107 protein-coding genes, 1 tRNA gene, 2 rRNA genes, 7 pseudogenes and 1 riboswitch (1 of these 118 only partly in view) are annotated in these 113,868 nt (G+C 67.7%); of the genes and pseudogenes, 38 read left to right on the top strand and 79 right to left on the bottom strand.

What is annotated here, in order from left to right; genetic code table 11:
* Positions 1-41: 41 nt before the first annotated feature.
* From QM721_RS08840 to tyrS, 3 genes are all read right to left on the bottom strand, one after another.
* A 23S ribosomal RNA gene (locus QM721_RS08840) occupies positions 42-3,163 on the bottom strand.
* A gap of 326 nt (positions 3,164-3,489) precedes the next feature.
* Positions 3,490-5,002 (bottom strand): 16S ribosomal RNA (locus QM721_RS08845).
* Together the 16S and 23S rRNA genes form the textbook arrangement of a ribosomal RNA operon.
* A gap of 556 nt (positions 5,003-5,558) precedes the next feature.
* The gene (gene tyrS / locus QM721_RS08850) at positions 5,559-6,821 is read right to left on the bottom strand and encodes a tyrosine--tRNA ligase (protein ID WP_415121077.1); all 1,263 of its coding nucleotides are present in this window, start codon (positions 6,819-6,821) and stop codon (positions 5,559-5,561) included.
* Between the two features lie 139 nt (positions 6,822-6,960).
* On the opposite strand from tyrS, the gene QM721_RS08855 reads away from it, so the two are divergent.
* Together QM721_RS08855 and QM721_RS08860 are read left to right on the top strand one after the other, a co-directional pair.
* Entirely contained in the window at positions 6,961-7,422 is a 462-nt protein-coding gene (locus QM721_RS08855; protein WP_415121079.1) for a hypothetical protein, read from the top strand.
* Positions 7,382-8,170, top strand: coding sequence for an MFS transporter (locus QM721_RS08860; RefSeq protein WP_415121081.1), 789 nt, complete (start codon positions 7,382-7,384; stop codon positions 8,168-8,170). The genes QM721_RS08855 and QM721_RS08860 overlap by 41 nt, the downstream gene beginning before the upstream one ends.
* Positions 8,171-8,272: 102 nt before the next feature.
* Here QM721_RS08860 and argH read toward each other — a convergent pair whose 3' ends face one another.
* The 8 genes and pseudogenes from argH to QM721_RS08900 all read right to left on the bottom strand — a co-directional run bounded on the left by argH (position 8,273) and on the right by QM721_RS08900 (position 15,782).
* Positions 8,273-9,697 carry an argininosuccinate lyase gene (argH, locus tag QM721_RS08865; RefSeq protein WP_415122044.1) on the bottom strand — a complete coding sequence of 475 codons (1,425 nt, stop codon included), beginning with the start codon at positions 9,695-9,697 and terminating at the stop codon, positions 8,273-8,275.
* A 109-nt stretch (positions 9,698-9,806) separates the two neighbouring features.
* Positions 9,807-9,938 carry a hypothetical protein gene (locus QM721_RS08870; protein ID WP_415122046.1) on the bottom strand — a complete coding sequence of 44 codons (132 nt, stop codon included), beginning with the start codon at positions 9,936-9,938 and terminating at the stop codon, positions 9,807-9,809.
* 211 nt (positions 9,939-10,149) lie between these two features.
* Positions 10,150-10,308, bottom strand: a pseudogene (locus QM721_RS08875) (arginine repressor); the annotation flags it as partial.
* Positions 10,305-11,510 carry an acetylornithine transaminase gene (locus QM721_RS08880; RefSeq protein ID WP_415121083.1) on the bottom strand — a complete coding sequence of 402 codons (1,206 nt, stop codon included), beginning with the start codon at positions 11,508-11,510 and terminating at the stop codon, positions 10,305-10,307. The gene QM721_RS08880 and the pseudogene QM721_RS08875, both read right to left, overlap by 4 nt.
* On the bottom strand, positions 11,507-12,424 hold the full coding sequence (gene argB, locus QM721_RS08885; RefSeq protein ID WP_415121085.1) for an acetylglutamate kinase: 918 nt from the start codon (positions 12,422-12,424) through the stop codon (positions 11,507-11,509). The genes QM721_RS08880 and argB overlap by 4 nt, the downstream gene beginning before the upstream one ends.
* The gene (argJ, locus tag QM721_RS08890; RefSeq protein ID WP_415121087.1) at positions 12,421-13,575 is read right to left on the bottom strand and encodes a bifunctional glutamate N-acetyltransferase/amino-acid acetyltransferase ArgJ; all 1,155 of its coding nucleotides are present in this window, start codon (positions 13,573-13,575) and stop codon (positions 12,421-12,423) included. The genes argB and argJ overlap by 4 nt, the downstream gene beginning before the upstream one ends.
* The gene (gene argC, locus QM721_RS08895) at positions 13,572-14,627 is read right to left on the bottom strand and encodes an N-acetyl-gamma-glutamyl-phosphate reductase (protein ID WP_415121089.1); all 1,056 of its coding nucleotides are present in this window, start codon (positions 14,625-14,627) and stop codon (positions 13,572-13,574) included. The genes argJ and argC overlap by 4 nt, the downstream gene beginning before the upstream one ends.
* Positions 14,628-15,002: 375 nt before the next feature.
* A complete protein-coding gene (locus QM721_RS08900; protein ID WP_415121091.1) occupies positions 15,003-15,782 on the bottom strand; it encodes an HAD-IIA family hydrolase in 780 nt (259 codons plus the stop codon).
* A 99-nt stretch (positions 15,783-15,881) separates the two neighbouring features.
* Between QM721_RS08900 and hemC the strand changes: the two are divergent.
* The 6 genes and pseudogenes from hemC to QM721_RS08930 all read left to right on the top strand — a co-directional run.
* A pseudogene (hemC, locus tag QM721_RS08905) lies at positions 15,882-16,949 on the top strand (hydroxymethylbilane synthase); the annotation flags it as partial.
* 72 nt (positions 16,950-17,021) lie between these two features.
* Positions 17,022-17,666 (top strand): annotated as a pseudogene (locus tag QM721_RS08910) (uroporphyrinogen-III synthase); the annotation flags it as partial.
* Positions 17,663-18,643 carry a porphobilinogen synthase gene (gene hemB / locus QM721_RS08915; RefSeq protein ID WP_415121093.1) on the top strand — a complete coding sequence of 327 codons (981 nt, stop codon included), beginning with the start codon at positions 17,663-17,665 and terminating at the stop codon, positions 18,641-18,643. The pseudogene QM721_RS08910 and the gene hemB, both read left to right, overlap by 4 nt.
* Positions 18,643-19,956, top strand: a complete 1,314-nt coding sequence (hemL, locus tag QM721_RS08920) for a glutamate-1-semialdehyde 2,1-aminomutase (RefSeq protein WP_415121095.1) — start codon at positions 18,643-18,645, stop codon at positions 19,954-19,956. The genes hemB and hemL overlap by 1 nt, the downstream gene beginning before the upstream one ends.
* Before the next feature lie 151 nt (positions 19,957-20,107).
* Positions 20,108-20,839 (top strand): annotated as a pseudogene (gene cobA, locus QM721_RS08925) (uroporphyrinogen-III C-methyltransferase); the annotation flags it as partial.
* 111 nt (positions 20,840-20,950) lie between these two features.
* Positions 20,951-21,397 (top strand): GNAT family N-acetyltransferase, encoded by a 447-nt coding sequence (locus QM721_RS08930; protein ID WP_415122048.1) that lies wholly within the window; start codon positions 20,951-20,953, stop codon positions 21,395-21,397.
* 165 nt (positions 21,398-21,562) lie between these two features.
* Here the strand turns inward: QM721_RS08930 and QM721_RS08935 are convergent, their stop codons facing one another.
* Both QM721_RS08935 and QM721_RS08940 read right to left on the bottom strand, forming a co-directional pair.
* Positions 21,563-21,892 (bottom strand): helix-turn-helix domain-containing protein, encoded by a 330-nt coding sequence (locus tag QM721_RS08935; RefSeq protein ID WP_415121097.1) that lies wholly within the window; start codon positions 21,890-21,892, stop codon positions 21,563-21,565.
* Positions 21,892-22,257 (bottom strand): type II toxin-antitoxin system RelE/ParE family toxin, encoded by a 366-nt coding sequence (locus QM721_RS08940; RefSeq protein ID WP_415122050.1) that lies wholly within the window; start codon positions 22,255-22,257, stop codon positions 21,892-21,894. Before QM721_RS08940 ends, QM721_RS08935 begins: the two co-directional genes overlap by 1 nt.
* A 16-nt stretch (positions 22,258-22,273) precedes the next feature.
* Here QM721_RS08940 and QM721_RS08945 point away from each other — a divergent pair, with 16 nt between their 5' ends.
* Positions 22,274-22,579 (top strand): GNAT family N-acetyltransferase, encoded by a 306-nt coding sequence (locus QM721_RS08945; protein ID WP_415122052.1) that lies wholly within the window; start codon positions 22,274-22,276, stop codon positions 22,577-22,579.
* Here the strand turns inward: QM721_RS08945 and QM721_RS08950 are convergent.
* The 6 genes from QM721_RS08950 to QM721_RS08975 form a co-directional block, all read right to left on the bottom strand.
* Positions 22,527-22,916: a type II toxin-antitoxin system VapC family toxin gene (locus tag QM721_RS08950; RefSeq protein WP_415121099.1), complete on the bottom strand. Its 390-nt coding sequence runs from the start codon at positions 22,914-22,916 to the stop codon at positions 22,527-22,529. The two genes, QM721_RS08945 and QM721_RS08950, sit on opposite strands and share 53 nt — an antisense overlap.
* A complete protein-coding gene (locus tag QM721_RS08955; protein WP_415121100.1) occupies positions 22,913-23,143 on the bottom strand; it encodes a type II toxin-antitoxin system Phd/YefM family antitoxin in 231 nt (76 codons plus the stop codon). The genes QM721_RS08950 and QM721_RS08955 overlap by 4 nt, the downstream gene beginning before the upstream one ends.
* A gap of 133 nt (positions 23,144-23,276) precedes the next feature.
* Entirely contained in the window at positions 23,277-24,110 is an 834-nt protein-coding gene (locus tag QM721_RS08960) for a hypothetical protein (protein ID WP_415121102.1), read from the bottom strand.
* Positions 24,107-24,898, bottom strand: coding sequence for an ABC transporter ATP-binding protein (locus QM721_RS08965; RefSeq protein ID WP_415121104.1), 792 nt, complete (start codon positions 24,896-24,898; stop codon positions 24,107-24,109). Before QM721_RS08965 ends, QM721_RS08960 begins: the two co-directional genes overlap by 4 nt.
* Before the next feature lie 116 nt (positions 24,899-25,014).
* Positions 25,015-25,671 (bottom strand): ABC transporter ATP-binding protein, encoded by a 657-nt coding sequence (locus tag QM721_RS08970; RefSeq protein WP_415121106.1) that lies wholly within the window; start codon positions 25,669-25,671, stop codon positions 25,015-25,017.
* Positions 25,668-26,405: a hypothetical protein gene (locus QM721_RS08975; RefSeq protein ID WP_415121108.1), complete on the bottom strand. Its 738-nt coding sequence runs from the start codon at positions 26,403-26,405 to the stop codon at positions 25,668-25,670. The genes QM721_RS08970 and QM721_RS08975 overlap by 4 nt, the downstream gene beginning before the upstream one ends.
* A 1-nt stretch (position 26,406) precedes the next feature.
* On the opposite strand from QM721_RS08975, the gene QM721_RS08980 reads away from it, so the two are divergent.
* Positions 26,407-27,204 carry a hypothetical protein gene (locus tag QM721_RS08980; RefSeq protein ID WP_415121110.1) on the top strand — a complete coding sequence of 266 codons (798 nt, stop codon included), beginning with the start codon at positions 26,407-26,409 and terminating at the stop codon, positions 27,202-27,204.
* Here QM721_RS08980 and QM721_RS08985 read toward each other — a convergent pair.
* The 4 genes from QM721_RS08985 to QM721_RS09000 form a co-directional block, all read right to left on the bottom strand.
* Positions 27,152-27,511, bottom strand: a complete 360-nt coding sequence (locus QM721_RS08985; RefSeq protein ID WP_415121111.1) for a hypothetical protein — start codon at positions 27,509-27,511, stop codon at positions 27,152-27,154. The genes QM721_RS08980 and QM721_RS08985 overlap by 53 nt on opposite strands.
* Before the next feature lie 57 nt (positions 27,512-27,568).
* Positions 27,569-27,982, bottom strand: a complete 414-nt coding sequence (locus tag QM721_RS08990) for a hypothetical protein (protein WP_415121112.1) — start codon at positions 27,980-27,982, stop codon at positions 27,569-27,571.
* A gap of 195 nt (positions 27,983-28,177) precedes the next feature.
* Positions 28,178-28,759, bottom strand: a complete 582-nt coding sequence (locus tag QM721_RS08995) for a stage II sporulation protein M (RefSeq protein ID WP_415121113.1) — start codon at positions 28,757-28,759, stop codon at positions 28,178-28,180.
* A 98-nt stretch (positions 28,760-28,857) separates the two neighbouring features.
* Entirely contained in the window at positions 28,858-29,118 is a 261-nt protein-coding gene (locus QM721_RS09000; RefSeq protein ID WP_415121115.1) for a hypothetical protein, read from the bottom strand.
* 138 nt (positions 29,119-29,256) lie between these two features.
* Here QM721_RS09000 and QM721_RS09005 point away from each other — a divergent pair, with 138 nt between their 5' ends.
* Both QM721_RS09005 and QM721_RS09010 read left to right on the top strand, forming a co-directional pair.
* Positions 29,257-30,426 (top strand): sensor histidine kinase, encoded by a 1,170-nt coding sequence (locus QM721_RS09005; protein ID WP_415121117.1) that lies wholly within the window; start codon positions 29,257-29,259, stop codon positions 30,424-30,426.
* A complete protein-coding gene (locus QM721_RS09010) occupies positions 30,423-31,079 on the top strand; it encodes a response regulator (protein WP_415121119.1) in 657 nt (218 codons plus the stop codon). The genes QM721_RS09005 and QM721_RS09010 overlap by 4 nt, the downstream gene beginning before the upstream one ends.
* Before the next feature lie 353 nt (positions 31,080-31,432).
* Here QM721_RS09010 and pheT read toward each other — a convergent pair whose 3' ends face one another.
* The 7 genes and pseudogenes from pheT to QM721_RS09045 all read right to left on the bottom strand — a co-directional run bounded on the left by pheT (position 31,433) and on the right by QM721_RS09045 (position 38,380).
* On the bottom strand, positions 31,433-33,970 hold the full coding sequence (gene pheT / locus QM721_RS09015; RefSeq protein WP_415122054.1) for a phenylalanine--tRNA ligase subunit beta: 2,538 nt from the start codon (positions 33,968-33,970) through the stop codon (positions 31,433-31,435).
* Positions 33,971-33,976: 6 nt separating this feature from the next.
* Positions 33,977-35,071, bottom strand: a pseudogene (gene pheS, locus QM721_RS09020) (phenylalanine--tRNA ligase subunit alpha); the annotation flags it as partial.
* Positions 35,072-35,264: 193 nt separating this feature from the next.
* Positions 35,265-36,092 (bottom strand): TrmH family RNA methyltransferase, encoded by an 828-nt coding sequence (locus tag QM721_RS09025; RefSeq protein WP_415121121.1) that lies wholly within the window; start codon positions 36,090-36,092, stop codon positions 35,265-35,267.
* Positions 36,093-36,188: 96 nt separating this feature from the next.
* Positions 36,189-36,554: a 50S ribosomal protein L20 gene (gene rplT, locus QM721_RS09030; RefSeq protein WP_415121123.1), complete on the bottom strand. Its 366-nt coding sequence runs from the start codon at positions 36,552-36,554 to the stop codon at positions 36,189-36,191.
* 71 nt (positions 36,555-36,625) lie between these two features.
* Positions 36,626-36,832 carry a 50S ribosomal protein L35 gene (gene rpmI / locus QM721_RS09035; RefSeq protein ID WP_415121125.1) on the bottom strand — a complete coding sequence of 69 codons (207 nt, stop codon included), beginning with the start codon at positions 36,830-36,832 and terminating at the stop codon, positions 36,626-36,628.
* A 28-nt stretch (positions 36,833-36,860) separates the two neighbouring features.
* Positions 36,861-37,616, bottom strand: coding sequence for a translation initiation factor IF-3 (gene infC / locus QM721_RS09040; protein WP_415121127.1), 756 nt, complete (start codon positions 37,614-37,616; stop codon positions 36,861-36,863).
* Positions 37,617-37,882: 266 nt separating this feature from the next.
* Positions 37,883-38,380 (bottom strand): SseB family protein, encoded by a 498-nt coding sequence (locus tag QM721_RS09045; protein WP_415121129.1) that lies wholly within the window; start codon positions 38,378-38,380, stop codon positions 37,883-37,885.
* A 60-nt stretch (positions 38,381-38,440) separates the two neighbouring features.
* On the opposite strand from QM721_RS09045, the gene QM721_RS09050 reads away from it, so the two are divergent.
* Positions 38,441-38,869, top strand: coding sequence for a hypothetical protein (locus QM721_RS09050; RefSeq protein ID WP_415121131.1), 429 nt, complete (start codon positions 38,441-38,443; stop codon positions 38,867-38,869).
* A 257-nt stretch (positions 38,870-39,126) separates the two neighbouring features.
* Here the strand turns inward: QM721_RS09050 and QM721_RS09055 are convergent, their stop codons facing one another.
* The 4 genes from QM721_RS09055 to mshC form a co-directional block, all read right to left on the bottom strand.
* On the bottom strand, positions 39,127-39,627 hold the full coding sequence (locus tag QM721_RS09055) for a PH domain-containing protein (protein WP_415121133.1): 501 nt from the start codon (positions 39,625-39,627) through the stop codon (positions 39,127-39,129).
* Between the two features lie 10 nt (positions 39,628-39,637).
* Positions 39,638-40,483: an ATP phosphoribosyltransferase gene (hisG, locus tag QM721_RS09060; protein ID WP_415122056.1), complete on the bottom strand. Its 846-nt coding sequence runs from the start codon at positions 40,481-40,483 to the stop codon at positions 39,638-39,640.
* 409 nt (positions 40,484-40,892) lie between these two features.
* Positions 40,893-41,159, bottom strand: a complete 267-nt coding sequence (locus tag QM721_RS09065; protein WP_415121135.1) for a phosphoribosyl-ATP diphosphatase — start codon at positions 41,157-41,159, stop codon at positions 40,893-40,895.
* A 111-nt stretch (positions 41,160-41,270) separates the two neighbouring features.
* Positions 41,271-42,497, bottom strand: a complete 1,227-nt coding sequence (gene mshC / locus QM721_RS09070) for a cysteine--1-D-myo-inosityl 2-amino-2-deoxy-alpha-D-glucopyranoside ligase (RefSeq protein WP_415122058.1) — start codon at positions 42,495-42,497, stop codon at positions 41,271-41,273.
* A gap of 109 nt (positions 42,498-42,606) precedes the next feature.
* On the opposite strand from mshC, the gene QM721_RS09075 reads away from it, so the two are divergent.
* Positions 42,607-43,440, top strand: coding sequence for an undecaprenyl-diphosphate phosphatase (locus QM721_RS09075; protein WP_415122060.1), 834 nt, complete (start codon positions 42,607-42,609; stop codon positions 43,438-43,440).
* Between the two features lie 120 nt (positions 43,441-43,560).
* On the opposite strand, the gene QM721_RS09080 is transcribed toward QM721_RS09075, so the two are convergent.
* A complete protein-coding gene (locus QM721_RS09080; protein ID WP_415121137.1) occupies positions 43,561-44,520 on the bottom strand; it encodes an aldo/keto reductase in 960 nt (319 codons plus the stop codon).
* Positions 44,521-44,725: 205 nt separating this feature from the next.
* Positions 44,726-46,051, bottom strand: a complete 1,326-nt coding sequence (locus QM721_RS09085) for a M20/M25/M40 family metallo-hydrolase (protein ID WP_415121139.1) — start codon at positions 46,049-46,051, stop codon at positions 44,726-44,728.
* Between the two features lie 323 nt (positions 46,052-46,374).
* Between QM721_RS09085 and QM721_RS09090 the strand changes: the two genes are divergently transcribed.
* The 3 genes from QM721_RS09090 (at position 46,375) to QM721_RS09100 (ending at position 47,903) form a co-directional block, all read left to right on the top strand.
* Positions 46,375-46,460: transfer RNA gene (locus QM721_RS09090), tRNA-Leu, on the top strand.
* A 227-nt stretch (positions 46,461-46,687) separates the two neighbouring features.
* Positions 46,688-47,353: a hypothetical protein gene (locus QM721_RS09095; protein ID WP_415121141.1), complete on the top strand. Its 666-nt coding sequence runs from the start codon at positions 46,688-46,690 to the stop codon at positions 47,351-47,353.
* Entirely contained in the window at positions 47,331-47,903 is a 573-nt protein-coding gene (locus QM721_RS09100) for a tyrosine-type recombinase/integrase (RefSeq protein WP_415121143.1), read from the top strand. The genes QM721_RS09095 and QM721_RS09100 overlap by 23 nt, the downstream gene beginning before the upstream one ends.
* Positions 47,904-47,948: 45 nt before the next feature.
* On the opposite strand, the gene QM721_RS09105 is transcribed toward QM721_RS09100, so the two are convergent.
* Complete coding sequence (locus tag QM721_RS09105) at positions 47,949-48,542, bottom strand: PIN domain-containing protein (RefSeq protein ID WP_415121145.1); 594 nt, start codon at positions 48,540-48,542, stop codon at positions 47,949-47,951.
* 51 nt (positions 48,543-48,593) lie between these two features.
* Positions 48,594-48,920, bottom strand: coding sequence for an excisionase family DNA-binding protein (locus QM721_RS09110; protein ID WP_415121147.1), 327 nt, complete (start codon positions 48,918-48,920; stop codon positions 48,594-48,596).
* 840 nt (positions 48,921-49,760) lie between these two features.
* Between QM721_RS09110 and QM721_RS09115 the strand changes: the two genes are divergently transcribed.
* Positions 49,761-50,099, top strand: a complete 339-nt coding sequence (locus QM721_RS09115; RefSeq protein ID WP_415121149.1) for a hypothetical protein — start codon at positions 49,761-49,763, stop codon at positions 50,097-50,099.
* A 443-nt stretch (positions 50,100-50,542) separates the two neighbouring features.
* Here the strand turns inward: QM721_RS09115 and QM721_RS09120 are convergent, their stop codons facing one another.
* On the bottom strand, positions 50,543-50,866 hold the full coding sequence (locus QM721_RS09120; RefSeq protein ID WP_415121151.1) for a hypothetical protein: 324 nt from the start codon (positions 50,864-50,866) through the stop codon (positions 50,543-50,545).
* Positions 50,867-51,130: 264 nt separating this feature from the next.
* Between QM721_RS09120 and QM721_RS09125 the strand changes: the two genes are divergently transcribed.
* Entirely contained in the window at positions 51,131-52,258 is a 1,128-nt protein-coding gene (locus tag QM721_RS09125) for a glycerate kinase (RefSeq protein WP_415121153.1), read from the top strand.
* A 352-nt stretch (positions 52,259-52,610) separates the two neighbouring features.
* Here QM721_RS09125 and QM721_RS09130 read toward each other — a convergent pair whose 3' ends face one another.
* Both QM721_RS09130 and QM721_RS09135 read right to left on the bottom strand, forming a co-directional pair.
* Positions 52,611-52,805 carry a hypothetical protein gene (locus QM721_RS09130; protein ID WP_415121155.1) on the bottom strand — a complete coding sequence of 65 codons (195 nt, stop codon included), beginning with the start codon at positions 52,803-52,805 and terminating at the stop codon, positions 52,611-52,613.
* Between the two features lie 120 nt (positions 52,806-52,925).
* On the bottom strand, positions 52,926-53,159 hold the full coding sequence (locus QM721_RS09135) for an NAD(P)-dependent oxidoreductase (protein WP_415121157.1): 234 nt from the start codon (positions 53,157-53,159) through the stop codon (positions 52,926-52,928).
* A gap of 131 nt (positions 53,160-53,290) precedes the next feature.
* On the opposite strand from QM721_RS09135, the gene QM721_RS09140 reads away from it, so the two are divergent.
* Positions 53,291-53,764, top strand: coding sequence for an acyl-CoA thioesterase (locus QM721_RS09140; protein ID WP_415121159.1), 474 nt, complete (start codon positions 53,291-53,293; stop codon positions 53,762-53,764).
* 239 nt (positions 53,765-54,003) lie between these two features.
* A complete protein-coding gene (locus QM721_RS09145; RefSeq protein ID WP_415121161.1) occupies positions 54,004-54,390 on the top strand; it encodes an SHOCT domain-containing protein in 387 nt (128 codons plus the stop codon).
* Between the two features lie 110 nt (positions 54,391-54,500).
* Here the strand turns inward: QM721_RS09145 and metE are convergent, their stop codons facing one another.
* Entirely contained in the window at positions 54,501-56,795 is a 2,295-nt protein-coding gene (gene metE, locus QM721_RS09150; protein ID WP_415121163.1) for a 5-methyltetrahydropteroyltriglutamate--homocysteine S-methyltransferase, read from the bottom strand.
* An 84-nt stretch (positions 56,796-56,879) separates the two neighbouring features.
* Positions 56,880-57,049, bottom strand: a riboswitch (cobalamin riboswitch).
* A gap of 186 nt (positions 57,050-57,235) precedes the next feature.
* On the opposite strand from metE, the gene nrdH reads away from it, so the two are divergent.
* The 4 genes and pseudogenes from nrdH to nrdF all read left to right on the top strand — a co-directional run bounded on the left by nrdH (position 57,236) and on the right by nrdF (position 61,202).
* Complete coding sequence (gene nrdH, locus QM721_RS09155; RefSeq protein ID WP_415121165.1) at positions 57,236-57,475, top strand: glutaredoxin-like protein NrdH; 240 nt, start codon at positions 57,236-57,238, stop codon at positions 57,473-57,475.
* Between the two features lie 56 nt (positions 57,476-57,531).
* Entirely contained in the window at positions 57,532-57,948 is a 417-nt protein-coding gene (nrdI, locus tag QM721_RS09160; protein ID WP_415121167.1) for a class Ib ribonucleoside-diphosphate reductase assembly flavoprotein NrdI, read from the top strand.
* Positions 57,915-60,070, top strand: a pseudogene (gene nrdE / locus QM721_RS09165) (class 1b ribonucleoside-diphosphate reductase subunit alpha). Before nrdI ends, nrdE begins: the two are co-directional and overlap by 34 nt.
* Positions 60,071-60,227: 157 nt before the next feature.
* On the top strand, positions 60,228-61,202 hold the full coding sequence (nrdF, locus tag QM721_RS09170; protein WP_415121169.1) for a class 1b ribonucleoside-diphosphate reductase subunit beta: 975 nt from the start codon (positions 60,228-60,230) through the stop codon (positions 61,200-61,202).
* A gap of 49 nt (positions 61,203-61,251) precedes the next feature.
* Here nrdF and QM721_RS09175 read toward each other — a convergent pair whose 3' ends face one another.
* Positions 61,252-62,811 (bottom strand): SLC13 family permease, encoded by a 1,560-nt coding sequence (locus tag QM721_RS09175; RefSeq protein ID WP_415121171.1) that lies wholly within the window; start codon positions 62,809-62,811, stop codon positions 61,252-61,254.
* Between the two features lie 143 nt (positions 62,812-62,954).
* On the opposite strand from QM721_RS09175, the gene QM721_RS09180 reads away from it, so the two are divergent.
* A complete protein-coding gene (locus tag QM721_RS09180) occupies positions 62,955-63,791 on the top strand; it encodes an HAD hydrolase family protein (RefSeq protein ID WP_415121173.1) in 837 nt (278 codons plus the stop codon).
* 487 nt (positions 63,792-64,278) lie between these two features.
* Here the strand turns inward: QM721_RS09180 and QM721_RS09185 are convergent, their stop codons facing one another.
* The 13 genes and pseudogenes from QM721_RS09185 to QM721_RS09245 all read right to left on the bottom strand — a co-directional run bounded on the left by QM721_RS09185 (position 64,279) and on the right by QM721_RS09245 (position 75,878).
* Complete coding sequence (locus QM721_RS09185) at positions 64,279-65,427, bottom strand: pyridoxal phosphate-dependent aminotransferase (RefSeq protein WP_415122062.1); 1,149 nt, start codon at positions 65,425-65,427, stop codon at positions 64,279-64,281.
* A 42-nt stretch (positions 65,428-65,469) separates the two neighbouring features.
* On the bottom strand, positions 65,470-65,727 hold the full coding sequence (locus QM721_RS09190) for a GlsB/YeaQ/YmgE family stress response membrane protein (protein WP_415121175.1): 258 nt from the start codon (positions 65,725-65,727) through the stop codon (positions 65,470-65,472).
* A 345-nt stretch (positions 65,728-66,072) separates the two neighbouring features.
* Complete coding sequence (locus QM721_RS09195) at positions 66,073-66,324, bottom strand: DUF1272 domain-containing protein (protein ID WP_415121177.1); 252 nt, start codon at positions 66,322-66,324, stop codon at positions 66,073-66,075.
* A gap of 247 nt (positions 66,325-66,571) precedes the next feature.
* Positions 66,572-67,693 carry a DNA-processing protein DprA gene (gene dprA / locus QM721_RS09200; protein ID WP_415121179.1) on the bottom strand — a complete coding sequence of 374 codons (1,122 nt, stop codon included), beginning with the start codon at positions 67,691-67,693 and terminating at the stop codon, positions 66,572-66,574.
* A pseudogene (locus QM721_RS09205) lies at positions 67,680-69,133 on the bottom strand (YifB family Mg chelatase-like AAA ATPase). Before QM721_RS09205 ends, dprA begins: the two are co-directional and overlap by 14 nt.
* Before the next feature lie 89 nt (positions 69,134-69,222).
* Entirely contained in the window at positions 69,223-69,588 is a 366-nt protein-coding gene (locus QM721_RS09210; protein WP_415121181.1) for a YraN family protein, read from the bottom strand.
* Between the two features lie 329 nt (positions 69,589-69,917).
* Complete coding sequence (locus tag QM721_RS09215; protein WP_105185754.1) at positions 69,918-70,229, bottom strand: DUF2469 domain-containing protein; 312 nt, start codon at positions 70,227-70,229, stop codon at positions 69,918-69,920.
* Positions 70,230-70,420: 191 nt separating this feature from the next.
* A complete protein-coding gene (locus tag QM721_RS09220) occupies positions 70,421-71,071 on the bottom strand; it encodes a ribonuclease HII (RefSeq protein ID WP_415121184.1) in 651 nt (216 codons plus the stop codon).
* A 6-nt stretch (positions 71,072-71,077) separates the two neighbouring features.
* Entirely contained in the window at positions 71,078-71,833 is a 756-nt protein-coding gene (gene lepB, locus QM721_RS09225) for a signal peptidase I (RefSeq protein ID WP_415121185.1), read from the bottom strand.
* Between the two features lie 41 nt (positions 71,834-71,874).
* Positions 71,875-72,225: a 50S ribosomal protein L19 gene (gene rplS, locus QM721_RS09230; protein ID WP_415121187.1), complete on the bottom strand. Its 351-nt coding sequence runs from the start codon at positions 72,223-72,225 to the stop codon at positions 71,875-71,877.
* A gap of 241 nt (positions 72,226-72,466) precedes the next feature.
* Positions 72,467-73,228, bottom strand: coding sequence for a succinate dehydrogenase/fumarate reductase iron-sulfur subunit (locus tag QM721_RS09235; RefSeq protein ID WP_415121189.1), 762 nt, complete (start codon positions 73,226-73,228; stop codon positions 72,467-72,469).
* Positions 73,225-75,243, bottom strand: a complete 2,019-nt coding sequence (locus QM721_RS09240; RefSeq protein ID WP_415121191.1) for a fumarate reductase/succinate dehydrogenase flavoprotein subunit — start codon at positions 75,241-75,243, stop codon at positions 73,225-73,227. The genes QM721_RS09235 and QM721_RS09240 overlap by 4 nt, the downstream gene beginning before the upstream one ends.
* Complete coding sequence (locus tag QM721_RS09245; protein WP_415122064.1) at positions 75,243-75,878, bottom strand: succinate dehydrogenase cytochrome b subunit; 636 nt, start codon at positions 75,876-75,878, stop codon at positions 75,243-75,245. The genes QM721_RS09240 and QM721_RS09245 overlap by 1 nt, the downstream gene beginning before the upstream one ends.
* Before the next feature lie 401 nt (positions 75,879-76,279).
* Between QM721_RS09245 and QM721_RS09250 the strand changes: the two genes are divergently transcribed.
* The 7 genes from QM721_RS09250 to QM721_RS09280 all read left to right on the top strand — a co-directional run bounded on the left by QM721_RS09250 (position 76,280) and on the right by QM721_RS09280 (position 82,079).
* Positions 76,280-77,083, top strand: a complete 804-nt coding sequence (locus QM721_RS09250; RefSeq protein ID WP_415121193.1) for a sorbitol-6-phosphate dehydrogenase subunit — start codon at positions 76,280-76,282, stop codon at positions 77,081-77,083.
* Positions 77,084-77,360: 277 nt separating this feature from the next.
* On the top strand, positions 77,361-79,271 hold the full coding sequence (locus QM721_RS09255) for a BglG family transcription antiterminator (RefSeq protein ID WP_415121195.1): 1,911 nt from the start codon (positions 77,361-77,363) through the stop codon (positions 79,269-79,271).
* Between the two features lie 3 nt (positions 79,272-79,274).
* Positions 79,275-79,772, top strand: a complete 498-nt coding sequence (locus tag QM721_RS09260) for a transcriptional regulator GutM (RefSeq protein ID WP_415121197.1) — start codon at positions 79,275-79,277, stop codon at positions 79,770-79,772.
* Entirely contained in the window at positions 79,769-80,320 is a 552-nt protein-coding gene (locus QM721_RS09265; protein WP_415121199.1) for a PTS glucitol/sorbitol transporter subunit IIC, read from the top strand. The genes QM721_RS09260 and QM721_RS09265 overlap by 4 nt, the downstream gene beginning before the upstream one ends.
* 26 nt (positions 80,321-80,346) lie before the next feature.
* On the top strand, positions 80,347-81,390 hold the full coding sequence (locus QM721_RS09270; protein WP_415121201.1) for a PTS glucitol/sorbitol transporter subunit IIB: 1,044 nt from the start codon (positions 80,347-80,349) through the stop codon (positions 81,388-81,390).
* A gap of 71 nt (positions 81,391-81,461) precedes the next feature.
* Positions 81,462-81,821, top strand: coding sequence for a PTS glucitol/sorbitol transporter subunit IIA (locus QM721_RS09275; protein WP_415121203.1), 360 nt, complete (start codon positions 81,462-81,464; stop codon positions 81,819-81,821).
* Between the two features lie 6 nt (positions 81,822-81,827).
* Entirely contained in the window at positions 81,828-82,079 is a 252-nt protein-coding gene (locus QM721_RS09280; protein ID WP_415121205.1) for an HPr family phosphocarrier protein, read from the top strand.
* An 84-nt stretch (positions 82,080-82,163) separates the two neighbouring features.
* Here QM721_RS09280 and QM721_RS09285 read toward each other — a convergent pair whose 3' ends face one another.
* Complete coding sequence (locus QM721_RS09285) at positions 82,164-83,939, bottom strand: SIP domain-containing protein (protein WP_415121207.1); 1,776 nt, start codon at positions 83,937-83,939, stop codon at positions 82,164-82,166.
* A gap of 238 nt (positions 83,940-84,177) precedes the next feature.
* On the opposite strand from QM721_RS09285, the gene QM721_RS09290 reads away from it, so the two are divergent.
* Both QM721_RS09290 and QM721_RS09295 read left to right on the top strand, forming a co-directional pair.
* Positions 84,178-85,860 carry an ATP-binding cassette domain-containing protein gene (locus QM721_RS09290; RefSeq protein WP_415121209.1) on the top strand — a complete coding sequence of 561 codons (1,683 nt, stop codon included), beginning with the start codon at positions 84,178-84,180 and terminating at the stop codon, positions 85,858-85,860.
* Positions 85,853-87,676 (top strand): ABC transporter ATP-binding protein, encoded by a 1,824-nt coding sequence (locus QM721_RS09295; RefSeq protein WP_415121211.1) that lies wholly within the window; start codon positions 85,853-85,855, stop codon positions 87,674-87,676. Before QM721_RS09290 ends, QM721_RS09295 begins: the two co-directional genes overlap by 8 nt.
* 137 nt (positions 87,677-87,813) lie before the next feature.
* Here QM721_RS09295 and QM721_RS09300 read toward each other — a convergent pair whose 3' ends face one another.
* The 4 genes from QM721_RS09300 to QM721_RS09315 are packed head-to-tail and all read right to left on the bottom strand — an operon-like array spanning position 87,814 to position 91,786.
* A complete protein-coding gene (locus QM721_RS09300; RefSeq protein WP_415121213.1) occupies positions 87,814-88,830 on the bottom strand; it encodes an ABC transporter substrate-binding protein in 1,017 nt (338 codons plus the stop codon).
* 39 nt (positions 88,831-88,869) lie between these two features.
* Entirely contained in the window at positions 88,870-89,679 is an 810-nt protein-coding gene (locus QM721_RS09305; RefSeq protein ID WP_415121215.1) for an ABC transporter ATP-binding protein, read from the bottom strand.
* A complete protein-coding gene (locus tag QM721_RS09310) occupies positions 89,676-90,737 on the bottom strand; it encodes a FecCD family ABC transporter permease (protein ID WP_415121217.1) in 1,062 nt (353 codons plus the stop codon). The genes QM721_RS09305 and QM721_RS09310 overlap by 4 nt, the downstream gene beginning before the upstream one ends.
* Positions 90,734-91,786, bottom strand: coding sequence for a FecCD family ABC transporter permease (locus QM721_RS09315; RefSeq protein ID WP_415121219.1), 1,053 nt, complete (start codon positions 91,784-91,786; stop codon positions 90,734-90,736). The genes QM721_RS09310 and QM721_RS09315 overlap by 4 nt, the downstream gene beginning before the upstream one ends.
* Positions 91,787-91,856: 70 nt before the next feature.
* Between QM721_RS09315 and QM721_RS09320 the strand changes: the two genes are divergently transcribed.
* Complete coding sequence (locus QM721_RS09320; RefSeq protein ID WP_415121221.1) at positions 91,857-92,714, top strand: AraC family transcriptional regulator; 858 nt, start codon at positions 91,857-91,859, stop codon at positions 92,712-92,714.
* A 159-nt stretch (positions 92,715-92,873) separates the two neighbouring features.
* On the opposite strand, the gene trmD is transcribed toward QM721_RS09320, so the two are convergent.
* The 4 genes from trmD to rpsP all read right to left on the bottom strand — a co-directional run bounded on the left by trmD (position 92,874) and on the right by rpsP (position 94,873).
* Positions 92,874-93,584: a tRNA (guanosine(37)-N1)-methyltransferase TrmD gene (trmD, locus tag QM721_RS09325; protein ID WP_415121223.1), complete on the bottom strand. Its 711-nt coding sequence runs from the start codon at positions 93,582-93,584 to the stop codon at positions 92,874-92,876.
* Positions 93,584-94,108 (bottom strand): ribosome maturation factor RimM, encoded by a 525-nt coding sequence (rimM, locus tag QM721_RS09330; protein ID WP_415121225.1) that lies wholly within the window; start codon positions 94,106-94,108, stop codon positions 93,584-93,586. Before rimM ends, trmD begins: the two co-directional genes overlap by 1 nt.
* A gap of 70 nt (positions 94,109-94,178) precedes the next feature.
* Positions 94,179-94,442: an RNA-binding protein gene (locus QM721_RS09335; protein WP_415121227.1), complete on the bottom strand. Its 264-nt coding sequence runs from the start codon at positions 94,440-94,442 to the stop codon at positions 94,179-94,181.
* A 2-nt stretch (positions 94,443-94,444) separates the two neighbouring features.
* On the bottom strand, positions 94,445-94,873 hold the full coding sequence (rpsP, locus tag QM721_RS09340; RefSeq protein WP_415121229.1) for a 30S ribosomal protein S16: 429 nt from the start codon (positions 94,871-94,873) through the stop codon (positions 94,445-94,447).
* 255 nt (positions 94,874-95,128) lie between these two features.
* Between rpsP and QM721_RS09345 the strand changes: the two genes are divergently transcribed.
* Together QM721_RS09345 and QM721_RS09350 are read left to right on the top strand one after the other, a co-directional pair.
* Positions 95,129-96,325: an Nramp family divalent metal transporter gene (locus QM721_RS09345; protein WP_415122066.1), complete on the top strand. Its 1,197-nt coding sequence runs from the start codon at positions 95,129-95,131 to the stop codon at positions 96,323-96,325.
* Between the two features lie 63 nt (positions 96,326-96,388).
* On the top strand, positions 96,389-96,664 hold the full coding sequence (locus tag QM721_RS09350) for a hypothetical protein (protein ID WP_415121231.1): 276 nt from the start codon (positions 96,389-96,391) through the stop codon (positions 96,662-96,664).
* Positions 96,665-96,884: 220 nt separating this feature from the next.
* Here QM721_RS09350 and QM721_RS09355 read toward each other — a convergent pair whose 3' ends face one another.
* The 14 genes from QM721_RS09355 to rhuM all read right to left on the bottom strand — a co-directional run.
* The gene (locus tag QM721_RS09355) at positions 96,885-97,982 is read right to left on the bottom strand and encodes a DNA glycosylase AlkZ-like family protein (protein ID WP_415121233.1); all 1,098 of its coding nucleotides are present in this window, start codon (positions 97,980-97,982) and stop codon (positions 96,885-96,887) included.
* Positions 97,983-98,085: 103 nt separating this feature from the next.
* Positions 98,086-99,282: an amidohydrolase family protein gene (locus QM721_RS09360; RefSeq protein ID WP_415121235.1), complete on the bottom strand. Its 1,197-nt coding sequence runs from the start codon at positions 99,280-99,282 to the stop codon at positions 98,086-98,088.
* A gap of 167 nt (positions 99,283-99,449) precedes the next feature.
* On the bottom strand, positions 99,450-101,045 hold the full coding sequence (ffh, locus tag QM721_RS09365) for a signal recognition particle protein (protein ID WP_415121237.1): 1,596 nt from the start codon (positions 101,043-101,045) through the stop codon (positions 99,450-99,452).
* 357 nt (positions 101,046-101,402) lie between these two features.
* Positions 101,403-102,533 (bottom strand): signal recognition particle-docking protein FtsY, encoded by a 1,131-nt coding sequence (gene ftsY, locus QM721_RS09370; RefSeq protein ID WP_415121239.1) that lies wholly within the window; start codon positions 102,531-102,533, stop codon positions 101,403-101,405.
* 159 nt (positions 102,534-102,692) lie between these two features.
* Positions 102,693-102,938, bottom strand: coding sequence for a hypothetical protein (locus QM721_RS09375; protein WP_415121241.1), 246 nt, complete (start codon positions 102,936-102,938; stop codon positions 102,693-102,695).
* Between the two features lie 440 nt (positions 102,939-103,378).
* Positions 103,379-106,936, bottom strand: a complete 3,558-nt coding sequence (gene smc / locus QM721_RS09380) for a chromosome segregation protein SMC (RefSeq protein WP_415121243.1) — start codon at positions 106,934-106,936, stop codon at positions 103,379-103,381.
* A 3-nt stretch (positions 106,937-106,939) separates the two neighbouring features.
* On the bottom strand, positions 106,940-107,506 hold the full coding sequence (locus tag QM721_RS09385; RefSeq protein ID WP_415121245.1) for a GtrA family protein: 567 nt from the start codon (positions 107,504-107,506) through the stop codon (positions 106,940-106,942).
* A 406-nt stretch (positions 107,507-107,912) separates the two neighbouring features.
* Positions 107,913-111,104: a type I restriction endonuclease subunit R gene (locus QM721_RS09390; RefSeq protein ID WP_415121247.1), complete on the bottom strand. Its 3,192-nt coding sequence runs from the start codon at positions 111,102-111,104 to the stop codon at positions 107,913-107,915.
* Positions 111,101-111,502, bottom strand: a complete 402-nt coding sequence (locus tag QM721_RS09395; RefSeq protein WP_415121250.1) for a type II toxin-antitoxin system VapC family toxin — start codon at positions 111,500-111,502, stop codon at positions 111,101-111,103. The genes QM721_RS09390 and QM721_RS09395 overlap by 4 nt, the downstream gene beginning before the upstream one ends.
* On the bottom strand, positions 111,499-111,753 hold the full coding sequence (locus tag QM721_RS09400; RefSeq protein ID WP_415121252.1) for a type II toxin-antitoxin system Phd/YefM family antitoxin: 255 nt from the start codon (positions 111,751-111,753) through the stop codon (positions 111,499-111,501). Before QM721_RS09400 ends, QM721_RS09395 begins: the two co-directional genes overlap by 4 nt.
* Positions 111,754-111,789: 36 nt before the next feature.
* Positions 111,790-112,350 (bottom strand): Fic family protein, encoded by a 561-nt coding sequence (locus tag QM721_RS09405; protein ID WP_415121254.1) that lies wholly within the window; start codon positions 112,348-112,350, stop codon positions 111,790-111,792.
* Positions 112,298-112,549 carry a hypothetical protein gene (locus QM721_RS09410; RefSeq protein ID WP_415121256.1) on the bottom strand — a complete coding sequence of 84 codons (252 nt, stop codon included), beginning with the start codon at positions 112,547-112,549 and terminating at the stop codon, positions 112,298-112,300. Before QM721_RS09410 ends, QM721_RS09405 begins: the two co-directional genes overlap by 53 nt.
* The gene (locus QM721_RS09415; protein WP_415121258.1) at positions 112,546-113,706 is read right to left on the bottom strand and encodes a restriction endonuclease subunit S; all 1,161 of its coding nucleotides are present in this window, start codon (positions 113,704-113,706) and stop codon (positions 112,546-112,548) included. Before QM721_RS09415 ends, QM721_RS09410 begins: the two co-directional genes overlap by 4 nt.
* Positions 113,703-113,868 carry the final stretch of a RhuM family protein gene (gene rhuM, locus QM721_RS09420; protein WP_415121260.1) on the bottom strand. It continues 896 nt past the right edge of the window, so the window shows 166 of its 1,062 coding nt (coding positions 897-1,062); its start codon lies off the right edge, out of view — the gene reads right to left on this strand; its stop codon occupies positions 113,703-113,705. The genes QM721_RS09415 and rhuM overlap by 4 nt, the downstream gene beginning before the upstream one ends.

Below are 113,868 nucleotides of genomic sequence, written 5' to 3' on the forward strand. Positions count from 1 at the left end.
GTTGCTCGGGAACCGCACAGTGGACGCGTAGCATCTTTGTAGGAAACAAGCCCTCGGCCTATTAGTATCGGTCAGCTCCATGCATTGCTGCACTTCCACATCCGACCTATCAACCCGGTGGTCTTCCGGGGGCCTTACCAGATTAACTCTGTGGGAACCCTCATCTTGAGACGTGCTTCCCGCTTAGATGCTTTCAGCGGTTATCACTTCCAAACGTAGCCAACCAGCCGTGCTCTTGGCAGAACAACTGGCACACCAGAGGTTTGTCCGTCCCGGTCCTCTCGTACTAAGGACAGCCTCTCTCAAGATTCCTACGCGCGCAGCGGATAGGGACCGAACTGTCTCACGACGTTCTAAACCCAGCTCGCGTGCCGCTTTAATGGGCGAACAGCCCAACCCTTGGGACCGACTCCAGCCCCAGGATGCGACGAGCCGACATCGAGGTGCCAAACCATGCCGTCGCTATGGACGCTCGGGCAAGATCAGCCTGTTATCCCCGGGGTACCTTTTATCCGTTGAGTGACGGCGCTTCCACGTGCCACCGTCAGATCACTAGTCCCGACTTTCGTCCCTGCTTGAGGTGTCCCTCTCACAGTCAAGCTCCCTTGTGCACTTACACTCAAAACCTGATTGCCAACCAGGCTGAGGGAACCTTTGGGCGCCTCCGTTACATTTTGGGAGGCGACCGCCCCAGTCAAACTACCCATCAGGCACTGTCCCTGATCCAGATAATGGACCTAGGTTAGATAACCAGAACGACCAGAGTGGTATTTCAACGATGACTCCACACGAACTGGCGTCCATGCTTCAAAGTCTCCCACCTATCCTACACAAGTCGTACCGATCACCAATACCAAACTATAGTAAAGGTCCCGGGGTCTTTCCGTCCTGCTGCGCGTAACGAGCATCTTTACTCGTAGTGCAATTTCGCCGAGTTCGTGGTGGAGACAGCGCCCAAATCGTTACTCCATTCGTGCAGGTCGGAACTTACCCGACAAGGAATTTCGCTACCTTAGGATGGTTATAGTTACCACCGCCGTTTACTGGGGCTTAAGTTCAGTGCTTCGGTTGCCCTAACACTTCCCCTTAACCTTCCAGCACCGGGCAGGAGTCAGTCCGTATACATCGTCTTTCAACTTGGCACGGACCTGTGTTTTTAGTAAACAGTCGCTTGGGCCTGGTCTCTGCGACCCTCAGTGCTCGAGCAGTAAATACTGTCACACGTCAGGTCCCCCTTATCCCGAAGTTACGGGGGTATTTTGCCGAGTTCCTTCACCACGATTCTCTCGATCGCCTTGGTATTCTCTACCTATCCACCTGTGTCGGTTTAGGGTACGGGCGGCTAACAACTCGCTCACGAAGATTTTCTAGGCAGCATAGGATCACCCACTTCAGGAGCCGTAGCTCCAAAAGGCATAATGTCTCAGGCACGTGAGGTGCGGATTTGCCTACACCTCGCCCTACGCACTTACCCCGGGACAACCATCGCCCGGGATGGGCTACCTTCCTGCGTCCCTCCGCAGCTTGCCTAATACAATCGTGGGTCGCAGACTCAAACTGGCTTGGACCGAAGTCCGCCGCCAGCTCTCGCGTGCTTAGCATTGACTGCCTCGGCAGGGTCGTTGTTTCGCCGGTACGGGAATATCAACCCGTTGTCCATCGACTACGCCTGTCGGCCTCGCCTTAGGTCCCGACTTACCCAGGGCAGATTAGCTTGACCCTGGAACCCTTGGATATTCGGCGGACGGGTTTCTCACCCGTCATTCGCTACTCATGCCTGCATTCTCACTCGTGTGCTCTCCACGGCTGGGTCACCCCGCCGCTTCACCGCGCACACGACGCTCCCCTACCCATCCGTGCACCTGGACCACGAAGGCCTGGTTATAACACGAATGACACAGCTTCGGCGGATTGCTTGAGCCCCGCTAAATTGTCGGCGCAGAATCACTTGACCAGTGAGCTATTACGCACTCTTTCAAGGGTGGCTGCTTCCAAGCCAACCTCCTGGTTGTCTGTGCAACTCCACATCCTTTTCCACTTAGCAATCTCTTAGGGGCCTTAGCTGGTGTTCTGGGCTGTTTCCCTCTCGACTATGAAGCTTATCCCCCACAGTCTCACTGCCGCGCTCTCACTTACCGGCATTCGGAGTTTGGCTGATTTCGGTAAGCTTGTGGGCCCCCTAGACCATCCAGTGCTCTACCTCCGGTAAGAAACGCGCGACGCTGCACCTATATGCATTTCGGGGAGAACCAGCTATCACGTAGTTTGATTGGCCTTTCACCCCTATCCACAGCTCATCCCCTCGGTTTTCAACCCAAGTGGGTTCGGGCCTCCACGACGTCTTACCGTCGCTTCACCCTGGCCATGGATAGATCACTACGCTTCGGGTCTAGAGCACGCGACTATGTCGCCCTATTCGGACTTGCTTTCGCTACGGCTTCCCCACACGGGTTAACCTCGCCACGTACCACTAACTCGCAGGCTCATTCTTCAAAAGGCACGCCGTCACCCCCGCACCCGAAGGTACAGCAGGCTCCGACGGATTGTAGGCAATCGGTTTCAGGTACTATTTCACTCCCCTCCCGGGGTACTTTTCACCTTTCCCTCACGGTACTTGTCCGCTATCGGTCATCAAGGAGTATTTAGGCTTAACGGGTGGTCCCGCCAGATTCATGCGGAATTTCAGGGGTTCCGCATTACTTGGGGTGACGCACGAGAGAGAGCGGCTTACGTCTACAGGGGTATTACCTTCTGTGCCGGAACTTCCCAGAGTCCTTCGACTTCAACGCTCTTTTCTTACTCTCTGACCAGATGACAGCCCGGTCTGTGCGGCCCCACTACCCCCAACATGCAACGCCTGTCAGCTATCACACATGCTGGGTTTGGCCTCTTCCGCGTTCGCTCGCCACTACTTACGGAATCACGGTTGTTTTCTTTTCCTGTGGGTACTGAGATGTTTCACTTCCCCACGTTCCCTCCAACTACCCTATGTGTTCAGGTAGAGGTCGCCGGACATGACTCCGGTTTCTTTCGAGGTTTCCCTATTCGGAGATCCACGGATCAAAGCTCGTTTACCAGCTCCCCGTGGCTTATCGCAGGTTACAACGTCCTTCATCGGCTCTTGATGCCAAGGCATCCACCGATTGCCCTTAGTAGCTTGTTATTTCACTACAAAGATGCTCGCGTCCACTGTGCAGTTCTCAAGAAACGGGCGGGCCCAGTTCGACCGGCGGCATCAAGCCGACGAATCTCATCTGGTCCGCGTAGAAGAGGGTTGCAAACACAACCGACCCTTCAGGACCCAACAGCGTGCTCTCAGGCGTCGCTCACAGGCATCGAAGTTCCACTCCCCTGAGGGGGTTGTACTGACGAGCTGCTCGCTCGGCTTCAAGTCAATGATCCACTAGTAGCCTGCCGGCCCCACGAACGTTCGTCGTGGATGACCTGGCGCTTGGACGAGGTGATTAATCCCCGCCAATGGCTCCTTAGAAAGGAGGTGATCCAGCCGCACCTTCCGGTACGGCTACCTTGTTACGACTTAGTCCTAATTACCGGTCCCACCTTCGACGGCTCCCTCCACAAGGGTTGGGCCACCGGCTTCGGGTGTTACCGACTTTCATGACTTGACGGGCGGTGTGTACAAGGCCCGGGAACGTATTCACCGCAGCATTGCTGATCTGCGATTACTAGCGACTCCGACTTCATGGGGTCGAGTTGCAGACCCCAATCCGAACTGAGACTGGCTTTATGGGATTCGCTCCACCTTGCGGTATCGCAGCCCTTTGTACCAGCCATTGTAGCATGTTTCAAGCCCTAGACTTAAGGGGCATGATGACTTGACCTCATCCCCACCTTCCTCCGAGTTGACCCCGGCAGTCTCCTATGAGTTCCCGGCCGAACCGCTGGCAACATAGGACGAGGGTTGCGCTCGTTGCGGGACTTAACCCAACATCTCACGACACGAGCTGACGACAGCCATGCACCACCTGTATACCGACCTTGCGGGGCACCTGTCTCCAGATGTTTCCGGTATATGTCAAACCTAGGTAAGGTTCTTCGCGTTGCATCGAATTAATGAACATGCTCCGCCGCTTGTGCGGGCCCCCGTCAATTCCTTTGAGTTTTAGCCTTGCGGCCGTACTCCCCAGGCGGGGCACTTAATGCGTTAGCTACGGCACGGAGAACGTGGAAGTTCCCCACACCTAGTGCCCACCGTTTACGGCGTGGACTACCAGGGTATCTAAGCCTGTTTGCTCCCCACGCTTTCGCTCCTCAGCGTCAGTTAATGTCCAGAGAACCGCCTTCGCCACTGGTGTTCCTCCTGATATCTGCGCATTCCACCGCTCCACCAGGAATTCCGTTCTCCCCTACATTCCTCAAGTCTGCCCGTATCGAAAGCAGGCTCGGGGTTGAGCCCCGAGTTTTCACTTCCGACGTGACAGACCGCCTACGAGCTCTTTACGCCCAATAATTCCGGACAACGCTCGCACCCTACGTATCACCGCGGCTGCTGGCACGTAGTTAGCCGGTGCTTCTTCTGCAGGTACCGTCAGTTTCGTCCCTGCTGAAAGCGGTTTACAACCCGAAGGCCGTCGTCCCGCACGCGGCGTTGCTGCGTCAGGCTTTCGCCCATTGCGCAATATTCCCCACTGCTGCCTCCCGTAGGAGTCTGGGCCGTATCTCAGTCCCAGTGTGGCCGGTCGCCCTCTCAGGCCGGCTACCCGTCGTCGCCTTGGTGAGCCGTTACCTCACCAACAAGCTGATAGGCCGCGAGCCCATCCTTGACCGTCGGAGCTTTCCAACTCGGCAGATGCCTGCTGAGTTCATATCTGGTATTAGCAGCTGTTTCCAACTGTTATCCCAGTGTCAAGGGTAGGTTGCTCACGTGTTACTCACCCGTTCGCCACTGATCAGAAGAGCAAGCTCTTCGTCACCGTTCGACTTGCATGTGTTAAGCACGCCGCCAGCGTTCGTCCTGAGCCAGGATCAAACTCTCCGTTGAAAATTTTCAGCACCGACCGAGGCCGGTATTTGCTGTCAAGGATTGTTTGACACTGACAGGATCCATTGCTGGATCTATCAATAATCAAAGGAATCTCGTTGTGTGAAGCAAGCTCCACACAGACGGGATATTTCATTCGCACACCCAGTCACGGGTGCGCTTTGCATTGACTTTCAAGCACGCTGTTGAGTTCTCAAGTTTCGGGTGCGCACCGCGCTTCGGTTTAAGTAACCGTTGCTTGGGGCAACTCGACTTACTTTACTAGGGCTCTTGCTCGGTGTCAAACTGAGCTATTTTGCCCCCTCCGCCCGCGACAGTGTTGGGATCTTGGCGGCTCCTGGCATGGAGACACACCGTATCCCTACTGGTGTGGTTGGAGTCCTACCTCAGTTCGGCCGCTCCGGATTTCTCCGGGCCGTCCGTGTCACTGAGAAGGCTTGGTAAACATTACGGAGTTTGGCCCGGTGGGTCAAATCGGCGTTGACGTTCGGGCGTGTCGTGCTTCTGACTAGGGGTTTTGTTCATGCGGCCGGGCCCGGAGGCGTAGCCGGCCGTTCTAGCCGAATTGCAGCGCCCCAACCGTGCGTCGGCCTCGGCGCAACAGAACCACTCCCCCCGGCAGCATCTCCGCTGCACTCAGCCGGGCCGTCGGGTCGGTGATCTTGACGTTGTTCAGGTACGCACCGCCCTCGGCGATCGCACGCCGAGCCGCTGACTTGCTGGCCACCACGCCCGACGCCTCGAGAGCGTCCACCACGGTGGGTAGCTCAGGCCCGGCCGGCAGTGCGGCCGCCCCGAGTTCGCTGGCGACCGCCCGCAGTGTGTCGGCGGTCAGGTCGCGCAGCTCCGCTCGTCCGAAGAGCGCCTGGGCGGCCTGGGTGGCCGCCTGACGCTCGGCTGGGGAGTGCACCAGATCGGTGACGTCGTCGGCGAGTGCCCGCTGGGCGATGCGAAGGTGGGGCGCCTCGGCGCTGCGGGCGGCGATCTCGTCGAGCTCGGCCGGCGGTCGCTCGCTGAACACCCTGAGGTATTCGAGCACCTTGGCATCTTCGGAGTTCAGAAAGAACTGGTGAAACGCGTAGGGGGAGGTCATGGCCGGATCAAGCCAGACCGTGCCGGATTCGGTCTTGCCGAATTTGGCGCCATCGGCCTTGGTGAGCAACGGCGTGGCCAAGGCGTGCACCTTCGCCGCCTCGGAGCGCCGGATCAGCTCGACACCAGCAGTGATGTTGCCCCACTGGTCGGAACCGCCGGTCTGCAACGTGCAGCCATGCCGACGGAACAGTTCGCGGTAATCGAGCGACTGCAGCAGCACGTAGCTGAACTCGGTGAACGAGATGCCCGACTCGAGCCGCGCCTTGACCACCTCCCGATCGAGCATGCGGTTGACCGGAAAGTGCTTGCCCACGTCACGCAGGAAGTCAAGGGTGGAGAGGTCGGCGGTCCAGTCGTAGTTGTTCACCAGGATCGCCGCGTTGTCGCCCTCGAACGAGATCAGCCGGCTGACCTGCTCTCGGATGCGAGCCACCCATTCGGCCACCTGCTCGACCGGGTTCATGATGCGCTCACCGGCCTGCTTGGGGTCACCGATCAGGCCGGTCGAGCCGCCCACCAGCAGAATCGGACGGTGCCCGGCCCGCTGCAGCGCCCGGGCCACCATGATCTGCACCAGATTGCCCATGTGAATGCTGGGTGCGGTGGGGTCGAAGCCGACGTAGAAGGTGACCGGCCCGTTCGCCAGGTGGGCACGCAGGGCGTCCGCATCGGTGGAGTGGGCGATCAACCCGCGCCAGGTCAGTTCGTCACATACGTCAGTCACGCTACGCAAGCCTATGGGAATGAGCCGGTAATCGGGCGGAGCGGTCTGGTTTCGACGGCGTCGTGCGGCGGCACGGATGGTACTGGTGGGCTGGGTACAGAGCCCTGCTGCCTCGCCCGGCGCTCGGTAGGGTGACGCGGTGACCAACCTCGTCGTGGCGCAGCGCCGGACCATCGCCGTGCTGTCGGTCGGTCAGGTACTCGGCGGCATCAGCTTCGGCGCCACGGTCTCTCTCGGCGCCGTGCTGGCTGCACAGATCTCGGGTGATGACGCGTTGTCGGGGTTGGCCAGTGCCGCGATCACCCTCGGCACGGCCCTCACCGCGGTGCCGCTCGCCGCACTGGCCCGGGCGCGCGGACGACGCCCGGCCCTGGCCACCGGCATGGCGGTCTCGCTGGTCGGCGTGGGCGTCGTGGTCGCGGCCGTGGCCGGCGGCGCTTTCGTGCCGCTGCTGGTCGGGTTCGTGCTGATCGGGGCCGGCCAGGCCGCCAATCTGCAATCGCGATTCGCCGCCACCGACCTGGCCACGGACGCCTCGCGCGGCCTGCGACCTGTCGATCGTGGTCTGGACCACCACGGTCGGCGCCGTTCTCGGCCCTAACCTGGTCGGCCCCGGCGAAGCGGTCGGGGCCGCCGTCGGCATGCCGCCACTGACCGGCGCGTACGCGTTCACGATCGTCAGCCAACTCGCGGCCATCACGCTCTATCTGACGGCCCTGCGCCCCGACCCGCTGCGGTTGGCCCAGCAGGTGGCAGACGCCCGCGACCCCGGTGCGGCGCGCATCGTGCGTGCCGATCGTCCAGCCGCCGCACGGTACGCCACCGTGGCTATCGTCGGGGCCCACGGCGTGATGGTGGCGATCATGGCCATGACGCCGCTGCACCTGCTGCACCATGGCGCGACGCTCAGCGTCGTGGGGGTGACCATCAGCCTGCACATCGCCGGCATGTTCGCTCTGTCACCGGTGTTCGGCCTGCTTTCCGATCGCTGGGGACGGGTGCCGACGATCGTGCTGGGCTACGCGATTCTGGCCGGCTGCGTGGCGGTGATCGCGTGCGCGCAGCATGAGGCGACTGCCGTCAGCGTCGCGCTGGTGCTGCTGGGGCTGGGCTGGAGCGCGGCCACGGTGGCCGGCTCGGCGCTGCTCACCGAGGCGTCGGACGAGCAGACCCGCACCAGCCGCCAGGGACGCACCGACTTCGCGATGAGCCTGGTGGGCGCGATCGGGGCCGCCGGCGCGGGCGTGGTGCTGACCGGCATTGGGTTCGACGGCCTGGCCTTGGCGACCCTTCCGGTGCTGGCGGCGGTGGTGGCACTGGCCCGCACCGGACGGCTGTCAGCGGGCTAGGGAAAATTCCTGATCAATGCGCCCACCGCTGGGTGAGCTTGGCGAAACCCCTTGCCCCGGCGTGATGACCGAGGTCTCGACAAGCTCGACCGACGAGAACCGTCACTGCGGACGATCCGCGCTCCAGTAGCAGCCTTCGTTCGCCTCGCGGGTCGTCGGCTCAGCCGACGGCGCGGCGGTCAGCCAGTCGCTGATCGCATCGATGCCGTCGTGCACCTCGCGGAGTTGCTCGACCACCCGCACCGTGGCCGTTCCGCCGCGGCCGTTGCGCGAGTCGATCGAGCCCTGCACGGTGAGCACGTCGAGCACCTCGGGGGTGAGCGACGGGTCGATCTCGGCCAGTTGCTCGCCGGTGAGGTCAGGCAGGTCGATGCCGCGGGCCTCGCAGTAGCGCACCGCCGCACCCGAGATCTCGTGCGCCCGGGCGAACGGCACCCGCTGCCGCACCAGAGCGTCAGCAACGTCGGTGGCCAGGCTGAACCCCTGCGCGGCCCGCTCGGCCATTCGGTCGGTCTGGAACTGCAGGGTGGCGAGCATGCCCGCCATGGCCGGCAGCAGCACCCGCAACTGATCGAGGGAGTCGAAGACCGGCTCCTTGTCTTCTTGCAGGTCGCGGTTGTAGGCCAGCGGCAGCCCCTTGAGCGTGGCCAGCAACCCGGTCAGGTTGCCGATCAGCCGGCCCGCCTTGCCCCGGGCCAGCTCGGCCACGTCGGGGTTCTTCTTCTGCGGCATGATCGACGAGCCGGTCGACCAGGCGTCATCGAGTTTCACGAAGCCGAATTCGACGGTGGCCCACAGGATCACCTCTTCGCTGATCCGCGAAAGGTCGACGGCCAGTTGGGCAAGTACGAATGCCGCCTCGGCGACCAGGTCCCGGGCCGCGGTACCGTCGATCGAGTTGGCCACCGACCCACCCTCGAAGCCGAGCTGGTCCGCCACCGCCTCGGGATCGAGGCCGAGCGAGGTGCCGGCCAGGGCGGCCGACCCGTACGGCGAGACGGCCAGCCGCTTGTCCAGGTCGCGAATCCGCTGCACATCGCGCAGCAGCGGCCAGGCGTGCGCCAGCAGATGATGGCTGAGCAGCACCGGCTGGGCCGACTGCAGGTGCGTGCGGCCCGGCATCGGCGCACCCAGGTGCGTGCGGGCCTGCTCGTACAGGGCGACCACCACCGACTGGACGCCCTGGGCCACCACGCGCAGCTCATCGCGCAGGTACATCCTGATCAGGGTGGCGATCTGGTCGTTGCGGGAGCGCCCGGCCCGCAGTCGTCCACCGAGTTCAGTGCCCACGCGCTCGATCAAGCCACGCTCGAGCGAGCCGTGCACGTCTTCATCAAACGGCGCCGCGACATAGGCGCCCGAGACCACATCGGCCTCGAGCGCGTCGAGGCCGGCCAGCATCGCGGACAGTTCGTCACCGGTGAGCAGCCCCGCGCCGGCCAGCGCCCGGGCGTGGGCCCGTGACCCGGCCAGGTCGTGCCGGGCCAGCCGCCAGTCGAAGTGCGTCGAGACCGACAGGGCGAACATCGCCTCGGCCGGACCGCCCGCGAAACGTCCTCCCCACAGGCGTCCGGCATCGGCACTGCCGCCCCCCTGCCCGGACGGCAACGGCGGGGCCGGTGGGTTCTGCGTCATCTCACTCCGTTCGCGGGTTGTGGCTCATCGCCAGCATGGTCTCGGCCAGCTTCGCACCGCCGGCCGGGTCGCGGGTGATCACCGCGATGGTGTCGTCGCCGGCGATCGTGCCTAGCACCTCGGCCAGCCCCACCCGGTCGATCGCCGAAGCGAAGAATTCGCGCCGCTCCCGGCGGGGTGCGCAACACGGCCAGGTTGGCCGAACCCTCGGCCGACACCAGCAGCTCGGCGCACAGCCGCGACAACCGCGGCGCAGCCGACGACGAATCCCCCGGACGCTCCCCCGCCAGCAGGGCGTAGCCGAAGTCGCCGTCGCCCTGCCGCACCCGCACCGCGCCGACGTCGACCAGGTCTTTGCTCAGCGTGCCCTGGGTAACCACGATGCCCTCGGCGGCCAGCAGATGGGCCAGCTCGGTCTGCGAGCGCACCTGCCGGCGGGCGATCAGCTCGACGATCCGCGCCTGGCGCGCCGTCTTGGTCTGCGGCGTGCGGGGCTCGGTCATGGCGCGTCCAGCAGGCCGGGGAGGGCCGCGACGAACCGATCGAGCTCGGCGTCGGGAACGATCAGCGGCGGCGCCAGCCGCAGCACGGTGGGCCGGGGCGCGTTGATCACGAACCCGGCGGCCAGGGCGGCATCGGCCACCGCCGGCGCGACGGGTTCGGTGAGCACGACGCCGCGTAGCAGCCCGCGGCCCCGCACGTGGTCGATGCGGGGGTGGCCCAGCGCCGAAATGTCGGCGGCGAGCCGCTCGCCGGCCTGCCGGGCGCGCTGCAGCAATCCGTCCCGCTCGATGATGCCGAGCACCGCCAGCCCCGCGGCCGCCCCGACCGGGTTACCGCCGAACGTAGTGCCGTGCGCGCCCGCACCGAGCAGCGTGGCCGCCGCGCCGGTGGCGACGCAGGCGCCCACCGGGAAGCCGTTGCCCAGGCCCTTGGCAAAGGTCACGATGTCTGCGGTCACCCCCGACTCGGTACTGGCCAGCCAGTCGCCGCAACGTCCGATGCCGGTCTGCACCTCGTCGAGCCACAGCAGCGCGCCCACGGCCGCGGTCAGTTCACGCACCCTGGCCAGGTAGCCGGACGGCGGTTCGACGACCCCGTTCTCGCCCTGGATCGGTTCGAGCACGACAGCCGCGACGGTGTCGTCGAGCGCCGCGGCCAGGGCGTCCGCGTCGCCGTAAGGCACGAACGTGACGTCGCCGGGCAACGGCCGGAACGGCTCGCGGTAGGCGGGGTTGCTGGTCAGCGCCAGCGCGCCCAGACTGCGGCCGTGGAACGATCCCTCCATGGCGATCAGCCGGGTGCGGCCGGTGCGCCGGGTGATCTTGAAGCCGGCCTCGTTGGCCTCGGTGCCCGAATTGGTGAAGAACACCCGGGCCGGCAGGCCTGGGGCGTTGGCCGTCACGAAGGCGTCCAGCCGCTCAGCGAGGGCGATCTGGGTGGGGGTGGCGAAGAAATTCGACACATGGCCCAGCGTCGAGAGTTGCGCCGAGATGGCGCCGATCACCTGGGGGTGGGCGTGGCCCAGCGCGTTGACCGCCAGCCCGGCGAGCAGGTCGAGGTAGCGGTTGCCGTCGGCGTCCCACAGGTGCACTCCCTCGCCGCGCACGAAGACCCGCTTGGGCGGGCCGAAGGTGTTCATCACCGAACGGGTGTAGCGAGTGGTGAGTTCGGCCTGACCGCCGCCGAGTGCGGTGAGCGTCATGCGGGATCCCCCTCGTCGTCGCGCACCACCATGGTGCCGAGCCCTTCGCTGGTGAAGATCTCGAGCAGGAGGCTGTGCGGGACTCGTCCGTCGATGATGGTGGCCCGGTCGACCCCGCCCCGAACGGCCTGCAGGCAGGCCTCCATCTTGGGGATCATCCCGGCCTCGAGCGATGGCAGGAGCGCCTGCAACTCGCTGGAGGTGATCCGGGCGATCACCTCTTCGCTGCTGGGCCAGTCGGCGTAGAGGCCCTCGACGTCGGTCAGCACGATGAACCGCTCGGCGTTCAGCGCCACGGCCAGCGCCCCGGCGGCGGTGTCGGCGTTCACGTTGTGCACGTTGCCGCCCTCGTCGGGCGCCACGGTGGCGATCACCGGAATGCGCCCGCTCTCGATCAGGTCGATCACCGCCTCGGGACGCACGGTCGTCACCTCGCCGACCAGGCCCAGGTCGACCGATTCGCCGTCGACAACGACCCCCCGGCGGGTGGCGGTGAACAGCCCGGCGTCCTCACCCGAGAGCCCGACCGCGAGCGGGCCGTGGGCGTTCAGCAGACCCACCAGCTCACGGCCCACCTGCCCCACCAGCACCATGCGCACCACGTCCATGGCCTCGGGGGAAGTAACCCGCAGGCCGCCCCGAAACTCCGAAGCGATGCCGAGCCGGTTGAGCATGGCCGAGATCTGCGGGCCACCGCCGTGCACCACCACCGGTTTGAGCCCGCACCGGCGCAGGAACACCACGTCCTCGGCGAAGGCCCGCTTGAGCTGGTCGTTCACCATCGCGTTGCCGCCGTACTTGACCACCACGACGCTGCCCGCGTAGCGCTCCAGCCAGGGCAGCGCCTCGATCAGCGTCTCGGCCTTGGCACTCACCTGCGCCGCCACCTCGCGGGTTCTGGTGGTGGGGGTCATGTCGAATACTCCGCGTTCTCTTTAACGTAGTCGTAGGTCAGGTCGTTGGTCCAGATCGTGGCGGTGGCCTCGCCCGCGTGCAGGTTCACGTCGACCACCACGTCGCGGCCGATCAGGTCGACCTGGGAGCGGTCGGCACCCAACTGGCCGTCGACGAACACCCCGACCCCGTTGAACGACACGTCGACGTGGTCGGGGTCGAAGTCGGCCGCGACCGTGCCGGCCGCGGCCAGCACCCGGCCCCAGTTGGGGTCGTTGCCGAACACCGCACATTTGAACAAATTGCTGCGGGCGATCGCCCGGGCCACCGCGAGCGCGTCGGCCTCGGTGACTGCCCCCGCCACCGTGACCTCGATGTCGTGCGAGCTGCCCTCGGAATCGGCCAGCAATTGCATGGCCAGCGAATGGCAGACTCCGGTGAGCGCCTCGGTGAACTCCTCGGTATCGGCCGCGACTCCCGACGCGCCACTGGCCAGCACGATCACCGTGTCGTTGGTCGACATGCAGCCGTCGGAATCGGTGCGGTCGAAGGTGAATGCCGTGGCGGTCTTCAGCGCCTGATCGAGCTGGTCGGTGGCGATCACGGCATCGGTGGTGATCACCACCAGCATGGTGGCCAGCGCGGGAGCCAGCATGCCGGCGCCTTTCGCCATGCCGCCGATCGCCCAGTGGCGCGGCGAGTGGAACGCGGCGGTCTTGGGCACGGTGTCAGTGGTCATGATCGCCTCAGCGGCGGCCGGGCCCCCATCGTCGGAGAGATCCTGGGTGGCCAGCTCGATGCCGGCCAGCACCTTGTTCATCGGCAGCCGGACGCCGATCAGGCCGGTGGAGCAGACGGCCACGTCGGTGACCTCGGTGCCCAGCCCCTGGGCCGTCCATTCAGCCATTTGGCGGGCGTCGGCCAGGCCGTCGCGGCCGGTGCAGGCGTTGGCGCCACCCGAGTTCAGCACCACGGCGGCCAGGCGTCCGTCTTGCACCGCATCGGTCGACCAGAGCACCGGGGCTGCCTTGAAGGCGTTCGAAGTGAACACCGCGGCGGCACGGGCGTCCGGACCGTTGTTGACCACCAGTGCCAGGTCGGGGCGTCCGGATGCCTTGATGCCGGCGGTGACTCCGGCGGCGGTGAAGCCCTTGGGGGTGGTGACGCTCATGGCGCGACTCCGATCGTGGACAGGCCGGTGGTCTCGGGCAGACCGAGGGCCAGGTTCATGGACTGGACGGCGCCACCCGCGGTGCCCTTGGCCAGGTTGTCCAGCGCGGCGACGGCGACCAGGCGGTTCGCGGCCGCGTCGACGGTGACCTGGACCTGGACGGCGTTGGAGCCGAGGACCGCCTGGGTCTGCGGCCAGATGCCCTCGGGCAGCAGGTGGACGAACGGCTCGTCGGCGTAGGCCTCCGCATAGCTGGTGCGGACCCGTTGATCGAGCTTGTCGAGATCGTCCTCGCCGAGGCCCGTCCCGTTCAGCGGCGCGGTGACGGTGGCCAGGATGCCGCGGGCCATCGGCACCAGCACCGGGGTGAACGACAGGGTGGGGGCGGCGGCGCCGAGCCGGCGGAAGTTCTGCAGCATCTCGGGGACGTGCCGGTGCACCCCGCCGACGCCATAGGCGCTGGCGTTGCCGAGCAGTTCGGCGGCCAGCAGGTTGACCTTGAGGCTCTTCCCCGCCCCGGACGGCCCGGTCGGCGCGACCACGACCACGTCCCGGCCGTCGGTCAGGCCGGCGGTGAGGGCGGGCAGCAGCGCCAGGGTGACCGTGGTCGGGAAGCAGCCCGGCACCGCGATCCGATTGGTCTCGGCCAGGACGGCCCGCTGGCCGGGAAGCTCGGGCAGGCCGTACGGCCAGGTGCCGGCGTGCGGCGTCCCGTAGAACTTCTGCCAGTCGGCGGGGTCGCTCAGCCGGAAATCGGCTCCCGCGTCGATCACCAGCACGTCGTCGCCCAGTTGCTCGGCGACCGCGGCGGACGCCCCGTGCGGCAGCGCGAGGAAGACCACATCGTGACCGGCCAGGTTCTCGGCGGTAGTGTCGAGCACCTCGACGTCCGCCAACGGCAGCAGGTGCGGGTGGTGCTCGACCAGTCGCGAACCCGCGCTCGACTTCGCCGTCAGGTTGCCGATGGTGACCTCCGGGTGCTGCACCAGCAGGCGCTGCAGCTCACCTCCGGCGTAGCCGGTGCACCCCGCGACAGCGATCCGAACAGACATGGGCATTACTATGCCGAAAGTGGAATGAATATTCCAATCGTTGGGGCGCACGCTTCGATCGCATCAGTTGACAGCGAGACTGATCGACACCGTTGCAGCCGTATGGCGGTCTCGAATGGTGATGACGTACAGACCCGAGTAGAGCTCCACATCAGCCTGCGTCGGGAACTTCATGGCGAGAACCCCATCCCGATCCGCACAGTCGCCTCCACCGTGGGCAAGGCTGCACGCTCCGGTGGTCAGCCTCCGACAGACCCCTCCCTCAACATCGAAACCCCTAGCGAGGGCACCCTGTCCGAGGTCTCGACAGGGCTCGACCACCGTTTCCCTAGAAGCGCCTGGGCGTGCCGACGTGGAGATGAAGGCGGAACGAAGTCAGATCTGGTCGATCAGCTCGTCCACGCCGCCGAGGATCTGGTTGGGCCGGAACGGGTACTTTCCGACGTCCTCGGTGGTGGTCAGCCCGGTGAGCACCAGGACGGTGTGCAGGCCGGCCTCCATGCCCGCGACGATGTCGGTGTCCATCCGGTCGCCGATCATCGCGGTGGATTCCGAGTGGGCCTCGATCCGGCGCATCGCGGAGCGGAACATCATTGGGTTCGGCTTGCCGACCACGTAGGGCTGGCGGTTGGTCGCCGCGGTGACCATCGCCGCCACGGCGCCGGCGGCCGGCAGCAGGCCCTCCTTGGAGGGGCCGGTGGTGTCCGGGTTGGTGACGATGAACCGGGCACCGTCGGCGATGAACCGGACCGCTTTGGTGATCGCCTCGAAGGAGAAGTTGCGAGTCTCGCCGAGCACCACGAAGGCGGGGTCGGTCTCGGTGATGATGAATCCGGCGTCATGCACGGCGGTGGTCAGACCGGCCTCGCCGATCACGAACGCGGTCTTGTCGCCCGGCTGGTCGGCGAGGAAGGCGCCGGTGGCCATGGCGGAGGTCCAGATGTTCTCCTCGGGGATCCGCAGGCCGGAGCGCTCCAGGCGCGCGGCGAGGTCACGAGGAGTGAAACGCGAATTGTTGGTCAGCACCAGGAAGCGCTTGGAGGTGTCCACCCAGCGCTCGATCAGTGCGGCGGCGCCCGGCAGCGGCTGATCCTCGTGCACGAGGACGCCGTCCATGTCGGTGAGCCAGCATTCGATGTCGCGAACCTTACGCATGACACCATCGTATCTGTTATTAGTTGAAATGACTATAAATGTCTGTCGGGCGCAGTCAGGGCCACGTCCGGACCCTGGACAGCACCGACCAGCCCCCGGATGTGGCACTCCCCGAAGCGCACGGTAGGGCAAGATCGGACGGTGCGGATCAGGCTGGCAACCCGTGGATCCCGGCTGGCGTTGGCGCAGTCGGGGATGATCGCGGACGCCCTGCGCGGGCTCGGCGCCGAGGTCGAGTTGGTGCCGGTGAAGACTCTGGGCGACGTCTCCGCCGCCCCGCTGTCGAGCATGGGCGGCGTGGGGGTGTTCGTGGCGGCCGTTCGTGAGGCGGTGCTGGACGGGGTCTGCGACCTGGCGGTGCACTCGTTGAAGGATCTACCGACCACCCCTGCCGAGGGATTGACGCTGGGCGCGATCCCGGAGCGCGAGGATCCCCGGGACGCGCTGTGCGCCCGCGACGGTCTGGGGCTCTGGGGTCTGCCGCGGGGCGCGAAAGTCGGCACCGGGTCTCCCCGGCGAGCCGCTCAGCTTCGGGCTGCCCGTGGGGATCTGGAGATCGTGGACATCCGCGGCAACGTCGACACCCGACTGGGCCGGGTCGGCGCCGATCTGGACGCCGTGGTGCTGGCCGCCGCCGGCCTGAACCGGCTGGGGCGTGCCGACGCGATCACCGAGTTCTTCGAACCCGACGTGCTGGTGCCGGCACCCGCGCAGGGGGCGTTGGCGCTGGAGTGCCGCAGCGACGATACCGAGCTGCTGGCCCTGCTGGCGCACCTCGACCACTCCCCCACCCGGTTCGCGGTGGAGGCAGAGCGGGAGTTGATGCGGCTGGTCGAGGCCGGTTGCGCGGCTCCGTTCGGCGCCTTGGCCGAGGTCACCTCGGATCAGACCCCGACGGTTGCTGGTCGAGCTGGTCGAGACCGTGGCGAGGCCGTCGAGGACGAGGGGTTTCGACAAGCTCAACCAACGCAAGCTCAACCAAGGCAAGCCCAACCAACGGTGCTGCGGCTGCGGTCCCGGCTTGCCACCCCGGACGGGATGACCACGGTCGCCAACTCCGTCAGGCTCGAAAGTGGACCGAGGGGCCTGTCCCCGCGTACCGCTGTCGGCGCGATGCTGACCTCCATGGCTCAGGACCTGGCTCCGCTGGTGGGGTTGCGCGTGCTGATGCCGCCGTCCCGGCTGGCCGAAGCGGTCGCGTTGCGCGGTGCGCGGGTGACGACGGCGTCCTTCACTCGACACGCCACGGTGACCGATCCGCGTCTCGGTGAGCGGCTGGACGGGCTCGCCACCGGTGGCTACGACTGGCTGGTGCTGACCTCAGCTCGGACACTCAGAGCGCTGCGTGACCTCGGTGCCGACCTTGCCCTGATGCTGCCTGAGGACACCAAGGTCGCCGCCGTTGGCGCGGCCACGGCCGCTGCGGCCCAGGAAGCCGGGCTGCGGGTGGACCTGCTGCCGGCGTCCGGCTCCGGCGGCGCGGACCTGGCGGCGTCGTTCCCTTCGCCGTCTCCCGATCAACCCGGACGGGTGCTAGTTCCCGGGGCTGCGGACCCAGCCGCAGGATTGGACGCCGGACTCACTGCCCGCGGGTTCGACGTCGATCGGGTCGCCGTCTACCGGACCGATCCCGTGGACGGGGTCGATGAGGAGGTTCGCCTAGGCTGGCCGGACGGTTTCGACGCGTTCGTGGTGACCGCGCCGTCCGTCGTCCGGGCCGCCGCCGACCTGCTCGGTCGCCCCGGTCCCCCGGTTGTTGCGCTCGGCGAAAGCAGCGCCGCCGCCGCCCGCGGCGCCGGGTTCACGGTGGTCGCGACCGCTGCCGAAGCAACTCCGGCCGGGCTGGTGAACGCCCTGGTCACCCTTCGAAAGGAAGCTCGATGATCGTCCGTCCGCGCCGGCTGCGCACCACGCCGGCGATACGCCGCCTGGTGGCTGAGACCCGGATCCATCCGAGTCAGCTGGTGCTGCCGATGTTCGTCGCCGAGGGACTCGACGCCCCGCGTCCGATCAGCTCACTGCCGGGCATCGTGCAGCACACCGTCGATTCGCTGGTCGACGAGGTGCGCCGCTCCGCCGCGCTCGGGTTGGGTGGCGTGATGCTGTTCGGCGTGCCGCGTCCCGAGGACAAGGACGCGGTCGGCTCGGTCGGCTCGGCACCGGACGGCATTCTGAACCGGGCGCTGAGTGCCGTCCGGGACGCCGTCGGCGACGACATCGTGCTCATGGCCGATACCTGCCTGGACGAGTTCACCGACCACGGCCACTGCGGGGTGCTGGACGAGCGCGGCCGGGTCGACAACGACGCCACCAACGACCGCTACGTCGAGTTGGCGCTCAGCCAGGCCCGGGCCGGCGCGCATGTGGTCGGGCCGTCCGGAATGATGGACGGCCAGGTGGCCGCGATCCGTGACGGGCTGGACGCCGCCGGCTTCACCGACACCGCGATCCTCGCCTACGCCGCCAAGTACGCCTCCGCCTTCTACGGACCGTTCCGCGAAGCGGTGAACTCCTCGCTCTCCGGCGACCGGCGAAGCTATCAGCAGGATCCGGCGAACCGCCGCGAGGGCGTCCGGGAAGCCGATCTGGACGAGGCCGAGGGCGCCGACATGCTGATGGTGAAGCCGGCCGGCTACTACCTCGACGTGCTCGCCGACGTCGCCGCCCGGTCTCAAGTGCCGGTCGCCGCGTATCACGTCTCGGGCGAGTACGCGATGGTCTGCGCCGCCGCAGAGCGCGGTTGGCTGAACAGGGACGCCGCGCTGGCCGAAGCGGTCACCGCGATCCTGCGGGCCGGTGCCGACATCGTGCTGACCTATGCCGCCTCCGAACTGGCCGAACGTGCGAACGGGAGCAACTGATGAGCCTCTACCAGCGGGCCTGCCGGGTGATCCCCGGTGGTGTGTCGTCACCGGTCCGGGCGTTCGGCTCGGTCGGGGGCGACCCGGTGTTCATCGCCCGGGCGTCCGGGCCGTATCTGTATGACACGAACGGCCGCGAATACGTCGACGCCGTCGGCTCGTGGGGGCCGGCACTGCTCGGCCACGCCCACCCCGAGGTGGTGGCCGCCGTTCAGGCCGCGGCGGCACGCGGGCTGTCGTTCGGCGCCCCCACCCAGGCCGAAGTTGAGTTGGCCGAGGCCGTCCGGTTCCGGGTGCCGGAGGCCGCCAAGGTGCGCTTCGTCTCCACCGGAACCGAGGCGTGCATGACGGCGATCCGGCTGGCCCGCGGCGCCACCGGACGCGACCTGGTGGTGAAGTTCGCCGGCTGCTACCACGGGCATTCCGACGGCCTGCTGGCGGCCGCCGGTTCGGGAGTCGCCACCCAGGGCCTGCCTGGGTCGGCCGGGGTGACCGCCGCAACCGCCGCCCAGACGATCGTGGTGCCCTACAACGATCCGGACGCCTTGGAAGCGGCGTTCGCAGCACACCCGGACCAGATCGCCGCGGTCATCACCGAACCGGCCCCGGCGAATATGGGGGTGGTTCCGCCGCGGAACGGGTTCAACGCCTTCCTGCGGGAGATCACTAAGCGGCACGGTGCGCTGCTGATCTTCGACGAGGTGCTGACCGGTTTCCGGGTCGGCTACCGCGGTTGGTGGGGGCTGGAGCAATCGTCGGTCGAGCGTGTCGAGACCACTCCGCTGGCTGAGGCGCCCGATCTGTTCACCTTCGGCAAGGTGGTCGGCGGCGGCATGCCGCTGGCCGCGATCGGCGGACGTGCCGAGCTGATGGATCTGCTGGCACCGGTCGGACCGGTCTACCAGGCGGGCACGTTGTCCGGGAATCCGCTCGCGACAGCGGCCGGCATCACCACGCTCGCGCTGGCCGACGAGAGCGTCTACCAGCGGGTGGACGCCGCATCGTCCGCGCTGCAGGGCGCGATCGGGGCGGCACTGGATTCGGCCGGGGTCCCGCACCGGGTGCAGGCAGCCGGCTCGTTGTTCACCGTCTTCTTCGGCGACTTCGACGGCCCGATCGACAACTACGCGGCCGCGCAGCAACAGGATTCGGCGGCGTTCGCCCGATTCTTCCACGCCATGTTGGACGCCGGGGTCGCGCTGCCGCCGTCCGGCTACGAGGCCTGGTTCCTGTCCGCGGCACACGACGACGCCGTGCTGAACCGGATCGTCGACGCATTGCCCGCCGCCGCCCAGGCAGCGAGCCGCTCGTGACCGCACCGCTGGTCGAGCCTGTCGAGACCCCCAACCAACCGCTGGTCGAGCCTGTCGAGACCCCCAACCAACCGCTGGTCGAGCCTGTCGAGACCCCTTCGCGAGGTTTCGACAAGCTCAACCAGCACAGGCTCTACGGCCGAGGTACGCGATGACCGGGCGGGTCATCCTCGTCGGCGGCGGACCCGGCGATCCGGGACTGCTCACCGTCGCCGGACTGGACGCACTGCGCACCGCCGATGTCGTCCTCTACGACCATCTGGCCCCGCTGGCCTGCCTGGACGAGTGCCCGCCCGGCGCGTTGCTGATCGACGTCGGCAAGATCCCGGGTGGACGGTCCACGTCGCAGCAGCGGATCAACGAACTGCTGATCGACCACGCCCGGGCCGGACGGCACGTCGTCCGGTTCAAGGGCGGCGACCCGTTCGTGTTCGGACGCGGCGGCGAAGAGGTGCTGGCCTGCGCCGAGGCCGGTCTGGGCGTGGCGGTAATTCCGGGCGTCACCTCAGCGGTCGCCGGACCGGCACTGGCTGGGATCCCGGTCACTCACCGCGGCATGGTGCAGGCGTTCACCGTGGTCTCGGGACATGTCCCGCCCGGTCACCCGGCCTCGACCACCGATTGGACGGCGCTGGCGCACGCCGGGCACACCATCGTGGTGCTGATGGGAGTGGCCAACCTCGGGGCTATCTGCACCGAGCTCGTCGCTCAAGGACTGGCCGCCAGCACTCCGGCTGCGGTGATCGCCGACGCCTGGCTGCCAACGATGCGCACCGTTCGCACCAGCGTCACCGAGATCGCTGAGCAGGCGAAGCAGGCCGGCATCCACGCCCCGGCGATCGCAGTGATCGGAGAGGTAGCCGCCCAACAGCTGCCGGTCACGGCACCGTCCGCGTTCGACCAGCCCGCCACGGACGACCAGGCCGTCACGGCTGACCAGGCCGTCACCGACGAACTGCGACCCGCCCGGCCAGAGGATGCCGCCGAGCTGCTGGTGCTGCAACGCGCCTGCTGGACCCCGGACGCCATCCTCAACGACACCTTCGAGATCCCGGCGCTGCACGAAGACCTGGCCACAGTGCAGGCGAACTTCGGGCACTACGAGACCTGGGTGCTGCGCCGCGGCCCGCGCCTGATCGGTGCGGTACGCGGCATCCTCCGCGGCACCGACTGGGAGGTCGGACGGCTGATGGTCGCCCCCGATCTGCAAGGCCAAGGCCTCGGACGGATGCTGCTACGCCACATCGAACACCAAGCGCCGCCGTCCACCCGCCGACTCTGGCTGTTCACCGGCCGGCTCAGCGAAGCAAACATCCGTCTGTACACGCGCGCCGGCTACCAGGTGGTTCCGGACGATGACGACTCACTCCCCCACGTCCCGCACACCGTCCGCCTGGTGAAGAACCTCACGGCACGACCAACGCCGGCGACCGCCGGCTAAGGCCTGTTACGGAAGTCGGGTTCGATCAGTGAGCGGGGTATCCGCGCTCGGTCCGGCAAGGCCGAGGAGGGCGTCATACCGGGTCGTACGGCAACTGACGAGAACGCAGCCGGTCGGGATGCGGGACCCCGCGAACCGGACCGGACTTCCGTAACAGGCCCCAGGTCAGGCGGCGCTGGTATCAGCGCTGCGCAGAATGAACAGATCGTCACCGAAGATCGCCGAGATCTGCAGGTGGCCACCGATCGCCTCCACATAGCGAGCGATGACATCCACCGTCGAGACCTCGCCACGCTCGATCTGGGAGACTCGACTCTTGGTCACACCCATGCGTTCGGCCACATCCGACTGCGTAAGGCCGAGGGCCTTCCGGCGCTCGGCAAGGCGGTGCGCGTCGATGTAGCTCTGGGTACGCTGAGCCGCCTCAGCGAGTACCTCGGGGCCTAGATCAGCCACGACGCCGGGCCGCACATCCGCCCACTTCTTGGTTGCCATCACTCCTCCTCACGTCGCCTCTCGTCCAGATACTCGTGGTACAGCCGCTCCGCCTGTGGAATGGCCACCTTGTACCAGTCGCTCCATCGACCCGACTTGTCCCCGCCGACCAGCAAGATCGCCGAGCGCCACGGGTCGAACACAAACAGGATGCGGATCTCACTTCGTCCAGCTGACGCAGGACGCAACTCCTTCAGGTTATGAACCTTCGATGCCTTGACGCGATCGACGAGAGGCCGGCCGAGGTTAGGACCAGCATCGGCGAGCCGATCGATCGCATCAGTGATCAAGGCCTGTGAGGTGCGGTCGACTCCCCGGAACCAGGCGAGCCACTCGTCGGTGACCCGGATCTCCCACTCCCCTATCGAGAAAGTTTAGCAAATCCTCTCCTCGTCGCGCCAGGAATCGGGCACCGACTGGGATGTCGGACGCCTGATGGTCGCCCCCGATCTGCAAGGCCAGGGCCTCGGACGGATGCTGCTACACCGCATCGAACGCCAAGAGACCCCGTCCTCCGGACGCCGGGCTACGAGGTCGCCTGCGCAAAGCGACATCGCCTGTGCAGGAACACAGGCGATGTGCCTTTCAGCAGGCGATGTCACGACGGAAGGCTGGGGTCCCCAACGCGTCAAACTCACCAGAGCGTGCGGAGACCCGGCAGCCCCCGGAACGCCGCATCGTCGGTGATCAAAGTCATCGACTCGATCATCGCCTGGGCCGCCAGCATTCGGTCGAACGGATCACGATGCGCCCAATCCAGGTTTCCGCTGAGCAGACAGTGTTCCTCGGTCAACGGCAGCCGGACGGCCCCGAGGCGATCCAGGTGCCGTGCGTAGCCGCCGATCACCGCGTCCGCCTGCGGCAGCTTGCCGATTCGATGCTTGGTCGCGATCTCCCACGCGGACGCCGCCGAAGCGACGACTTGCGATCTGCGGTCGGCGATGACGCGGGCAGCCTCGGCGCCGAGGCGCGACGGCGCGGTCAACGCCCAGAGCAGCGTGTGGGTGTCCAGAAGGTAGGTCACACCGAGCCCTCCCAGGCGGCGAGTTCCTCCTCGGGCAACGGCTCGAAGAACGACTCGGGCACCTGGTAGGCGACGAAGCCGAGCTCCCGCTCCTCGGCTTCCTTCAGCGGGACCAGCCTCGCGACGGCCCGATCACCGCGGGAGATGACGATCTCCTCGCCGCGCTCGACCGCGTTCAGCAAAGCGGACAGGTGCGTCTTCGCGTACTGCACCTTCACCACGTCCATGACTCGAGACTAGAGGACTGACTAAGGTTGATCAACCAACCTCAGTCACTACATCCGGAGGCGGTGACGCCGGGTCAGCTCACCCGAACCTGCGCAGACCCGGCAGTCGATGCTTGGTCGCGATCCACCCCCACTACCCCTGATCGGCGGGATACAGCGAACGCCGGCGCATCACCAGCAGCCAGATCACTGCGCCCGCCGCGAGCCAGGCGAGCAGCAGCAGAGCTCGGACCGCCAGTCCATCGACCGGGGCGTCCATCAGCGAGTTGCCGTCCGGAACCCAAGTCAGCAACCGGGAAGCCAACTCGGTGGGCAGGACCCAGTCGATCAGGCCCACCGCCCCGGCCGAGACCTGCTGCACGGCACCTCGTACCAGGCCCACCAGCACGAACGGCACCATCAGCCCGGCTGCCACCGCGAGTCCCTTGTTGCGTGCGAGCAGAGCCAGCACCAGTCCGAACTCGAAGTGCAGCAGCAGCGCCGCGGTCAGGGCAAAGGCGGACATGGCCCAGAACGACCAGGAGCCGAGAGCGGCCGTCCCGGGCTCGGGAACGCCGATGATGATGCAGGCGAGCATCGCCGACGCCGTGCACAGAATGGCCAGCACCGCCGACCACATGGCACCGAACAGCAGCTTCCCTCCCGGCTGCGCCCAGGTCCGTCCACCGGCCAGTGTCGTGGCGAGCAGCCCGCTCGAGGCGTCTGAGATGTAGGCCTGCAATCCGAGCACGACCATCAGGGCGAGGGCGATGGTCTGATTGCGCTGCGCCAGCGCGATCACCTCCGTCGACGACGCCGCCACCCCCTGGTCGCGCAACCAGCCGAACGCCGCCAGGAACAGCCAGGGCACGGCGACGGCGACGCCGACCGCGACCCCGGCCAGCACCCGATTGCGTCGTACCGTGATGACCTTGACCGTCTCGGTGACGCACTCCCGCCACCACGCCGACACCGCACCGGCACTCATGCCGCCACCCCCGCCGGGATTCCGGCTGCCGCAACGGCACCGTCGAGCGTGGCCACCTCGTCCCACACGCCGGCGATCGGGACGCCGTGACGCTGCGACAGCATCAACACCTCGGCCATGGTCCGGCCGACGATCGCCAGCCGTCCGTCCGGCTCGACGTCGACCGGGGATTCCCACTCCCGTACCACCAACTCGGCGAACCGCCGCGGCTCGCCCGTGTCCACGATCACCCGTGCCGGACAGGACCGGGAGATCAACTCATCCACCGGCCCAGCGAAGGCCACCCGTCCCGCGGACAGTGCCAGCACCTCACTGCTGCATCGCTGCAACGGGGCGAGCTCGTGGGACGAAACCACCACGATCCGGCCCTCCGCGGCGGCTTGGCGGACCAGTTGCTCCAGGATCGCCACCCGCTGCGCGTCCAGTGCCAGGAAGGGCTCGTCCAGCAGCAGCAACGGTGCCCTGGACGCCAGCGGCGCGAGCAGACTGACCGCCCGCTGCTGTCCGAGCGACATGGCACGCGGACGGCGGGGCAACAACTCGACCAGACCCAAGCGCTCCACCAGCGTGGCCAGCCGGGCGGCGTCCACCAGCGGCTGCCGGGCCACGACTCTGAGGTGGTCGCGCAGCGACCGGTCGCGATGGTAGCCGGGGTGCGTCGTCATGAGCGCGGCCGGCACCAGCGGCGCCACCGTGCCCCGCACCGGCACCAGACCGGCCAGCACGTGGAGCAGGGTGGACTTTCCGCTCCCGTTGGGGCCGACCAGGGCATACGAGCAGGCCGCCATCGAGCCGGAAGCTCACCCCGTCCAGCACCGCCCGGGTGCCGCGGAGCACCGAGACACCGGCGGCCACGACGAGATCGGGGGGGACGTCCGGTGGCGCGATCCGGCGCGGACCCGATTCAGCCACGATGCACCTCCCGCAGGTCGAATGGTTCCCCGATGAACTGGCCGACGGCGGGTCGGGCTCCCAGCGGCGCCGGCAGCTGGTGCGACGTCATCACCAGCAGACGATCACCGGCCCGCTCGGCCATCAGGTCGATCATCTCGTCGACGGACGCCTCATCAACGCCGTTGAACGGTTCGTCGAAGCACCACACCGGCTCGGCACCGGCCCAGTTGCAGGTGAACCAGGCCTTCTTCAGCGACCCGGTGGACAGCGAATGCGGCGCCTTGTCCAGGTGCGGCTCCAGCCCCAGTCGCACCGCCAGCGCAACCAGCTCGTCCAGCGACCCACCGTAGCGGCGCGCGTACAGGTGCAGGTGATCGCGAACCGTCACCCCCGGCACCAGGGCCGGGTCGGCCCGGATCAGCCGGAGCGTCGACGCCCGGCGACCGATCCGAACCGGCAGGTCGCCGATCACGATGTCGCCGCTGAACGGTTTCAGGTAGCCGGCGAGAACCTCGAACAGGGTCGACTTCCCCGCCCCGTTGGGTGCCACCAACTGGAACCAACCCGGGCCGTTCAGCCGCAGCGAGAGGTCGGCCAGCACCGGTTCTCCGCGCCAGTAGCCGGCGTTCAGTCCGGTCGCCCCGATCCCGTGGCGACCAGCTCTCATGGCCTGCTCCGAGGCAGCCAGCGAGTCAAACGTCGTGGATATAACCATGTGAACACTCCTGCGAGTATGAGCGGCAACGGCCAACCCGCCGCCGGATGGATGGTGAACAGGAACCAGCCCCCGATGACCAGCAGGGACTGCAAAAGAGCGAGGATCAGCAGCCGCGACTCGGTCAAGCCGTCGGCGCCCGGTTGCGCCACCAGCGCGTCGGTGGTCAGCGTGGCGATCGGGGCCAGCACCACCACGCCGAGGGCCACCGGCAACGGGGCCCCGGCCCCGGTCAGCAACAGCAGCGAGATCGTCGCCAGGACGGGTGCGGACGCCGCGTAGGTCACCCCGGCCAGCCCGGCGGTCAGCCGGTGCGGCGAGCAGCCCATCTCGACGTGGTGACGCAACCGCATCAGAGCGGCGGACGGGCCGTTGGCGGTGAGCCGGGTGACGCAGAATCCCATCAGTGCGGCCACCAGGACGATGCCCACCACCTGGCTGGGCAGGGCGCTCGCGTCGAGCCCGGCCGCCGGCAACAGCACGACCGCGGCCACCGACCAGCGCAGCTCGGCGGCGTCCCATACCCCGAACAGCCAGCGCGGACCGGTCACCGGGAAGAGCCCGCCGACCGTCCGGGAGGCGAGGGTTCCGCCCAGCCGCGGGGCGGGGACGACCGTGCTCTGAAACACCCCGCCCCCGGCGACCGCCCGGGCCAGCAGCAGGCCGCCCGCGCCGGCGACGATCACGATGGAGCAGCTCGACCAGCACCGGATGGGTGACCAGCCAACGCGCGATCTGGGCCACCGTCGAATCCGCCGGCCCCTGGCTCCACAACGGCCGGAGCATCCGGATCAGGAACCCGGCCATCGTGCCGAGCAACGCCGCCCCGAGCAGCCGGGCCAGCACCGGGCCGACCGAACCATGCACCGCGTCCTTGATCCGCCGGAGCCGCCGAGCGGCCACACCCAGCCGGACCAGTTCGACGGCGACGGGCGTCCCGAGCAGTTGCACCGTCAGCAGGTGCTCGGCATCGGACAACGTTTGGACGGTGGCCAGCGCTGCGACCGGAGCCAGGCTCAGCGCCAACACCGGCAGTCGCGGGATCACCTCGTGGCTGAGGATCACATCGCGGCAGGACAGGCCGAGCCCCTGCCACACCGCACGGTCCTGCCGAGCGGCCGTCGGGTCGGTGGAGGCCAGGCCCAGAATCTGACCGATGCCGAGGGTCGTCACCACCAGCAGCGGCAGTGCGCAGGCGAAGACGAGATGCGTCGCGTCGGTGAGTCCGTCCGGGCCGGGGCCGAAGAAGCCCGGCACCTGCCGCACCGCCGTCGCGGCGGCGTCGCCGAACTGATGCACGGCCGCGAACCCGAGCAACCCGATCCCGACCGTGAGGGTAGCCAGCACGATGCTGACCAGGATCGGGGGAATCGCGACCGAGAAGCGAGTGAGCAGCCGAACCAGCCAGAGATCCCAGGCGGCCGCCAGCGGGTCAGCGGGCGAAGTGCGAATGCGTTTCATCCCGCATCCTGTCGACCTTCGTGATCGCGGCCCAGAGCGCCACGACGCACATCACCAGGGAAGCAACGTTCAGCAGGGCCTCCGCGGGCCCGGCGAACAGCCAGGCAGTCGCGTAGACCATCACACCCATGCTGCCGAACGCGACCAGAGCCAAACCGGGCCGCCGGCCGCCGAACGGCAACAGTAACAGCAATCCGGCTATCACGGCCAGGTCGAGTACGGCGGCGCCGACGAATTTGGGGTCGGTATTGCCGGCCAGCAGGCCCTGCACCATGACGACGGCAGGTACCGCCATCACCAGCAGGGTGACAGTCGTGACGATCGTGAACATCCGGGAGAACATTCGAACCTCCTATGAACTGATAGAAGACGTACTGATAGACGAAACTCAAACGAACGGCAGAAAGGCGGCCAGTGCAAAGTCCGCGATCCGGTAACGTGCCCGGACCGGGCGGGGGGACGACAGCATGGCGAGTATCACCAGCGCCGGATACGCCACCAGGAACAACGGCGTGGTCCACGGCTGGATGACTCCGGTCGCCGCGGTGATCAGATCGGGCACCGTCAGCCCGGCCAGGGCGACGCCGCTCAGCCACGACGGGAACACCACCGCGGAGTCCGGGTGCCGAGTCGGCAACCGGGAGGCCAGTCGGCGAATCAGGCCCAGGGCGACCAGCGACAGGATCAGGCCGAGAGCCAGGCCCATCACGGTACCGATGGTCAGCGCACCGGCCAGCATGTCGGGGGGAATGTCACCGAGATCGGGGGCCTTGTCCAGGTTGGCGAGCACATGATCGCGCATCGCCGGAAACTTGGCCGCGTGTGCAGCCGCGATCAGGGCCGCCGCCAGCCACCAGAACCGACCGCCGGTCGGGCGCGGTTCAGGCTCGACTGGGGGTTCGGGACGACTGTCCGCACGGGGTCGAGTACTACTCATCTGGGTCACTTTCGGCTCCTTAGTGGTGTGTGGTGTGATTGATGGCGGGCGGCCCAAGGGTCAGACGATTCCGGTGCGGAGCGCCGTCCAACCGATGGACGCGGTCTCCACCCCTGCGGCCAGCACCAGGACGCTCAACGCCACGACGAATGTCCGTAGGGCTCGAGGCAACGATTCGCCCCGGGCGGCGGTGTTCCCGGTGGCTCGGCCGACGACCGCGAACAGAGGGATCAAGCCGGCCGCGCCGGCAAGAACGAAGCCAGCCAACTCCAACGGGGTGTAGGCCCAGCTGCGGAGCAACGTCTCGGCCACCCCCAGCGCGGCCGCCGAGATCGCCATCGACCAGCCGAGCATTCCCCCGACCAGAAGCAGGAACACCCCGGTGGTGATGCCGAGGGTGACCGCGCCGGAGAACAGCCCCAGCGCGACCGCCGAGTTCCGCAGCAGGATCGTGGTGAAGGTCTCCCAGCCGGCCTCGGGCAGCACACCAGCGTCGGAACCGACCGCGCTGCCGGCGCTGCCGTGGCCGACCCCTATCGTCAGTGCGGCGCTGGCGCCCACGATCACCGCCGCGACCAACGTCTCGCGCCAGGGAACTGCCGGACGAAGATGAGATAATGATCGCGGTATCCGATTCGTCATAACGGGACTCCTTCCGAGTTTTGTTGCGAATGAGGGGATTCCGATCGGGTCGAGGGAGAGGCGAATGCGGCTCGCCTCTCCCTCCTCCCTGCGTCGTCTCAGGCGATAACGGCAGCCTTGCCGGCCCTCCAGGCGATCAGCTTGAGGACGCCCCACAGGCCGGCGCCGACGATTCCGCCGGTCGCCGCGATGGCGACCAGGAACATCGCCCAGCTGCCGGCGTCGACTGCATTGGCGATCGCCTTCGCGGTCTGACGGCCGATACCGAAAGTGCCGGTGAGCCACATCGCGCTCACCGCGCCGATCACCACCCCGGTCGCTGCCACGATCACGGCGACGGCGGTCTGGATACGGTTCATTTGCGTTCTCCTTCCGGGAACTGCTGTTCCCACCCTGGGAACGAGCGCCTCGAGAATGACCCGATCGAACTGGTCGCCGAATCCACCTTGCGGACCGACCTGACGGTACTTTCGTGCCGTTGATGCGAGACTGAGCGCGTGTCGCCGACCGACCCCCACCTCGCCGCAGCGCTGCGCGGGCCGCTGTGGCGACGGCCGAACCGGATTCCGCGAGGCTCGCTGACTGCGACTGCGGGGTTGTTGGTCGCCATCTCGGTGCTGCTGTTCGGGGACTGGAGTTCGCCGGTCACAGGCCTGCTGGAGATCGCCCTGTGCATCGCGGCAGGCAGTTCCGGTCGATGGCTGCTGGGCGGAGGAACCGCCACCGGCGTGCTGTTGAGCCTGCTGTCGGCATACCCGCTCGACGTCAGCCGTCCCTCGACACTGGCCGTGGTCTTGGTGCCGGTCGTCGCCAGCAGTCGCGGGAGCTGGAAGCTGCTCGGTTTGTTCGTGGCCTGGTACCTGCCGATCCTGGCCCTTATCGAATCCGGCGGACTCGCCCACTACGTGGGCGGGCTCACTGCCTGGACGTTCGCCCTCGGCATCGCCGTCCTGGTCGGCTGGCAGTCGCACCGGTTGACCCTCGCCCGGGACCGGCTGACCCGAGACCGCGCGCTCGCCCTTCGCGCGCAACGCCGCGCGATCGCGCGCGATCTGCACGACACCGTCGCCCAGGCCACCACCGCCGTCGTGGTGCGCGCCGAAGCGGGCAAGCTGCGTCCGGGAGCCGACCCTGAGACCATCGCCGACCTCGACTACATCGCGTCCGTCGCACGGCACAGCTTGCGCGATCTGCGTGGCATGCTGGCGGCGATGCGCGCCGCCGACGGCGAAGCGGAACCGGCCACCACCCTGCATACCGAGACGTTGGATCAGCTTCTCGATCGGCAGGTGGCTGCGCTCAAGCACGCCGGCTTCGACGTCCGCGTGCTGGTGCAAGCCCGGGTCGACGAGTTGCCCGAGTCCGTCCGCTACACCCTGAATTGCGTGGTCAGCGAGGCGACCACCAACATCCTGCGGCATGCCCGGCCGGGCTCGGGTTGCGCCGTCATGATCGGCGACTCCGACGACGAGCTCGACGTGGTGGTCCGCAACGAGACGGGCGGACGGTCGCCGGTGCCCACCAACCAGTTCGGCCTGGTCGGGATCGGCGAACGGGTCCGCGCACTCGGCGGATCGATCGAGGCCGGAGCGCGCGGCGGCACCTGGATCCTGCAGGTACGGATACCACTGGCCCCGCCGGCCGTGCAGCACGAAGGAGAATCATGAGTTCGGACGACGACACCATCCGCGTTCTACTGGTCGACGACGACCCCATCGTCCGAGCGGCGCTGGAGTCCTACCTTGCCCCGGCCCCCGACATGCTCGTCGTGGGCAGCCTCAGCGACGGGCGGCAGGCCGTCGAGGCCGACCTGAGCGAGGTGGACGTGGTCGTCATGGACGTCCGGATGCCTGAGTTGAACGGTCTGGAGGCTGCGCGTCAGTTGCGCGAGGGCACAGACAGCCGGCCGCGCGTCCTGCTGCTCACTTCCTTCGACGAGGAGGCGCTGGCACGTGAGGCGATCGTCGCCCAGGCAAGCGGGCTGCTGCTCAAGACCGCGACCCCGAAGGCGATCCTCGAGGCGGTGCGCGCCGTGCATCACGGCGCGACGGTGTTCTCCGACGAGCCGCTGACCCGACTGATCAGCGCCGACCGGCGGGCGGTGAGCGAGCCGCCGCCACACCTTCGCCTCAACCGCCGCGAACAGGAGATCCTGGAACTGCTGGCCCAGGCCTACTCGAACGCCGAGATCGCCGAGCAGCTCTTCCTCTCGGAATCCACGGTCAAGACCTACGTCTCGTCGCTGATGGCACAACTCGGCGTGGACAGCCGACTGAAGGCCGTCGTCCGCGCCTTCGAGTGGAACCTCGTCGAACGCTGATGGTCCGATCGGACAGTCCGGACGGCACTTCCGTCGGATCTCAAGGCGCCGGCTGTCCTTCTACCGTGCAATCGTCCATCACGGCCCGTCCCGGGCCACCCTTCGAGGAGGAGTTCACCATGAATTCTGTCCGACGCCTTTCGGTGTTGTTCGCCGCCGCTGTTCTCACTCTGCCGGCGATGACCGTCTCAACCACGCCATCCGGCAGCGAACGTTCGGCTCAGCCGTCGGGGATCTGCTGGCTGCTGCCGATCCTGCCCGGATGTTCGCGTCGCTGATCCAGTACCGATCCCGGGCGTGAGTCAGCTCCGCTGTCGCCGCCGCAGGTCTCGACGAACGCGACCAGCGATTGTTCAGGCGCGCTGAACCGCGTCGAAGCGACGCACCGCCTCGGCGACGGCGGCGTCCCGGGCGGCCGCGATCTCGGCGTCCTTCAGCGTCCGGTCCGGAGCCCGAAACCGCAACGCGAAGGCCAGCGACTTCGAGCCGTCCGGAATCTGCGAACCGCGGTAGATGTCGAACAGCCGGATCGACGCCAGCAACTCACCGGCACCGGCGACCAAGGCGTCAGTCACCTCGCCGGCGCTGATCGTGTCGGCCACCACCAGGGCGACGTCCTCCTTGGCCACCGGGTGCTGCGAAACCGACGCGATGCTGCCCGGTCCGGGCGCCACCGCCAGCAGCACATCAATGCTGATCTCAGCGGCCGCGGTCCTAGCCGGCAGCCCGAACGCCTTGCACACGCTGGGGTGCAGTTCACCGGCGTGGCCTAGCAGCACCTCCTCACCGTCCGGGGCGGCGACCAGCAACTTCGCGCAGCGTCCGGGATGGAACGGCGGGTAGGCGTCAGCCACGCGACGCACGCTCACCCCGGCCGCCTCGGCGGCGATCTCGGCGAACGCGATCGCGTGCTTCCAGGACGCCGGCTCGGCCGGGCCGTCCCAGCCGGCCGGACGCCAGGCACCGGTCAGCACCGCGGCCAGATGCCGCGGCTGCGCCGGCAGCGCGGCCTCGATCGCGGCCAACTCCTCATCGCTCGGACGCCCGTCGACACCGGGCACCGGGGCTGCGGCACCGCTCCCGGCCCGGAACACCGAGCCGGCTTCGAACAGGGCCAGGTCGTCGTTGCCACGCGAGGTGTTGCGCTGGACCGTGGCGAACAGGCCGGGCAGCAGCGACGTCCGCAGGTACGGGCTGGTCTCGGACAGCGGGTTCGCCAACCGGACGACGGCACGACGAGCGTCGTCCGCAGGCAGCCCCAGCCGGTCCAGATCCTCGGCCGATCCGAACGGCAGGGTCAGCAGTTCGGTGAAACCGTTGCCGGCCAGCGCCCGGACGATCGCCCGCCGGGTCACTTGCCCGGCGGTCAGTCCGCGACCGGCGGGAGGGGTCGGCAGGATCGATCCGATGGTGTCGAAGCCGATCTTGCGGCCGACCTCTTCGACGTAGTCGTAAGGGTCACGCAGGTCGCGGCGCCAGGTCGGCGGCCACAGTTCCAGCTCACCGTCGGACGCCTCGCTGACGGCCACGCCGCTGGCCCGGAAGATCTCCGCCACCCGCTCGGCGGGCACGTCGACACCCAGAATCTGCGAGGGCAGCTCCGTCCTGATTCGCTGCTTCGGCATCAGCGGAACAGCCCCGGTCACCGTCTCGGCTGCCGACAGCACACCGCCACCCAGCTCGACCAGGTGGCGCGCCACCAGATGCGCGGCCGCGTAGGTCGCGGCCGGGTCGGTGCCACGCTCGAACCGCTTGGACGCCTCGGACGGCAACCCGTGCCGCCGCATCGACCGCGAGATGGTGGACGGGTCGAACGCGGCCGCCTCGATCACGATGTCGGTGGTGGCGGCGTCGCATTCGGTGGTGGCGCCGCCCATCACACCGGCGATGCCTATCGGCCCGGAGTCGTCGGTGATCAGCAGATCGTCGGCGGACAAGGTGCGTTGCACGTCGTCGAGGGTGACGATCCGCTCCCGGGCGGACGCCCTGCGCACCCGGATCGGACCGGACAGCTTGGACGCGTCGTAGGCGTGCAACGGCTGGCCGACTTCGAGCATCACGTAGTTGGTGATGTCGACCGGCAGCGAGATGGGCCGCATGCCGGCCATGGTCAGCCGCTGCTGCATCCAGCGCGGGGACGGCGCGGTCTCGTCCACGCCGGTCACGGTCAGCGCGACGAAGAGCGAGCAGGCCGGGTCCTCGAGAACGACCGAGTAGCCGTCGGCAACCGGCGCCGGCACGGCCCTGTCGACCACGTCGGTGAACGACACACCCAGCGCCTGAGCGGCCTCGCGGGCCAAACCGCGGATCGACATGCAGTACGCCATGTCGGGCGACACGTTGATGTCGAGCACCTCGTCGCCCAGCCCCAGGTAGGCCGACGGGTCATCCCCCGGCACCAGACCAGAAGCAGCAGGAAGCACGATGATGCCGTTGTGATCGGTCCCGATGCCCAGCTCGTCCTCGGCACAGATCATGCCGTCGGAAAGGTGCCCGTAGGTCTTGCGTGAGCTCAACGTGAACCCACCGGCCAGCACGGTGCCGGGCAGGCCGACCACGACCAGGTCGCCGACGGCGAAGTTGTGCGCGCCGCAGATGATGCCGCGGACGCCCTCGGTCACCGGACGCCCCTCCACCGGGGCCGGCGGACTGGCCGGGGCAAGATCGGCGCCGACGTCCAGGTGACACCAGCGGATCACCTTGCCGTTCTTCTGCGGCTGATCGACGAAGTCGACGACACGTCCGACCACCAGGGGCCCGACGCCGGCGCCGAACTGCTCGACGGTCTCGACCTCGAGTCCGGCCCGGGTCAGCACCTCGGCCAGTTCCCGGCCAGACAGCCCCTCGGGCAGCGCAACCCAGTCGCGCAGCCAGCTCATCGGCGCCCTCATCGAGCAACCCCCTTCAACATGCGGCTGAATCGGAACGTCGCCCTCGACGAAATCGCGCAGGTCGGAGGCGTTGTTGCGGAACATCAGGGTGCGGTCGATTCCCATCCCGAACGCGAAGCCGCTGTACACGTCGGGATCGACACCGGCGGCGCGCAGCACCCGCGGGTTGACCACACCGCAGCCGCCCCACTCGATCCAGCCCTCCGACTTACAGGTGCGGCAGGGACGATCCGGGTTGCCGACCGATTCACCACGGCAGACGAAGCACTGCAGGTCGACCTCGGCGCTCGGCTCGGTGAACGGGAAGTAGTGCGGACGCATCCGGGTGCGGATGCCCGCGCCGAACATGGCTTGGGCGAAATGGTCCAGGGTGCCGCGCAGGTGGGCCATCGAAATGCCCTTGTCGACGGCCAGTCCCTCGATCTGGTGGAAGACCGGCAAATGGGTCGCGTCGTACTCGTCGGCGCGGTACACCTTGCCCGGGCAGACCACGTACACCGGCAGCTCACGATCGAGCAGCGAACGGATCTGCACCGGTGAGGTGTGGGTGCGCATCACCAGGTGACTGCTGACCGGCTCGACGAACAGCGTGTCGGTCTCGCCACGGCTCGGATGGTCGGCGCCGATGTTCAGCGCGTCGAAGTTCAGCCACTCCGATTCCAGCTCGGGCCCCTCGGCGATCTCCCAACCCATGCCGACGAAAACGTCGCTCATCAGGTCGATCAGCCCGGTGATCGGATGGATCGCGCCGGCCGGGTGCAACTCGACGGGCAGCGTCACGTCGACCGCTTCCTCGGCCAGCACCCGGGTCAGTTCTGCCGCTTCCACCTCGGCGGTACGGGCGGCCAGCGCCTTCTGCACCCGTCCGCGAGCGGCGCCGAGCAGCTGCCCGGCCTGCTTGCGGTCGGCGGGCGCGATGGCGCCGATCGCCCGGTTGGCCAGGGCCAGCGGCGACCGGTCGCCGGCGTGCGCCAGCCGTGCCTCCTTCAGCGCGGACGTCGAGTCTGCGGCTGCGATGGCGGCCAGCGCGTCGGCGACCATCGCGTCGATCGCCTCCGGGCGCAGCGCGTCGGCCGGATCGGATTGATTCGGAACTGACATGCGGCTGTTCTCCGTTGGTTGGGCCTGCGTTGGTTGATTGTGCACTGGTTGAGCTTGTCGAAACCCCAGGGTCGTCGTCGGCAGGAGGAGGGGTCTCGACAAGCTCAACCAACGATAAAACGGACGGTCTCGACAAGCTCGACCAACGATAAAACGGACGGTCTCGACAAGCTCGACCAACGATAAAACCTCGCTAGCCGGCGTCCACCCGAGTGTGCTGGGTGCTGGCGCTGGCATAGAGGCAGACAGCGGCTGCGGTGGCGAGGTTGAGGCTCTCAGCGGCACCGTAGATCGGTACCGCGACCGTGGTGTCGGCCAGCCGCAGGTGCTCGACCGGCAACCCCCACGACTCGTTGCCCATCACCCAGGCCGTCGGTTCGGCGAGCCGTCCGGTCAGGTCGGTGAGCTCGGTGCCCGCCTCTCCGTCGGTAGCGAACACCTGCAGGCCGGCGGCCCGGCAGGCCTCGATGGCATCGGCGAGGTCGACCCCGACCACCAGCGGCAGGTGAAAGATGCTGCCCACGCTGGCCCGGACGGTCTTGGGGTTGTACACCTCGACCGAATCGGACGACAGAATCACCGCGTCGGCCCCGAACGCATCGGCGCACCGAATCACCGTGCCGGCATTGCCGGGGTCGCGAATCTGTGCACAGATCACGACCAGTCTCGGGGCTCCCTCGAGCCCCTGCTCCAACGACACGTCGACCTGTCGGCAGACCGCCACCACGCCCTGCGGCGTCACCGTGTCGCTGATCGTGGCGATGTTCTGCTCGCTCACCGCGTAGTGGGTCGTCCTTGCCTCTCGGCACGCGGCCAGCAGGTCGACGTGGTCGTGCACAGCCGCCCACCGGAAGAACACCGCCTCGACGACTCCGGGCTGCTTGAGCGCCTCCCGCACCGCCTGCGGACCCTCAGCCAGGAACGTGCCCGAAGCCTTGCGCTCTTTGCTGCGCAGCAGCGCCCTGGCGGCGCGCAACACCGCCTGCGAGGGCTCGGGCAGTTCGAGGCGTTCCGATGACATGACTGGGCGGCTTTCTGGCGAGGGTTCGCCGGTGGGACGGCTCAGCGCGACACCACGGAGGGCTCCCGCGGTATCGCCGGCCGGGTGCGGGGGTGATCAGGCGGTGGCGCCCGCGTTGGCCTTCGCCAGCTCGACCAGCTTGCCGAACGCCGAGGCGTCGTTCACCGCGAGCTCAGCAAGCATCTTGCGATCGACCTCGACACCGGCAGCCTTCAGGCCGCTGATGAACCGGTTGTAGGTCATGCCCTCGTTGCGGGCCGCAGCGTTGATGCGCTGAATCCACAGCGAGCGGAAATCGCCCTTGCGGTCTTTGCGGTGCGCGTAGTTGTAGGTGGCGCTGTGGAGCAACTGCTCCTTCGCCTTGCGGTACAGACGGGACCGCTGCCCGCGGTAGCCGGACGCGGCCTCGAGGACCTCGCGGCGCTTCTTCTGGGCGTTCACCGAACGCTTGACGCGTGCCATGGTGGGTTACTCCTTGTGTTGATGGGTCCGGCCAGGCCGGACCTCGCGCGATGGCGCGGGTGGATCGTGGGTCAGCGGGCCTTGTACGAGCCGAGCAGCTTGCGGGCCTTCTTGGCGTCGCCCTTGGCGACCACCTGGTCGCCATCAAGGCGGCGGGTCTGCTTGGTGGGCTTGTGCTCGTTGAGGTGCATCTTGCCGGCCTGGCGGTGCATCAGCTTGCCCGTGCCGGTCAGCCGGAACCGCTTCTTGGCGCCCGAGTGCGTCTTCATCTTCGGCATGGTGCCGCTCACTTTCTTTTCGTGGGTCTCACAGGTCGATGTCGGGGTCCATGTTGTCGGCCGGACCCCGGCGCTTCTTGGTCTGGGTGGGGGCCTGGTGGGACGCCCGATGCTCGGCCTCTGCGCTGCGTTCGGCCTCGGCCGCCGCAGCGCGCTCGGCCATGCGAGCCTGCTTATTCGCCTCGGCGTCGACCCGCGCCTCGGACTTCTTCTTCGTCGGCGAGAGCACCATGAGCATGTTGCGGCCGTCCTGCTTGGGCGCCGACTCGACGAAGCCGTCCTCGACAACGTCGTCGGCGAGCTTCTTCAGCAGGTTGAAGCCCAATTCGGGGCGGCTCTGCTCACGGCCCCGGAACATGATGGTGATCTTGACCTTGTCGCCGGCCTTGAGAAAGCGCACGACGTGACCCTTCTTGGTCTCGTAGTCGTGGCTGTCGATCTTGGGGCGCAGCTTCATCTCTTTGATCACGGTGTTGGTCTGGTTGCGCCGGCTCTCGCGGGCCTTCTGGGCGGCCTCGTACTTGAATTTGCCGTAGTCCATGAGCTTGGCGACCGGCGGGCGGGCCATGGGAGCCACCTCCACCAGATCGAGATCGGCCTCGCGGGCGAGCCGCAGGGCGTCCTCGAGACGGACGATGCCGACCTGTTCGCCGGCAGGCCCGACCAAGCGCACCTCGTTTGCGTGGATGCGCTCGTTGATCCGTGGTTCGCTGATTTTTCCTCCAGGTGGTGCAGCGGATGGGTAGATCGCGTTTCGCCGACCAACGCAAAAGGCCCCCGCCACAAGCGGAGGCCCACGAAACACCCGGGTCGAACTGCCTGCGCAGCGACCTGGTTCGACCCGCCGGCCGGTGGCTGGACGGGTGGGAGTGTGGCACCCCACTTCAGCGGACCAGCCTGACGGCCGGTCGACGGCAGTGATTCTAGCTTGCCGGGCCGCAGTTCACCGAATCGCCGGCGACTCCGCCTCGCCCTCGGCCGGCCGGCACCCGTCGGCGCCAGGCGAGCGGGTGGTTCCTGGTTGGGCACACAAACTGCTGAGCGATCCGGTTAGCGGGCCACCGAGAGCCAGCCCCAGCCGTCGTCGACCCGCACCAGCCGGCGGCCCGACGCCAGTTCGGCCAACAGCTCGCTTTCGATGGCCAGCAGGTTCGGGCCGGCCACGTCGACCACCAGTGCCCCCGCGCCGGCCTCGACGGCGGTGGCAGCGGCGGCGTCCAGCGTGCACGGCACTGGACGGGCCTGCGGGTCGAAGGCCAACAGGGCGTCCAGGCCGGTGAAGGCGAGCGCCCCGCTGGCCCCGGCCGCCGAAGTGATCAGCACCGCCGCCAACTCGGCGTGCCGGTGGGGGTCGGGGCCAGGGCCGGATTCGTCGCCGTCGGCCACCACGGGCATCAACAGCCGTGCGGTGCAGAGGGCGGCCACCGCGGCGAGATAGTCGTCGGCGCTGGTCGAGCCGTCGGCACCCGCGAGCGCTGCACGCACCCGCTCGTCCGGCTCTCCGCGATCGCCGGCCCAGATGGAGTTCGGCTGCCCCAGAGTCTTCACGCCCCCAGCCAACCACACCCGGTTGTCGCGGTTGGCGGATTTTGCTGGCACCCTGACGGCATGGACCTCTCCGCCTGGGTGATGATCATCGTGCTGACCTGGACCGTGCTGGGTTTGCTGCTGGTGGCGGCGATCTGGTCGCGGGCTCCGTGGAAGGCGGTTCTGGCCTGGCTGGGCATCGCGCTGGTGCCGCTCGGCATCTGGCTGGTCGGCCTGTGGCAGCCAGCCATCGACGGGTGGAACACTCTCGCGCTGTGGTGGCAGTCGCTGGTCTTCACCCTGCCGGTGCTGCTCGGGCTGGGCGTGCTGGGGTTCGCGGCGTTGCTGTTGCTGGGCTCGCGGCTGGTGCCGACGCGTCCGCGCAAGCGCAAGCCGACCACCACGATTCCGCCGGCAACGATGCCACCGGCCTACCGGCAGCCGCCGACGTCCGGCACCCCGGCCGAGCAGACGCTGATCCTGCCCGAGAACCGGCAGGGTCTGTCTTGAGACCAGCCGACGCGGGCTCAACGGAGTGCTGATCAACACCACCACCGCTGGCTGAGCCTGTCTAGGGAAGCGGTGGTCAACGCAACCCTCGCCGGTCTACGTCGAAACCCCTGGCCAGAGCGCTCCGTCTGAGGTTTCGACAAGCTCGACCAGCGAAAACCCAGCGCTTCCCTCTTTGAGCTCGTCTGGTTGCTTACCTCGAAACCCCGTGCAGAACGGCACCCCTGAGGTTTCGACAGGCTCGACCAGCGAATTCTTCAGGCCTCGGGCGGAGTTTCGTACGCCTCGCCCAGCCGCCGGCGCAACTCGTCCACGCACTCTTCGGCGTAGTCGCGATCACTGCGCTGAATGCCGATCAGAGCGCGCTGCTCAACTTCGGAGCGCACGAGTACGAACGGCCACGGGTCACCGTCGCGGTAGCGAAAGGCCTTGATCTGGCTCCACGGCACGGCGTAGGTCTTGACGCCGTTGCGAAACCGCAGCCCGTCGGCGTCGGCGCGCACGTAGCTGAGCCCGATGCCCAGAGCCACGCCGACCATCAGCATCAGAAAGAAGATCAGGGTCAGCAGTTGCACGGGGGTGAACTGGTTCTGCACGTGCGCGGGCGTCATCACCCAGCCCAGAATCGAGGCGCACACCAGCGAGGCCGACAGCGAGATCCCCATGCGCAGCGATGCCCGGGGGCGGAAGATGATCGGGTCGGAGGTGCCCCGCGGCACGGCGCCGGACGACTCGGCGCCCGCGGCGTCGGCGCTCATCGGCCCGGCCTCACAGCCGACAGGCGACGATGCTCGTCACCAGAATCGCGTCGGCCCCCACGTCGTAGAGCCGGTCCATGATCTGGGGGGCGTCCTGCCGCGGAATCATCGCCCGCACCGCCAGCCACCCGGTCTTCGCCAGCGGCGACATGGTGGGGGCGTCCAGACCGGGGGTGATCGCGCAGGCGGCGTCGAGCTTCGACTCGGGCACGTTGTACTCGACCATGTAATAGTTGCGGGCAGTCAGCACCCCGGTGAGCCGGCGAACCAGCCGATCGAGGCCGTCGGGTTCGGGGGCGTCCGCGCGCTGGATCAAGATGGCCTCCGAGGTCATGATCGCTTCGCCGAACAGCTCCAGACCGGCACGCTTGAGCGTGCTGCCGGTCTCGACCACGTCGGCCACCGCGTCCGCCACACCGAGCCGTACCGACGACTCGACCGCGCCGTCCAGCTTGATCAGCCGGGCGTCGATGCCCAGACCGTCGAGATAGTCGCGCACCAGGCCGGCGTACGAGGTGGCGATTCGCTTGCCAGCCAGGTCGGGCACGGTCCAGCCGGCGCCACCGGGGGCCGCAAACCGGAACCGGGTGCCACCGAAGCCCAGCGGCAACACCTCGACGGCAGCGGCCGCGGAGTCGATCAGCATGTCGCGGCCGGTGATGCCCAGGTCGAGCGTGCCCTCGCCCACGTAGACCGCGATGTCGCGCGGACGCAGGTAGTAGAACTCGACGCCGTTGTCTTCGTCGAGCAGCACCAGGTCTTTGGTGTCGTGGCGCTGCCGGTAGCCCGCCTCGCGCAGCATCTCGGTGGATGCTTCAGACAGGGATCCCTTGTTGGGCACGGCGATCTTCAGCAGCGGGCGTTCAGACACCCGCACGACTCTACCCAGACTCGCGCCGCTCCGGCGCACGGGGCACGGGTATGGTCACCCGATCTCACCACGGTGTGCCGGTGAACACCCAACTCCCCACCCGACAGTCGTGAGAGAAACGCCGATTTCGCCGGTCGAGCTTGTCGACACCAATCTCGCCGGTCGAGCATGTCGAGACCCATCTCGCCGGTCGAGCATGTCGAGACCCATCTCGCCGGTCGAGCATGTCGAGACCCATCTCGCCGGTCGAGCATGTCGAGACCCATCTCGCCGGTCGAGCTTGTCGAGACCCCTGACGGACCACTGCTGGCCAGGGGTTTCGACAAGCTCAACCAGCGGGGGCGTTGATCAGCGATTCCTGGGTCAAGCGTCCCGACATGGTCAGGGTCGGCGCTCAGAGGTGCGCATAAACCTCGTCGAGATCGAGGCCCAGGGCGATCATCATCACCTGGGTGTGGTACAGTAGTTGGCCGATCTCGAGCGCCGCGTCGTCCTTGGACTGGTACTCGGCGGCCATCCACACCTCAGCGGCCTCCTCGACGATCTTCTTGCCGATGGCGTGTACCCCGGCGTCGAGCGCCCGCACAGTGCCCGAACCCTCGGGGCGCTCAGCGGCGCGGCGCTGCAGTTCGACGAACAACTCTTCAAAGCTCTTGCTCACGGGCAGGCAGTCTAGAGCGTGTCGCGCAAGCGGGAAGCGACAAAGAACGACTCGACCGACGGCGAGGTCTCGACCTGCTCGACCGGCCGCACGCACAGCCCGTCCGCAGACCTACAGCAGCACCCCGAGCAGGGCGTCCACCGCCCGGCCGACCTGCGCCCCGGCGTCCGGATCGTCACCGGGCTGAGCCGCCCACGCATCGATCAGGCCCAAGGCCGCGGGAGCGTCCAGGTCGGTGCGCAACACCTCGCGCACCGCCGCGACCAGCGGCTGCGCCGCCGGCGCCACAGTCCGGGCGACGCCGGCCCGCCAGGCGTCCAGCCGCTCCTGCGCACGAGGCAGGTCAACGACCGTCCACTCCCAGTCAGAGCGGTAGTGATGCGCCAGCAGGGCCAGCCGAATCGCCATCGGGTCGCCCCCCGAGGCTCGCAGCCGGCTGACCAGCACCAGATTGCCCTTCGACTTGCTCATCTTTTCGCCGTGCAGCCCGACCATGCCGGCGTGCACGTACGCCTTGGCGAACGGCTGCCGGGTGGCTACCGCACCCTCGGCGGCGCACATCTCATGGTGCGGAAACACCAGGTCGGAACCGCCACCCTGCACGTCGAAGTGGACCCCCAGATACTGCAGCGCGATCGCGGTGCACTCGATGTGCCAGCCCGGACGGCCCCGGCCCAGCGGACTGTCCCAAGCCGGCTCGCCCGGACGCTCCAGGCGCCATACCAGGCAGTCCAGCACATCACGCTTGCCGGCCCGGTCGGGGTCGCCGCCGCGCTCGCCGAACACCTCCACGGCGTCGTCGCCAGCGAGCCCCGACAGGCGTCCGAAGCCGGGCGCGCGGCGCACCTCGAAGTACCAGTCGGGGTACTCGGGGTCGTCCACCTGGTAAACCGCGCCGGTGTGCTTGAGCGACTCGATCAGCTCGACCACCGACGGAATCGACTCGACCGCGCCGATGTAGTGCTGCGGCGGAATCACCCGCAGCGCGGTCATGTCGTCACGGAAGAGCTGCACCTGATCAGCCGCCAGTTCTCGCCAGTCGACTCCGGTGGCGTCGGCGCGCTCCAGCAGCGGATCGTCCACGTCGGTGACGTTCTGGGTGAAGGTGACCCGGGAACCGCAGTCGAGCAGCACGCGTTGCAGCAGGTCGAAGGCGACGTAGGTATTGGCGTGGCCCAGGTGCGTGGCGTCGTAGGGGGTGATGCCGCAGACGTACAACCGAGCCTCTCCGGCGTCCGGCTCGACGGGCACCAGACTCTCCAGGGCGGTGTCGTGCACCAGCAGCCGTCCGGCCGCACCGGGCAGGGTGGGCACCTCGGGCCCCGTCCAGGCTTTCACGCAGTCCTCCTCGATGACGCGAGCCTTCACGCCGTAGGCCAGAGTAAAGGGTGCCTCACCGGGGCGGTTAAGCTGTCCGGCGGCAACTCGCCCGGAAGGACTCCCAATGATCAACTGGTGGCAATCGATCGTGCTCGGCATCGTCGAGGGCATCACCGAGTTTCTGCCCATCTCGTCGACCGGGCACCTGACCGTGACCGAGAAGCTGATCGGGCTGCCGATCGACGACCCTAGCGTGACGGCCTACACGGCCATCATTCAGGTGGGCGCCATGATCGCCTCGATCGTGTATTTCTGGGCAGACATCGCGCGCTTCGCCACCGCGTGGTTCACCGGACTGCGCGACGCCGGCAAGCGCAACGCCGACTACCGCATGGGTTGGGCGATCATCGGCGGCTTCGCCGTCACCGCGGTGATCGCCCTACTGGCCGAACCCTTGATCACCGGCCCGTTGCGCAGCCTGTGGGCGGTCGTCGCAGGCCTGCTGGGCTGGTCCATCGTGATGTTCATCGGTGACCGGGTGGGCAAGCAGACCCGTGGCGAAGACTCGATCACCGTCAAGGACGGCCTCATTCTTGGTGCGCTGCAGTCGCTGGCATTGGTGCCAGGCGTGTCCCGCTCGGGCGCCACCATCACCACCGGACTACTGCTCGGCCTCGATCGAGTTTCGGCCACCCGAATGAGCTTCTTCCTGGGCATTCCGACGCTGGTGGCCTCGGGGTTCTATCAGGCGGTCAAAGAGGCCAAGCACATCGCGGACGGCGTGGGCTGGGCCTCCACCGCCATCGGCACGGTGGTTTCGGGTGTTGTGGCCTACGTCTCGATCGCGTGGCTGCTGCGTTTCGTGTCGAAGAATGACTTCACCGGCTTCATCATCTACCGCGTCGCCCTGGCGGTGCTGATCACCGTGCTGCTGGTCACGCAGGTGATCAGCGCCACCTGACCGGGACGCATGAGGGAACCGTCCCCATTGGTTCAGGGGACGGTTCCAAACGGTTCAGGGGACGGTTCCGCGAACCAACGGGAACCGTCCCCTGAACCAACGAGCACCGACCCGAACCGTTCATCGGGCCACGTTCGGACCGCCGCTCACGTCGTCCAGTGCGCTGGTGATCTCATCGGGCAGCGCCAGTTCCTCGGTCTGCAGCAGTTGCTCCAACTGTTCGGACGTCCGGGGGCCGATCAGCGGGGAGGTCACGCCGGGTGCGTCCCGGGCCCACAACAGGGCCACCTGCGCACAACTCAGGTCGAGGCCGTCCGCAGCCGTGGCCACCGCCTCGACCACCGCGCGGGAACGGGCTTCAAGATACGGTTCGACGAACCACGCGAAGTGCGGCTGGCCACCGCGAGAGTCGCGCGGCAAGCCCGAACGGTACCGTCCGGCCAGCACCCCCCGACCCAACGGCGACCAGGGGAAGAGACCCAGCCCGAACGCCCGGACGGCCGGAATCACCTCCACCTCGGCACGGCGAGCCAGCAGTGAGTACTCCACCTGCGCACTGGTGATGCGAGCCCGTCCGGGAAAAGCCGACTGCCAGGTGGCGGCCTGGGCGGTCTGCCAGCCGACGAAGTTCGAGACTCCGGCGTAGCGCACCATGCCGGCCGCCACGGCGTGGTCGATCGCCGCCAAAGACTCCTCCAGCGGAGCCTCACCCCAAGCGTGCAACTGCCACAAGTCGACGTGATCGGTGTGCAGCCGGCGCAACGAGCCGGCGAGATCGGCAAGCAGAGCGGTGCGCGAGGTGTCGACGACCCGCTTGCCGTCACGCACCCCGAAGCCGGCCTTGGTTGCGATTACCAGGTCGTCGCGGGTCAGATCGGTGTGAATCAGCCGCCCGATGATTCGCTCGGCCTCGCCGTTGCCGTAGGCGGCGGCGGTGTCGACCAGGCTGCCGCCGGCGCCCACGAAGCCGCGCAGCAGCTCGCGCGCCTGCGGTGGCGGTACGTCGCGCCCCCAGGTGAGGGTGCCGAGGCCGAGCCGCGACACCTGCAAACCACTGGTGCCCACCGCCCGTCGTTCCACGAGCACACCCTAACGGCGGTTCAGCAACTGGTGCGCAACCGGGCACTGGCCGAACCGAACCTGAAAACTTCGCACCAGTGACCAGTCGTACGCCGCGTCACCCCTTGGCGCGCCCGACGTGTGCGAACTTTTCAGGTCAGCCGGCCTCCGCTGACTCGGTGCGGGGTACTCGCCGCCCGATTCGGCGGACGGGAGTCGGCAGCCCTCAGGCCTGGTCGAAGAACCGGTCGAGCACCCGGGCCCCGAACTCCAGCGACGCGGTGGGCACCCGCTCGTCCACCCCGTGGAACATGGCCACGAAGTCGAGGTCTGCCGGCAACTGCAACGGCGCGAAACCGAAGCAGCGCACCCCCAGCTTCTGCCAGGCCTTGCCGTCGGTGCCACCGCTCATCAGGTACGGCACGGCCTGGGCGTGCGGGTCTTCGGCAGCCAGGCACGACTGCATCGCCGCGACCAGTGCGCCCGAGAACTCGGTCTCGACGGCGTCCTGGCGGGCGATGATCTCGTGACGCACCTGGCCACCGAGCAGCTCGCTGATGGTGTCGAAGAACTCCTGCTCGTAGCCGGGAATGAACCGGCCGTCGACGGCGGCGACCGCCTGGCCAGGAATGACGTTCACCTTGTAGCCCGCGGCGAGCATGGTCGGGTTCGCGGTGTTCGACATGGTCGCGCCGACCATGCGGGCGACGGTGCCCAGCCGGGCCAGAGACTCCTCCACCGAGTCGGCATTGATCTCAACCCCGAGAGCGTTCTCGACCGCGTCGAGAAATGCCTGTTGAGCAGGGTGAATGCGGTGCGGCCAGTCGTAGGCGCCGATTCGGGCGACGGCCCCGGCCAGAGCCGTGACCGCATTATCGGAGTTGCGCATCGACCCGTGCCCGGCGGTGCCGTCGGCGATCAGGTTGAGCCAGGCCAGGCCCTTCTCGGCCACCTGCACCAAGTAGAGCCGCAAGTCATCGCGCACGGTGAGCGAGAACCCGCCCACCTCGCCGATGGCTTCGGGGCAGTCGGCGACGAGTTCGGGGTGGTTGTCGACCAGCCAGTGCGCCCCGACGCGGCTGCCGGCCTCTTCGTCGGCGGTCATGATCAGCCGAATCGGACGCCGTGGGGCGCGTCCTGTGCGGGCCCGATCACGCACGACCGACAGCACCATGGCGTCGAAGTCCTTCATGTCGACAGCACCGCGGCCCCACACGCAGCCGTCGGTCACCTCGCCGGCGAAGGGGTCGACCTGCCAGTCGGATGCCTGCGCGGGTACCACGTCGAGGTGGCCGTGCACCAGCAGTGGCGGCACTGAGTCGTCGCAGCCCTCCGGTTGCCAGTGAGCGACGAGGGTGGTGCGGCCTGGGGCGGCCTCGAACAACTGCGACTCGATGCCCACCTCAGCGAGCTTCTCTGCGTAGTATTCGGCCGCCGGCCGCTCCCCCTTCGAGCCCTCGGGGCCGTAGTTGGAGGTGTCGATGCGAATGAGTTCGCTGCACAGTTGCACGACCTCGGCCGCGGGATTGCTCTGGACGGTCATGGAGCCCATCTTGCCGCAACCCGTTTGCCGAAGCGGGTGCCGGACAACCTTTAAGGACGCGCCGGTTTTCGTTGGTCGAGCTTGTCGAAACCTCGGATATAGCGCTCTGGCAAGGGGTTTCGATAGGATCAGGCAGTGATGATTGCGTTGATCAGCACTTCCTTGACCAACCAGCGCAGAGGCGCAGACCCCGGCGCTCCATCGCGCGGACATTCTTCGGCGCGGCACAGACCTCATCCCGGGCTATGCGCGTGAGTCTCGTCGTCAAGTTGAGCAGCCCTCAGCCGGTCGATATGCTTGTCCGGTTGCCCGGCGCGCCGGGCGGACACCTTGTCCGGGTGGCGGAATAGGTAGACGCGCTAGCTTGAGGTGCTAGTGCCCTTTATCGGGCGTGGAGGTTCAAGTCCTCTCTCGGACACAAATTCTTAGGTCGCTTCAACGCGGCAAAATGTCTTTTGACTAGGTGTTTCACCTCCACCACTGCTGGACAGGTGTGGACAGGTCTGCCCGTTTTGGGCCTTTCAATCCCCACGTATTCCCCACGACACGCCGGTCGTGGGGAACCAGAGTGCCCCGATTCAGCCGCTCACGTGGCCGAGATCGGCACGCTCGACCCCCTCAAGAGTGCGAGGGAAGGGGCACTCCATGGCTAGCCGTCGTGGCGCCGGGAAGCGCACATTCGGCGAGATCTCCAAGCTGCCCAGCGGACGGTTCCGGGCCAGGTTCACCGGCCCAGACCTGATCCGCCACGGCGCCCCGTCAACGTTCGTCGCCCGCATGGACGGCGAGGCCTGGCTGGCCGCGCAGGTGCGACTGATCAGCCGGGGTGAATGGCAGCCACCCGCACCGGCTCCGAGCGCGCCGACCGCCAAGCCACCCACGATCGCCGAGTACGCCGCAACCGTGATCGGACGCCGCCGGCTGCGTCCGGCCACCGTCGCGTTGTACGAGAAGCTGCTGCGGCTGGCCATCGTGCCGGCCTTCGGTGATCGACAGCCGTCCGAGATCTCGGTGGCGGACGTGACCGCCTGGTACCGATCGATGAACGCGACCCCGACCCAGCAGGCCAACGCCCACGGCCTGCTGAAGTCGATCCTGAAGGACGCCGTCGAGGACGGTCTGATCGCCACCAATCCATGCCGGGTGAAGGCCGGAGGCCAGAAGAGCCGCGCCCGCGAGATCGAGGTGCTGAGCGTCGAGCAGCTCGACTTCCTCCCTGGCAGCCGTTCCCGAAGCCCGCCGGGCGCCGCTGCTGCTCGCCGGCTGGTGCGGGCTGCGTTCGGGCGAGGTGCGGGCGCTGCGCGTTCGTGACCTCGACCTGGACCCCGGCGTGGTGCGGGTACGGCAGGCGGTCGTCCGGCTCAAGGGCCGACTGCTGATCGGGCCACCCAAGACCGCCGCCGGCGTCCGCGATGTCACGATCCCGCCGCACCTGTTGCCCGCTCTGCGTGAGTGGCTGCGCCCCCAACCGAGACGCGCCCGCGACGCGCTGCTCTTCCCGGCCGGCGACGGTGTCTCACCGCTCAGCGACAGTGTGCTGCGCGAGGCCCACGACAAGGGCAAGGCCGCGATCGGCGTTCCGGGGCTCACCATCCACGGCCTGCGGCACGCCAGCGCCACCCTCGCCGCTCAGCTCGGCGCGACGCTGGCCGAGTTGCAGGCACGCATCGGGCACTCCACCCCGAACATGGCGATCCGCTACCAGCATGTGGCCGCCGACCGCGACGCCCAGCTCGCCCAATGCATGTCGAGGCTGGCCACCGGCCAGGACTGGACGCCTCAACCGGCCACGAAACCGCAACGCACCAAACCTGCGGCTGTCCCATCCGGTCAATCCGAATTACCGGGGATGGATCAATGATCGCGAAACCACCTGCGCCGTGACTTGATGAGGCGCCGTGAGAGGTCAAGATGTGGCCGCGCGGATCCTGTCTCCATTTGACAGCAGATGAAGACGGACGCGTTCTGCGAACCCGGGGCAACCCGCTGCCCGGAGCTTGCTTGGCAGGTTCGCTTCGCCATTCAGCTGGAACCAGTAGTGACACCTCGCCACCGTCACCTCGACGACGAGCTCAGGCGATGAGTCGTCGACGAGCAGGAGGAACTCGTCTGGCGTCATCACCTCGTAGGACGACTCGTTGTCGTCCCAGTAGAAGTCAGCAACGTTCGTAGTCAGCAAGATGTCGGAGCGACAGGCCACTGCCGCAGCATGGACATGCGCGTCGAATGGATCTCCACCCTTGTAGTCGTCCCCAAGCGTGAAGTCGTCGACGCGACCGACCTCGAACGTGGCCGCCAAGCGGTCACGAATACCGGTGATGCGGCTGCCGGCCCACTCCGGATGCTTCCGGCGCAGGTGGTAGAGAACCTCAGCCAGCACATCTTCGGTCCACTTGACCTCAAACGGGGCCGCGTCCGGCGTCGTGTAAAGCAAGCCAATCCAGTCCCGAAGCGCGCGGGAGAACCACACGTTGGCGTCAACGAAGACGACCTGGTTCATTGGTCCATGCACGCCTGCAGGCTAACGAACCAGGCCGACATTCTGAGGCAATCAATCCTCGTCGCCCTCGAGCTTCATGAGCTCTTCAAACGCGGCTCGCTCGTGAGCTCGGCGCGCCCGCAGAGCGGCCCGGACGTCCTCAGCTGTAAGCCGATGATGGGTACCGACCATGTGGGAGGGGATGGAACCCTCCTTGATCATCTTCATCAACGTGGGTCGCGAGATCCCGAGAATGCCTGCGGCAGTCGACGTCGTCAGCACTTCGGGCACCGTGCCAATCGTCACAGTCCCACCGCGCGCCATGACATCTAGAACGTGCTGAAGCAGCCTGCCGATCTCGGGAGGGACCACCACAGTGCGCCGACCATCGCGTTCCACCGCAAGCGATCCTTGAGGACCCTCAAGCCCTTCAAGAACATCGCGGGCAAGTCTCGCCTCGCGAGCAGTCGTCAACACACGACTCGTACGATCAGTTGCAGTCATCACGGGTCCAATCCACCTGGCACAAAGACTAACGGTGCCTTCTACCTGCAACTGTAGGTTGCTCCACTTATATCTGCACGTGCTACTCATGAGGGCGGACGCCTCAGAAGGTGAACGCCTCGCCGACGAACCGGACGTTCGAACTCGAGTAGCGAAGTCGTAAACGGGATGGCCCGAGCTTGAGGACGCTGGGCGCGCTGCTCAGTTGACTGCCCCCGCAGTCATTCTGCGAGTTGGCGGATCCTGCGACCGAGTTCCTCAACCGCAGCCACCTGACCCCAGCCGCTCGCATCGCCTCCCCAGGGGCCATCAGCTTTGCCCTCGAGCCAGAGCAGAACGTCCTCGGGGCTGGCATGGCCGCCTGCGCTCGTTCGCGCATCAACGAGATCCATGGGCTCGACGTCGTCCGGCACACGGCACCAACTGACTGCGCCCCCGCCATCGTGAATCAACCACGTAGGCGCGTCGTCGATTGTCACGCACGCGCAGATCCACAGGGCATTCTCGGCGCGGGGAATGTCCTCTGGCGCTGTTGCTGTCGCTCCGGAACCCGCGGCCCGAAGAATCGCTTCAACCCGGGCCACCTACGGATCTTCCCGCCCCCCGACGCTCGCTCGACCTGCCATGGCTAAACACTAGTGATCGTGGCATCAGGCCATAGCGACCAGGAGGCTGGGGTCGCGACGGCGGCAGGTCTGCAGTCCAACACGGCTCGGCTGGTGGCATGGTCTTCGCATGACCACGACAACCCTCCCGGTGGCCGCCTTGCGGACGGCTACTGCCAGGCTCTTGGACGCAGTGGAGAAGAAGCTCGGCGCCGAGGTGCTCCTCGCGGATGACTTCTACTGGAATGTGCCGCTCGGCGAGGCCACCGACGTGCACCGCGAACCTCGCCTAGACCTTGCTTCTGTCGTCGACGATGCGGAATCGGTTCGCGAGTTCGCTGCTCGAGACCGCGACGAGTGGGTCGCGATCTGGCACCAGTGCGAGCACATCGCTGGAGTGCTCCGCTCAATCGGCATGGGGCCATGTTTTCGATGCTGGCGTGTCCCAGGGCTCTGTCTTCCACTGTGAAACCTTGCGAAGTCATCGGTAACGCCAGCCCACAGGTGGTCCGAGAGTGACTGCTCAGAGCCTGAGCACGACGCCGATGGATCGCGGCTGCCCCATAGGGTTCCGCCATCCGGTTCGGAGCCTGTGCGGTGTGGCGCTTATTGCTTGCGGGGCCTTCTGAGGGCACAGCCGCCGATCACGGGCTTACGCCGGCACCAGGGCCAACGCTCCACCGAACAGGCAGATCCACAGGGCACTCGCGGCACTGAGAATGTCATCGGGCGCTGTGGCATCAGAACCCGCAGACCGATGGACGCCTCGACGCGGGCAGTCGACGGATCGTCCCCTCCCCCGACGCTCCGTCGACCAGCCATGCTTGAACCCTCGTGAGCCCGACACCAAGGCGTAGCTACCGGGCAGGATGGAACGTTCGACAGCGACAGGTCCGCAGCCTGCGGAATCTCTTACCGGAACACCCAGAAGGCAGCGACCACCATGGGCGCGAGGCCCAGCACGACGGCCGGGTGCCAAGGACGCTTGCGGTTCAATACAAGCACCGCAGCGGACCCGCAGAGGCCGATCACACCCGTCATCACCCACAGCCCGATCTGCGAGTCGCGGGGCAGGTCGGTGTGTGCGCGGGTCGAGACGTAGAGCGCCAGCACACTCGCCACGAAGCCGACGATGCCGCCGACCAGCATCGAGACCAGCAGCCGCTGCACCAGGTCGAGGCTCTTGCCCTCGTCCACGCTGTCGGGCTGCATGTGGTCGTTCATACCGCTGGGCACGCCTGAGTCACCTTCGTCCGGCCGGGAAAGTCTCGATCGTAGCGGGGCCGACCGCTCGGGCCGGAAACTGTTGCTGCGAAGCAGCGCAGTGAACCGAATGGAACCGACCCCTGAACCATCCGGAACCGTCCCCTGAACCATCCGGAACCGTCCCCTGAACCATCCGGAACCGTCCCCGGGACGGCGAATGGCGCCGGCCACAATCGCCCACGGATGCGCGATGATGCGAGTACACCCGCGTCACCCGAAAGGCGGATCGCTTCGATGAGGATCGTGCTGGCCCCCGATTCATTCAAGGAGTCGATGAGCGCGGCCGAGGCGGCGGCCGCCATGGCGCGTGGCGTGCGGGCCGTGCACCCGCAGGCGGCCTGTGTCGAGGTGCCGATGGCCGACGGCGGCGAGGGCACCACCGAAGCCCTGATGGCCGCCTTACAGGGCGGCTGGCGCACCGTTCGCACCACCGACGCGCTCGGTCGCCCGATCAAGGCCCGCTACGGCCTGGCCCCCGACGGCCTGGCGGTGATCGAGGTGGCTGCCGCCGTGGGGATCGGCCTGATCGAGCCCGGCGAGCGGGATGTGATGCTGGCCACCTCCACTGGCGTCGCCGATCTGGTCGTCGACGCACTCGACGCCGGTGCAACCCGGTTGATCGTCGGGCTGGGCGGCACCGTGACCACCGATGGCGGCGCCGGGCTGCTCGCCGGGCTGGGCGCGGCCTGGCTGGACGCGGCCGGCCACGTGCTGCTGCCCCGGCCACAATCGCTCTTGACCCTCGACCGGGTCGACCTGACCGCATTCGACCCGCGGCTGCGCGAGGTGGTCGTCGAGTTGGCCTGTGACGTGACCAACCCGTTGCTGGGGCCGTCCGGCTCGGCAGCGGTGTTCGGACCGCAAAAGGGGGCGAGCCCCCTGCAGGTTCCGGTGCTGGACGGCGTACTGGCCGGCATCGCCGACGCGCTGGCCGCCGCGGGGCTCCCGGACGTCCGCGACCGGTCAGGCGCTGGGGCGGCCGGTGGCCTCGGCGCCGCGTTTCTGGCCCTGGGCGCGACACTGCGACCTGGCGTCGAGGTGGTGGCCGAGGCGGCCGGGCTGGACCAGGCCGTCCGGGGCGCCGACCTGGTGCTCACCGGCGAAGGATCGCTCGACCGGCAGACCCTGGCCGGCAAGACCCCCGCAGGGGTGGCGGCTGTCGCTGCCCGCCACGGCGTACCGGTGATCGCCTTCGCCGGCAACCTGGGCGAGGGAGCCGAAGAACTCGTGGGTCGCGGTTTCGTCGCCGTGCAGTCGATCGTGCGCGGGCCGGTCGACCTGGTCACCGCACTACGCGACGGGCCCCGGAACCTCGAACTGGCGGTTGCTTCAGCCCTAAGCATTCACGCCCTGGGCCGCTGAAGAAGCACCGAACAGCGCAACCCTTCGTTGGTTGAGCTACATCGACACCACGTGCCGGCGACGGGCCGCGACTTCGCGCGGATCGGGATGGGGGGATTCGGCGAATCTCCGGGTCAGCAGCCCAGTACCACTTCGGGCCCGCCGTGGGGTGAGAAGTTCGGCGAACCCTCGACTCAGAGCGACATATTCCGAAATCTGGACGACCTTCGACCACGAAGCTCAGCGTTTCCCGAAATCCGGTTCAGGGACGGTTCCGAACGGTTCACAACCCCTCACCCAGCACCACCTCGACCAGCCGATCGCGAATGCGCCGGGCACGCAGAGGCTCAAAACCTGGTGATTGCCGCGACGGTCACCCCGCCACGTGCCCGGACGCCGGGGTCCATGACCGCTCGTCGGCCCGGTCGCCACGCACGCAGAACGTGAGCCGCGAGTCGGCCTCGACCACCACGGCCGCATTCGCCTCGGCGCAGTCCGTCAGCGCGAGGGGATCGCTGCCTTTTCGCTGGTCGAGCTCGTCGAGGCCTCGATCATCACGCTGTGGCAAGGGGGTTCGACAGGCTCAACCAGCGTCAGGCGCATTGATCAGCAACTTCTCAACGCTGTGGCAAGGGGTTTCGACAGGCTCAACCAGCGGTAGGCGCATTGATCAGCAACTTCTCAGCGCCTACCAGGCACCCTGCAGGTCTTTGACGGCAGATCGGCCCCGACACAACGCCAGCAGGCCGTCCGCGGCCAGCGCCTCAACACGTTCGTGCACGTCGGGCGCAATCAGCACCACCTCGGCACCGGCTTCGATCAGCGTCGAAACCCGCCGGGCCGCGACCCGTCCCCGCCGACCACCACCATGCGACGACCGACGAGCGGCAGCCCGGCCAGATACGGGGTGATCCCCAGACACACTCCGGTTTCGTCATTCGCGCCGCCTTCCGAACCTCGGTCACGGCACACCCACCGATCAGCCTCGTCACCACAGCTCACGCCGCATGGACGCCCCCGGCGGCAGCCCCGTCATCGCTCTACAGTGACCCCGTGCCGACGGACGACCCAGCACCACACGAGTTGACCCTGACCGTACTGATGACGCCCGAAACGGCGAACTTCGCCGGCAACGTGCACGGCGGCCACCTGCTCAAGGTGCTCGACCAGGTGGCCTATTCGTGTGCCAGCCGGTTCACCCGGCACTACTGCGTGACCGCCGCCGTCGACCGGGTGTCATTTAGGCAACCCGTGCACGTGGGCGAACTGGTCACGTTTCTGGCCTCGGTCAACCACACCGGACGCTCCTCGCTCGAGGTCGGCATCAGGGTGGAGGCCGAAGACATCGTCACCGGAGTGCGTCGGCACACCACGAGTTGCTACTTCGCCATGGTGGCCCGCGACGCCGAGGGCCGTCCGGTCACAGTGCCCCAGCTCGACCCGGTCACGCAGTTGCAGCAGGAGCGCTGGGCGAAGGCTGAGCGACGGCGCGCGATCCGGCTGGCCGAACGCGCCTCCGACGGTTGATCGGCCCGGATCGCCGAGCCGCCCCCACCGCCGAGCCGCCCGCAGCGGCGGCAACCCGCCGACGCTGCCCCGCACCGAGCCATTGCGGCCGGACCATCGCCCCGGCGGCCCCCGCGCCAACAAACCCTCAGATGTGAGGGTACCCAACGGAGCGGGAGCCCCCTAGCGTTGATTAGGCGTAGACAGCGCCACTGGCCTGTCGCGCCCTAAACGCATGCAATCGAAAGGCTCCAACCCACATGCTCAGCTTTCTGTCCAACGTCTGGGACTTTGTCTGGATGTTCTTCACCATCTTCGTGTTCTTCGCCTGGCTGATGGCGCTGTTCACGATCATCACCGATCTGTTCCGTGACCGTGAGCTGTCGGGGTTGGCGAAGGCGATCTGGCTGCTCTTCTTGATCTTCGTCCCCTTCTTGACCGCCCTGGTGTACCTGATTGCCCGCGGCCGTGGAATGGCCGAGCGCGCATCCTCGCAGATGCAGGCCCAGAAGGCTGCCACCGACGACTACATCCGGTCGGTCTCGGGTGGCGCCGCCGGTGAGATCGCGCAGGCCAAGGCACTGCTCGACGCCGGCACCATCACGGCGCAGGAGTTCGACGCGCTGAAGGCCAAGTCGCTGGGCTGAGCCCAGCCCCCTGAACCGCCTGGGGCGGGTGAGCGCCCACCCGCCCCAGGCTCATGACCGAACCGAGGCACTGCCGAACTGGCGCCACTGAATGGCGCCGCCGGCCGATCTCAGAGCGCCGCTATCGCCACCCGGGCCCGTCGCGCAGCCCCGACCATCGCCGCCAGGGACGCCTCCACCTCGGGCCAGGCGCGCGTCTTCAGCCCGCAATCCGGGTTCACCCACAGCCGCTGCCCACCGAGGGCGGCGATCGCCGCAGTGAGTAGGGCGTCCAACTCGGCAGCGGCCGGCACCCGGGGCGAGTGAATGTCCCACACCCCGGGGCCAACCTGGTTGGGGTATTCCGCCTCGGCCAGTTCAGCCAGCGGGGCCATGCCCGATCGGGACGCCTCCAGCGAGATCACGTCGGCGTCGAGGGCGATGATGGCCGGCAATACGTCGCCGAACTCCGCGTAGCACATGTGAGTGTGAATCTGCGTGTTGTCGCGCACCCCGCCGACGGCCAGCCGAAAGGCGTCGGTGGCCCAGGCCAGGTAGGCCGGCCGGTCTGCCTTCCGCAGCGGCAGCCCTTCGCGTAACGCCGGCTCGTCCACCTGCACGATGGGCAACCCCGCCGTCTCGAGATCGAGCACCTCATCACGCAGAGCCAGAGCGACCTGGGCAGCGGTCGTCGCCTCGGATTGATCGTCACGCACGAATGACCACTGCAGAATCGTGACCGGGCCAGTCAGCATGCCCTTGACCGGACGGTCGGTGAGCCCGGCCGCGAACTGCGACCACCCCACCGTCATCGGCTCCGGACGTGCCACGTCACCGAACAGCACCGGCGGCTTCACGCAGCGCGAGCCGTAGCTCTGCACCCAGCCGTTGGTGGTGGTGGCGAAGCCGTCCAACCGCTCACCGAAGTACTCCACCATGTCGGTGCGTTCGAACTCGCCGTGCACCAGCACGTCCAGCCCGAGCGCCTCCTGCCGTCGGATGCAGTCGATGGTGGCCGCCTCGAGACCCGCGCGATATTCGCCGTTGTCGACCTCGCCGCGGCGGTGTGCGGCGCGGAGTCGCCGCACCTGCGCCGTTTGTGGAAACGAGCCGATCGTGGTGGTGGGTAGCGGTGGCAGCCCCAGTCGCTCCTGCTGGGCTATCGCACGCTGCGGGTAGGGCGCGGCGCGCTGCAGCGCCCGCGGCGTCAGGTCGGCGACCCGGCGCCGCACCTGCGGCCGAAGCACCCTGGACGAACTGCGGCGGCGTTGCAGCGCGGCGCTGCTCTCTCCGAGCCGAAGCTGCGCCGCGGCGTCGCCGTCGAGTGCTCGGGCCAGCAGCGCCACCTCTTCGAGCCGTTGGGCGGCGAAGGCGAGCCACTCGGCCAGTTCGGCATCGATAGAGCTCTCGCCGGCCAGGTCGACCGGCAGGTGCAGCAGCGAGCACGACGGGGCGATCGCAAGAAGATCGGGGTCGCGCCGCTGGAGCAGCGGCTGCAGTCGCCGGTACACCTCCTCCAGGTCGGTGCGCCAGATGTTGCGACCGTCGACCACGCCCAGCGACAAGGCCAGCGCTGCGGGCGCGGCGGCCAGCAGGTCGTCCAACTGGCCGGGGGCACGCACCAGGTCGACGTGCAGTTCGTCGATCGGCAACGCCGTCGCGAGCGACAGATTGTCGCCGAGCGCGCCGAAGTAGGTGGCTACGGTCAGCCGCGCGTCGCCGACGGCCTCGCGCAGCACACGATAAGCATGCCGATAACCGGCGCGCTCCTGGGGGCTCAGGTCGAGCACCAGGGCCGGCTCGTCCAACTGGATGTCGCGGGCACCGGCTGCCACCAGGTCGGCCAGCCAATCGGCGTAGGCGGGCAGCAGCGCCTCGAGCAACTCGATGGTGGGGCCGGCGTCGGTGCGCTTGGCCAACCGCAGAAAGGTCAGCGGCCCGATCACGACCGGTCTGGTGACGATGCCGAGCCCGAGCGCTTCACGCACCATGGCCGCGGTCGAGCGCGAGGTGTAGCCGAAGCTCTGGCCGGGCTCGAGTTCGGGCACCAGGTAGTGATAGTTGGTGTCGAACCACTTGGTCAGTTCGAGCGCGGGCACGCCTTGGCCACCCCGGGCCATCGTGCAGTAGCTGGTGAGCGCCTCTGCGCTCCACCCGGCCAGGTCGAACCGATCGCCGAACCGGGCGGGTACCGCCCCTACCGCCACTGCGGTGTCGAGCACCTGGTCGTACAGCGAGAAGTCGCCGCTGGGCACCTGCGTGATGCCGAGGTCCTGTTGCAGGCGCCAGTGCCGGGCGCGCAACTGCGCCGCGACGCCGGCCAGCTCGGGCGCCGTCAGGTCGCCGCGCCAGTATTTCTCGAGGGCCCATTTGAGTTCCCGGTCGCGACCGATCCGGGGAAAGCCGAGGTTGCCGGCGGCGATCATCGGGCGCCCCCGGTAAGGGCGCGCGCGGGCACATCGAAGAGTGCGGGCATGGGAGTTCCTTTCCTCCTCCATCCATCGTGGAGGTCATCGAGCGAAAGCCGCAGCCGGTCTCCTGGCTCGTGGGTCACCGCCGAACATTCGCCTTCCCGGAGCGCACTCCAGTGGCGTTTCGAATGCCGACTCTCCACTCACAGTTGCGAGGACAGCCCCGGATTCACACCGGGTTCCCGTTCACTGCGGCTGTCTGATGCAAGCACGCCTTAGGTCTTGCCGCAACGCCGAGCCACATGTCGGACGGTTCTGACCTTCTCACATCAAGACTCGCGAAACACTACATCTAGTGGTGCTTGCGAGACTTAACCCATAGGTGTAGCGTCCTCATCTGTCGCGCCGATGTAACTACAACGGTGTAAGCCACTCCCCCGAAAGGACTCGCCACGATGACGATCACCGTCTACAGCAAGCCCCAGTGCGTGCAGTGCACCGCCACCTACCGCGCCCTCGACCGGGCCGGCCTCTCGTACGCCGTCGTGGACATGTCGCTCGACGAGCAGGCCCTGGCCCAGGTGATGCAACTGGGCTATCAGCAGGCGCCCGTGGTCTTCGCCGACGACGATCACTGGGCGGGGTTCCGTCCCGACCTGATCAAGGCGACCGCAGCCCGGGTCGCGGCCGCCTGACGTCAGCAACCAGCACAGCGGACGTCCCCGTGGGCGAGTTCGAAAGAGGAAGCGGCATGGCACCCATCGTGTACTTCAGCTCGACCTCCGAGAACACCCACCGCTTCGTCGGCAAGCTCGGGCTGCCTGCACTGCGCATTCCCGTGCGCGCCACCGAACCCCACCTCAGCGTCACCGAACCGTTTCTGCTGATCGCCCCCACCTACGGGGGCGGCAACGGAGCCGGCGCGGTGCCCAAGCAGGTGATCCGCTTTCTCAACGACCCGGCCAATCGGGCCCTGCTGCGCGGAGTGATCTCGGCCGGCAACACCAACTTCGGCGCCGCCTACTGCATTGCCGGCGAGATCATCGCCCGCAAGTGCGCGGTGCCACACCTGTACCAGTTCGAACTGATGGGGACGCCCGACGACGTCGAGGCCGTCCGTGAAGGGCTTACGCAATGGCTACCACTCTGCTCACCGATACCGGCCTAGAGCACGTCTCGGGCGAGGTCGACTACCACGCGCTCAACGCGCTGTTGAACCTGTACGACGCCGACGGGCGCATTCAATTCGATGCTGACCGCCAAGCCGCGCACCAGTACTTTCTGCAGCACGTCAACCAGAACACGGTCTTCTTTCACTCACTGAAAGAGAAGCTCGACTACCTGGTCGAGCAGGGCTACTACGAGGCCGAGGTGCTGGCCCGTTACGACTTCGACTTCGTCAAGTCGTTGTTCAAGCGCGCCTACGCAGCCAAGTTCCGCTTCCCGACATTCATGGGAGCGTTCAAGTACTACACCTCGTACACACTGAAGACCTTCGACGGCAGCCGCTACCTGGAGCGCTTCGAAGACCGGGTGTGCATGGTCGCACTCACCCTGGCCGACGGCGACGGAAAGTTGGCCGAACAGATCGCCGACGAAGTCATGGCCGGACGCTTTCAACCCGCCACCCCGACCTTTCTCAACGCCGGCAAGGCATCGCGCGGCGAACTGGTCTCATGCTTTCTGCTCCGGGTCGAAGACAACATGGAGTCCATCGCGCGGGCGATCAACAGCTCTTTGCAATTGTCGAAGCGGGGCGGCGGCGTGGCGCTGTCGCTGACCAATATTCGCGAGTCCGGCGCGCCGATCAAGAAGATCCAGAACCAGTCGTCGGGCGTGATCCCGGTGATGAAACTGCTGGAGGACTCGTTCAGCTACGCCAACCAACTCGGCGCCCGGCAGGGAGCCGGCGCGGTGTACCTGCACGCACACCACCCAGACATCATGCGGTTTCTCGACACCAAGCGCGAGAACGCCGACGAGAAGATCCGCATCAAGACGCTATCGCTGGGAGTGGTGATTCCCGACATCACCTTTCAGCTTGCTCGCGACGACGACGACATGTACCTGTTCAGCCCCTACGACATCAAGCGCGTCTACGGTGTTGACTTCACTGAGATGTCGATCACCGAGAAGTACCACGAGCTGGTCGACGACAAGCGGATCAGCAAGACCAAGATCAACGCCCGCAAATTTTTCAGACCCTGGCCGAGATTCAGTTCGAGTCGGGCTACCCCTACATCGTGTTCGAAGACACGGTGAACCGGGCCAACCCGATCGACGGCCGGATCACGATGAGCAACCTGTGCTCCGAGATTCTGCAGGTGTCGACGCCGTCCAGCTACACCGAAGATCTTGGCTACACCGAGGTGGGCAAAGACATCAGTTGCAACCTGGGCTCGCTGAACATCGCCAAGGCGATGGACTCCCCGCATTTCGGACGCACCGTCGAGACCGCGATCCGCGCGCTGACGGCCGTCTCGGACCAGTCGAACATCGCCTGCGTGCCCAGCATCGAGCGGGGTAACGCGATGAGCCATGCCATCGGCCTGGGCGCGATGAACCTGCACGGCTACCTGGCGCGGGAGTCGATTCACTACGGCTCACCCGAAGGGCTCGACTTCACCAATCTGTACTTCTACACGGTCACGTTTCATGCCATCGCGGCGTCGTGTCGCATCGCCCGTGAACGCGGACGCACCTTCGACGGCTTCAAGCGGTCGGCGTACGCCGGCGGAGAGTACTTCGACAAGTACATCGAGGGTGACTGGACGCCCCGCACGCAGCGCGTAGCCGAGCTGTTCGCCACAGCGGGAATCGACTTGCCTACCCCCGACGACTGGCGCGCCCTGGCCGCAGAGGTGGCCGAGTACGGTATGTACAACCAGAATCTGCAGGCGATTCCGCCCACCGGCTCGATCAGCTACATCAACCACTCGACGAGCTCGATTCACCCGATCGTGGCGAAGATCGAGATTCGCAAAGAGGGCCAGATCGGCCGCGTCTACTACCCCGCGCCGTACCTGACCAACGACAACCTGGAGTACTACCGCGACGCCTACGAGATCGGCCCCGAGGCGATCATCGACACCTACGCCGAGGCGACCAAGCACGTCGACCAGGGTCTGTCGCTGACACTGTTCTTTCCCGACAACGTCACCACCCGCGACCTCAACCGGGCCCAGATCTATGCCTGGAAGAAGGGCATCAAGACGCTCTACTACATCAGGTTGCGGCAACTGGCACTCGAGGGCACCGAGGTCGAGGGCTGCGTCAGTTGCGCGCTGTAACCAACAAGTGACTAACGCAGGGACGGTTCCTTGGTTCAGGGGACGGTTCCCACCGGTTCAGGGGACGGTCCCTTGAACCAAGCAGAACCGTCCCTTGAACCAAGCAGAACCGTCCCCTGAACCAAGCAGAACCGTCCCCTGAACCAAGGAGAGACCGATGACTCAGAAGCTGACCTTGCTGCGCGGCGTCCAGGCGATCAACTGGAACCGGATCGAAGACGACAAAGACCTCGAGGTGTGGGACCGGCTCACCGGCAACTTCTGGTTGCCCGAGAAGGTGCCACTCTCCAACGACATCCCCAGTTGGCGCACGCTGAAACCGCACGAGCAGTTGATGACCACCCGGGTATTCACCGGGCTGACCATGCTCGACACCATTCAGGGCACGGTGGGCGCGGTATCGCTGATTCCGGACGCGATCACCCCGCACGAAGAGGCGGTGTACACCAATATCGCCTTCATGGAGTCAGTGCACGCCAAGAGCTACTCCTCGATCTTCTCGACGCTGATCAGCACCACCGAGATCGACGACGCCTTTCGCTGGAGCGAAGAGAACGAGCACCTGCAGCGCAAGGCGCAGATCGTCCTCGACTTCTACTACGGCGACGACCCCGAGAAGCGCAAGGTTGCCTCGACCATGCTGGAGTCGTTTCTGTTCTACTCCGGGTTCTACGCGCCGATGTACTGGTCGAGCCGGGCCAAGCTGACCAACACCGCCGACCTCATTCGGCTGATCATTCGTGACGAGGCGGTGCACGGCTACTACATCGGCTACAAATTCCAGCAGGCGCTCAAGAATGCCGACCAGACCCGCCGTGACGAGCTGAAGGACTACACCTTCGACCTGCTCTACGAGCTGTACGACAACGAAGAGAGCTACACGGAGGATCTCTACGACCCGCTCGGGCAGACCGAGGACGTCAAGATGTTCCTGCGCTACAACGCCAACAAAGCGCTGATGAACCTGGGCTACGAGCCGTTGTTCCCCAAGCAGGCCACCGCGGTGTCGCCGGCGATCCTCGCCGCACTGTCGCCCAACGCCGACGAGAACCACGACTTCTTCTCGGGTTCCGGTTCGTCCTACGTGATGGGCAAGGCGGTGAACACCGAAGACTCCGACTGGGACTTCTGAGCCGGCGCACGGACGCCCTCTGCCTGCCGTTGCGCTCGACGGTGGAGGGTCAGAAGTGCCAGATCAGCGGCACGTAGAGCACGGCCACAGCCAGGTAGAGCAGCAGCAGCGGCAGGCCCAGCCGCCAGTAGTCAGTGAACCGGTAACCACCGGGCTCCATCACCATGGTGTTGGCAGGGGTGGCCACGGGGGTGAGGAATGCCGCAGCGCCGGCCACGGTGAGCGCCATCATGAACGGCAGCACCGACACCTGCAGGTCAGCGGCCAGCACGGTGGCGATCGGAACCATGATCAGCACCGTCGCGGCGTTCGAGATCAACTGGCCCAGCAGCACGGTGAGGACGCACACGGCCAGCAGCGCCAGGTGCGGCGAGGACGTGCCGACGACGCCGGTCACCCAGCCCGCCACCCGCTCGGCCGCTCCCGTGGCGATCACGGCCGTCGACAAGGGGATCATGCCGGCGATCAGCACCACGGTCGTCCATGAGATCGCCCGATAGGCCTCGGCCGGACGCAGCACTCCGAGCAGCACCACGGCCATCGCGCCAAGCAGGCCGGCCACAGCCGGAGGCACCAGGCCGGTGGCCAGCAAGACCACCATCGCCAGCAGCACGCCGATCGCTCGCTTCGCGCCCCCGCCCAGCGGCACGGCACGGCGCAGGGACGCGGGGTCGTCGACCACCAGCACGTCGGATTGCGCCGCATGCGTCTCGAGATCGGCCCAACTGCCCCGCAGCAGCAACGTGTCGCCGGCCTGCAACCGCACATTCGCACCCCGCAGGCCATACCCTGCGCGCTGCAACCCGAGCACCACCAGATCGCCGAAGGACGTGGTCATTCCGGCGAACACATGCACCCCGATCAAGGCCGATCGGGGCGGTATAACGACCTCGGCGAAGCCACTGTGCCCGTTCACCAGTTCGGTCGACGCGGGCAGCGAATACTGGGTGCGCAACTGTTCGACGTGTTCGCTCACGTCGGACGAGATCACGCTGGGTGCCCGGTCGGGCAGCAGCCGGTGCGAGAACAGGGCCAGAAAGACGATCGTCGCCACCAGCAGCGGCAGACCGGCCAAAGCGAACTCGAAGAAGCCGAACGGCCGCGCTCCGGCGTCGGCTGCGGCCTCGCTGACGATGATGTTGACCGGTGTGCCGGTGAGCGCCAGCAACGACCCGGCGTGCCCGGCAAAGGCCAGTGGCATCAGCATGCGGCTCGGTGACACACTGGCCCGCACGGCCACCACGACGACCATCGGAATCAGCGCGGCCACGGAGCCGTTCACGCTGATCAGTGCGGTCAGCACGGCGACCAGCAGGCCGACCATGACGATGAACCGACGCCTACCCGTGCCGCCGCGGGCGAGCACCTGTTGCGCCGCCCACGCGGTGACGCCGGTGGCGTCCAGCGCCTCGGACACCACGAACAGCGACGCGATGAACAGCACGGTCGGGTCGCCGAACCCGGCGAGGGCCTGATTGAGGGTGAGTATGCCGGTGGCCCACAGCGCCAGCGCCACCCCGAGTGCCACCACGCCCAATGGCACGCGGTTCGACATGAAGGCGATCACAGCGAGCACAAGTATGCCCAGCACGATCACCACGGCATCCACACCGGCACTCTAGTGGGCCGCCTCGTCAGCCGTGGATGGCCCGGCCAATTCCCCACAGGAGGCATTTTCGTCACATCAGCTAGAATGATGGTACAAACTTCAATCGACATTCGCAGCCAACCTGGTCAGGAGAGTTTTCGCCCGTGGGCAAGACCGTGTTCATCGATTTCGACGGAACCTATGCGCACAACGGGGTGATTCCTGAGGGGCACGTGCGAGCGGTCGAGCAGGCTCGGCGCAACGGGCATCGAGTGCTGCTGTGCACCGGTCGTCCAAAGATTCTGGTGGCCCCCGACCATGCCGCGGTCTTCGACGGGCTGGTCGCCGCAGCGGGCGGCTACGTCGAACTCGACGGCATGGTGCTGGCCGACCGGCGCTTTCCGGCCGACCTCGCGCGACGTGCTGTCGAACTGCTCGAGGCCAACGACGCGGTCTACATTCTCGAGGGTCCGGACGCTGCGTACGTCACCAGCCAGGGCCGCGACCGGCTTCGCCGGCTGATCACCCAGGGTGAGCAGGCCGCCAACTTCGGCAAAGCTGCTGACGGCATCCTTGGCCCACTGCAAATCACCGACGATCCGGCGTCGGAGACGTTCGCCAAGATCACCTGCTTTCAGCTCGCCGTACCGAGTGCCGAGCTCGCTGCCCGCCTCGGCCCCGAGGTGGACGTGGTGCCCAGCTCCATCGGCAGCCTGGGCGAGCGGGCCGGCGAGTTCTTTCTGGCCGGGGTCGACAAGTCCGTCGGCATAGCCGTCGTGGAGCGGCACTTCGGCCTCGACCGGGCCGACATCATCGCCATCGGCGACGGCCACAATGATCTCGAGATGGTGGCCTATGCCGGCACTGGTGTCGCGATCGAGGGTGGCGTGCCCGAATTGCTGGCCCTGGCCGATCTGATCGTGCCGGCCCCGCAGCATGAGGGCCTGGTGGCAGCTTTCGAGCGGCTGGGCCTGATCGACCCCCCGGCGCAGGCGGCCTGACTCGGCAGCCACAACGACCGCTCCCCCACCGCCCTTCGCCCCTGGGGAAGCGCCGAACAACGCAACCACCGCTGATTGAGCTTGTCGAAACCCCTAGCGAGAGCACTCCGTTTGAGGTCTCGACTGGCTCGACCAAACGAAAAATCAGCGCGCTCACCGCGCCGTTCTCCGACCACCGCGACGACGGGCCGGTTGCCGTGGAGGGTTCCTTAGGCTCGGTCAGAGGCTGTGGCCGTCCGCCGGACGACGAATCGTCCGGCGGAACGGCCACCGAGGTGGGCACGGCAAACCTGACGCTCAGTCTCACCGGCACACCGGCGCAACCCCCCGCGAGAACACTGAGCACGCTGATGCCGACCAGATAACCCCCGTAGTCGCACGGAGCCTCCCGCTCCCACGACCAATGGCCGAAAACTAGCCCCTGAGACCACTGTGTCGCAAGGGGATCGGGTCTACGCAATTATGCGCAGCCGAACCCGGATGACGTTCAGCGAGCCACTGCGCGCAACCGCCGGGACGCCTCGCGAAGCACCTTGTCGCGTTTGCAGAAGGCGAACCGCACCAGGTGGCGGGCTCCGTCCGCGTCGTCGTAGAACACCGACATCGGCACGGCGACCACTCCGCACAGGGCAGGCAGCGCCCGGGACAGCTCGTAGCCGTCGTCGTAGCCCAGACTGCGCGCGTCGGCCACCGCGAAGTAGGTACCCGAGGGCTGGAACACCTCGATGCCCGCCCCGCGCATGCCCCCGATCAGCCGGTCGCGCTTGGCCTGTAATGAACTGCGGAACTCATTGAAGTAGCTATCGGGTAGGGCGAGTGCCTCGGCGACCGCGGGCTGAAACGGCGCTCCGTTGACATAGGTCAAAAACTGCTTGGCCGCTCGCACGGCCGCGACGAGCTCGGCGGGCCCCGTCACCCAGCCGATCTTCCAACCAGTCGCCGAGAACGTCTTGCCGGCCGATGAGATGGTCAGGGTGCGTTCGGCCATGCCGGGCAGCGTGCACAGGGGCACATGCGGGACACCGTCGAAGGTCAGGTGTTCGTACACCTCGTCGGTGACCACGGTCAGGCCGTGGCGCAGGGCGAGCGCAGCGATGAATGCCAGGTCAGCAGGGCTCAGCACCATGCCGGTCGGGTTGTGCGGCGAGTTGAGCAGCAGCAGTCGGGTTGCCGGGGTGATCGCGGCGGCGAGCCGTTCGCGGGGCAGCGCGAAGTCGGGCGGCTCGAGTCGCACCGGGCGCCGGACTCCCCCGGCCAGCGCCACCATCGCCGCGTACGAGTCGTAGTACGGCTCCAGCATCACCACTTCGTCACCGGGTTCGAGCAGGCCCAGCATGGCGGCGGCGATGGCCTCGGTCGCCCCGGCGGTGACCAGCACCTCGGTCTCAGGGTTCACCACGATGTCGTACCAGCGCCGCTGATGGGCGGCGATGGCATGCCGAAGCGGCAGCATGCCGGGCCCCGGCGGATACTGGTTGACCCCCTCGGCGATCGCCTGCCGGGCTCGTTCGAGCATGCTGGGGGGCCCGTCGAAGTCGGGGAACCCCTGACCGAGATTGATCGAGCCGGTGGTGAGCGCGAGTGCCGACATCTCGGCGAAGATCGTCGAAGTGAAACTGGTCAGGGCCCGGTTCATCGGGCCCCGGCCCGCCCATTCACCCACCGGAGCAGACTCTGCTCAGGACGAACGCCGCGAGCGCCAAGAGTACCAGCCGGCGGTCACGATCACGGCACCGACCAGTGACCCGATCAGCCCCGAGGGGCGCAACTCGAACCCGTCGCCCGAGATCAGACTGATCAGCAGGCCACCCACGAACGACCCGGCCAGGCCGCACCCGAAGGCAGTCGGCCAGTCAATGTGACCACGCTTGCCCAACAGCAGTTGAGCGGCCGCACCCACGAGCATGCCGAAAAGAATGAGGCCGATGATAAGCATGCGTTCACCCTAGCGCTCCGTTGTGCACCCTATTGGCGCCGCGGAGACTCCCGGCCAGCACGGTGCCGCACCTCCCTCGGGCAGCGGACGACCCGGGCAACGACGGGTTGGGTGCGCGGCTCAGCCGGGCTCCACCGACGGGCGGCGTGGCGAAAGGCATCACACGGGCGCAATCGCAAGGCGGTACCCGAGGGCCTACTGGATCCTCCGGTGCGCGAGACCGCCGCGGGCGGCGACCCTGGCTGGATTCGCGTAGTTACCGTGGGAAGCGCCGCCTTTCGCTGATCAAGCTGGTCGAGACCTCAGGTATACAGCTCCGGCGAGGAGTTTCGGCCAGTGTTTCCCTCAGCCGCTGCGGGCGACCAACAGCCCGCAGTCGGAGTGCAGGCGTCCGAAAGCGCCTACCTCACGCTGCAGGTGACGCGGCCGAATCGGGCGCAGCACCAGATTGCCTCCGCAGTTGGGGCAGCCGTGGTCGGGAAAGGTGTTCGCACATGCCGCGCACCAGGTGCACTCGAACGAACAGATGTAGACCTGATGGTCATCGGCGGCAAGGTGACGGCCGCAACGCTCGCAGTTATGGCGATAGTCCAGCATGGGTGCAAATCCTCTCGTGCTGGAAGGCTTTTCGGGTTCTGTACCGACGGAACCTGCACCACTGCCAACCAGCACCCTTGCGAACGATGCGTTCGCGAGCGGCACCACCACACAGGGGTGGTTTGGTTGCGTGACGCGCTGTTGGCCGGATCGATCCTTACCCCCCGGTTGGAACGATCCGGTCTTCAGCGCCTCTATGTGTCCCCCCGACAAAGTCAACCGTACCCGGTGGTAGCTGCCACGTCAGTCACCCGCGCGAGTGACTCGGCGGTCGGGCCATCTGCCAACCATCGACCCGTTGCGCCACCAGCCCCCGATGACTGAGCCGGTCGAGCACCCCAAGGCACGTTCCGAGCGGCACCCCGGCCCGCAGCGACACTTCACCGGTGGGCATCGCCCCACGGGCCGGCAACGCCTCGAACACCGCCAGTTCGTCGCAGTCGAGATCGTCGAGGGGACGCCGCTGGCTCGGCCGCTCGACCGCCGGGCGACCCAGTGGCTGCACCAGTTCGAGCACATCCTCGACGCCGCTGCACAACACGGCCTCGGCGTCACGGATCAGCCGATGCGGGGTGGCCGAGGTGGCACTGTGCACCGGACCAGGCACGGCGAGTACCACCCGATTGCACGCGGTGGCCCAACTCACCGTGTTGCGAGCGCCGCTGCGCAATGCCGCCTCCACCAGCACCGTGGCCGGAGCCAGGGCCGCGATCAACCGATTGCGCCCCAAGAAGCGCACCCGGGTCGGGCGTTCGAAGGGCGGCAACTCGCTGGCCAGCACGCCGTGGGTTGCCACTCGCTGCAGCAGACCGCTGTTGCCGGCTGGGTAGAGCTGGTCGAGCCCGCCTGCCATCACCGCCACCGTGACCGCGTCGGCTGCCAGTGCTCCGGCATGGGCAGCGGCATCGATGCCGTAGGCGCCACCACTGACCACTGTCACGCCGTGCGCGCCCAGCCCGGCCGCCAGATCGGTGGCGACCGTCTCGCCGTATGCGGTGCAGGCCCGCGCGCCGACCACCGCCACGGACCGGTCAACTGCCGCAGCAAGTTCCACCGATCCCTTCACCCACAGCCCGTGGGGGGCACCGGCCAGATCCTGCACCGGCTCGCAGCCGCTGAGGTCGCCCAACGCCGCCGGCCAGTCGTCGTCACCGGGCACGATGAACCGCAGCCGCAGCCGGCTTGTGGCGGCCTGAACGGCGGCCAGATCGAGGGCCTGAGCGCGGCGGGCCCAACGAGAACGCGAGCCGGGTTCGAGCAGAGTGCGCCAGGTGGCCTCGGCCCCGTCGCGCTCGACCTGGCGAGTGACTTCGCGACTGCCGGGTTCGACGGCGCAGCACAGCGCCATCCGCGCCTCACGCTCGAGCATCGCTGACCTGGCTCAACTGTTCGCCGCGCCGCATCGCGAGTGCGGTGTGCACGTGATCACGCCCAGGTCGATCGACACCCGCCAAGTCGCCGATCGACCAGGCCAGGCGAATGACCTTGTCGACGCCGCGAGCCGACAAGACACCCCTCGATACGGCCTCGTCGAGCACATCGATACCCCTCGGCAGTGGCAGCACGCGGCGCAACGCGGGCCCCGGCACCTCGCCGTTGGTACGCCACCCGTGTTCGGCCAGTCTGCGGCGCTGCCTGGCCCGGGCCTCGGCCACCCGCGCCGCCACCGCGGCCGACGACTCACCGCCGTTCTGCGCGGCACGCAGGTAGGCACGGCTCATCGGGGTGAGGTGATGGTGAATGTCGATGCGGTCGAGGATCGGGCCTGAGATTCGCTCGGCGTAGCGACGCACGGCAATCGGCGCACAGCGGCACTGGGCGCCGCGGGTGGTGGCGTTGCCGCAGGGGCACGGGTTGGCAGCCAGCACGAGTTGAAAGCTGGCCGGGTAGACGGCGTGCACCATGGCTCGGCCCAGCACGACACGGCCCGATTCGAGCGGCACGCGTAGCGCTTCGAGCACCCGGGGCGCGAACTCCGGCGCCTCGTCGAGAAAGAGCACCCCGCGATGGGCGCGGCTGATGCTGCCCGGCAGCGCCATGCGCGCTCCCCCACCCACGATGCTCGCCAGGGATGCCGAGTGGTGCGGGTCGGCGAACGGCGGCCTGCGGATCAGCCCATCGCGCAACTGCTCACCGGCCAGTGAGTGGATCGCCGACACCTCGAGCGATTCAGACGCATCGAGATCGGGCAGTATGCCCGGTAGCCGTTCGGCGAGCAGGGTCTTGCCGACACCGGGAGGGCCGTGCATGAACAGGTGGTGACGACCCGCGGCAGCCACTTCGAGCGCCCACTTGGCGTCCAGTTGCCCCACCACGTCGATCAAGTCTTTGACGGGCACGTCCGGCGCCTCCCCGGATGGCTCGGGGGCAGGAAAGTGCGCGGGCGGCTGCCCGAGCAGCACCGCCACCAGATCGAGCAGGTCGGCGACACCCCACACCGTGAGCCCCTCGACCAGTTGCGCTTCGTGCACCTGTTCGGCCGGGACGACAGCGGTGCCGAAGCCGGCGGCGACCGCGGCCAGCAGCGCCGGCAACAGCCCGCGGACGGGGCGCACCCGGCCGTCGAGGCCCAGTTCACCCAGTAGCACCAGGCGGTCGAGCACCGTGGGGTCGAACCGGTCGGCAGGCCGGCACAGACCGAGGCGACGATGGCCAGATCGAAGTGCGAACCCGCCTTGGGCAGTGTGGCCGGCGACAGGTTGACCGTGACCAGTTGGGCCGGCCACCCCAGGCCCTTGGAATGCACCGCCGCCCGGCAACGTTCGCGGGCTTCGGCCAACGCGGCGTCGGCCAGACCGACGATCACCATGCGCGGTAGCCCCCCGCCGATGGCGGCCTCCACCTCGACGATCGCTCCCTCGACGCCGACCAGCGCCACCGAAAATGCTCGAGCGGTACTCACCCGGTCACCCCCTGCACATGAGTGACTCGCGGAACTCCGTCACGCGGCAGCAGCACCCCGATGGCATCGAGCCGATAGCGCGGTACCCACCCGGGTTGCTGGCTCACCCAGGTGAGCGCCAGCTCGCGCAGCTTGACCACCTTGCGCCAGGTGATCGCCTCCAGCGGGTCACCGAAGCCCAACCCGGTGCGGCACTTGACCTCGCAGAACACGACCACCGGGTCGGGCTCAGGGGTGCGGGCGACAATGTCGACCTCACCGATGGAGCACCGCCAATTGCGCGCGCTGATCGTCCAGCCCTGTTTCACCAGGTGCTGGACAGCCACCACCTCGCCCGCCCGCCAAACCGCCGATCTCTCCACGCCATCAGCTTGTGCCCATGACCGCCAAAGTGTTCAGATTCGTTCGACCCAGCCGCCCGATCAGCTCGGGACACACTGATTTTTCGCTGGTCGAGCTTGTCGAGACCTCCGACGAAGTCCTCTGACCAGGGGTTTCGACAAGCTCAACCGGCGGTGGAGGCCAGCGCAGACCACCGGCCTCAGACGCAGATCGCACGGTGGGAAGGCTGCCGTGAAGCCTCAACTCAGATTGCCACGTGCGAGGCCTCGCCGAACGTGACCGACGACACGCAGGGCGTCGCCGCCACGGGGAGGCAGGTCGTCGCACGGGCGGCCACCAGGGCCAAGCCCTACAGGTTCTCGGGCACCTTCAGGTCGCTGTGCGCGATCTCTTCGATCGAGACGTCGCGAAACGTGAGCACCTTCGCCGATTTCACGAACCGCGCCGGACGATACATGTCCCACACCCAGGCATCACCCATCGACACCTCGTAGTACACGTCACCACCCTCGGTGCGTACCTTCAGGTCGACCGCGTTGCACAGGTAGAAGCGTCGCTCGGTCTCGACCGCGTAGGTGAAGATGCCGACCACGTCCTTGTACTCCCGGTACAACTGGAGTTCAAGATCGCTCTCGTACTGTTCAAGATCCTCGGCGCTCATAGCAGTGCCACTGTACTAGGGAAGCGCTGATGAACACGCCTACCGCTGGGTGAGCCTGCCGGAACCACGTGCCACAGCCGCACACCTGAGGTCTCGACAAGCTCGACCAACGACTCACCAAGGAAGGACGCCGCCGAGACGAGTGCCGGGCGCGCGCGAGCCGGGCCGGGCGGTCAGACGGACGCACCGGCTCAAGCGATGCCCGCCGCATCGGCTGCCCGTCGCACGTTCTCGAAACACCAGCGGTGAATCTCACACGGGCCGTGGGCGTCAAGCTGGGTCTGGTGCAGGGCCGTGCAGTACCCCTTGTGCACGTCGAAGCGGTACCGCGGCCAGCGCTCATGGGCCGCGTGCATAATCCGGTCGCGGGTGACCTTGGCGATCACCGAGGCCGCCGCCACACAACCGGCCACGGCGTCGCCCTTCCACACGGCCAAGGCCGGCACCCCGAGCCCGTCCACGCCGAAACCGTCGGTGAGCACGAAGTCGGGGCGAACCTCGAGCCGGCAGACCGCACGCCGCAGCGCCTGGATATTGGCCACATGCATGCCCAGCCGATCGCAGTCCCCAGGATCGATCAGCACCACCGACCAGCTCACAGCCTTGGCCACGATCTCGTCGTAGCACCGCTCGCGCTGCAGCGCGGTGAGCAGCTTGGAATCCTTCAGGTTGCGCACCTGGCTGCCCGGCGTGCTGCCCAGAATCACCGACGCTGCCACCAGCGGGCCCGCACAGGCGCCCCGTCCGGCCTCGTCGGCCCCGGCGATCAGGCCGAAGCCGGCACGGCGCAACGCCCGCTCGTAGCCGTACAGCCCGGCGTCCCGGCGCAGAACGAACGCCATGGCACGTCAGCAGGCGGGCGGGTCGCCGACGATCACCGGCTTGTCGGGTGCTGCCGCCGTCGGCCCCGGCACCTGATCGAAGGTGGCCGGACGACTCAGGGTGCGCCACCGGTCGAACGGGTAGACGATGGCGACTGCCGAGCCCACGACGTCCGCGGTGGGCACGAAGGCCGCGCTGCCGCCGGTGCCCTCGGTGAGGTGGCAGCGTGAGTCCTGCGAGTTGTCGCGATGATCACCCATCACCCAGATGCGGTCTTTCGGCACCACCACGTCGAAGGAGAAGTCGGACGGCGCGACGGCCTGACCGTTCTCGGCATACAGGTAGCCGGCCTCCTCCAGCGGTTGTCCATTGACGGTGATGCGGCCCTGGGCGTCGCAGCACTTCACGTGATCGCCGGGCAGCCCGATCACCCGCTTGATCAGGTGATTCGAACTCTCATCGGGCGCCAGGCCGATGAAAATCAGGGTCTTGCGCAGCGGGTCGGTCTCTTCGACCGGGTCGGCCAGCCAGCCCTGCGTATCACGGAACACCACGATGTCGCCACGCGACCAGCCGGCGACCTTCTGCACCATCACCCGGTCACGAATCTGCAGCGTGTTCTCCATCGAGCCCGACGGAATCACGAACATCTGTGCGACGAAGAGCCGCAACAAGGTGGAGGCGACCAGGGCCCCCACCACCACGATGGCGATCTCTTTGGCCCACGCACCAGCCACCCGGCCAGCCGAAGGCTTGCTCGGGGTGATGGGTGATTCGCTCACCGCGGGTCTCGCTACTGAGGGTTCGGAGCCTGGCTGGGGAATCAGCGGTCCCGCTTCTCCTTGATCTTGGCGGCCTTGCCGCGCAGCCCGCGCAGGTAGTACAGCTTGGCGCGACGGACGTCGCCGTGACGCTCGACCTCGATCTTGTCGATGATCGGGGAGTGCAGCGGAAACGTGCGCTCGACGCCGGTGCCGAAGCTGACCTTGCGGACGGTGAAAGCCTCGCTGATACCGCTGCCGTTGCGGGCGATCACCGCGCCGGCGAACACCTGCACGCGGGAGCGGTTGCCCTCGACGACCTTCACGTGCACGCGCACGGAGTCGCCGGGACGGAAGTCGGGAATGTCTGAGCGGAGGGAGGCCTCGGTGACCTCGGCAACGATCTTGTTCATGCTGGCTTTCCTCGCCGGTGCCACAGGACACCTCGTGGTTCTTCCGAAAGAGCGGTGAGACGCCTTCCCCCTGTGGCAGGGGCATCTGGCACCGAGGATCAAGTCTGCCACATGCCCGGTCGGGCTCGAAATCGGGCCTCTACTGGCCCGGCCCCGCCGTCGGCGATCGCCAGATCCGGGCGCCCCCAGACCCGGGCGCGCAAACGGCCCCGGGCGAACCCGGGGCCGGCGGCACTACGACCTACTTGCCGTCCTTCTTGAACAGCGCAGTCATCAGGTCGCGGTTGAGTTGGCTGATCGTGTCGAGCGGAATGCCCTTGGGGCACACCGCCGCGCATTCGCCGATATTGGTGCAGCCGCCGAAGCCTTCGGCATCGTGCTGCGCCACCATGCTCTTGACCCGAGACCACCGCTCGGGCTGCCCCTGCGGCAGCATCGCCAGATGGGTGATCTTGGCCGAGGTGAACAGCATCGCCGAGCCGTTGGGGCAGGCAGCCACGCAGGCACCGCAGCCGATGCAGGTGGCGGCGTCGAAAGCCCGGTCGGCCTTCACCTTGGGCACCGGGGCGGCATTGGCGTCGGGGGCCGAGCCGGTGTTGGCCGAGATGAAACCGCCGGCCTGAATGATCCGGTCGAAGGCCGACCGGTCGACCACCAGGTCTTTGATCACCGGAAAACCGCCGGCGCGCCAGGGCTCCACGTCGATCGTTGCACCGTCGGCGAACGAGCGCATGTGCAACTGACACGTGGTGGTCGGCACCGGCGACGCGCCGCGCCCATGCGCCGAGCCGTTGACCACCACGCCGCACATGCCGCAGATGCCTTCGCGGCAGTCATGGTCGAACGCCACCGGCTCGACACCCTCGACGGTCAGCTTCTCGTTGAGCAGGTCGAGCATCTCGAGAAACGACATGTCGGGGCTGACGTCCTGCAACTGGTAGGTCTGCATCGCGCCCTTGGCCGAGGCATTGGGCTGACGCCACACACGCAGGGTGATGTTCACTTGTAACTCCGTTGCTTCAGCTCGATGTACTCATATTCCAGCGGTTCCTTGTGCAGCACCGGGACGTCGCCGCCGTACTCCCATGCCGCGACGTAGAGGTACTCGTCGTCGTGGCGCAACGCCTCGCCGTCGGGGGTCTGCGATTCGGCCCTGAAGTGACCGCCGCACGACTCACGCCGGTGCAGCGCGTCGATGCACATCAACTCCCCCAGCTCGAGAAAGTCGGCCACCCGTCCGGCCCGCTCGAGGGTCTGGTTGAACTCCTCGTTCTCACCGGTGACCTTCACGTCGCGCCAGAACTCCGCTTTCAGCTCGCGGATCAGCCCGATCGCCTTGCGCAGCCCGGCGTCGGTGCGTTCCATGCCGCAGTACTCCCACATGATGTGACCCAGTTCTTTGTGGAACGAGTCGACGGTGCGCGAGCCGTTGATGCTGAGCAGCGTGTCGATCCGCTGCCTGACCGCCGCGACGGCGGCGACCACCTCGGGGTGGTCGGGCTGGATCGTGGGGAACGGCGCGGCGGCCAGGTAGTCGTTGATCGTGTTCGGCAATACGAAGTAGCCGTCGGCCAGGCCCTGCATCAATGCGGACGCCCCGAGCCGGTTCGCGCCGTGGTCGCTGAAGTTGCACTCACCGGTGGCATACAGGCCGGTGATGGTGGTCATCAGGTCGTAGTCGACCCACACCCCACCCATCGTGTAGTGCACCGCCGGGTAGATCCGCATCGGTACCTCATAAGGGTCTTCAGCAGTGATCTGGGCGTACATATCGAACAGGTTGCCGTACTTCGCGGCGACGCCGTCCTTGCCGATCCGCTTGATCACATCGGCGAAGTCGAGGTACACCCCGCGCCGCACCTGCGTGACCGATCCGTCCGGCTGCTTCTCGGCGACCGCCGGCCCGACCCCACGCCCCTCGTCGCACATGTTCTTGGCCTGTCGCGAGGCGATATCGCGCGGCACCAGGTTGCCGAAGGCGGGGTAGATGCGCTCCAGGTAGTAGTCGCGATCTTGTTCCGGAATCTGCCGCGGGTCTTTGTCGCAGTCCTCGGCCCGCTTGGGCACCCAGATGCGCCCGTCGTTGCGCAGCGACTCAGACATCAAGGTGAGCTTGCTCTGGGTGTCGCCATGCACCGGAATGCAGGTGGGGTGAATCTGGGTGTAGCACGGATTGCCGAAGTAGGCGCCCTTGCGGTGGGCGCGCCAGCCGGCCGTCACATTGCAACCCATGGCGTTGGTGGAGAGGAAGAACACGTTGCCGTACCCGCCGGTGGCCAGTACCACGGCGTCGCCCAGATGCGTCTCAAGTTCACCGGTGACCATGTCGCGGGCCACAATGCCGCGGGCCCGGCCGTCCACGATGATCAGCTCGAGCATCTCGTGCCGGGCGTACATCTTCACGGTGCCGGCCGCCACCTGGCGCTCCAGCGCCTGGTAGGCCCCGATGAGCAACTGCTGCCCGGTCTGGCCGCGGGCGTAGAACGTCCGCTGCACCTGCACGCCACCGAAGCTGCGGTTGTCGAGCAGGCCGCCGTAGTCACGAGCGAACGGCACCCCCTGCGCCACGCATTGGTCGATGATGCTCGCGCTCACCTCGGCCAGCCGGTACACGTTGGTCTCGCGGGCCCGGTAATCGCCGCCCTTCACCGTGTCGTAGAACAGCCGGTAGGTGGAGTCGTTGTCGTTGCGGTAGTTCTTGGCGGCGTTGATGCCGCCCTGGGCCGCGATCGAGTGTGCCCGGCGCGGGCTGTCTTGGTAACAGAAGTTCAGCACGTTGTAGCCGGCCTCGCCCAGGGACGCCGCCGCCGCGCCACCGGCCAGGCCGGTGCCGACGATGATCACGGTCAGCTTGCGCCGGTTGGCGGGGTTGACCAGCTTGGCCTCGAACTGGCGCTTGCGCCACTTGCCCTCGATCGGCCCAGCCGGGGCTTTGCCGTCACGCAACTCGGCACCCTCAACCCACAGGGCGGACGAGTCGCTGGTCACCACTTCTTCTTCGACGGTCTGCGTCGCCATCACTTCACCACTCCGAACAGCACCGCTACCGGCGCGATCATGAACCCGACGAAAAGCAGCACCGCCACCGCATAGGCCAGGGCGTTCCAAACCCGACGGGAAGCGGCTGAGGTATTGGCACCGAGCGTGGCGAACGCGCTCCAGAAGCCGTGCCGCACGTGCATGCAGACGGTGATCATCCACAGCAGGTAGGCCAGCACCAGCCACCACTGCTGGAACGACACCACGAACATCTCGTACGGCCCGGCATCGGCGCCCCAGCCGGTCTTGATCACCTGAGCGGTGAACTGCAACAGGTGAAACACCAAGAAGGCGGCCAGAATCACCCCGCCCCAGCGCATGGTGCGGGCCGAATAGGTCTCTTGGATGCTCGCGCGGTTCACATACTTGGTGCCGCGCGCCGCCCGGGCGCGGCTGGCCAGGTGCCACGCCGAGAAGGCGTGCAGCACGATCGCGGCCAGCATGAAGGCACGGAAGATCCAGATGAACCAGCCCGAGGGCACCAGCGGGTAAAGGATGTCGCCCTTGAGCCAGTGCGCGTAGTGATCGAATGCCTCGGCCCCCAGAAACACCTTGAGGTTGCCGTACATGTGCATGAGTAGAAAGCCGACCATGATCAGGCCGGTGACCGCCATCAGGACCTTCATCGTCACCGATGAGCGAACGGCCCTGGCGTGCGGGGATAGTGTTGTCGTCGCCACGGATGCCACACTATTCCCCTGACGGCGGCGCCGTTGGACGCATCGGGAAAGTCGCGGCAAGTCTCGTGCCCGGGCGTCGCGGCACAGGCCCGGACGGCACGGCACCCACCCCCTGGCCCCGGTCGATACTGACCGACGACTTGCCGGCCGGCCGGAAATTCGGTGAATCATTGGGTCGTTGCCGTGGCCGAAGCGTGACTCCTATGCTCAGGCCCAGCCATTTGGCGATCAACACCTAACCAATGAAGTCGTGTCACACGAGGCCGCACCGCCGCGATCGTGCTGCGCGAGGCCGCACCGCTGCGGCTCAGGACCCCCAAATCGGAGGCAAGAGAATGTCGGATAGCTGGCTCGCGCTGGACAGCAAGGTGGTCATCGTCACCGGAGGCGCCTCGGGCATCGGCAAGCACATCGTGGCCGGCCTGCGCCGGGTGGGCGCCCAAGTCGCCTGCCTCGACCTCTCCGTCGTCGACGGCCCCGACCCCGAAACCGGCGCCCACAACTACAGTGTGGACGTCACCGATCCGGCTTCTGTCGCGAGCGTGGTGGCCCGGGTCTGCGCCGATCTCGGCACCCCCACCACGCTGGTCAACAACGCCGGCGTCAACCTGCCCCGTCTGCTGGTCGACGTGCAGGGCGATCGCAGCGACTACGAACTGAACACCGCGTCGTTCGACTTCATGTTCAACGTCAACGTGAAGGGCGTCTTCCTGATGGCACAGGCGGTGGCCCGGCATCTGGTCGCCGCCGGTTCCGGCACCATCATCAACGTCACCTCCGAGGCCGGGTCGGAAGGCTCGAAGGGGCAGTCGGCGTATTCGGCGTCCAAGGCAGCAGTGAACGGCTTCACCTTGTCGTGGGCGAAGGAACTGGGCCCCTACGGGGTGCGAGTGGTCGGCATTGCGCCGGGCATTCTGGAGCCGACCGGGCTGCGCAGCCCGGCCTACAACGACGCGCTGGCATACACCCGCGGCACCACGGTCGACAACCTTTCCCCCGACTACGCGAAGGTGATCCCGATCGGCCGCCCCGGCAAGCTCGACGAGATCGCCGACCTGGTCTGCTACGCGGCCTCCGATCGCGCCAGCTACATCACCGGCACCACTCTCACCATCACCGGCGGAAAATCGCGCGGCTGAGCCCGTCTCGCGCGTCCGACTCTGGGCTGGACGGTCGCGAAACACCTGTCCGGGACGATCCGGATCCCCGCCGAGGACCCACCCCGGCGCCGCCGGAAACCGCGCACCGCACAGCGAAGGAGTCGATGATGACGAGGCAGCAGCGCCTGCTCCGCGGTGCCATCGACCCCACGGGCGGCACGGTTTCATCGCCACTGCCTGCGGGTGCCGCCGGCAGTTCCCGGCCGAGCCGGTTCGGCATCCGGCTCCGCGGCTCCACGCGCACCGGGAGCCGGTCGTGAACCGTCGCGCCGAGATTCTGCTGCACCTAGAGCGCCGGCTGTCCGCGCCGCCGGAGATCCTGATGCGCAGCCTCGACGTCAGTGCCCGGACCATCGCCAATGACCTTCAAGATCTCAACACCATGCTTGCCGGTGCCGCGTCGGTTCGTCTCGACAAGGGGCGATACCGGCTCTGGGTGATCGACCGGGAACGTTACGCCCAACTGCGCGGCGAACTCGTCGACGCGGCCCACTCGTTCAACGACCCGATGACCCGGGCCGGGTACACGCTGTCGCGGCTGATCCGCGCCGATGCGCCGGTGCTCACCGAAGACCTCGCCCGCGAGATGTCGGTCGGACGCTCCACCGCCATCGTCGACCTGGCCCGGCTGCGAGAGCAGGCGGCACCCTACGGGATCCGAGTCCTGGGACGTCCGCACGCCGGCCTGGAACTGGACGCCGACGAGTTCGCCGTCCGGCTGTTCGTGCTGGGCGAGCACTACGAGACCGTCTACGCCGGCTACCCGTTGGACGACGAACTGGCCCGTCCGCTGGACGAGGCTGTGGCCGAGTTCCAACTGGGCGTCAGGATCGCCGAGGAGACCCGGCGCTGGTACACGGTGCTGCTGGACCGGGTGCTGACCGGGCACGGCCTGGACCACCTGCCCGAGACCTACCAGCGGGTCACCGAACTGCCCGCGCACGACTTCGGACGACGGGTCACCGACGCCGTGCGGGCGTCCCTCCAGATCGACCTGCACCCGGCGGAGGCGGTCTTCCTGGCCCTGCCACTGGCCGGCATGCACACCCCCCGCGACGAGAGCCGGCTGGCCAAATTCCCGGTGGCCGAAGAGATCCCGGGACTGGTGCAGCGGATCCTCGACCAGATCTCGGTCGAGATGGGCGTTCGCATACCGCCCACCGCGCTGCTCAAGGAGTTCGTGCACCACCTCACCTTCATGGTGAACCGGCTCCGGTTCCGGGTACCGTCGCCCCAGGTGGCCGCAGCCGAGGCCCGCACCGCCTACCCGGTGGCCTTCCGAATGGCGGCTATCGCGTCGACGATCATCGAGCGCGACCTGGGGCTGACCCTTACCGACGACGAACTCGGCTTCATCGCCAGCTACTTCCAGGTCTTCCTGGAGGAACGCAAGACCTCCAGCACCCCGGCCTACCGGGTGGCGGTAGTGACCCCGGTGGGACGGGTGTCGGCCCGGCTGCTGCAACTGCAACTGGCCAAGATCTTGGCCGAGACCACTCAATACACACTGCTGTCACTGGACGAGGCGTTCCCCGAGACCCTGAACACCTTCGACCTGGTGGTGTCGACCACACCGCAGCCGCTGCACACCTCCTCGGCGCTGATCCAGTTGCACGAGGTGTTCGACCCCGACGAGCTGCTGGGTCACATCAACCGGCTCCGGTTCGACCAGCAGGCCGAGATCCCGCTGGGGGCGAGTTCACGGTCGCTGCTGGCCACCCTGCTGGGCCGGGACCGCTTCTTCGTCCTCGACCCAAAGGCCGACTACCGGCGGAACCTGGACACCATGATCGACCACCTGAGTGCCCTCGGCCTGGTCGACGAAGGGTTCCGCACCGCTCTGCACGACCGGGAGGCCCGGGCCAGCATGGCGCTCGACCCGTACATCGCCTTCCCGCACGCCACCCTGCCCGACCACGCCGACCGGATCGTGTTCGCCCTCGGGGTGATCCCCCGCGACACCGGCGAGCCGGGGCTGCGAATGATCGTCTTGATGGGCGTGCCCGAGAAGGCCGACTACGACGACACCGTCCTGGTGGACGTGTACGACGAGATCATCCGGCTGGCCGCCGATCGGTTCGGCGTGGCCCAGCTCTGCCGGTTGAACAGCTACGAACAGGTCTTCCTGCACCTGACCAGCAAACCCGACCACCCACCGAAGGGATGAAGAATGAACTTCTGGTTCCTGATCGTCGCTCTGGCCGCCACCTACTTATTGCAGGTGGGTCTCTCGGTCTTCCAGATGCGAGATTTCGCCACCAGCTACGGCTCGCTGCGCCGCCGCGGGAAGGTGGCGATCGGCAAGCGAAAGACCGCCTTCAGCGCGGGTTCGATCGCGATGTTCCTGATCGACGCCGACGGCATCGTGGCCGAGGCCAAGGCGATCTCCGGGCTGACCGTACTGGCCCGCTTCAAGCCCCTTGCCGGCTTCGAAGGCATGCACATCAGCCAACTCGGCGACGGCCCGCTCGCGCGGCTCCCCCGTGGCCTGCGGCTGGCCACGCTGAACGCCCGTGACAACTGGCTCGCCGTTCAGCGTGGCGAAACACCCCAAGATCCGCCCGGACCCCTGTCTCGCTTCCTCGCCCGGTTCGGCAAGAAGCAGGCATCCAAACCCCGGGCCGACCGCGTCTCGCACGCGGTTCATACAGAAGGAGTCACCTCATGAGTTTCTTCGTCACCGCCGCCGAATGGTTCATCAACCTGTTCAAGGCCGGCGCGGAGACCTTTATCAGTTGGATGACGGGAATCGTGCCACTGATCCTCATGCTGCTGATTGCGATGAACTCACTCATCGCGATCATCGGCGAGGACCGGATCAACCGGTTCGCGGCCAAGGCCGCGGGCAATCCGGTGGCCCGCTACATGGTGTTGCCGTTCCTCGGCGCGTTCATGCTGGCCAACCCGATGGTCCTCACCCTCGGGCGGTTCCTGCCCGAGAAGTACAAGCCGTCGTACGCGGCGGCCGGCATGCAGTTCTGCCACACCAGCAACGGCATCTTCCCGCACATCAACCCGGGCGAGCTGTTCATCTGGCTTGGCATCGCGAATGGGATCACCCAGTTGGGCCTGCCCACCGCAGACCTCGCCATTCGCTACCTGCTGGTCGGCCTGGTGATGAACTTCCTCGGCGGCTGGAGCACCGACTTCATCACCGCCTGGGTGTCGAAGCAGCAGGGCATCACGCTCAAGACCGAACTCGCGCACCACCACTGAGCGCCGCGTGCACAAGGAGAAATGACATGACCTACAACAGCATCATCGTCGAGCGCGGCAGCGGAGGCTATGGCGGCCCGCTCACCATCACCCCGACCGAGACCAAGAACAAGATCGTCTACATCGTCGGCGGCGGCGTCCGCCCCGAGGTCGTCGACCGGATCGCCGAACTGACCGGCTGCGAGCCGGTCAACGGCTTCAACACCGCGGTGCCGGACGAAGAGACCGCAGTGGCCGTGATCGACTGCGGCGGCACGCTGCGATGCGGCCTGTACCCCAAGAAGGGGATCCCGACGATCAACATCATGCCGACCGGCAAGGCAGGCCCCCTGGCGCAGTTCATCCACGAAGGCATCTACGTCTCTGCGGTCGGCCCGAACAACATCCGGCTCGCCGACGAGGCCAGCGTCGCGGCTGCGGCGGCCAGCAGCGCCGAGTCTGCGGCAGCCCCGGCGGCAGCCACCGAGCCGGCATCTGAGAAGGTGACCTACACCTCAGATAAGAAGATCTCCGAGACCCTCGCCGCCAAGCGCAATAAGAGCTGGCTGGAGAAGATCGGCCTGGGCGCCGGCCGAGTCGTCGCCATCTTCTACCAGGCCGGACGCGATGCCATTCAGACCCTGCTCACCACGATCCTGCCGTTCATGGCATTCGTGGCCATGCTGATCGGCATCATCAACGCCTCCGGCCTGGGCAATGTCATCGCCCACGTCCTGACCCCGCTGGTCGGCACCGGAGTCGGTCTGATCATCCTCGGGTTCGTCTGCTCGCTGCCCTTCTTGTCCCCGCTGCTCGGCCCGGGCGCGGTGATCGGCCAGATCATCGGCACCCTGATCGGCGTCGAGATCGGCAAGGGCAATATTCACCCCAGCCTGGCACTGCCGGCGCTCTTCGCGATCAACACCCAGAACGGCTGTGACTTCATCCCGGTCGCGCTGGGCCTGGCCGAGGCCGAGGCCGAGACCGTCGAGGTCGGCGTCCCGTCGGTGCTGTACTCGCGGTTCATCAATGGCGTCCCCCGGGTCGCCGTTGCCTGGCTGGCCTCGATCGGGCTCTACTCGGCTAGCTGACCGTCGTCCACCCACTGCGCTGCCCCGGTATCGCCGGGGCAGCGCGCCCCCACCGTGAGAAAAGGAAACCCATGTCCCAGATCTTCGACACCACCGTTCAAGGCATCGGCAACGAAGCCGCCACCTTCGCCGATCAGGGTATGTATGTGCTGTTCGGCGACAACGCGCCCGCCGCACTCGCCGACTTCTGCTACACCATCGTGATGAACCCCACCACCGCCGACATCGTGCCCGGCCAGACCCTCGTGCTGGACGGCGTCGGTTTTCCGGTCACCGCGGTCGGCAGCCTGGTTCGCAAGAACCTCGACGGGCTGGGCCACATCACGATCAACTTCGACGGCGCCGCCGAGGCGGGCCTTGAAGGCACTCTGCATGTCGCGGGTGTCGCGCCGGCGCTCGCCGTCGGCTCGACGATCGTCATCGAGGGCTGAGCCGGAATGCTCGTGCGCTCGGTGACCGTGGGCGACCGCCAGGGGCTGCACGCCCTGGTCGCCCACGCGCTCGCGGCCGCCGCCGCGGGCTTCACCGCGTCGATCTGGGTGAGGCACGACGGGCGCCGTGCCTCACTCACCGACCCCGTCCAAGTGCTCGCCCTGGCCGCGCGGGCCGACGCCGTGGTGACGGTGCTGGCCGACGGCCTTGACGAAGCCGACGCCTTGGACGCGATCTGCGCCATCATCGAGGGTTGAGGATCGCCGGTCGAGCCTGTCGAGACCCGAGTATCCCTCCAGCAAGAGGGTTCGACGTAGCTCAACCAGTAGGGACTGCGGTGGTCAACGCTTGCCTGAAGAGCCGTTGAATCCACCGCCACGGCGGCACAGCGCCCAGAGCCGGAGATCCCAGCCGATATCGATGCCTTCGACGTCCGGCAGCCCGACGGAGGCGAGCAGCGCTCGCCATTCCGGCAGGGTGCGGACGCCGGAGCCGAACGCCACCCGGAGCCTCAGGTCGAGCTCGGCGTCGTGGTCATGCACATCGTCGACGTCCAGCACCCGCTCGACCAGCACCAGATCGGCGTCGGCGCTCTCGGCGAGAGCCACGAGACCGGCCAGCCGGGCGCCGGCAGCGCCGTCCGGCAATTGATCGAGAGCCTGCACGACCAGCAGCGCCGGCGTGGCCAGCTGCGCCGGCACGGCTATCGACGCGGTTACGGCGAGCGCTGGGTGCAGGTCGAGCAGGGCAGCGACCGTTTCGGGGGTTCCGGCGCCGGTGACGGTGATGGCCGGGTATGCCGCCCAGTCCCAGTGCTGCACGATCGACGGGGCGTACCAGGTGGCCTCGTCGCCACAGACGTCACGAAACCCCGCTGAGAGTTCGGCATCAGCGGCCAGTGCCTGGCCAGCTCCGGCGTCGGTGCCGGTACGGACGTGCTCGACCAGCCCGGGCACGGTGAGTTCGAGCAGATCACCCGGGCCGCCAAGCCCGAAGTCGCGCTCCAGGGTCTCGCTGTCGACCAGTTCGAGCCCGAGTTCGGCAAGGGCGAAACGGTCTCCGTCGGCGCGCAGCACCTCGATCGCGGTCAGGTAGCGCAGCAGCGCATTCGTGGCCGCCGGCTGCAGACCCAGTTCGGCCGCGAGGGCGTCGGCGGTGGCCGGTCCGGCCTCCAGCCGCTGGATGAGGCCGAGGGTGACCGCGGCCCGCAGCGCGACCGGCGCGGTGGTCTCGAGCAGCGCGTGCAGGCGGGCGAAGCTGTCGTCGGGAGCGATCGTCTCGACACCGGAGTCGTCGACCAGCACCTCGCGGCGGCGCCAGTAGCCAACCACCTCGAAGCAGTCCGGCGGTACCGCGCGGTCGTACTTGAAGTGAGCCCGAATCGGCTTCAGGGTGAGCGCCTCGCCCGCCACCCAGCAGTACGGCTGACCAGGCCACCAGTCCGCCGCTTTGATGGCGCGTTCGAGCACGTCACCGGTGCCCGGCTCGGCACCGTTGCGATGCAGCCAGGTGAGCCGGACGCCGGGGCGGCTGGCCAAGCCGGGCAGCGGCACCTGGTGCGTGGCGTCGGCGACCTCGACGAAGATCTGCGCCTTGGCGTTGGCCGGCAGATCGTCGATCAGCCGTCCGATGGCGGGCAGTGCGGTCTCGTCGCCACCGATCAGGAGCCAGTCGACGCCCTCGGGCAGCAACACCGACGCCTTCGGCCCGGCGATGTGAGCGGGGTCGCCGGGCCGGACCCGCTCGACCCAGGCGGCGGCCGGGCCGGTGCCGTGCCGCACGAACTCGAGGTCGAGTTCGCGCGCCGCGGGGTCCCAGCGGCGCGGCGTGTAGTCCTTGGCCGCCGAGGCATCGGACCAGTCCAGGTGCCCTTCCACCTGTCGCGGCGGCCTGATCTCGGACTCCCCCAGCTCGGGCACGATGATCTTCACGTGATCGTCAAAGCCCTCGTTGCGCAGCGCCGGCACGGCAATGCCGTCGGCGGTGGTGAAGGCACCCAACTGGTCGCCGGTCAGGGTGATCCGACGCAGCCCGGGGGTGACGTCCACCACCCGCGACACGGTCAGGGCACGCACGTTGATCGGAAAGGTGACTAGTTGGCGACGCGTTCTCGGCACGGCTTCGAGGCTAGCCAGCCACGGCCCGTGGCCGTCCAACCCAGCGCCCACCCTGTCGCAACCGGCTGCCGGACTCCCCAGCAGCTGCGACGGGGCGCCGGCCAAGGGAGGCGCAGGCCCGCCGGCAGCGCGTCCGGTCGCTCGGTTCGGCGGCTCGGCGGCGCGTCCGGTCGCTCGGTTCGACGGCTCGGTGGCCCGGTTGGACGCGGCGACCGGCCGCCGGTCTACCGTGACGCTGGTGACCTCCCCGCCCCCCACCGGACCCGCCCTGTTGCACTACTGCCTGTTCGGCGCGCAGCGCGACCTGCTGGCCTCGATCGGCTCGGCATTCGTGCGCCAACTGGCCTTTCTCGCGGTGCCGTGGCTGCTGGGCCGCGCCGTGCTGTCGGTCGCCGAGGGCGACGGAGCCGCCGTGGCGCAGTGGGCCGGGCTGCTGGCCCTGGCCACCGTGGTGGAGTTCGCCGGCCTGTGCGGCTGGGTCTGGTGGGCGAACCTGGCCGAGGCCCGTCTGGCCGGCACGCTGCGCGGCTGGCTGCTCGCGACGGTCTTTGCCGACCCCGACGGCGGACGGGCAACGACAGACGGCTATGGCGACCTGCTCAGCCGTGCGATGGACGACGTCGACCGGGTGCTGTTCTGGATTCACGGCCTGGCCACCTGGATCGTGGTGGCCACCACGGTGGTCGTGCTGGTGCCGGCACTGGCGGCAATGGATCCACTGCTGCTGGTCGTGGCAGCGGCGGTGGCAGCGGTGCTGGTGGTGGCGAATCTGGTCTTTCCACGGGCCTTCGAGCGGCGCATGCAGGCGATGGCCCGGGCCCAGGCCACCCGCACTCAGGCGGTCACCGACCTGCTCGCCGGGTTGGTCGGGCTGCGCGGAATCGGCGGAGCCGGCACCGTTGTCGAGCGGCACCACCGCTCCAGCGCGGTGCTGACCGACCGGGTGGGCGGTGTCGCGGCGGTATCGGCGGCCTGGTCGGCGACCGGGCAGACGGTCGCCCCCGCCGGCGTGGCCGCCGGGTTGCTGATCGGCGGCCTGGCGGCGGTGAACGGGCAACTCGATGTCGGCCAGTTGACCACCTTCGCACTGTGGATGGGCACGGTGCAGCGGGCCAGCCAGGCGGTCGTGATGCGGCTGGGCGACCGAGGCGCGGCACGGGTGAGCGCCGACCGGATCGCCGCGGTGCTGGCCCTGCACCCCGGAGCATCGGATGACGGGGCGCACGCGGGCCGGATGCCCGCCGCCAGCGGAACCGGCGGGGTCGCTGAGGCCGAGGGGCTGCGACTGTCGGCCCTGACCGTGGACCGGCTCAAGCTGGCGCCGCTCACCGCTTGCGCGCAACCCGGCGAATGGCTGGCGCTGAGCGGCCCGACCGGTTCGGGCAAATCGACCCTGCTGCGAGCGATCGCGGGCCTCGAACCGCACGCGGGCCTGGTCGGCGTCGATGGACTCGACCTCGCTGGGCTCCCTGCCACCCTGCGCTACGACCGGCTCACCCTGGTGCCGCAATCACCGCTGCTTCTGCGCGGCACGGTGCGCGACAACCTGCTGCTCGGGGCGCCCCGCCCCGACGCCGACCCGTCCGACGAGACCCTGCTCGAGGCGTGCCGAGCGGCCTGCTTCGACGAGGTGCTGGACGGTCTGCCCGGCGGGCTGGACACTGTGGTCGGCGAACGCGGCGCCACCTTGTCAGGCGGGGAACGGCAGCGGCTGGCGCTGGCCCGGGCACTGCTGCGCGGCACCAGCGTGCTGCTGCTCGACGACGTCAGCTCAGCGCTCGACCCGGCCACCGAGGCCGAGCTGATTCGCCGGCTGAGGACCCGACTAGATGACACGGCGGTGGTGTGGGCGGGGCACCGCGCCGCGGTGCGCGCCGCGTCCGATCGGACGGTCGAGCTGGCGGTGGGCGCCGATGCCTGAGCAGCGACTGCTGGCCGCCGCCCCGGACGAGAGCCGGCTGCTGCGCCGAGCTGGGCCGCTGCTGCGCGGCCACCGGCTGTCGCTGGCCCTCGCCGGCACCGTCACCGTGGGCGCCTCGGCGGCCGAGGTCGGCGCGCTGGCGGCGCTGGGCCTGGTGACCGACGCGGTGCTGGCCGCCGACGCGGCCGGGGTGGTGACCGGTGCCGCACTATTCTCCGGCCTGGTGCTGGCCGGATTCGGCCTCGGCTGGTTGGCTCAGTGGCTGGTGGTGATGGTCGGCGAACGTTTCGTCCGGAGGCTGCGCGACGATGCCGTCGCCGCGCTCGCCCGCACCTCGGTACGGTTCGTCGAGGCGCACCCGAGCGGCGAACTGGTCCGCCGGCTCACCGGCGAGATCGCTGGCCTGTCGGCCTTCGTGGGCGGCACCCTGCCCGAGTTGGCCGGGGTGCTGGTCACCCTTGGGCTCACTTTCGTGATGCTGGCCGGCTATTCGTGGCAGTTGACCGCGGTGTTGATCGTGCTGGTGCTGGCCGGTTCGACGCTGCTGATGCGCGGCTTTCTGCGTCGGGCCGAGCCTGCCTACGCCGCGACCGCCAACGCCGAGGCCCAGGTGTCGGCCACGTTCTCGGAGTCGTTGCCGGCCCGCGAGCAGTTGGTGGTGCTGGGCGCGACCCCGCGCCGGCTGGCCAGGTTCGCCGCAGACAACGAGGCCCTGCTGCGGGCCCGGATCACCGAGGTGCATACCGACCGCTGGCTGGCTGGGCTGGAACCCGTGCAGGGCATCGTGCTGGTCGCGTTGGTGCTGCTCTCCTATGCCGCCACCACCGCCGGCTGGCTGGGCGTGGGCGGCGTCGTGGTGTTCCTGGCCGCTTGCCGGCAGGTGTTCGGCAACGTCCAGGAGCTGGTGGCCGGGCTTGGCGAGTGGCGCTCCGCCAAGACCACATTGGCGCGGGTGCTCGACTTGCTGGACGCCTCGGACGAATTTGCGCCCCCGGCGTTCGCGGCGGCCGACGCACGGCGTGCGGCCGGCGGGCGGCCCACTACGCGCGACGGGCATTGCCGGCCGGGCGATGGACGGCCGGAGGCTGCCGATGAGCGACCCGCGGCGGGCGATGAGCGACCCGCGGCGGGCGATGGGCGGCCTGCGGCGGGCGAGCTGGTGGCGACGGAAGTCGGCTACCACTACGTCGCCGACCGTCCGGCGTTGACCGACGTGAGCCTGCGCGTGCGGCCCGGCGAGCGGGTCGCGCTGGTGGGTGCCACCGGTTCGGGCAAGACCACGCTGGGCAAGGTGCTGGCCGGCCTCTACCCACCGGACGCCGGCCGGCTCAGCTACTCGGATCGACCGCTGGCCGACTTCGACGAGGCCGAACTGCGGCGGCGCATCGTGCTGGTGCCGCAGGAGGTGCTGTTGGTGCGCGGCACCCTCGCCGACAACCTCGCCCTGACGCCCGGCGTGAACGACGACCCGGCCGGCCGGGAGCAGATGCTCAGCACCGCCCGGGTTCTCGGGCTGGACCGCTGGCTGGCCGAACAGCCCGAGGGGCTCGACACCCACGTCGGCGAACAGGGCGAGTCACTGTCGGCCGGAGAACGTCAGCTGGTGGCGCTGCTGCGCGCCGTGCTGGCCGACCCGGCCGTGCTGGTGCTCGATGAGGCGACCGCCGACGTCGACCCGGTGACCGCCGCCCGGGTCGAGAACGCCCTGGCCCGGGCGGGCAGTGGCCGTGCCGTCGTGGTGATCGCGCACCGGCCCGACACGGTGGCCCGCGCCGACCGGGTGATCAAGCTGGAGGCCGGGCGCGTGGTGGGCTGAATGGCGCGCCAGTTACCTCTGAGATTTTCGCCGGTCGAGCGTGTCGAGACCTCAGCTGCACCGCTGCGGGAGCTGCACCACTGCGGGCAACAGGTTTCGACACCCTCAACCAGCCGGGTGTTCCGGGGTGCAATCGGTCAGGCGGGACCCTCGCCGGCCAGCGCCTTCACCAGCACCGGGGTGAGCTGCTGGACCACCCACGGGTACGACAAGGCGTCCGGGTAGGCGATGTCCGAGGCCAGGCCGCTGTCGGAATCGATGATCGCCCACCGGCCGGCGGCCACGGCGGGGATCTTCGTCCACAACGGCTTCTTCTCCAGCTCGCTGCGCGACAGCAGGCCCTCGTCGCCGAACGGGTACGCGATGAGCAGGACGTCGGCATCGGCCAGGTCGAGGTTCTCCAGGCTGAGCTTGTTGTTGTCACCGGTGAACTTCGCGGCGTTGGCCGACTTCACCAGGCCCAGGTCGTCCAGCGGCGAGGGGTCGGCCTGGGCGTGCGACATGTAGCTGATCTGCTCGGGATGGACCACCAGGTAGGTGTACGTCTTGCCGGCCAGCTCGGGATGGGCGGCCTTGGCGTCGGTCACCACCTGCTGGTTCGCGGCGATCACCTGCTCGGCCTTCTCCGTCAGGCCCAGGCCGAGGGCGGCCCGCAGCAACCGGTCCTGCCAGGTCATCGAGAGGGCCTGGTCGGTCTTCTCGAAGGTGATCACCGGTGCGATCTTGGCTAGCTGCTTGAAGTCGTCGTCCATCGAGTAGCTGTTCATGGCAAGGATGACGTCGGGGTCGGCCTCGGCGATGGCAGCGAAGTCGGTACCGTCGCTGGCGTCGAAGGTGACCGGGTCGGTGATGCCGAGCCGCTGCCGGGCCTCGGTGATGTAGGGCGCGGCGGTCACGCCGGGGTAGCGCCACTCGATCACGGGACCGATGCCGAGCGCGTAGGCGATCGACCGGTCGCCGCCCGACACCACCGCAACCCGCTTCGGGTCGGCAGGGATCTCCTGAGCCCCCCAGGCGGTGGTCAGGGTGACCGGGCTCTTCTCGGTGACCGCGAGGGCGGGGCTCTCCGTGGCCGGTGTGGAGGCCGTGCAGGCTCCGAGCGACAGTGCGACGCAGGCAGCCAGCACCGTCATCAAGGTCCGGGTGGTCTTCATACGGATCTCTTTCCTTTCGTTGCCGGCCGGGGCCGGAGGTCAGTCGTGGCGTCCGAGCGGATACACGTGCGGGCGTCCCGTCGCCGGGTGCGGGCGCACCACGCAGCGCAGACCGAAGGCGCGTTCGACCAGCTCGGGAGTCAGCACCTCGGCCGGACTGCCGTGCGCGACGATCTCGCCGTCGCGCAGCGCCACCAGGGCATCGGCGTAGCGGGCGGCCTGATTGAGGTCGTGGCTCACCACCACGACGGTGGTGCCGCGCTCGGCGTTGAGGTCGAGCAGCAGGTCCATCACCTCGACCTGATGCGCGATGTCGAGAAAGGTGGTGGGCTCGTCGAGCAGCAGGTAGGGGGTGCCTTGGGCGAGCGCCATCGAGATCCAGACCCGCTGGCGCTGCCCGCCCGACAGCGAATCGACCCGCCGCTCGACCAGATCGGCGGTGCCGGTGGCCAGCAGGGCGTCTACCACCGCGGCCTCGTCGGCGGAGGTGCGGCGCTGCCCGAACCGCTGGTGCGGGTGCCGGCCGCGCCAGACCAGATCGCCGACGGTGATCGCCTCGGGCGCGATCGGGCTCTGCGGCAGGATGCCGAGCCGGCGCGCCACCTCGCGGGTGGGCAGGGCGTGCAGGTCGGCGCCGTCGAGCAGCACCGCGCCGGCGCGTACCGCCAGCAGCCGGGCCAGCGCGCGCAGCAGGGTGGACTTGCCGCACGCGTTCGGCCCGATCAGCGCGGTGATGGTGCCCGGTTCGATGGTCAGGTCGAGGCCGTCGATCACCAGGCGTTCGGCATAGCCGACACTGATGCCGCGGGCGGACAGTCCGGACGCCGCCAGCGTCTCCTGGCCGGTCACGCCGCCCCCGCGCGCGAGCGGAGCAGCAACCAGACGAACACCGGGGCGCCCACCAGCCCGGTCAGCACGCCGGTGGGAACCGGGGCGATCGGCGGCAACTGCTGGGCGGCCAGGTCGGCACTCAGCACCAGCACCGCGCCGACCAGTGCCGCGGGCAGCAGATGCGGGCCGCGCGGCGCCAGCCGGGCGGCAATCGGTCCGGCGATCAGCGCGACGAAGCCGATCGGTCCGACCACACTGGTGGTGAGTGCCGCGGCGACCGCACCGACCACCAGCACCACGACCCGCACGGCGACCACCCGGACCCCGAGCCCGCGGGCCAGGTCATCGCCCAGACCCAGCGCCGACAGCCCGCTGACCAGCGGCAGCACCGCCACCACAGCCACCGCGAGCACGATGGCCAGCAGCCCGGCGTCCGGCCACTGCACGTACGAAGCGGTGCCGGTGGACCAGCGCAGCACGGCCGCGATCGCCATGCGGTCGGCGAAGGTGAGCAGGTAGCTGGTCACCGCCACTCCGACCGCGCTGACCCCGATGCCGACCAGCACCAGCCGGTAGGTGTCGAGGCCGCCGCGCCAGGTCAGCGCGAACACCACCGCGGTGGCGAGCAGTGCGCCGAGCAGGCCCGCCGCCTGCACGCCGAGCGGAACGGACGGCGCGAGCACGATCGCGGCCACTGCTCCCGCTGTGGCGCCGCTGGTGATGCCGATGATGTCGGGGGTCGCCAGCGGGTTGCGCACCACGCGCTGGTACAGGTGCCCCGAGACCCCGAACAGCACCCCCGCCAGCAGGGCCCCGACGGCTCGGGGCAGCCGGGTCTCGAAGACCACGAAGTTGGCCAGCCCGCGCGCCCGCCCGGTGATCGCCCACAGCGCGTCGGCCAGCCCGATCCGGGTGGGCAGGCCGACCAGCAGGTTGGCGAAGAAGAACGCCAGGGCCAGCACCGCACCACCGGCCACCACCGCGGCGAACCGGTGCCGGGCGTCCGACCGGCCGGCCCGCAGTGCGGCGACCAGTTCGGCGCGAGCATCCGTGGTGGGCAGCAAGGCGGCGTTCACAGCGTCACCAGCTCACGGCGGCGGGCCAGCCAGACGAAGAACGGCGTGCCGACCAGGGCGGTCATGATGCCGACCGGGATCTCACCGGCCCCGGGCCCCAGCCGTCCGGCCACGTCGGCGAGCAACAGCAGCGCCGCACCGGTCAGCATGGCCAGCGGCAGCGACCAGCGGTGGTCGGCGCCGATCAGCATCCGGGCGATATGGGCGGCGACCAGGCCGACGAAGGCGACGGGTCCGGCCGCCGCGGTGGCTGCGGCACAGAGCAGCACGGCCACGGCCGCCACCAGCAACTGGGTGCGCCCCACCGACAGGCCGAGGCCGGCGGCGGTGTCCTGGCCGAGGCCGAGAATGTTGAGGCTGCGGCCCAGCAGCGGAGCGACCAGCAGGCCGGCCAGCAGAAACGGCAGCGCGTCACCCAGCACGTCGGCGCGCCCGGTGAGCTGACCGACCGACCAGAACCGCAGCGACGCGAAGACGGCCTCGTCGCGCACCACCAGCAAGGTGGTGACCGACGCCAGGCAGGCCGCCACCGCGGCCCCGGCGAGCACCAGTCCCAGCGTCGGGTCACCGGAGGCGGTGCGAGTGCCGATCAGGTAGACCAGCGCGGCGGTGACCGCGGCACCGGCGAGCGCGAACCAGAAGTAGCCGTGCAGGCCGTGGATGTCGAACAGCACGATGGCCAGCACCACGAACAGCGCGGCGCCCACCTCGATGCCGAGGATGCCCGGATCGGCCAGCGGGTTGCGGGTGAGCGCCTGCATGACCAGGCCGGAGCCGCCCAGCGCGGCGCCGACCAGCGCGCCGAGCATGGTGCGCGGGATGCGCTCCACCCACAGCACGTCGGCGTCGTAGCCCTGCTGGCCGAAAAGCACGATGCGCAGCACGTCGGCCGGGGCGATGTCGCGGGCACCGAGAGCGACGCCGAGCAGGACGGCGACCAGTACCAGCACCACCGCGCCGATCAGCAGCGGCACCCCGCGCGCCGGCCTGGTGCGCGGCAGCGGCGCTGGTGCCGGCGTGGCGGTGGAACGGGTCGCGGCGACAGGCATTGCCGCACCTCCCCTGCGCTGTTCGAGACGCCCGGTGAGTTCGGGACGCCCGTAAGGTTAGGCTGCCCTTATGCCTACCGATCCCACGCAGGTGTCAGGCCATCCAACGCAGCGCGCTGTGCGTCACGGCCGCCGCAGCGAGCTGGTCCTGGCGGGGTCTCGTCCGGCGTCTACCCGGGTACCCGGCGGGGGGCGATCCTCGTCCGAGGCGGCATCGTTCGCGCGCGAGGCGTCCGCCGGGTTCGGGGCCTGGGGCCACGACGCACACGTACATGACGACCACCAGTTGATCTACACCCCGCTCGGCCATGCCGTCGTGTGGGCGCAAGGCCGCGCCCACCACCTGACGGCGAACGTGGCGCTGTGGATCCCAGCCAGGGTCTGGCATGCGGCCCGCTTCGACGCCGACTGCCTGGTCGCCCCGGTGATGTTCGCGGCCGAACGGTTCGGGGCGCCGTCCGAGGGGTGCGCCGAGGTGGTGGTGACCGAGCGGCGACGACGCATGCTGCTCGCCCACCTGCGGGAACGCCTGGACGACGCCGAGCCGTCGGTCGAACTGTACGAGGCCCTGGTCTCGGACGCCGGCCAGGTTCCGTTGCCGATGCCGACCTCGACCGTGCCGCACGCGGTGGCCAGCGTGCTGGTGGCGACGCCGAACGATCCCCGCACCTTGACCGAATGGGCCGAGACCTTCTACACCAGCCCGACCAGCCTGCGGCGCGCGTTCCTGGCCGAGACCGGACTCACCTTCTCGGAGTGGCGCACCCGAGCCCGGATCAACGCCTCTGTCGACCTGCTCGCCCGGGACGGGAAGGTGTCCGTCGTCGCCCAGCAGGTCGGCTTCACCAGCGCGAACGGGTTCATTCTGGCGTTCCGGCGCTACTTCGGCGTGACCCCGAAGGTCTACGCCACCGGTCTGGCCGCCTAGATTCTCGCTGGTCGAGCTTGTCGAGACCTCGCTGGTCGAGCTTGTCGAGACCTCGAACAGAGCGCTCTCACTAGGGTTTTCGATCCACTCAAGCAGCGGTGGGCGCGCTGACCAGCGCCTCCCTCACGGCCCGGCTCACACGGACTCTCGGCTGCCGCGTCAGCCTTTTGGCAACAGGTCCGGACGGCGCTCGCGGGTGCGCGCCAGGGCCTGCCCGCGGCGCCAGGCGGCCACCTGCCCGTGGTGCCCCGATAGCAGCACCTCGGGCACGGTGAGCCCGCGCCAGGTCTCAGGCTTGGTGTAGGTCGGGTACTCCAGCAGGTTGTCGTGACCCTCAGCGTGCGACTCCTCCACCAACGACTCGGGGTTTCCCAGCACGCCGGGCAGCAGCCGCACCACGGCCTCGACGATCGCCAGCACAGCGACCTCGCCGCCGTTCAGCACGTAATCGCCAAGGCTGACCTCGCGCACCCGCAGGCGGGTCGCCGCGTGGTCGACGACTCGGGCGTCGATGCCCTCGTAACGTCCGCAAGCGAAGATCAGCCGTTGCTCGCTCGCCCAGTCGTGGGCGAGCTGCTGGGTGAACCTCTCCCCGGACGGCGTCGGCACGATCAACACCGGCTGGTCCGCGTCGTTGCCCGGCAGTCCCAGCAGCTCGTCCAACGCCTCGCCCCAGGGTTCGGGCTTCATCACCATGCCGGCTCCGCCGCCGTAGGGGGTGTCGTCGACGGTGCGGTGCCGGTCGTGGGTCCAGCGTCGCAGGTCGTGCACGCCCACGTTCACCAGGCCGCGGCTGATCGCCTTGCCGACCAGCGACAACTGCAACGGAGCGAAGTAGTCGGGGAAGATCGTGACGATGTCGAGGCGCATCAGACGTCCTCCCCCACCGGCTCGAAAAGCCCGGCCAGATCGGCGACTTCGACGAAGCCTCCGGGCACGTCCACGACTGGAACCAGTGCCGTCACGAACGGCACGAGGCGTTCACCCCCAGCGGTGTCGACCACGAGCAGGTCTTGGGCCGGGTTGTGAGTGATCGACACGATGCGTCCCATCACGGCCCCCCCGCGCCGCACCTCCAGCCCGACCAAGGCGGCATCGTGAAACTCGTCGGTATCGGTCTGTTCGGCCTCGACGCTGGCCCACAGTTCGGTTCCGCGCAGCGTCTCGGCGCGCGACCGGTCGGCGAACCCGCGAAAGGCCACCAACAGGTACTCGCCCTGCCGCCGGCTGGCAACCACCTCGAGGGTGGCCCCGTCGGCGCTGCCGCAGCGCAGCACCGCTCCCGGTGCGAAGCGTTCGCCGGCATAGTCGGTGTGCACGCGCACGGTCACCTCGCCGCGCAGTCCGTGCGCACGCCCGACCGTCCCGACGATCACGTCGACGAGGGTGGCCATCGGATCCTCCTGAAAGCCGTGACGCCCCCGAGTGTCGGCTCAGGGGCGTCAGTGGTTGATCGGACGTCGGTCAGTTGCGGCGGCGCTGCTGGCCGCCGCGGCGGTCGACGTCGACGAAGTCGACCCGGACGGTCTCTCGTCCGGCCAGCGCGGTCACCACGGTGCGCAGAGCACCCGCGGTGCGGCCCTGTCGGCCGATCACCTTGCCGATGTCTTCGGGGTGCACCCGCACCTCAAGGGTGCGCGGACGACGCCGATCCGAATCGGTGACCCGCACGTCGTCGGGGTTCGCGACCAGTCCGCGCACCAGGTGCTCCAGGGCGTCGGCGAGCACGATCAGGCCTCGTCGGCGGTCTCGGCCCCGGCTTCGTCAGCCTCGGCGGCCTTCTTCTTGCCCTTGCTGATCGCGGCGGTCGAGGGCTCATTGTCGGCCTCGGCCAGGGCTGCGTTGAACAGCGCGACCTTATCGGCCGGGGTGGCCTGCGGATCGATCCCCGCCTCGCCCCCCTCGCCGGTGAACTTCTGCCAGTCACCACTGCGCTTGAAAATGGTGACGACGGCCTCGGTCGGCTGAGCGCCGACGCCCAGCCAGTACTGTGCCCGCTCGGAATCGACCTTGATCACCGACGGATCGTTCTTCGGCTGGTACAGGCCGATCTCTTCGATCGCGCGGCCGTCGCGCTTGGTGCGCGAGTCCATGACGACGATGCGGTAGTGCGGGGAACGGATCTTGCCGAGCCGCTTCAAACGAATCTTGACAGCCACTTGTGTGGTTTCTCCTGTTGGAAAGCCTGGGCAACGACTGCCAGGCTGGACGGGTGAGGCCGACCCCCACTGTGGGGAATGGGTGCGGGACTCGGGTGAATCCACGGAACCGGCGATGAGAGGGCACCAGAACCGAAGACGCGGCCCATATTCTGCCAGATCTGCCCCTGAATCAGCGAACCGGGGCGTCGGGGTAGGGTGCGGCGCATGTCCTCCCCCCGGCGTCGTCCGCGCGTCGCGTCCGGTTGGGCGCTGCTGGGGCCGGCGTTCGTGGCGTCCGTCGCCTACGTCGACCCCGGCAACGTGGCGGCCAATCTCACCGCCGGAAGCCGCTACGGCTACGCCCTGGTATGGGTACTGGTCGCGGCCAGCGGCATGGCGATGCTGATTCAGTATCAGTCGGCCAAGCTCGGTCTGGTCACCGGACGCACCCTGCCTCAGCTCATGCACGCCAGGCTCGAGGGTAAGCCTTGGCGGGGTGTGGTGAGCGTCGGCTACGGCGTGCAGGCCTTCGTGATCGCGGTGGCGACCGACCTCGCCGAGGTGGTGGGCGGCGCACTGGCCCTCTACTTGATGTTCGGCACCCCGCTGTGGCTGGGCGGGCTGATCGTAGGCGCGGTCAGCGTGTGGCTGCTGTGGGCGTTGCGCAGCCACGGCGAGCGCACCTTCGAAATCGCGATCACCGCGATCCTGGCGCTGATCTGCGCCGGCTTTCTGGGTGCCCTGCTGTGGGCGCCGCCGGATTGGCGGGCCGCGGTCGGCGGGTTGGCCCCCGGCATTCCCGCCGCCGACGCGTGGCCGTTGGTGGCGGCCATGCTGGGCGCGACGGTGATGCCGCACGCGATCTACCTGCACTCGGCGCTGGCCATCGACCGGCACCGGCCCACCGGACGGCTGCTCGTCCCGCTGCGCCGGCTGCTGCGCATTCAGAAGGCCGATGTAGTGCTGGCCCTGCTGCTCTCGGGTTCGGTGAACATCGGCATGCTGCTGCTCGCGGCGGCCGCGTTGCGCGGCCAGGCGGGCGACACCATCGAAGCGGCCTTCGCCACCATCACCGAGGGTGTGGGCAGCCTGCCCGCCTTGGTGTTCGCGGTCGGGCTGCTGGCCTCGGGCGTCGGGTCTGCCGTTGTCGGGACGCACGCCGGGTCACGCATTCTCAAAGACCTGATCGGCTTTCCGATCGCCCCCACCTGGCGCCGCATCATCACCGTCGGGCCGGCAATGCTGCTACTCACTCTCGGTGCGGCACCGACCGAGGTGCTGGTGTGGTCGCAGGTGGTGCTCTCCTTCGGCGTGGCCCTGGCCGCCGCTCCGCTGGCCGACTTCACCGGCGACCGCCGGCTGATGGGCGAGTTCGTCGACCCGCTGTGGAAGCGGCTGTTGAACTGGGCGATCGTTGCCACGATCGTCGCGCTCAACGTGGTGATGATCGGCTGGACGCTGAGTCACTGAACCATCCGGAACCGTCCCCTGAACCATCCGGAACCGTCCCCATGGTTCTGGGGACGGTTCTCGTTGGTTCAGGATCGCCTGAATCGCGACCGTGCAGGCCTCCCGACCGGATCGGAGAACCTGCGCTGCGGCAGCACGCTGAGCCGCGACGGCTCGTCCCTGCTGGCCGTGTGCGAGGCGAACGGCGAGCAGCACAGCACCGGGGTGGCCGTCACCACCGATCTCGCGCCCGAGAGACTGGTCGGCGTGGCCCGCCGCGCCTCGGGCGGCACCCTGAGCGCCGCCGACTGGACGGCCCTGCTCGGCCCCGACGTTCCGGCGGACTGTACCTGCAGGTAGGCGACCTCGTCGACCGGTCGTCGAACCTGTTGGGAACCGGGATTGCACCATGCCCGATCGACGGGTGCTTAACCTCGATCCGCCGATGGACGGCGTGGCGAGCGGCATCAGAGGGGTGCAATGGCAAGCCGGGTGCGCGAAGGCGTACCGGGTCTGAACCGACGCAGCCAGTGCGCCCGGCTTGGAGCCGCGCAGCAGCCGCATATCGGTAGATCGAGGTTCAGAGGTCGGGCTCGGAGACTTCCAGCCCCAGCCATTCGGCCAGCGCGCCGATCTCGGCCCGGACGTCCGCTTCGGCTGCCCGCGACCAGTCCCGGTCGCGGTGCACGGCGTTCACTCGCAGCAGGCCGGCCTTCCGGTCGGTCTTGGCGTCGAGCTTTCCGATCAGTTCATCACCGCGCAGGATCGGCAGCACGAAGTAGCCCCAGCGGCGCTTGGCGGCCGGCTTGTACATCTCGAGCGCGTATTCGAAGCCGAAGATCACCTCCGCCCGGCAGCGGTCGAACACCAGCCGGTCGAACGGCGACAACAACACCGTGCGACCCTCGAACCGACGGCCCAGTTCGTCCAACCCCACCGGATCGACCCGCCACTGCCCATCGACGCCGTCCACCAAGGCCGGCTCGCCCGCGGCACCGACGTCCAGGCGTTCCAGCGGCACCTCGGTCTGCTGGGCCCGGGCGATGCCGAGCGCACCCAGCCTTCGTTCGTTGCGGCGGGCATCCACCTCGTCGTCGGGCACGTGCGCGGTCGGCGGGTACCAGCGCTCCGCCAGATCCCAGAGCCGCTCGCGCCCTCGGCGTCCGGCGATCGCAACCTCGCCCAGGCGCACCAGAAGCTCGAGCATCTGGGTGACGTTGCGGTTGTTGGTCCAGCCCGACGACCCCCAGGGCTGCTGCGCGGTGTCGGGAATCTCACCGGTGGGCAGCGGCCCGCGCTCGGCGACCAACGCGACCACGTCGCGGTGAAAGCGCGCGTTGGCGGCCATCCAGTCCCGGGCCCGCTGGTACTTCAGTGGACGCCGCATCACCGCCCGGTACAGCCCAAGATCGGCCCCCGCGCGGTACATACCGTCGTACTCGAAGACAGTCTTGTCGTTCTCGAACGCCTCGGACAGGTGCGCATGCTCGTAGCCACCACCCAGCCTGCTGTACAGCATGTGGTCTTCACTAGGGGCGATGGCGTTGGTCGGGTCGATATTCAGCACCGTGAGCTCGTCCACCACTTCGGCGGGGCTGCCCGGACGCTCGGCGTCCAGCAGTTGCGCGCGAATCGCCAGCCGACGCGCGTCGGCACGGCTCAACCGGTGCGGTTTCATGCGCCGACGCTACCGCGCGAGCAACCTGGCTTCCCTGGTGCCACATTGCTGCCTGCTCAGGGGCGGCGACGTGCTCCGCGCGCAGCAACGCGGACCGGCCCGGTCAAGACCCGGAGGCCCCGCCCACCACCCGTCCGTTGAGAATGATCACGACGGGCTCGCGCACCACCGAGATGTTCACCCGCGGATCGTCGGCGAACACCACGATGTCGGCCGGCGCGCCGTCTTCGATGCCGGGGTGGCCGAGCCAGCGCCGTGCGTTCCAGCTCGCCGCGCCCAGTGCGAAGTCGTTACCGCCCACCTTGGCCAGCAATTCGATCTCGGACGCGATCAGCCCGTGGCCGTGCACCCCGCCGGCGTCGGTGCCCGCGTACACGGGCACGCCGGCATCCACCGCCTTGCCGATGGTCTCGAAACGCCGCTCATACAACGCCATGATGTGTGCGGCGTACCGGGGGAACTTCGCCTCACCCGCGGCGGCGAACTTCGGGAAGTTCTCCAGGTTCACCATGGTGGGCACCAGCGAGGTGCCGTTGGCCGCCATCTTTTGGATCGTCTCGTCGTCGAGGCCGGTGCCGTGCTCGATGCCGTCGATCCCGGCATCGACCAGTTCGCGCACCGAACGCTCGTCGAAGCAGTGCGCGGTTACCCGGGCGCCGTGCTCATGAGCAGCCGCGATCGCTTCGGCAGCGACGTCCTTGGGCCACAACGGGGTGAGGTCACCCGCGTCGCGGTCGATCCAGTCGCCGACGATCTTCACCCAGCCGTCACCGCGTTCAGCTTGGGTGACCACCTCGTTCACGAGTTCGTCAGGCTCGACCTCTTCGGCGAAATTGCGCGAGTAGCGCTTGGGGCGGGCAATGTGACGCCCGGCGCGGACGATCTTCGGCAGGTCGTCACGGCCTTGCAGAAAACGGGTGTCGAGCGGCGAGCCGGCGTCACGAATCAACAGCGTGCCCACCTCACGGTCGGTGATCGCATGCTCTTCGGCCCTCTGCTCACTGACCGCGCCGTGTGATTCGAGACCGACGTGACAGTGGGCGTCCACCAGGCCGGGCATGATGAACCCGCTGCTGACAACGGTGATCGCGTCCGCGACCGGTTCAAAGCTGATCACCCCGTCGTGCAGCCACAGGTCACGCTCGTCGCCCTCGGGCAGCACCACACCGTGCAGGTGCAGGCGCTGCGGCGGGCCGGCAGGAACCTCGCCCGAAAGATGGGTGTGGGTGTGCCCGTCATGGGTGTGGGTCAGCGACGTCAACGGCCCTAGGCCCGGGGGCATGTCATGGCTGTGGGTCATGCCTCGATGATTGCACTTGGGGCAGCGGGTCGCAGGCAGTGCTGAGCGGAACTTCGCGAAGCCCCAGAACAACGCTCCGGATCGGGTGCTCAGAGTGGTGCACGATCCAGCGCACTATTGCGGACACCTTCGGCGGCCGGGTCCGTCGTCTTCCTTGAATCGAGGCCTTACCGGGGGCCCTGGTTCTTCTGGTCGAACATCTTCTGCATCTCGGGCGGCAACTGAAAGTCGCCCAGCGCCTTTGCCAGGTCGGCATCCGATGGTTGGCCCGATTTTCCTAGGCCGAAGGCGTCCGCCGGGTTCCACTCCGGTTGCTGCGCCACCGGTGCCGCCGCCGGCCCGGCCGCGCGTTTAGCCGGGTTGCCCGACACACCCTTGCCACGGCCCTTCGGTTTCGGCGCCTGACGGGCCGGCTGGCGGCGAGAGCCCGGCAGCCCGGGCATGCCCCCACCGGCCATCTGGCCGCCGAGTTGCTGCATCATCTTGCGGGCGTCGAAGAACCGGTTGACCAGGGAGTTCACGTCGGTGACGGTGGTGCCCGAGCCCTTGGCGATGCGAGTGCGGCGCGACCCGTCGAGAATCTTGGGGTTGGCACGCTCGGCCGGCGTCATCGACTTGATGATCGCTTCGAGGCGGTCGATTTCACGCTCGTCGATGTTGTTGATCTGGTCCTTCATGGCGCCCATTCCGGGCATCATCCCGAGGATCTTCGACAGCGGCCCCATCCGGCGGACGGCCTGCATCTGCTGCAGGAAGTCGTCCAGGCCGAACTCGCCCCGGCCGCCCAGCAGCTTCTCGGCCGCCTTGGCGGTCTGCTCGGCGTCAAAGGTCTTCTCGGCCTGTTCGATCAGGGTGAGCACGTCACCCATGCCGAGAATGCGGCTGGCCATGCGGTCGGGGTGGAAGGCGTCGAAGTCCTTCAAACCCTCGCCGTTGGAGGCGAACATGATCGGCTTGCCGATCACCTTGGCGATCGACAGCGCCGCGCCACCGCGGGCGTCACCGTCGAGCTTGGTCAGCACCACGCCGTCGAAGCCCACGCCTTCGGCGAACGCTTGGGCAGTGTTCACCGCGTCCTGGCCGATCATGGCATCGACCACGAACAGCACCTCGGTGGGGTTGACCGCGGCGCGAATGTCGGCCGCCTGCTGCATGAGCTCGGCGTCGATGCCCAGCCGGCCGGCGGTGTCGACCACGACCACGTCGTACAGCTTGCTCATCGCGTGCAGGATCGACGTGCGTGCCACCTGCACCGGGTCGCCGATGCCGTTGCCGGGCTCTGGGGCGTAGACGTGGACGCCGGCCCGCTCGCCCACCACCTGCAACTGGTTGACCGCGTTGGGACGCTGCAGGTCGGCCGCCACCAGCAGTGGCGAATGGCCCTGCCCCTTGAGCCAGATACCCAATTTGCCGGCTAGCGTGGTCTTGCCCGAGCCCTGCAGGCCGGCCAGCATGATCACGGTCGGCGGACGCTTCGCGAACCGCAACGGGCGCGCCTCGCCGCCGAGAATCGCGATCAGTTCGTCGTTGACGATCTTGATGATCTGCTGGCTGGGGTTGAGCGCCTTGTGAATGTCGGCGCCCAGCGCGCGAGCCTTCAGGTTGGCGATGAACTCTTTGACCACGCCCAGGTTGACGTCGGCCTCCAGCAGCGCCAGCCGGATCTCGCGTGCGGTGGCGTCGATGTCTGCCTCGGAGAGCCGGCTCTTGCCGCGCAGGTTCTTGAAGACCTCTGACAGGCGGTCTTGCAGGGTGTCGAACAACGGCTTTCCTCACGCAGTCGGATTACCGGGTCAGCTTACCGGTTGGCGCCGGACGGCAGCGCTGGCCGCGATCCCACCGCTCCCCAGCGGATTCCCCACCCACGGCGGGCAAGAGAAATCGCTGGTCGAGCCCGTCGAGACCTCGAACCTGCCGCCGTCGCAAGAACCTTCGACCTGGCCCAACCAGCGGTGATTGCGTTGCTCGGAGCTTGCCTGGGCCTGGGTTTGCCGAGTCACCGATTCGCCGGCATCAGATCCACTCAATCGACTTCGCAGGCAACGATCGGCACCTTCCTCGCTGAGGATCGGCCATCACCATGGGCACATCATTGGGTCAACCGGCGGGCCGAGCGCCGCTCACTCGCTGAGCAGGGCGTCCACGAACTGCTCGGCTTCGAACGGAACCAGGTCGTCCACACCCTCGCCGAGGCCGATCAGCTTCACCGGAACGCCGAGTTCGCGCTGCACCTGGACGACGATGCCACCCTTGGCGGAGCCGTCCAGCTTGCTCAGCACGATGCCGGTGATCTGCACCACCTCGGCGAACACCCGGGCCTGGATCAGCCCGTTCTGGCCGGTGGTGGCGTCGAGCAGCAGCAGCACCTCGGTGACCGGGGCGAGCTTCTCGATCACCCGTTTGATCTTGCCCAGCTCGTCCATCAGGCCGGTCTTGGTGTGCAGCCGTCCGGCGGTGTCGACGATCACCACGTCGGCGCCGTCGTCGATGCCGCGCTGCACCGCCTGGTAGGCCACGGCGGCCGGGTCACCGCCCTCAGGACCCCGGACGGTGGGGACGCCGACCCGGTCGCCCCAGGTCTGCAACTGCTCGGCGGCTGCCGCCCGGAAGGTGTCGGCGGCGCCCAGCACCACCGATTTGTCCTCGGCCACCAGCACCCGGGAGAGCTTGCCGATCGTGGTCGTCTTTCCAGTGCCGTTGACGCCCACCACCAGCACCACGCCCGGCTTGCCGTCGGCGCCCTCGACCTTCAGCGACCGATCGAACGAGGGGTTCACCAGCTTGAGCAACTCGTCGCGCAGCACCTGCTTGGCCTTCGCCGAATCGCTGACGCCCTCGATCGACAGCTCGCGGCGCAGCGCCTCGGTGAGTTCCTGAGTGGGCCCAACCCCCAGGTCGGACGTGATCAGGGTGGCCTCGAAGTCGTCCCAGGCATCTGCGTCGAGCCGGTCGGAGGACAGGATCGACAGCAAGCCGCGGGCCAGCGGATTATTGCTGCCGGCCAGTTTGCGCCGCAGCCGGGCCATCCGCGTGGTGGGCGCCTCTGGACGCTCGAGCGTCGTGCCGGGGGCCGGCTCCGGCTCGTCGGTGGGTACAGCCGGTGGCTCAACGCTGTCGGACGGCGTCGGCTCGGCAGGCAACTGGCGCGTCGGGGCCGGTGGCAGCAGCCTACGGCGGGCGATGAAGATGGTGCCGGCCAGCACGATCACGAAACCCAGAACGCCGATGATCAGCAGTTGAAGAGAATCCACCCGGCAAGCCTAAGGGTCGATCCCATCGATCGGCGGCGTAGCGAGCGGCATCAGACGGGTGCCATGGCGAGCGGGGTATGCGAAGGCGTACCGGGTTCCGTGCAGCGGTTGCGACCGGTGCGCCCTGCGCCCGTCGGGGACGAGCCCGCCGTGCGGGGTCTACTTAGGCGAGTTCGCCGACTTGGCCGACGATCCGCGCCGCATGTCGGGAATCTCTTCGAAGAACTCCACCAAGCCCTGCGGCGGCTCGGCGTCGCCGTTGAGATGGCGGGCGGTCTCGGCCATCACGTTGGCCAGTTCGGGCACGCGCTCACGGCCAGCCCCCTGGATTCCCATGGCCACTATGGCCACGATGGCGATGGCCACGGCCAGGATCACCACCATGACGAGCAATGCGACAGCCACGTTTGTGAACCTTCCGGACGGGTGATCCCAGTATGCCGCATCGCGGCGAGAGGTTCCTGGCGCCGACAGTCAAACGGCGCACCGTTCGAGCCGCCAACGGTGGTCACGAAACATTCCATGGATGTCGACTTTGGGGTCACGTCAGTACTTTGGGGTGCTTTGAAGTGCTTGATGTTCTTTGGGACGCTCCACACATCGACACAGTTGGTCAACGGCTTGATTCGAAGAAGGTCCAGGACTAGCCGATTGGGTAGTCAACTGGCCGATTGGGTAGTCGGTGAAAAATATCGGACCACCTCAGGTGGCTGCCAACGATGCGCCGGACGACGGTGGACGACGAGGGCACGCTGGCGTCCTGACGAAGGTCTCGACAGGCTCGACCAGCGATTGCCGACCGACGGACGAGGTCTCGACCAGCGGACCAGCGGACCAGCGCAAGCTCAGTCGCGAAGCCGCTGGCTGATCACCGCCGAGACGCCGTCGGAGCGCATGGTGACGCCGTACAGGGCGTCGGCGATCTCCATGGTGCGCTTCTGGTGGGTGATCACCAGCAGCTGGGAGCTCTCCCGGAGCTCCTCGTAGATCTCCAGCAGGCGGCCGAGGTTCGCGTCGTCGAGGGCGGCCTCGACCTCGTCGAGAATGTAGAAAGGGCTGGGCCGGGCCTTGAACAGCGCCACCAGAAAGGCCACCGCCACCAGCGACCGCTCACCGCCGGACAGTAGCGACAGCCGCTTCACCTTCTTGCCGGCCGGACGCGCTTCGACATCGACCCCGGTGGTCAGCCACTCCCCCGGCTCGGTCAGCACCAGGCGTCCCTCACCACCGGGGAACAGCCGCGAGAAGGCGTCTTCGAAGGCCTTCTCGACGTCGGCATAGGCGGCGGCGAAGACTTCCTGCACCCGGGCGTCCACCTGCTCGATGATGTCGGCCAGGTCGGCACGGGTCTTACGCAGGTCTTCCAGTTGTTCGGCGAGGAAGGCGTGCCTCTCCTGCAGCGCGTCGAACTCTTCCAGCGCCAGCGGATTCACCTTGCCCAGGACGCCGAGATTGCGTTCCGCGGTGCGGAGCCGTTTCTCCTGTTCGGCCCGGACGAACGGCAGCGGTGGGGGCGCCTGGTCGTCTGGCCCGAGCGCGGAACCATCGGCCCTGGTCAGCACGGGAATCAACTGGTCGGGGCCGTATTCGGCCACCAGCACCTCGGCGTCCAGGCCGAGCTCGACCAGCGCCCGCTCGGCCAACGCCTCGACCCGCAGCCGCTGTTCGGCCCGGGCGAGCTCGTCGCGGTGCACGTGGGCGACCAGGTCCTCGAACTCCTTGGCCAGTTCCCGGCCCCGGCGCCGGGCCTCGGCCAGCGTAGTCTCGGCAGCGACCCGGGCGGCTTCGGCGGCGGACCGTTCGGCGGCGGCGAGCTGCTGCGACGCCTCGACCCGGCCGAGAAGCCAGGCGGCGGCCTCCCCGACCGCACGGGCGTCGGCTGCTTCGCGGCGGAGCTGTTCGCGACGAGCCGCTGCCCGGGCCCGAGCCTGCCGCTCGGCGATGGCCGCGCGGGTCAGCGATTCGGCCCGTCCGGCCAGAGCTCGGGCGCGTTCCTCAATGGTGCGCAGCGCCAATCGAGCCTCCATCTCGGCACCGCGGGCGGCCCGCTCGGCCACGCTCAGCCGGTCGCGCTCGGCGGGGTCGGCCTCGGTCACCTCGGTTTGTGCCGAGGCCAGTTCCAGCCGCTGCTCCAGTTCAGCCAGCGCGCTGCGGTTTTGTTCCCGGGTGGCCTGTGCGGCCGCAATGGAGGCCTCCAGCCGCTCGGCCTCCGCCTGCGCCGCCCGGGTGGTCTGGCTCAGCGTCGCCAGTTCCTCGGCCAAGGCGGCGTGCTCCGCATCGGACTCGTTCAGGCGCGCCAAAGCCGCCTCCGCCCGGTCACGGGCCGCGGCCAGTTCGGCGTCGGCCTGGGCGAGCGCGAACCTGGCCCGCTCCAGATCGGCCTGGACCGAGGCCAGCCGTGCCTCTGCCTCGTCGACCGCTGCCTGCACCTCGATCAGCGACGGCTTCGCCGAGGAGCCGCCGGCGGCGAACCACTGGCTCAGCACATCGCCGTCGCGAGAGACCGCTGTGACATCGGGCATGTCGGTGACCAGCGCCTGAGCCGACCGCACGTTGTCAACCACGGCCACTTTGCGCAGCAACCGGCGCAACGCCGGACGAACCTGCTCAGCGCAATCGACGACCTCGATCGCCCAGCCGGCACCGGCCGGCAGCTCTGGCCACGGCTCGGGGTCCGGGTGCATCGCCCCGCCCAGCAGCAGCCCGGCGCGACCCAGATCCTCGGCCTTCAAATGCCCGAAAGCGCCGACCGCGGCGTTCAAGTCGGCAACCGCGACGGCGTCGGCGGCCGAGCCGAGCGCGGCCGAGATGGCCGTCTCATACCCGGGCCGGACGGCGATCAACGTCGCCACCGGGCCGAGCAGCCCAGCCACCCTTTCACCGGCCGCCAGCAGCGCAGCCGAGGCGTCCTTGCGTTCCAGACCGAGCGCCAACGCGTCGAGCCGAGCCGCCAGGGTGGCCCGCTCAGTCTGTGCCTTCGCCTCGGCCCGACGGGTCTCGGCCAGACCTGCCTCGATCTGTTCGACCTCGGCGGCCGCCGACTCGTAGCGGGCATCCAAGCCTGACTCGCCGTCGCTGACCCCGGCGATCCGGGTTTCCAACGAGGCGAACGAGCGCGTCGCGGTCGTGGCGCGGGCCAGCGCGTCGTCGCGGGCGGCAGTGAGTCGTTCGATCTCGGCACCGGCGGCCTCGGTGCGGCTGCGCAGTGTGTTGACCTCACCAGTGAGCCGGGCCAGGCCCTCGCGCCGATCGGCGATCGCCCTGAGTTGGGCGGCGTAGCTGCGTTCCGCCTGCGCGTGGGACGCCTCGGTCTCCTTCAGGGCGGCGCTGGCGTCGGCGAGCACCTGACCGGCCCGGGCCACCTCTACGCCGAGCGACTCCTCCGCCTTGCGCACCTCGGCGGCCTCACGTTCGATCAGCTCTGGGTCGCGTCCCGGCCGGTCGCCATCGCCGGAGGCCTCCGCGTTGCGCACCCGCTCGCCCGCGATCGTCACCGTCGAGGCCAACCGCTCCCGCACGGCAGCCAATCCGTACCAGGTCTCCTGGGCGGCGTTGAGCCGCGGCAACGCGTCCCGGGCAGCGGTCTCGGCGTCCGCCTCGGCAGCGCGGGCAGCGTCCAGCGCGGCCTCGACCACGGTTCGGCGGGCCTTCAGGTCGGCCTCCACGGCCAGGTCGGATTCCAGCGCGAGGGTCGCCATGATGTAGTCGTCGGCGACCAGCCGGGCCTTGGCGTCGCGCAACTCAGCCTGGATCACCGCCGCCTTGCGGGCCACCTCGGCTTGGCGACCGAGCGGTTTGAGCTGGCGGCGGATCTCAGCGAGCAGGTCGGTCAACCGGTTCAGGTTGACCCCGGTCGCCTCCAGCTTGCGCAGCGCCTTCTCTTTGCGCTTGCGGTGCTTCAGCACCCCGGCCGCCTCTTCGATGAAGCCGCGGCGGATCTCAGGCGTGGCCTGCAGAATCGAGTCCAGTTGGCCTTGGCCGACGATGACGTGCATCTCGCGTCCGATGCCCGAGTCAGATAGCAGGTCTTGCACGTCGAGCAACCGGGCGGTGTTGCCGTTGATCGCGTACTCCGAACCGCCGGAGCGGAACATGGTGCGGCTGATCGTCACCTCGGTGTAGTCGATCGGCAGCGCGCCGTCGGTGTTGTCGATGGTCAGGGTCACCTCAGCACGGCCCAGCGGTGCGCGCCCCGATGTGCCGGCGAAGATGACGTCTTCCATCTTGCCGCCACGCAGCGATTTGGCGCCCTGCTCGCCCATCACCCAGCTCAGGGCGTCGACCACGTTGGACTTGCCCGAGCCGTTGGGTCCGACCACACACGTGATGCCGGGCTCGAAGGCCAGCGTGGTGGTCGACGCGAACGACTTGAAGCCGCGCAGGGTCAGTGATTTCAGATGCATGGGCTACCGGATACCGGTGGGGGTCTCGGCCTCGGCGTGCCGGCGCCGGACGTGCCGGAACGTCCAGAGCTTGTTGACCAGAAAGTTGATCGGCATGGTGATCACGATGGTGAGCAGTTGCGCCCAGTACTCCCGCGACCGCAGGCCGGCGTTCTCGTGGAACCACGGTTCGGGAAGGTAGAGCGGCGAGGTCGGGTTGGTGAAGCCAATCTTGATGAAGATGCCGACCAGCGCCGCAGCGCTGCCGACCGCGAGAAACGGCATGAACTCCTTGATCCAGGGCGCCTTCTGCCCGTGCCGGAAGGTCCAGTGCCGGTTCAACTGGAAATTGAACAGGTTCGCCACCAGGAAGCCGACGATCCAGACCAGGATGGTGAACCGGAAGTTGAACGGCGTGCCCGGAATGCTGAACAGGACGTTCTGGGCGTTGACGGTGCCGCCGTTGAGCTTGTTCATCGCGATGGCGACCAGCATGTTCACCACGACGCCGGCCCCGCCGACCAGCCCGAACTTCACGAACTGACGACCCACATAGGCGTAGCGGCGATACCAGGGGTCGGCAGAAGTCACGAGGGGCACTTTATCTCGCGGGGCGTCGTGGGCCGCACCGGCACCACCGGCTCTTCAGCTTCGCGTCGCTGATTGCTGCACCTCAAACCGACGCACCTGCCGACCCGACGGGCGTTACAGCGCCCAACGGGAGAAGTCAGCGAGATCGCGGGAGCCCTCAGGACCGATCCAGAGCCGGCCGACATTCCCGGGCTCTGCCGGATCGACACCGGGCCCGACTCCGTGGGCCGACCAGGATCGCGCTCGACCGCGTCTTCTTGTGAGTGCTCTTAGCTGCCGCAGACGCTCAGGCGCGCCTGCGCCGAGTTTGCCTGAAGCACCGAGGAACGGCAAACGGTCTCGCTTCGTCGAAGTCGGCGACCCTGATCGTAGGTCTCGCCGTGATCGCCAGTCCTGACAGCCTGTATCAGTTGCCTCCTCCCACGCCGAACCCGAAGAAGCGCTCGAAGAACGCCCCGAGCTTCTGGATCACGCGCTGCTTCTTCTCCCCATGACCTCCTCCTGCGGCGAAGCGTGAGGTCGGCGGGAGCACCTTCGTGATGGCAGTTCCGGTAGTACGGAGTGTGCCGTCCCGGAACGCGGTCTCGACGAACGCGCGAGTCTCGTCGGCGCGGAGGTTCTCCTCCTTGATGATCGTCGCCAGTTCCGCTTCTCGTTGGGCGGCCACGAAGGCCTGCCATTCCTCATCGATCGCCCCGTCGACAGAGACGGAGTCCACGAATGCCTCGATGAGGTCCTTCTTGTTGCGCAGCGTCGGGCTCGCGTCCACGGCGCGGCTGATCTCGGAGCGGATCTCCTTGTCCTGGCCGTCACCGAACTGCTCCCGGTACTTGGCCACCAGCATGAGGATGTAGTCGACGTTGACCTCGACCTGCTTGATGAGTTCGATCTCGAAGACCACATCGTCGTTGATGACTTCCTTCTCGGCCGTCACCCCTTTGCGGAACTCCGCGTACAGGTCGAGGTAGACGCTGCGGTAGTCCTGCCCCTGGCGTTCGGTAAGGATCTCGTTGCCGGCGAAGTCGTCGAAGGAGGTGAGGATGTTCTCCAGCCGCAGGATCGCCCCGAACAGCTGGATGAACTCCTTCTGCGCACGCTCCCCGATGATCGGCTGCCCGAGCGGGAACCTGCTCAGCAACTCCTGTACCTTCTCGGCGTACTCCCCGTAGTAGTCGCCGTAGGGTTTCAGCAGGACGACGCCGCGGGCATCCTTGTTGCCGAAGAGCTCTAGCGCCTTGTTGGTCTCCTCCTCGAGGTCGCGGAACGCGACAATGTTGCCGTAGGTCTTCACGGAGTTGAGGATGCGGTTCGTCCGCGAGTAGGCCTGAATCAGGCCGTGCGCGCGCAGGTTCTTGTCGACGAACAGGGTGTTCAGCGTCGTGGCGTCGAACCCGGTGAGGAACATGTTGACCACGATCACCAGGTCGAGTTCGCGGTTCTTCAGTCGCTGCGAGAGGTCTTTGTAGTAGTTCTGGAACCGTTCCGCGCTGGTGTCGTAGCTCGTGCCGAACAGGTCGTTGTAGTCCTGGATCGCGTCCTCCAGGAAGCCGCGAGCATCTATCGACAGGGCGTCAGTGTCGAAGGCCTCGTCATCGAGGATGCCGTCATCGGTGGCGTCGTTCGCGCCGTAGGAGTAGATGAGACCGATCTTCAGCCGCTTGTCCGGCGGCAGTTCCCGCTGCTGAACGTGGAAGTGATTATAGTACCGGCGCGCAGCATCGATCGAGGCGGTCGCGAAGATCGCGTTGAACCCGCGCACTCGCTTGCGCTGGCGCACGGCCTCCTGGCGTCGCGTGCGCGCCGCCTCGGCAACGTTGGTGACGACGAGGTGCTCGTAGCTGGAAGCCCGCTTCGTCTTCTGGTCGAAGTGCTCCAGCGTGTACTTCACAATCTCGCTGATCCGCCTCGGGTCCAGGAGCGCCTTCTCGGCGTCGATCGCGGAGACCTGCTTGTCGATGACGGTGCCGACCTTGACGGTGTTGACGTAGTCGATGCGGAAGGGCAGCACGTTCTTGTCGGTGATCGCGTCCACGATCGTGTAGGTGTGCAGCTTCTCCCCGAACGCCTGCTCGGTGGTCTTGAGCTGGGGGTTGCCTCCACTGCCGCTGTTGGCGGCGAAGATCGGCGTACCGGTGAAGCCGAACAGGTTGTACCGCTTGAACGAGCGGATGATGTCGGTGTGCATGTCACCGAATTGGGACCGGTGACACTCATCGAAGATGATCACCACGTGCCGGTCGTAGACCGCATGCCCTTTGTTCGCCTTGATGAACATCGACAACTTCTGGATCGTCGTGATGATGATCCGCGCGGCGGGGTCTTCCAGCTGACGCTTCAGCACAGCCGTGGAGGTGTTGGAGTTGGCCGCGCCTTTCTGGAAGCGGTCGTACTCGCGCATCGTCTGGTAGTCGAGATCCTTGCGGTCTACGACGAACAGCACCTTCTCCACACTCGGCAACGCCGACGCAAGCTGTGCCGTCTTGAAGCTGGTGAGCGTCTTGCCCGAACCGGTGGTGTGCCACACGTAGCCACCAACTTCCACCGTGCCGAGGCGCTTGTAGTTGGTGGCGATCTCGATGCGCTGCAGAATCCGCTCCGTCGCGACGATCTGGTACGGACGCATCACCAGCAGCATCCGGTCGGCGGTGAGCACGCAGTAACGGGTCAGGATGTTCAACAGCGCGTGCTTGGCGAAGAACGTCCTCGCGAACGAGCTCAGGTCTTGGATCGGCCTGTTCTGCGCGTCCGCCCACCACGACGTGAACTCGAAGCTGTTCGACGTCTTGCGGTTGCGACCACTGGCTGAGCGTGCCGACACCTGACCTTCCTTGAGGTGCTGGCTGCGGGTCGTGTTCGAGTAATACTTCGTCAGCGTGCCGTTGCTGATGACGAACAGTTGCACGTACTCGAACAGACCGGAGCCGGCCCAGAAGCTGTCGCGCTGGTAGCGGTCGATCTGGTTGAACGCCTCACGGAGGTCCACACCACGACGCTTCAGTTCGATGTGCACCATCGGCAAGCCGTTCACGAGCACCGTCACGTCGTAGCGGTTCCCGTAGCGCCCGCCCGCACTTCGCTCGTCGAGCGGGTCGGCTCGGTCGACCTCGTGTTCCTCACTGCGCTCGTCGACACCTGCCTCGGCCTCAGCAGTTCGGCCTTCGTTGGTGTACTGGTTGATCACTTGCAGTCGGTTGTTGTGGATGTTCTGCTTGTCCAGCAGCGTGATGTTCTTCGTCGAACCGTCGTCACGCTTGAGGAGTTGAACGTGGTCCTCCTGGATCCGTACGGTCTTCTCGGCGATGCCGTCGTTCTTGCCGGAAATCGTGTTTTCGAAGAAGTCCCGCCACTCGGAGTCGGAGATGGTGATCCCGTTCAGCGCTTCCAACTGGGTGCGCAGATTCGCGACGAGCTGCGCCTCGGACGTGATCGGCAGGTACTCGTACGCCTGGGACTGCAGCAGGCGGATGAACTCGCGCTCCAGCGCGGCCTCCGACTGGTAGGCAGCCTCCGCCTTGGCGTCCGGGACGTACTCGGCGACGACGGTGCTCTCGGTGGAGACCGCTATCGGCTCGTAGCGTCGTGCGGCTGCGTCAGTCATGGTGCCTCCGCGACGGGGTCGATGACGCGGAGGCCCAGCAGCTCCGCAAGCCGTCGCATGTTCGCGTCGTGGGTGGCCAGTTCGAGGTCGCCACCCACGGCCAGCGCGCTCGCCAGATGGATGGCGTCGAGCGTCTTGGTGTGCTCGGTGATCGCCTCGGCGGCGGCAAGGATCGGCTCTGTGATCGGGATCAGGGCTACATAGTCGAGCACCGAACTCCGATCGCCGACTGGCACGCCCTCGCGGCGGAGGGTACGGGTCAGTTCTGTCTGCAGAAGTCGCGAGGACACCAGTTCGACATCGTCCTGGCGAGTGACGTCATCCAGCCACTCACGTGCGTGACCACCGGCGAGGATGGCGTGCGCCGCTACCGAGCTGTCGAGGTAGTAGCGATTCACCGATCCTCTTTCATCTCGGCCAGCAGTGCTTCGACTTCGTCGTGCGTCCTTCGCGGAGGGCCAAGTAGCTCATCGAGATTGGCCCGTCCGCGCTTGCGCGCCGGGATGAGTGTGACACCCGGCGCGTCGAGCGGCACGATCTTGGCGATGGGGTGACGGTGACGTGTGATGACGACGGTTTCGCCTGCCTCGGCACGGGCCAGCGCCTCGGTGGGGTTCTGTCGCAGTTCGGCGACCGAGATAGCGTTCATCGTCCAAGAGTAGATGGGAAATCTACTTGATGCTACTCATGTCGGACGAGGCTCTCGGCCGCGACCGCGATGGCTCGTACCGATGTGGCTCGGTTCACTGATCCTGCACCTACCAGGCCCGTCTTCGCGGGGCCGACGTACCGGATCTTGCCCGCGCCTCGGAGCTGGTTGCGGCGCCGTTGCACTGTCCGCCGGCTCACCCCGAGGTGCTTGGGCGATCCGCGCCGCGCTCCACTGCGGATGCTGGCGCAGCACGGCGAGCAGGCGCTCGTTTAGGTCGTCATTTGCCTCGCCATTTACGTCGTCAGGCCCGGTGTTTCGTTGAACCTGGCGCTCGTACTCGGTGAGCGTCCGCGCGGCGACGACCAGCATGTAGTCGCTGAACGACGCGGCGTCGATCTCGGGGTCGTGCGAGGCCTGAAGAACCAGGTAGTACCCGGCTTGATTCTCGCGGATCAGCGATTCGACGGGCACCGAAGCGAACAGCGACCGCCACCTGCTGAGGATCAGCCTCTGCCACAACCGACCGATGCGTCCGTTGCCGTCACGGAAGGGATGGATGTGGTGGCGGGGCGAAGACAGGTTCGCCGTTCGCAATCGCCTCCACCTGCGCAAGCGACAACGTGTTGCCTTCGATCGCCGTCGAACTGCTCACCGCCAGCACCCGGTTGCGCCGCCGCAGCCCCACCACACCCGCGGAGAGCTGCTCCAAGACAACGATGCGCCCGACCAGCTCGACGATCGCGTCGATCTGCTCGCGCCACTGCGGGTTCGGTGTGAAGAACTCAGGGATCATGCCGCCTCACGGAAAGTCAGCAGCTTGTCACGGTAGTACTCGTACTGCTTCCGGCGTGCGTTGAGTTCGGCAGGAAGACCCACGCTCAGGTCGTTGACAAGCGCGTCGAACTTGTCGAGGATGGCCACGATCCGACGCTGCTCTTCCAGCGGGGGAACAGGGATGACGATCTTGCCCAAACTTTCACCGCCGATGCGCTTCACTTTGGCACGAGAGACGTGTCTCTCCTTCTGCGCATGGAAGGCTCCTGTCTGCATGACGTAGGCGATATAGACCGGATCTGCGTCGGAGCGAAAAGCGAAGCTGTCGTCGTGGATTGCAGCTTCGGAGTCACCCAGCCAAGCAACGGATTTGGCGACGTCCTCGACAGTCTCGCCAACCCCTGCGATCACGACATCTCCAGGTCTGGCATACCGGAGCTGTGCGGCGAGGTCTTCCCGAACATGAGACCGTGTCTCCACGGCTGAAGTCCCATAGTGTGTATAGATCTCCCCGTAGTGGATGCTCGGAATACCCGCCGCGACGAGGTCGCCTTTCGTAAACCGGCGACCACGAGTAAATGTCCCAAGCTGACCCATCGGGACCCAGTAGACCGGGCCCTCTTCGCGGAAGGACAACAGTTGGTCTCGGTAGTAGGCATACTGCTGGCGTCGAGCCTCCAGCTCCGCCTCCAGCTCCGCCTCCAGCTCCGCCTCCAGCTGAGTGAACTGATCCAATACTCTCACAATCTCCCGCTGCACCTCGAGAGGCGGAACGGGGATCTGCAGAGAGTTCAGAACGCTTTGAGTCTGGCTCGGAACGCCGCCAGCCTGATTCATCTCACCAAGCTTCATCGTGAGCAGCTGGTGATATATAAACTTCGGCTCGACCTGAGAGGTGTCAATTTCAGTTCGGAAGATTGTATCCACCACCCAAAACGGGCCTTCAACGTAGAAGACATTCCCGAGAGAACCCTTCCGCGGTATCAGGACCGATGGCCCTTCAGCCGCAGGAGCATCGGCGTACCGCATGATCCCGCCACTTCCGTAGACTGGAATCTCGCCATCCCCTAGGTGCTTATGGTCCTTGCCGTTCTTAATACGCAAGACGTCACCCAGCACCTTGAACTCAACACCGCTCGGGCACAACTCGGCGATCAGCTCTTCAATACGGCTCACTTCCCCGCCTCCTTGTCACTCACGTCCGAAGCTTCGAGGAAGCGGTCGAAGTCGCTCTTGAACAGCCGGTCCTGAACGATCCGGTACCGCTCGAACTGGGTCTCGGCGTGCAGTTTCGCCTGCTCCGCCGATACCTTGCCGGGGCCGACCAGGATCTCGGTG

Origin of the sequence: Micropruina sp. (assembly GCF_047602085.1) — a bacterium.
Classification (GTDB): Bacteria; Actinomycetota; Actinomycetes; order Propionibacteriales; family Propionibacteriaceae; genus Micropruina.

What these genes read in the sequence shown, in the direction of transcription:
- argH (WP_415122044.1), bottom strand. Translation starts at nt 9,697, where the DNA reads ATGTTCGCCCTGTCGGTCTCGACGCACTTCGACTGGCGGCTGGCCCGG.
- QM721_RS08880 (WP_415121083.1), bottom strand. Translation starts at nt 11,510, where the DNA reads ATGACGCTCACCGCACTCGGCGGCGGTCAGGCCGAACTCACCACTCGC.
- argB (WP_415121085.1), bottom strand. Translation starts at nt 12,424, where the DNA reads ATGACCCCCACCACCAGAACCCGCGAGGTGGCGGCGCAGGTGAGTGCC.
- argJ (WP_415121087.1), bottom strand. Translation starts at nt 13,575, where the DNA reads ATGAGCGTCACCACCCCCAAGGGCTTCACCGCCGCCGGAGTCACCGCC.
- argC (WP_415121089.1), bottom strand. Translation starts at nt 14,627, where the DNA reads ATGTCTGTTCGGATCGCTGTCGCGGGGTGCACCGGCTACGCCGGAGGT.
- QM721_RS08900 (WP_415121091.1), bottom strand. Translation starts at nt 15,782, where the DNA reads ATGCGTAAGGTTCGCGACATCGAATGCTGGCTCACCGACATGGACGGC.
- hemB (WP_415121093.1), top strand. Translation starts at nt 17,663, where the DNA reads ATGATCGTCCGTCCGCGCCGGCTGCGCACCACGCCGGCGATACGCCGC.
- hemL (WP_415121095.1), top strand. Translation starts at nt 18,643, where the DNA reads ATGAGCCTCTACCAGCGGGCCTGCCGGGTGATCCCCGGTGGTGTGTCG.
- QM721_RS08935 (WP_415121097.1), bottom strand. Translation starts at nt 21,892, where the DNA reads ATGGCAACCAAGAAGTGGGCGGATGTGCGGCCCGGCGTCGTGGCTGAT.
- QM721_RS08955 (WP_415121100.1), bottom strand. Translation starts at nt 23,143, where the DNA reads ATGGACGTGGTGAAGGTGCAGTACGCGAAGACGCACCTGTCCGCTTTG.
- QM721_RS08960 (WP_415121102.1), bottom strand. Translation starts at nt 24,110, where the DNA reads ATGAGTGCCGGTGCGGTGTCGGCGTGGTGGCGGGAGTGCGTCACCGAG.
- QM721_RS08965 (WP_415121104.1), bottom strand. Translation starts at nt 24,898, where the DNA reads ATGGCGGCCTGCTCGTATGCCCTGGTCGGCCCCAACGGGAGCGGAAAG.
- QM721_RS08970 (WP_415121106.1), bottom strand. Translation starts at nt 25,671, where the DNA reads ATGAGAGCTGGTCGCCACGGGATCGGGGCGACCGGACTGAACGCCGGC.
- QM721_RS08980 (WP_415121110.1), top strand. Translation starts at nt 26,407, where the DNA reads ATGGAGCAGCTCGACCAGCACCGGATGGGTGACCAGCCAACGCGCGAT.
- QM721_RS08985 (WP_415121111.1), bottom strand. Translation starts at nt 27,511, where the DNA reads ATGTTCACGATCGTCACGACTGTCACCCTGCTGGTGATGGCGGTACCT.
- QM721_RS08990 (WP_415121112.1), bottom strand. Translation starts at nt 27,982, where the DNA reads ATGCGCGATCATGTGCTCGCCAACCTGGACAAGGCCCCCGATCTCGGT.
- QM721_RS08995 (WP_415121113.1), bottom strand. Translation starts at nt 28,759, where the DNA reads ATGACGAATCGGATACCGCGATCATTATCTCATCTTCGTCCGGCAGTT.
- QM721_RS09000 (WP_415121115.1), bottom strand. Translation starts at nt 29,118, where the DNA reads ATGAACCGTATCCAGACCGCCGTCGCCGTGATCGTGGCAGCGACCGGG.
- QM721_RS09010 (WP_415121119.1), top strand. Translation starts at nt 30,423, where the DNA reads ATGAGTTCGGACGACGACACCATCCGCGTTCTACTGGTCGACGACGAC.
- pheT (WP_415122054.1), bottom strand. Translation starts at nt 33,970, where the DNA reads ATGAGGGCGCCGATGAGCTGGCTGCGCGACTGGGTTGCGCTGCCCGAG.
- QM721_RS09025 (WP_415121121.1), bottom strand. Translation starts at nt 36,092, where the DNA reads ATGTCATCGGAACGCCTCGAACTGCCCGAGCCCTCGCAGGCGGTGTTG.
- rplT (WP_415121123.1), bottom strand. Translation starts at nt 36,554, where the DNA reads ATGGCACGCGTCAAGCGTTCGGTGAACGCCCAGAAGAAGCGCCGCGAG.
- rpmI (WP_415121125.1), bottom strand. Translation starts at nt 36,832, where the DNA reads ATGCCGAAGATGAAGACGCACTCGGGCGCCAAGAAGCGGTTCCGGCTG.
- QM721_RS09050 (WP_415121131.1), top strand. Translation starts at nt 38,441, where the DNA reads ATGGACCTCTCCGCCTGGGTGATGATCATCGTGCTGACCTGGACCGTG.
- QM721_RS09055 (WP_415121133.1), bottom strand. Translation starts at nt 39,627, where the DNA reads ATGAGCGCCGACGCCGCGGGCGCCGAGTCGTCCGGCGCCGTGCCGCGG.
- QM721_RS09085 (WP_415121139.1), bottom strand. Translation starts at nt 46,051, where the DNA reads ATGGGCTCCATGACCGTCCAGAGCAATCCCGCGGCCGAGGTCGTGCAA.
- QM721_RS09095 (WP_415121141.1), top strand. Translation starts at nt 46,688, where the DNA reads ATGGCTAGCCGTCGTGGCGCCGGGAAGCGCACATTCGGCGAGATCTCC.
- QM721_RS09105 (WP_415121145.1), bottom strand. Translation starts at nt 48,542, where the DNA reads ATGAACCAGGTCGTCTTCGTTGACGCCAACGTGTGGTTCTCCCGCGCG.
- QM721_RS09115 (WP_415121149.1), top strand. Translation starts at nt 49,761, where the DNA reads ATGACCACGACAACCCTCCCGGTGGCCGCCTTGCGGACGGCTACTGCC.
- QM721_RS09125 (WP_415121153.1), top strand. Translation starts at nt 51,131, where the DNA reads ATGAGGATCGTGCTGGCCCCCGATTCATTCAAGGAGTCGATGAGCGCG.
- QM721_RS09145 (WP_415121161.1), top strand. Translation starts at nt 54,004, where the DNA reads ATGCTCAGCTTTCTGTCCAACGTCTGGGACTTTGTCTGGATGTTCTTC.
- metE (WP_415121163.1), bottom strand. Translation starts at nt 56,795, where the DNA reads ATGATCGCCGCCGGCAACCTCGGCTTTCCCCGGATCGGTCGCGACCGG.
- nrdH (WP_415121165.1), top strand. Translation starts at nt 57,236, where the DNA reads ATGACGATCACCGTCTACAGCAAGCCCCAGTGCGTGCAGTGCACCGCC.
- nrdI (WP_415121167.1), top strand. Translation starts at nt 57,532, where the DNA reads ATGGCACCCATCGTGTACTTCAGCTCGACCTCCGAGAACACCCACCGC.
- nrdF (WP_415121169.1), top strand. Translation starts at nt 60,228, where the DNA reads ATGACTCAGAAGCTGACCTTGCTGCGCGGCGTCCAGGCGATCAACTGG.
- QM721_RS09185 (WP_415122062.1), bottom strand. Translation starts at nt 65,427, where the DNA reads ATGAACCGGGCCCTGACCAGTTTCACTTCGACGATCTTCGCCGAGATG.
- QM721_RS09190 (WP_415121175.1), bottom strand. Translation starts at nt 65,727, where the DNA reads ATGCTTATCATCGGCCTCATTCTTTTCGGCATGCTCGTGGGTGCGGCC.
- QM721_RS09195 (WP_415121177.1), bottom strand. Translation starts at nt 66,324, where the DNA reads ATGCTGGACTATCGCCATAACTGCGAGCGTTGCGGCCGTCACCTTGCC.
- dprA (WP_415121179.1), bottom strand. Translation starts at nt 67,693, where the DNA reads ATGCTCGAGCGTGAGGCGCGGATGGCGCTGTGCTGCGCCGTCGAACCC.
- QM721_RS09215 (WP_105185754.1), bottom strand. Translation starts at nt 70,229, where the DNA reads ATGAGCGCCGAGGATCTTGAACAGTACGAGAGCGATCTTGAACTCCAG.
- QM721_RS09220 (WP_415121184.1), bottom strand. Translation starts at nt 71,071, where the DNA reads ATGGCGTTCGTTCTGCGCCGGGACGCCGGGCTGTACGGCTACGAGCGG.
- rplS (WP_415121187.1), bottom strand. Translation starts at nt 72,225, where the DNA reads ATGAACAAGATCGTTGCCGAGGTCACCGAGGCCTCCCTCCGCTCAGAC.
- QM721_RS09240 (WP_415121191.1), bottom strand. Translation starts at nt 75,243, where the DNA reads ATGGCGACGCAGACCGTCGAAGAAGAAGTGGTGACCAGCGACTCGTCC.
- QM721_RS09245 (WP_415122064.1), bottom strand. Translation starts at nt 75,878, where the DNA reads ATGGCGGTCACCGGCCTGATCATGGTCGGCTTTCTACTCATGCACATG.
- QM721_RS09250 (WP_415121193.1), top strand. Translation starts at nt 76,280, where the DNA reads ATGTCGGATAGCTGGCTCGCGCTGGACAGCAAGGTGGTCATCGTCACC.
- QM721_RS09260 (WP_415121197.1), top strand. Translation starts at nt 79,275, where the DNA reads ATGAACTTCTGGTTCCTGATCGTCGCTCTGGCCGCCACCTACTTATTG.
- QM721_RS09265 (WP_415121199.1), top strand. Translation starts at nt 79,769, where the DNA reads ATGAGTTTCTTCGTCACCGCCGCCGAATGGTTCATCAACCTGTTCAAG.
- QM721_RS09270 (WP_415121201.1), top strand. Translation starts at nt 80,347, where the DNA reads ATGACCTACAACAGCATCATCGTCGAGCGCGGCAGCGGAGGCTATGGC.
- QM721_RS09275 (WP_415121203.1), top strand. Translation starts at nt 81,462, where the DNA reads ATGTCCCAGATCTTCGACACCACCGTTCAAGGCATCGGCAACGAAGCC.
- QM721_RS09280 (WP_415121205.1), top strand. Translation starts at nt 81,828, where the DNA reads ATGCTCGTGCGCTCGGTGACCGTGGGCGACCGCCAGGGGCTGCACGCC.
- QM721_RS09295 (WP_415121211.1), top strand. Translation starts at nt 85,853, where the DNA reads ATGCCTGAGCAGCGACTGCTGGCCGCCGCCCCGGACGAGAGCCGGCTG.
- QM721_RS09300 (WP_415121213.1), bottom strand. Translation starts at nt 88,830, where the DNA reads ATGAAGACCACCCGGACCTTGATGACGGTGCTGGCTGCCTGCGTCGCA.
- QM721_RS09315 (WP_415121219.1), bottom strand. Translation starts at nt 91,786, where the DNA reads ATGCCTGTCGCCGCGACCCGTTCCACCGCCACGCCGGCACCAGCGCCG.
- QM721_RS09320 (WP_415121221.1), top strand. Translation starts at nt 91,857, where the DNA reads ATGCCTACCGATCCCACGCAGGTGTCAGGCCATCCAACGCAGCGCGCT.
- trmD (WP_415121223.1), bottom strand. Translation starts at nt 93,584, where the DNA reads ATGCGCCTCGACATCGTCACGATCTTCCCCGACTACTTCGCTCCGTTG.
- rimM (WP_415121225.1), bottom strand. Translation starts at nt 94,108, where the DNA reads ATGGCCACCCTCGTCGACGTGATCGTCGGGACGGTCGGGCGTGCGCAC.
- QM721_RS09355 (WP_415121233.1), bottom strand. Translation starts at nt 97,982, where the DNA reads ATGAAACCGCACCGGTTGAGCCGTGCCGACGCGCGTCGGCTGGCGATT.
- QM721_RS09360 (WP_415121235.1), bottom strand. Translation starts at nt 99,282, where the DNA reads ATGACCCACAGCCATGACATGCCCCCGGGCCTAGGGCCGTTGACGTCG.
- smc (WP_415121243.1), bottom strand. Translation starts at nt 106,936, where the DNA reads ATGCATCTGAAATCACTGACCCTGCGCGGCTTCAAGTCGTTCGCGTCG.
- QM721_RS09390 (WP_415121247.1), bottom strand. Translation starts at nt 111,104, where the DNA reads ATGACTGACGCAGCCGCACGACGCTACGAGCCGATAGCGGTCTCCACC.
- QM721_RS09400 (WP_415121252.1), bottom strand. Translation starts at nt 111,753, where the DNA reads ATGAACGCTATCTCGGTCGCCGAACTGCGACAGAACCCCACCGAGGCG.
- QM721_RS09410 (WP_415121256.1), bottom strand. Translation starts at nt 112,549, where the DNA reads ATGATCCCTGAGTTCTTCACACCGAACCCGCAGTGGCGCGAGCAGATC.